Source organism: Micromonospora sp. NPDC048169 (genome assembly GCF_040652815.1).
Taxonomy (GTDB): domain Bacteria; phylum Actinomycetota; class Actinomycetes; order Mycobacteriales; family Micromonosporaceae; genus Micromonospora.
In genome coordinates this window covers 55,868-171,210 of sequence record NZ_JBEZMS010000005.1, presented here as the reverse complement: position 1 = coordinate 171,210, position 115,343 = coordinate 55,868, and the positions used below count along the sequence as shown (strand labels likewise).

The window sequence follows — 115,343 nt, the reverse complement described above, 5'->3', positions numbered from 1 at the left end:
CGAGCAGGCCGTCCAGGTTCGCCGGCACGGCCAGGCCGCGGGCGTCGAGCACGTCCTTGCGGGTGAACATTGCCCACGGGAACGGCCCGTCAGTTGGGTTGGGCACGGACATGATCCGCTCGTTCCACACCGCACGCCGCCAGGCCCCGGTGGGGAAGCTCGCCAGCATCGGGTACGCGCCGGCGGCGTCGCCCTTGAGGTGGTCGGTCAGGTCCTCGAAGAGCACCTTGATCGCCTCGGCGAAGCGCGGGATCTTCTCCACCTCCCACCCCGGTACGCACAGCAGGTCCGGGACGTCCCGCGCACCGAGCATGGCGTTGAGCTTGTCGGCGTACGTGTTGCCGTCCTGGATGGTGAAGTTGACGGGCGTGCCCAGCTCTGCGTTCACGGCCTGGAGGTAGGCGCTCTGCGCCACCCCGGGCGGTGCCGGGCCCCAGGCCGGGGTCATCGCGGTGACCTGCTTGCCGCTGGTGCCGGGCTTGTCGGTGATGGCGTCGACGAGCATCGTCGGGTAGCTGGTGTAGCCGTCGGGCACCGGGCGGGTGCCGACGATGTCGGGTTTGATGCCGCCGGGCAGGTCCTTGCGGGTGGGCAGCAGGCCGGAGACGGCGTCGAGGTTCTGGGCGGCGCCGGAGCCGGCCGGCTTCTCCGAGCAGCCGGCGAGCAGCGGGCCGGTGGCGGTGGCGGCCACGCCGAGGCCGACCAGGCCGAGGAAGCGGCGGCGGGAGGAGCCCGGGTCGGGGTGGTGCGCGGTCATCGGTCCCCCTTCGGGAAGGGAAGCGCAGCGGATTATTTCGTATGGATGGTCAACAAACTAATCACGACCGTGAGCTTGCACAAGGGCGGACCGGATCGACACGGCGGTCAGGCCGGGCAGCGGTCGGACAACGCGTACCGGGTGAGGACCACGTCGCCGATCTGGCGCACCTCGACCACCCGGGCCCGGCGCCCCGCGTGCCACGGGAAGCGGCCGTCCCCGACGAAGCGCGGCGCCCGCCTGTCCCCCACGAAGAACGGCGCCACCACCAGGTGCAACTCGTCGGCCAGGCCGGCGGTCAGGAACTGGCGGTGCACCATGCCGCCGCCCTCCACCATCAGGCGCGTCACCCCACGCCCGGCCAGGTCGGCCACCACCGCCTCCGGGGTGGCCGGATCCCCCGCGTCGACCACCGTCGACACGGCGCCCACCTGCTCGCGGGCCTTGTCCACCACGCCGCTCGGGCAGTAGACCAGCTTGAGCCCGTCACCGGTGGTGAAGAACCGGGCACCCGGATCGAGGTCACCGCTGCCGGTGACAGTCACCTTCACCGGCGACGGCGGCAACCCGCGCGCCACCCGCTCGGCCCGCCGTTGCTCGCTGCGCACCAGCAGGCGGGGGTCGTCGCGGCGCACGGTGGCCGCGCCCACCAGGATCGCGTCGCACCCGGCCCGGGTCGCGTCGACCCGGTCCAGGTCGTCGTCGTTCGACAGCAGCAGCCGCTCGGCGCTGGCGTCGTCGATGTAGCCGTCGATCGACATCGCGCAGCTGAGCAGCACGTACGGGCGGGTGGTCACGGCACGAACGGCAGGTCGAGGGCGTGGTCGGCGCGGGTCACCTTGGCCGCCAGATAGCCGGCGTTGGCCGGGGACAGGTGCACGCCGGTGGACACCCGGTCGGCCACCGTCACGCCGAGGCGTTCGAGCTGGGCCGCCTTGTCCGGGTTGTTGCTGAGCAGGGCCACCCGGTCCACGCCCAGCGCGGCGAGCATCTGCGCGGCCACCGTGTAGTCGCGCTCGTCCGCGCCGCGCCCGAGCGCGAGGTTCGCCTCGTACGTGTCGAGGCCGTCGTCCTGCAGGGCGTACGCGTCGAGCTTGGCGTACAGGCCGATGCCGCGCCCCTCCTGCCGCAGGTAGAGCAGGTAGCCACCGGCCTCGGCGATGCGCTGTACCGCCTCGCGCAACTGCGGCCCGCAGTCGCAGCGCTGACTGCCGAACACGTCCCCGGTGAGGCACTCGCTGTGCGGGCGGACCAGCGGCGGGTCGGCCTCGGTGTGCTCACCGAGCCCGAACGCCAGGTGCTCGCGTCCGTCGACGAGACCGTGGAAGGTGTGCACGCGGGCCGTCGTCACGTAGCCGTCGGGGAACCGGAGCGGAACCGTCACGCGGGTCCGGACCGTCGCGGTGGGCAGCGTTTCGTCCATGGTTCTCCTGTCGTCCGGTCGCCGGGCGGACCCGGCGACGCACACCTCGCTCCCCCACCGTAGGCGGGATCACCGACAGTTGCCGGGCTCGCGCCGGGGCATCCGCCGTGCCAGCAGCACCGCGGCGCCCGGCAGGCTGGCCACCAGGACCAGCGCGCCGTACACAGTGCCGGTCGCCACACCCTGCGCGGCGGTCAGCCCGGCCGAGGCGAACGCCCACGCGGCCACGCCCTCGCGCGGCCCGAAACCACCCACGTTCAGCGGCACCGCCATCGCCATCAGGGCCAGCAGCGTCAGCGGCAGCAGATGCGACAGCGGGGCGTCCGCGCCGGCCGTGCGGGCGGCCACCACGAACGTGGCCAGGTGACCGGCGAACACCACTGTCGAGGCGACCACCACACCGGCCCACGTCCGGCGGCCCAGCACCCCGGAGCGGACGTCGGCGACAGCGGTCCGGGCCGCCCGGGCGAGGCGGGACGCGCCGGAGCGGGGCACCGCGCGGGCGGCGAGCACCAGCGCCAGCGCGACCACGGCGAGCACGGCGGCCAGCGCGGGCAGGTACCGGCGTACCGGCGACGGGAACGCGGCGAGCAGCGCCACCGCGATCACCACCTGCACCACCTGCCCGGCGGTGCGCTCCCAGACCACCGCCCGCACGCCCCGGGCCACGTCCCCGGCGTCGCGGCCGTGCCGTACCGCCCGGTGCACGTCGCCGAGCACGCCACCGGGCAGCGTGGAGTTCAGGAAGACGGCCCGGTAGCAGTGCGCCACCGCCGCGCGCATCGGCAGCCGTACGCCCAGCCCGCCGGCGACCAGCGACCAGCGCCAGGCGCAGCAGACGGTGGTGATCACGCCGATGCCGAGCGCGGCGGCCAGCGCGGGCGCGTCGATCAGGCGCAGCCCGGCCAGGAACGGGCCGGTGCCCACCGACGCGACGAGCACGGCGAGCACGGCGAGCCCGAGCAGCGGACGTACCCAGGCTCCGTTCGGCCGGGACCGGCGCGGCCGGGCCGGTACGGATGCGACGGCCGGTACGGGCCCGGCGACGGCGACGTGTGACAAACGGTCCTCCCTTGTTCCCACCGGTTGTCACGTGCCGACGGCCGGTACGGTTCAGCCGGCGAGCAGGTCGGCGTGGTGCAGCACCACTCCGAGCCGTCCGGCGGCGGCCTCGGCGAGCCGCCACCTGTGATACGTCGCGGCGGGCCCGGACAGATGCGGTAGTTCCTCGACGGCCGCCTCGACCCAGCCGGTGAGCCACTCGGCGGCCAGTTCCGCCTGCTCCGGGCCGAGCCGCCACGGGGTCGGCCGCACGAGCGTGTCGACGCCGTGCCGGCGGAACGCGGCCACCGTGACGTCCACCGCGTCCGGGCCGAGCAGGACCCGGCCGTCGACGGTACGGCGCTGGTGGGCGTTGAACGCTGCGGTCAGCTCGGCGTCCAGCGGGTCCGGCGGGCTGAACTCGGCCCGGCCGGTCACGGTGAGCGCGAACAGCGTCGGGTGGCCGGCGCAGGCCGCCGCCATCCGTTCGACCTCCTCGGCGGTGAGCATGTCCAGCAGCGCGGACGCGGTGACCAGATGGGCGTCGGCGAGGTCGGCGGCGGTCAGCCGGGTGACATCGGAGTCGCGCGTGGTCACCGTGACCTCGGCGCCGTCGGCGGCGGTGAGCCGTCCGGCCCGGGCCAGCGCGAGCAGGTCCGCGTCGCGTTCGTGCAGTACCCAGTGTTGCGGGCCGGGTAGCCGGGGCGCGAGCCAGCGGGCCATCGAGCCGGTGCCGCTGCCCAGGTCGTGCACGACGAGCGGGCGGCCGGCGGGCAGCCGGTCGCGGACCGCGTCGGCCAGCTCGGCGCTGCGGGCCGCCGCGTCGGCGGGCTCACGCAGTCGCAGCCAGTCCGCGAAGCCGGGCGGGAGTGAGGTGGTCATGCCGCGGTCGCCTCCTTCAGTGCCGTCGCCAGCCGGTCCACGGTGACCGGCCAGCCGGTGAGGGTGTGCCGCCGCTGCCGGGCGGCGTGGCGCAGCCGGTCCCGCAGGCCGGCGTCGGTGAGCCAGCGCCGCAGCGCCGCGGCGGTCGCACCAGGATCGTCCGGCGGCACCAGCAGGCCGGGCCGGTCGCCGCCGGGGGCGTGCCCGAGCGTGTCCGGCAGGCCGCCGGTGTCGCTAACCAGCACCGGTACGCCACGGGCCAGCGCCTCGGTGACCACCATCCCGTACGTCTCCCGCCGGGAGGGCGCAACCAGCAGATCCGCGGCGGCGTACGTGGCGGCCAGGTCCGTGCCGGTGCGTGGTCCGGTCAGCCGGACCCGGCCGCCGAGACCTGTGGCGTCGAGGCGCCCGCGCAACCCGTCGGCGAACGCGCGGTCCCGGTCCAGCGGGCCCACCCAGTCGCAGGTCCAGTCCAGGTCCGACACCTCGGCGAGCGCGGCGGCCAGCACGTCGTGCCCCTTGACCCCGGTGACGGCGGCGACGCAGAGCAGCCGTCCCCCGCCGGGTGTGCCGGTGGCGACGGGCGCCGGGTCGACGCCGGGCGGCGCGACGGTCACCATCCGCGGTGGCAGCGCGTAGCGGTCGAGCAGGCGACGCCGCGTCCACTCGCTGGTGGCGACCACGGCGGTGGCCGCCGCCAGCGACCGCGCCTCCGTCTCGCCCTCGATCGGCAGGTGCACCAGGACGACCAGGCGCAGCCGCGCGGCGTGCGGGGCGAGCACATCCGGCACGGTCGAGGCGACCAGGCCGTCGAGCAGCACCGGCACGCCGTCGGACAGCCCGCCGAGCAGCCCGGCCAGGTCGGCGCGCTCCGCCGGCCCCGGGTGTGGCCAGCCGCCTGGCACCTGGTGCTCCCGTACCGTCCAGCCGCGGGCGGCCAGGCCCCGGCAGACCCGGCGGTCGTAGGCGTTGCCGCCACTGGGGTCCGCCGGGTCGTCGATGTCGCCCGGAAGCACCACGTGGACGACTGTCATCCGGTCAGAGCGACCGCTCGTAGCTCGCCCACGCGATGTGCGACTCGTGCAGCGTGACGGTGATCCCGGCCAGGCCCCGCGCGCCCTCCCCCAGCCGGCCGGCGTGCACCGCGTCGGCGAGCCGGTCGGCGATCGTCCGCGCGAGCACCTCGGTGGTGGTGTTCACCCCGGCGAAGGCCGGCTCGTCGTCGAGGTTGCGGTAGTTCAGCTCGGCGAGAACGGCCTTGAGCTGCTCGGTGGCCAGCCCGATGTCGACCACGATCCCGTCGTCGTCCACCTCGGCGCGGCGGAACGTGGCGTCGACGACGAACGTCGCCCCGTGCAGCCGCTGCGCCGGGCCGAAGACCTCGCCGCGGAAGCTGTGGGCGACCATCATGTGGTCCCGGACGGTCACGCTGAACACGATCACTCCTCGCCGTAGGTGATGAGATGACACAGCGCCGGCAGCTCGCCCGAGGCGAGCCGGTCCAGCACGTCGGGCAGGTCCTCGAAGCGCGACCGGCCGGTGAGCAGCGCGTCGAACGCCGGGTCGGCCAGCAGGTCCAGGGCGAGCGCGAGCCGGTCGGCGTAGCTGCGGTCGGCCCGCCGCGGCGACACGGTGCCGACCTGGCTGCTGCGGATGCCCAGCCGTCGGGAGTGGAACGCGCCGCCCAGCGCCAGCGTGACCGGCCGGTCGCCGTACCAGCTCAGCTCCAGCACGGTGCCCTCGGGACGCAGCAGCTCCAGGCCACGCTGCAGCCCGTCGGCGGTAGCGCTGGCGTGCACCACCAGGTCGCGCTCGCCGCTCGCGCCGGCGGGGGTGGCGAAGCCGGCGCCGAGCGCGGCGGCCACCCCGGCCCGGGCCGGGTCGGCGTCGACCAGTTCCACGCGTACGCCGGGGAAGCGGGCCAGCAGCGCGGTCACCGCGCAGCCGACCATGCCGCCGCCGATCACCGTGACCCGGTCGCCGACCAGCGGCGCGGCGTCCCAGAGCGCGTTGACAGCCGTCTCCACGGTGCCGGCCAGCACCGCGCGCCCGGCCGGCACGCCGTCCGGCACGACTGTGACCGCGTCGGCCGGGACCACGTACGCGCTCTGGTGCGGGTAGAGGCAGAAGACGGTACGGCCGAGCAGCCGCTCGTCGCCTGCCTCGACGGTGCCGACGCTGAGGTAGCCGTACTTGACCGGCGCGGGGAAGTCGCCCTCCTGGAACGGCGCGCGCATGGCGGCGTGCTGGTCGGCCGGGACGCGGCCGGTGAAGACAAGCGTCTCGGTGCCGCGGCTGACCCCGGAGAAGCGGGTACGGACCAGCACCTCGCCCGGGCCGGGCGGGGCGAGCCGGACCGGCCGGATCTCGCCCGCACCGGGTGCGCGGAGCCAGAACGCGTGGGCGTCGACAGTCACGAACTCTCCTCTTCCCCGCATTCCGACCGAGTTGTCGATCATAAACACGAAAGCGGGGCGTCAGCGGTTCGAACCGCCCGCCACCCGATGCTCAGGCCGCGCGCCGGCGCTGCTCCGGACGCCAGGTCTCGGGCTCGGCCCGGTCGTCGTGCCGGTCCCCGGCCAGCTCCATGGCCCGGTGGGCCGCGGTCAGCGCGTCACACGGCGCGGCCTGGCCGTCACACAGCAGGCTCTCGCACCGGCCGGACTCGTCGGGCCGGTGGGCGGCGGCAACGTCGTACGCGGCACGCCACAGCAACGGATCGGTCACGCCCCGTGGCAGAGCGGCGTCCTGACTGGACCTGTTGCGGATCGTGTCGGGCACCGTGTCCCCCTTTGCGTCGTCGCTACCGTCCCAGTGACCGGTTGAGCGCAGATCAAACCTCTCACCTGGGCACACGTCCTGACCAGCGGTGTTTGTCACGCCGGATAGGCGCGCGTCTCGGCTGCCTTCACCGCCGCCCAGACCGGCTGGCCGGGGATCAGTCCGAGATGGGCCGCGGCGGCGGGCGTGACGTCGGCGGCCGCCTCGACCGGCCCGGCGAGCTGCACGCGCAGGTTGTCACCGTGTCGTTGCACGCCGTTGACGGTGGCCGCCCAGACGTTGCGCGGGCTCCCCTCGGGCTTGGCGGGGTGCAGCGCCACCGCCGACGGCGGGTACGCCACGAACGCGTCACCGTGGACGGTGTCGGCGGTGGTGAGCGTCAGTTCACCGACCGTGACGGTGCGCCCGTGGGCGTGGCCGCGGTGCAGGTTGAGACCGACGAGCCGGGCCACGTAGTCGGTGCGTGGCCGGGCCGTCACGGTGGGGGCGTCGCCCTCCTGCACGACCCGCCCGTCCTCCACGATGACCAGTCGGTCGGCGAGCACCAGGGCGTCGAGGGGGTCGTGGGTGACCAGGAGCGTCGCGCCGGGGTGCGCGCCGAGGTGGCGCTGGAGTTCGGCGCGGGTGTCCAGCCGGGTCCGCGCGTCGAGCGCGGCCAGGGGCTCGTCGAGCAGCAGCAGGGCCGGGTCGACGGCGAGCGCGCGGGCCAGCGCGACCCGCTGGGCCTGCCCGCCGGAGAGCTGCCGGGGCCGGCGGCGGGCCTGGTCGCCGAGGCCGACCCGGTCCAGCCACCGCTGGGCCAGGGCGCGGGCGGCGCGCTTGTCGGCGCCCCGGCGGCGCGGCCCGAACGCCACGTTGTCCAGCGCGCTCAGGTGCGGGAACAGCAGGTAGTCCTGGAACACCACGCCGACCGGCCGCCGCTCCGGCGGCGTCCACACCCGGCGCCCGGGCCGGTCCAGGTCGGCGCCGTCGAGCGTGAGGTGCCCGGCGCTGAGCGGGTGCAGCCCGGCGAGCACCCGCAGCGCGGTGGTCTTGCCGGCGCCGTTGGGGCCGAGCAGCGCCACCACCTCACCGGCGGCGATGCGCAGCGGCACGTCGAGGGTGAAGCCGTCCCGCTCGGCGACCAGACGCGCGTCCAGCACACTCATGTCGTGCCGACCCATTTGTCGCGCAGCGCGGCGAGGATGACCACGGAGACGGTGAGCAGGATCAGGCTCAGCACGATCGCGGCCTGCAGGTCGGTCTCCAGCGCCAGGTAGACCGCCAGCGGCATGGTCTGGGTGCGGCCGGGGTAGTTGCCGGCGAACGTGATGGTGGCGCCGAACTCACCGAGCGCGCGCGCCCAGCAGAGCACCGCCCCGGCCACCACGCCCGGGGCGACGAGCGGCAGCGTGACCCGGGTGAAGGTGGTGAACCGCCCGGCGCCGAGCGTGGCGGCGGCCTCCTCGTACCGGGGGTCGGCGCCGCGCAGCGCCCCCTCGACGGCGATGACCAGGAACGGCATGGCCACGAACGCCTCGGCCAGCACCACCCCGGCGGTGGTGAACGGCAACGTCACCCCGAACGTCTCGTCCAGCCACGACCCGATCAGCCCGCGCCGGCCGAAAACCAGCAGCAGCGCCACGCCGCCGACCACCGGCGGCAGCACCAGCGGCACGGTGACCAGCGCCCGGACCAGCCGCCGGCCGGGGAACTCCACCCGCGCCAGGAGCCAGGCCAGGGGTACGCCGAGCGCCACGCAGAGCAGCGTGGCGACGGTTGCGGTCTCCAGCGACAGCCGCAGCGCGGTGAGCACACCCGGTTCGGTCAGCCGCTCGGGCAGCGTGGTCCAGGGTGCGCGGAGCAGCAGGCCGGCGAGCGGCAGGACGAGGAAGGCCAGTCCGAGCCCGGCGGGCACGAGCAGGGCCACCGGCACCCGCTGCCGGCGTACGGTGCGGCTCATGCGCCGGGCGGCGCCTGGAACCCGGCGGCGGTGAGCACGGCGAGCCCGGCGTCGGAGCGGACGAAGTCGACGAAGGCGCGGGCGCCGGCCGGGTTGCCGGCGGCGCGCAGCACCACGATCGGGTAGTCGTTCACCGCGCGCGCCGACTCGGGGAACTCGACGGCGTCGAGTCCGGGGGCGGAGCGGACGTCGGTGCGGTAGACCAGTGCCGCGTCGACCTCGCCGAGGCGCAGCTTGGCCAGCGCGCCCTTGACGTCCTGTTCGAGCGTGGCGGGGGTGAGCCGGACGCCGGCGGCGCCGAGCGCGGTGCGGGCGGCGGCGCCGCAGGGCACCTGCTCGGCGCAGAGCGCCACCTTGACGCCGGGGCGGGCCAGGTCGGCCAGGCCGCCGACCCGGGCCGGGTTGCCAGGGGGTACGGCGACGACGAGCTGGTTGCGGACCAGCACCGCCGGTTCGCCGGCCGCGTCACCGGCGTCGGTGACCGTCTTCATGGTGGCCGGGGACGCGGCGGCGAACACGTCGGCGGGTGCGCCCTGGGTGATCTGGGTGGCCAGCCCGGAGCTGCCGCCGAAGTTGAACCTGACGGTGCGGCCCGGGTGCGCTGCCTCGTACTCCTTGCCGAGCGTGGTGAACGACTCGGTGAGCGAGGCGGCGGCGAACACTGTCAGCGGTCCGGCGCCGTCGGGCCCGGCCGGTTCGTCGACGCCGCCGCAGGCGGTCAGGCCGAGCGCCGCCACCAGCGCGGCGGCGAGTGCGACGCGGATCCGCCGTACGGTCATGGGCTTGTCCTTCCCCTGGGGGTGACGGCGCGTTCGACCACGACGGTGGTCGACTTGATGACCGCGACGGCGACGGAGCCGACCTGGAGGTCGAGGTCGTCGACGGCCTCGCGGCTCATCAGCGACACCACCCGGAACGGGCCGGCCTGGATGTCCACCTGGGCCATCACGGTGTCCTTGACGACGGCGGTGACGATGCCGCGCAGCCGGTTGCGGGCCGAGGAGAGCTCGGGATGGCCGGGGGCGCGGACGAACGCCGCGACGTCCGCGCCGTCGAGCACCCGGTGGCCGTGCTCGTCGCGGGTGGCCGGCAGCTTGCCGGCGTCGATCCAGCGGCGGACCGTGTCCGCGCTGACCCCGAGCAGTTCGGCCGCCTCGCCGATGCGGAACACCGTCACGCGCCCCACCCTAGCGGCCCGCAGGTGCGAGCCGGAAGAGGCGTGGTGGCTCGCATCCGCGAGCTGCGGAGCGGCTCGGGGACCGGAACTGCGGCTCAGTCGGACGGCGTGATCCGGACCCGGCGCAGCAGTTGGGCGTTGAGCGCGACCACGATGGTGGAGGCGGACATCAGCACCGCGCCCAGCGCCGGGCTGAGCGCGATCCCCGCCCACGCGAGGACCCCGGCGGCGAGCGGGATCGCCACCACGTTGTAGCCGGCCGCCCAGGCCAGGTTCTGCCGCATCTTCCGGTACGAGGCGCGGGACAGCCGGATCACGCCGCCCACGCCGCGCGGGTCGGAGCCGGCCAGCACCACCCCGGCGGACTCGATCGCCACGTCGGTGCCCGCGCCGATGGCCAGCCCGACGTCGGCGCGAGCGAGCGCCGGCGCGTCGTTCACGCCGTCGCCGACCATCGCCACCGTCAGCCCGCGCTCGCGCAGTTCGGCCACCGCCTTGTCCTTGTCGGCGGGAAGCACCTCGGCGAAGACCTCGTCGACACCGGGCCGGAACCCGAGGTCGGCGGCGACCGCCTCGGCGACCGGGCGCGCGTCGCCGGTGATCATCACGATCTTGCGCACGCCGAGGTCGCGCAGCTCGGCCACGGCGGCCCGCGCCTCCGGGCGCACCTGGTCCTCCAGCCCGAACGCGGCGGTCACCTCGGGCGGGCCGCCCTCGGGCAGCCGGATCAGGTGCAGCACCGCGGCGCCCCGGCCCGACCACTCCCGCGCGGCCCGGGCCAGGTCGTCCGGCACCGGGGCGTCGAGCTCGCGCAGCAGCGCCGGCCCGCCGACCGCCCAGTCCACGCCGTCCACCGTGGCGCGCACGCCCCGGCCGGTCAGCGCCCGGAAGCCGCGCGCGGCGGGACGGGCGCCTCGGGCGTCGGCGGCGGCGACCAGCGCCCGGGCCAGCGGGTGCTCGCTGTCGGCCTCCACCGCGCCGGCCAGGCCCAGGGCGACGTTCTCGTCCAGCCCGCCGGTGGTGGCCACCCCGGTCACCGTGTGCCGGCCGGTGGTGAGCGTGCCGGTCTTGTCGAACAGGACCGTGTCGACGGTGCGCATCCGCTCCAGCGCGAGCCGGTCCTTGACCAGGATGCCGGCGCGGGCCGACAACGCTGTGGACAGCGCCACCACCAGCGGGATCGCCAGGCCGAGCGCGTGCGGGCAGGCGATCACCAGCACCGTCACGGTGCGTACCACCGCCTGGTCGGGGTCGCCGAGCAGCGCCCAGACCGCGAACGTGGCCAGGCCGGCGAACGCCGCCAGGTAGAACAGCAGCGCGGCGAACCGGTCGGCGAGCACCTGCGCGCGCCCGCCGGAGGCCTGCGCCTCGGCGACGAGCCGCCCGATGCCGGCCAGCGCGGTGTCCGCGCCTACTGCCTCGACGCGTACCCGGAGGGTGGAGTCGGTGGCGACGGTGCCGGCGACCACCCGGTCCCCGGCGGCGCGGGCGACCGGCCGCGACTCCCCGGTGATCATCGACTCGTCCAGTTCGGCGGCGCCCTCGACGATCCGCCCGTCGGCCGGCACCCGCCCGCCGGGGCGCACCAGCACCAGGTCTCCCACCCGCAGCTCGCCGACCGGCACCGGATGCGGCCGCCCGGCGTCGTCCAGGCGCTCGGCGTCGTCGGGCAGTAGCGCGGCGAGGGCACCGAGAGCGCCGCGCGCCTGCCCGACCGCCCGCATCTCCTGCCAGTGGCCGAGCAGCATGATCGTGACCAGCGCGGCCAGCTCCCACCAGAAGTCCAGGTCGAACAGGCCGAGGCTGGTGGCGGCCGAGGCGAGGTACGCGACGACGATCGCCATCGAGATCAGCAGCATCATGCCGGGGGCACGTTCGCGCAGCTCACGCAGCCCGCCGGTGAGGAACGGCCAGCCGCCGTAGGCGAACACCACGGTGCCGAGCACCGGGCCGACCCAGCGCACGCCGGGGAAGTCGAGTGAGTAGCCGAACCAGTCCATCACCATGTGGCTGGTGGCGACGATCGGCACGGTCAGCGCCAGGCTCAGCCAGAACCGGCGGCGGAACTGCGCCGGGTCGTGCCCGGCGTGCGCGCCGTGACCGCCGGCGTGGTCGCCGTGGTGGCCGGTGTCGTGACCGGGTCCGTGCTCCATCGGGCGTCACCTCCGCCGACCATCATACCCCCCGGGGGTAAGCGGCGGCGGCCGGTCAGCGCTGCGGGTGGGCGCCGACGCTCGGCCGGTCGGTGGGCGTCCGGCCCTGCCAGGGCCAGCGGCCGTCCAGCTCCACCTCCAGCGAGAAGCTGAGGAACGTGCGGACCAGCACGATCAGCGCCAGCACGCCGACGCTGGTGAACGTGGGCGACACCGCGACCGTACGGATGATGTCGCCGCCGACCAGGAACTCCAGGCCGAGCAGGATGGCCCGGCCGACGCCCTGCCGGTACGCCCGGTAGTGCGCCACCACCGCCCGGGTCCGGGCACAGCGCGCCGCGAACACCGCCGTGGCGACCGCGACGCCGACCGCGATGACGAGCACCCCGGCCAGGTCCAGCAGCGCCCCGACGTGCTGGACGATCTCCTTCGTCGGCACCCGGCACCCCCGCACCAGCCTGGCGTACGGCCGGTCGCGGGGGCGGCGTTTCCGCGCTCCCGGGCGACGGGAGCACTCAGTCCTGGGCCTGCCAGCGGTAGAAGACGGTGGCCACGGAGTCCTGCGGGCCCTGCCACTTCTCCGGCCGGTACGGCTCGATGTACGGGCCCAGGTCCTGCATCACCTTGCCGAAGGCGGGCTTGTCGCCGTGCTGGTCCCGGGTCGCCTCGGCCGCCGACGACTCCTGTTCGAGCAGGTGCACGTAGACGTCGTCGATCGAGTAGAGCCAGCGCCCGGTGACACCGAGGTCGGCCGGGAGCGACCCGGCGTCGGACTCGCCGAAGACCCGTGCCACGTCCGGTTCGGCGCCGGGCTTGATCCGCCCGACGATCACGGTGAGCGTGGTGTCGGCGGGCGGCTCCCCCTCGGGCGCCCAGTGGTAGAACTCCTTCGCGACCGAGTCCGACGGGTTCTTCCAGTAGCGCGGGTACGGGGTGACGTACGGGCCGATCTCCTCGGCGATCTTCTGAAAAGCGGGCAGGCCACGGGTCTGCCCGGAGATCCGCGGGTCCTGCTCCCGCTCGATCACGTGGAGGTAGAGGTCGTGGTGCGACAGCAGGTACCGGCCGATGACGCCCAGATCCTGCGGCCGGGTGGCCTGATCGTAGTGGCCGAACACGCCGCCGACGATCTGCTCGCTGCCGGGGACCATGTGACAGACGATCACGTTGCGGAAGACCATGACTGCTCCTTGAATGATTGCGACGGGGGCGGCGGCGCGAGACGGCGGCGCCGTCAGGCGGTGAAGGTGACGGGCAGTTCCAGCAGGCCGCGGAACGGCGAGGCGGCCGGGAGCCGGCGCACCTCGGCGAGCGGTACGCCGAGACGCAGTCCGGGCAGCCGCCGCAGCAGCGCCCCGAGCGCGAGTTCGGCCTCCATCCGGGCCAGCGAGACACCGAGGCAGTAGTGGACGCCGTGCCCGAACCCGAGGTGCGGGCCCCGGACCCGGCGCAGGTCCAGCCGGTCCGGGTCGGCGAAGTGCGCCGGGTCGTGGTTGGCCGCGTTTATCGCCACCCCGACGATCGCGCCGCGCGGGATGCGTACGCCCTGGTAGTCGACGTCCTCGGTGGCGATGCGCGGGCTGGCCACCGGCAGCGGCCCGTCGAAGCGCAGCAGTTCCTCGATCGCCGCGGGCAGCAGGCGCGGCGAGTCGCGCAGCAGTTCCATCTGCTCGGGGTGGGTGAGCAGCGCCAGCACGGCGTTGCCCAGGAAGTCGGCGGTGGTCTGGTGCCCGGCGAACAGCAGCAGGAACGTGGTGGTGACGAGTTCCGCCTCGGACAGCGTCCCGTCCTGGTCGACCGCCTTGATGAGCGCGGCGATGATGTCGTCGGCCGGGTCGTCGCGCTTGGCCCGGACCAGCCCGGCCAGGTAGTGGTGCAGCCGTAGCTGGGCCTCCTGCACCGCCGCGCGCTCCTGGGCCGGCGGCCGGCTGCTGGAGCCGGAGGTGCGGATGACCTGGGTCCAGTCGAGCACCCGGTCGTGGTCGGCCGGCGGCACCCCGAGCAGTTCGCAGATGACAGTCATCGGCAGCGGGATGGCGAACTCGTGCATCAGGTCCGCCTCACCGTGCGGCGCCATCTTGTCGATGAGCTGCTCGACGATCGACGCCACCCGGGGGCGCAGCGCCTCGATCCGCCGGGGCGCGAACGCCTGCGACACCACCCGGCGCAGCCGGGTGTGCTCGGGCGGGTCGGAGTTGAGCATGTTGCGGTTCAGGCCCTCGGAGGTCGGGCCGAAGATCTTCAGGTAGTGCTGCCCCGGGCCGTACAGGTCCTTGGACAGGCGCGGGTCGGTCAGCGCGGTGCGGGCGTCGTCGAAGCGGGTGATCAGCCAGGAGTCGAAGCGCGGCGAGCCGACCGGGCAGACCGGCCGGTCCGCGCGCAGCCGGGCCAGCGCGGGGTACGGGTCGGCCGCGAACGCGTCGGTGTACAGCTCGCCCGCCGGCACCACGTCGTCGGTCATCGCCTCTCCCCCATCTCGCCGGCCACGCTGTGCAGCACCTGGTAGGTGTGCCGGTCGGCGGACTCGCGCAACTCGCGGATGATGCTGAGCAGCCGGTCCCGGTGCGCGCTGCGGCCGAACGCGTCGAGCCGATCCCGGTCCGCCCAGTCGCTGATGATCAGATAGCTGCGCGGGTCGTCGGCGTCGCGGACCAGGTCCTGGTGCAGGCAGCCGTCGAGCGTGCGGATCTCTTCGGCGGCGGTGAGCCACTCGGCCTCGAAGCGCTCCTCGCAGCCCTCCCGGGTCCGCATCGACAGCACCGTCCGGACCCGGCTCACCTCGCGCTCCCGAACACCAGGTGCAGGTGCTTGCGCAGCGCGTCCGGGTCGACCGGGGCGCCCCGGAACCCGACGTGCCCGTCCGGGCGGATCAGGTACAGGCCGGTGCCGTCCAGCCCGTACGCGGCACGGAAGCGGCGCTCGGCGTCCCGCACCACGGGCGGGTCGAGCAGTCGCGGCTCGTCCGCCTCCGGGTCGAGCAGCAGGTACGCGTCGAGTTGCCCGCCGGCGAGCCGGCGCGCGTCGGCGCACAGGCCGGTGAACGCGGCCAGCTCCCCCGCGTCGGCCGTGCGGTCGGCGTAGAGCAGCAGCGTGTGGCCGGTGCCCCGGGTCAGGTCGCGCAGCCGCAGCGGGTGGCCCACCCCGCGCCGTCGCAGCCCGTCCACGTCGGGCGCGATGTCACCGGGCCGGGGCGCGTCGCCGAGCGCGGCCGGGTCGGCGACGGTCTCCCCGACCAGCGGGCTGCCGGTGTAGCTGAGCAGCATGGACATCTCCTGGAGGAACTGCCGTTCCAGGTCGGCGCGGTCCACCTCCTCGGTGCCGGCCATCCGTACCGCCCGGCCGACGATCTCCTCGCCCTCGGGGCGGCGCTCAGTCTCGTAGCTGTCCAGCAGGCCGGGCGCGGCGAGCCCGCGTACCGCCAGCGCCAGCTTCCAGGCCAGGTTCCAGGTGTCCTGGATGCCGGTGTTCATGCCCTGGCCACCGGCCGGCGGGTGCAGGTGGGCGGCGTCCCCGGCGACGAACACGCGGCCGTCGCGGTAGCGGTCGACGATGCCGTGGCTGATCCGGAACACCGACGACCAGCGCAGGTTGGTCGCCCGGGTGCCGGGCGGCGCGAGGCGGTCCAGCGCGGCCTGCACGTCGTCGATGGTCGGCTCGTCGAGTTCCTCGCTGAAGCCGGGCGGGGCGTCGCGCCCGCCGGTCTGGGCGAAGAACCGGGGCGGGGCCAGGGTGGCGATGCGGTAGCGGTGCTCGCCGCGCAGCGGCACGCAGACGAGCATCCCGTCCATCTGCCCGTCGGTCATGTGCAGGAACCGCAGCAGGTGCCCGTCCGGCATCTCCCAGTCCACGTCGACGTCCACCAGCATGAACAGTTGCGGGAACCGGCCCAGCCCGCCGGTGAAGGTGAGCCCGAGCCGTTCCCGTACCCGGCTGTGCGCGCCGTCGGCACCGACCAGGTACGCCGCGCGTACCGTCTCGGTGGCGCCGTCGGCGGTGCGGACGGTGGCGGTCACGCCGTCGGCGTCCTGGGTGAAGTCGATCAGTTCGGCGCCGCGCCGCGGACGGACGCCGAGCGTGGCCAGCCGGTCGGTGAGGATCCGCTCGGTCTCGTACTGCGGCAGGCCGAGGTGGGCGTACGGCAGGCCGGGCAGCTCCCAGCTCATCCGGTGGGTCTGCGTGCCGTTGACGAAGACCATGTTTCCGGTGAGCCAGATGCCGGCGTCCATCGCCTCCCGGACGACGCCCTGCTCCTCCCAGATCTCCATGGTGCGGCAGTGCACGCCGATCGCCTTGTCCGCGTGGCCGGGCGGGGTGAGCTGTTTGTCGATCACCAGGCAGTCGATGCCCCGCCGGGCCAGTTCGACGGCGGCGGTCAGCCCGGTGGGTCCCGCCCCGACGACGAGTACGTCTGTTGTCCTGTGCACGTCGGCCTCCCAGCCCGTGGTGGGGTGTCGGCGGCCGTCCGCGTCAGGCACGACGTGGAACAGCCGGCGCCGGATGTCGAGAAGGAACGGTGCGATCGGCCCGGCCTGCGCGGAGGCGTGGGCCGGGTCACCGATCCAGGCGAGGAACGGCGCGGCGCCGTCCCACTCGGCGAAGATGTGGTGGATGTCGGAGCCGGGCTCGCGCAGCAACTGCTCACGGCGGTAGCCGGGTATCGCGGCCATCCGCCGGACCACCTCGGGGTAGCCCTTGTGGAACTCGGCGAGCCGGCCGAGCGGCACGGTCAGTTCGACGTCCACGTAGACCGGGCCGTCGCCGTCCCCGGTCTCCCGCATCAGCGGATACCCGGGGTCGCCGTCCGGCTCGGTCAACGGCCGGAGCAGGCCGGCCAGGCGGGCGGCCACCGGCCCCCGCCGGTACGCGCGCAGCGCCACCTCGTCGGTCCACTCGGTGACGACGACGAAGCCGCGCGGGTCGAGGGCGTCGCGCAGCAGCTCGTGCCGCAGGTTGCCGGCCAGCGCGCCGAGCTGCCCGGCGACCGTCTCGAACGCCGGTCCGACCGCGGGCTCGCAGCCGGGGCGCGCGCGCAGCCGGAGCATCGTTCTGATCATGCAGCCCCCTCGGACGGTGCCGTCGTCGTGCCGCGACCCTGCCGCAGCGCGCGTCACCCGCTCGTCACCGTCGCCCCGCCCCGGGTCCGGTCCCGGTGACGCCGCCGGGACGGTCACGGCTTATTGCAAAAGTTTGGCAACAAGCCTCGACAGGGATCCCCTGCGGTAACTATCGTCAGCGGCATGACTCCTTACGATCTGGACGTACGCGCCTGGCAGGAGAGCTGGGACCGGCAGCAGGAGACGTTCATGCCGGACCGGGAGCACCGCTTCGACGCGATGCTCGACGCCGTCGAGGCGGTCGCCGGTGACCGGCCGCCCCGGGTGCTCGACCTGGCCGGCGGCACCGGGTCGATCAGCCTGCGGACGCTGGCCCGCCGGCCCGACGCCGAGGTGACGGTGCTCGACCTCGACCCGGTGCTGCTCACCCTCGCCGAAGCGGCGCTGGCCGGCCGGGCCACCGTGGTGACCGCCGACCTCAACCGGTCCGACTGGGCCGCCGCGCTGCCGCACCGGGACTACGACGCCGTGCTCACCGCCACCGCCCTGCACTGGCTCGACGGTCCGCGCCTGGCGGAGCTGTACCGCGAGATCCGCGACGTGCTGCGGCCCGGCGGCGTGTTCGTCAACGCCGACCACATGCCCGACGACACGATGCCGGCGCTCACCGCCCTTATCGGCGCTCGCGCGAAGGCACGACGAGACGCCCGGCACCGGGCCGGCGCTGCGCTGTCCTGGCCGGACTGGTGGGCGCAGGCGGCCGGCGACCCGCTGCTCGGGCCGCTGGTGGAGAAGCGGCGGCAGATCTACCCGACCGGGCACAGCCCGGAGTGGAGCCCGCCGGCGGCGTGGCACCTGGACGCGTTGCGCGCGGCCGGGTTCGCCGAGGCCGGCGTGCTCTGGCGCGGCGGCGCGGACGCGGCGGTGGCCGCGCTGCGCTGAGCCCGGCGGGTCGCGGGGCCCGGCCCGGCGCCACGCGGGTGCCCGACGGCGGCGTGCGGTCAGGCCAGCAGGCGGGCCAGCTCGGTACGGGAGCGCACGCCCAGCCGGTGGAAGACGTTGCGCAGGTGGTGGTCGACGGTCCGGGTGGACAGGCACATCCGGGTGGCGATCTCCCGGTTGGTCGCTCCTTCCGCGACCAGCCGGGCGATGTGCAGCTGCTGCCCGGTCAGCAACTGCTCCGGGCCGCGCCGGACCGGCCCGACCGACTCCCCCGCCGCGCGCAGTTCCTCGCCCGCCCGGTCGGCCCAGACGGTGGCGCCGAGCAGGGTGAACGCCTCCCGGGCCCGGTGCAGGTGCGCCCGGGCGTCCCGGGGGCGGCGCCGCCGGCGCAGCTCGCGGCCGAACAGCAGCTCGGTGCGGGCGCGCTCGAACGGGTCGGTGTCGGCCGGGTGCAGCCGCAACGCCGCGTGGAACTCCCGCTCGGCCTCCGGGCCGCCGCGCGGTGCGAGCAGCGCCCGGCAGCGCGCGGCCAGCGCCCGCCGCGACGGGCTCGCCGTACTGCTGGCCCAGTGGTCGAACACCGCCAGCGCGGCGGCCGGTCGCCCGCCGTCGTGCGCGGCGGCCTCCACCAGGTACGGCGTGGCCATCACCTGGACCAGCACCTGACCCCGGCCGGTGCCGGTGCGGGCCAGCGCGGACAGCCGGGCCGCCGCGTCGGCGTACCGGCCGTCGATCAGGTCCAGCACGCCGAGGGCCCACCTGGCGTACGCGTCCGGCCGGCTCCCCGGGGCGGCCCCGTCCCCGATCTCGGCGATCCGGGCCAGCGCGGCGTCCCGGTCGGCGCGTACCGCCGCCAGCACGGCGAGGATGCCGAGGTGCACCTGGGCACACACGTGCTGACCGGTGGCGCGGGCCGCGCGCACGCCCTCGCGGGCGGTCTGCGCCGCGGCCTCGTGCCGGCCCAGCCAGTACTCCGCGACCGCCCGCAGCTCCAGCGCCCGGGGCAGCAGGGACAGCTCGCCGCGCGAGCGGGCCAGCTCCACCGCGCGGCCGGCGAGCCGGTGCGCGGGCGCGTCCACCGCGACAAGCAGGGCCGCCGCGGCGGCGCAGACCAGCGCGCCGGGGGTGAGCGCGGGCCCGGTCAGCCGGCCGCCGAGGACGACCACGCGGCGCAGCGCCGGGCCGCCGCGCGCGTGGTCGCCGCGCAGCGTCGCCCCGACGCCTGAGGCGAACGTGGCCAGCAGGTCGAGGCCGGGCGGGTCGCCGGGCCGCCGCAGGGCCTCGGCCCGGCGGGCCACCTCGGCATACCGGTACTGGTCGCCGGTGACGCAGATGGCCTCGCCGGCCCGGACCAGCGCCAGCAGCGCTGCCCGCCGGTCGGCCGGCGCGACCGCGTCGGCGGCGGCCAGCAGCGTGGCGACCGCGGCGGCGGGCGCGTCGCAGCGCAGTTGCATGTCGCCGCGCACCAGGTCGGCCCGGCCGCCGGCCCCCGGCCCGGCGGTCAGGCCCCGCAGCAGTCCCCGGGCGTGGTCCGGGTCGCCCGCGGTCCAGGCGCAGCGCGCCGCCGCGATCGTCAGCTCGGCGGCGCGCCCGGGGTCGGGGTTCAGCTCGGCGGCGCGGCGCAGCACGATCGCGGCGGCGGCCCGGTCCGGTACCTCGTCGACAGCCGAGGCCAGCTCGGCGGCGAGCACGTCGGACGGGCAGTCGGCGGCGGTGGCGTGGCGCAGCGCCCGGCCCAGCGGGCCCTCGGCGAGCGTGCCGGCCAGCAGCAGCTGGGCCGCGCGCAGGTCGGCGAGCGGCGCCACGGCGGTGATCATCGTGCGGGCGAGCGGGTGCGGGAACGTGACCCCGCCGGGCCCGGTCCGCAGCAGGCCGGCGGCTTCGGCGGGGGCGAGCGCCTCGACGGTCAGGCCGGCCGCCCACGCGGCCCGGACCAGCGTGCCCGGGTCGTCGCCGGGGTCGAGCGCGGCCAGCAACACCATCCGCCGGGTCGGGACCGGCAGCCGGTCCAGACGGGCCCGGTACGAGGCGGCGAGCGCGCCGTCCACCGGCGGGGTGCCGGGCAGCGGCGCCTCGCCCCGCCACTGGGCCGGGGTGAGCGCGCCGGCCAGGTCGGCGAGCGCGGCCGGGCTGCCCCGGCTGAGCGCGGCCAGCGCGGCGGCCACCGGCGCGGGCGGGCGGTCCCGGAGCCCGGCGAGCATCGCCCGGCACTCGCCGGCGTCCAGCGGACGCAGCCGGTGGGCCGGTACGCCGTCGACGGTGGCCGGGGCGGTCGCGGTCAGCAGCAGCGCCACCGGCAGCCGGCGCAGCCGGCGAGCCACCACGGCGAGCGTCCAGGCGCTCTGCGGATCCCCGGTGTCGAGGTCGTCCACAGTGCACAGCAGCGGCCGGTCCGCTGCCACCGCGGCGAGCAGGGAACGCACCGCCGCGGCAAGGGCCAGTCGCTGCTCGGCCGGGCACCCGTCGCCGCCGAGCGCGCGGCGCAGCAGCCGGCGCTGCCGCGCCGGTAGGGCCGCGTCCGCGTCCAGCACCGGGTCGAGCAGGCGGTGCAGCCCGGCGTAGGGCAGTGTCGCCTCGTCGGCCAGGCCGGTGCCGGTGAGCACGGCGCGCTCCCCCGCCGACCTGCGGGCGTACGCCAGCAGGGAGCTGCGCCCGGAGCCGGGCGGCCCGTGGAACAGCAGCGCGCCGCCGTCGTCGCGGTCGAGGAGCCGGCGGATCGCGTCGCACTCGTCGTCCCGCCCCCACAAGGCTATATGCACTGTCGATGCAGAAACCATTCATGCAGTGTCACAGATGGGCAACCCGCCGGAAAAGAGGCGGACACGCTCCCGGGGTGGTCGCCGTGGCGACCACCCCGGGAGCGGACGGGCTCAGGCGCTGGGGCAGGTGTTGCGGTACTCCTCGATCGCCGACCCGCTCGGGCCGGGGCAGAGGAACTGCTCGTAGCGGGTGTCGTCGTCGACGAACCGCTTCAGCCAGGCCACCATCTGCTTCGCCGTCGGCGTGTTCACCGTCTGCGGGAAGAAGTGGCTCGCGCCGTCCAGCTCCAGGTACGCCTTCTCGGAGGAGGACGGGATGCTGTTGTAGAACGGGATCGAGTGGGTCGCCACCGGCGCCACACTGTCGGTCTCGCCGCCGATGATGAGCGTCGGCACCCGTACGTCGGACCAGGTCTTGTCCAGGTTCCACGGTGCGAGCGGGACGGCGGCCTGCAACGACGGCCGGGCCGCCGCGGCCTCCAGGCTGCCGCCGCCACCCATCGAGTGCCCGGCCACGGCGAGCCGGGAGGTGTCGATCCGGCCGCGCACCGAGCTGCGCTGGGTCAGGTAGTCCAGCGCGGCCAGGAGCTGGCGTCCCCGGCTGTCCGGCTGGTCCAGCCGGGTGATGGTCTCGATGCCGATCACCACGAAGCCGTGCGAGGCGATCCGTGGCCCGAGCCAGCTCAGGCTCGACCAGGAGGCGGTGTAGCCGGGCGAGATGGCGACCGCGCCGAAGGTGCCCTCGGCGGTGCTGGTCGGGTAGTAGATGACGCCGCCGCCGAAGCCGGTCACGCTCAGCGAGGAGACGTTTGTCGACGAGGTGGCGAACGGGCCGCGGCTGGCCTCCAGGATGGCGTTAGTGGGCGCCGGGCCGCGCTCGTAGGGGCTGGCGGCGCTCGCCGCGGCCGGCACGGCGAGGGCGCCGCCGGTGGCGAGCAGTGCCGCCACGGCGAGACGGGCGAGGGCACGGACGGGGGTACGGGAACGGATGGTGGTGGGCACGTCGGTCACTCCTTGCGCCGGAATTACATCGACATGCGTCAGCATCCGCGCCCTGTCGACCCGCGCGCATCGGCGAAATCACCGGTCCCCCGGCACCGGACGGTGACCCGGCCGTGACACGCACGGCGGACGACTGCCCGCTCCGGCTGTCACTCGGTGAACTCGCAGAAGGACAGCACCCTGTCGAACCGCCGGGCGGCGAGGTCCTCGTGGCGGATCAGGAACCGCGCGTTGACGTACTCCTCGTCCGGCACGCCGAACTGGGCCAGCGGCACCCATTCGCGCATCACCCGCTGCTGTTCCTCGTACCGGGCCACCATCCGCTCCGCGCGGGGCAGAGACCTCGCCTGCTGAACCCGCTCCGGGTCCATCATGATCGACTCGGGCGGGTCCTGCGCCGAGATGGTGTAGCCGCCGACGAAGACGTCCTCCGCCAGCCACCAGTTCCGCTCGGGCCAGAGCTGCTCGACCAGCGCTTTCATCTCCTTGCGGTGCGGCATGTCGCGCAGGAGCTGGATCTGGGTGTCACACAGCCACTCCTCCGAACGGTCGAGCCAGTCCGGCAGCTCCGCCTGGAGCCCCGCGTACATCTCGTGCTCGGGGGCGAGGAACGGTTCCATCTCGGTGTCGGCGGGCACGACGTACTCACCGTCCACCGTCTCGGCACCGGCCGGAACGTACACGACCCGCGCGAACTCCTGCTCGGGCTCGGTGCCGCAGGCGTCCAGTGCGCTCTCCTGGTCGAGGAAGAACAGCAGCGTGCCGTCGGCCGGCAGGGCGAGGTCGGGAACCCGGGGCAGCGCCGCGCAGTCGAGCCGGAGCAGGAACGGCAACGGGAAACCCTCCGAGCACGTGGGCCACGGCATGCCCACCGGCAGCCGCGGCCGCCCGCCCCGCCGCCCGACGTGCACACCCTCCTCGCGCTGGCAGGCGTGGATCTGGAACCGGATCAGCTCCGCGAAGCGGGCCACCTCGTCCTCGGGCACACCCCGCTCGATCGCCGCCCGCCGGAATTGATCTCTCTCGTTCATGATCGAGGAGAGTAGCCGCACCGTCCGACATGGAGTGTGCCCGGCGCGGGCGGAATCAGGGCCCGGCGCGCGGCCGCGCCGCAGGTGACCAGGTCACGTCGTAGCGCCGGCCGGCCACCGCCTCGGCGAACGCGGTCGCCGCCGCCGGCGAGCCGGCGATGCGCCAGTCCTTCTCCTTGTCCACCTCGAACCAGATCAGCCCGATCAGGTTCGGATAGCGGGGCAGGGCGCGGAACGTGTCCCGGATCCACCGGGCCTTGTGCCCGGCCGCGTCGGCGGCGCCGGTCTCGGTGACCACGAGCGGCTTGCCGGTGACCTTGCGGATCTCGGCGATCGTCGGGCCGAAGATCTGGTCGAACGACCAGTACGTCTTGGTGAACGCGCCGCTGCCGTAGTAGCCGGTGACACCGACCCAGTCGACGTACCCGTCGCCCGGGTAGAGGCCGGTGAGCCCCGCTGTGGTCTTGTCCCAGCGGGCGTTCGGGCTCCACACCCAGGTGACGTTCGTGGCGCCGGCCTCGGCGAAGACGTCGTGCACGTGCCGCCAGGCCCGGACGTAGTCGCCGGGGCGGTTGCCGTTGGCCCGCTCGCACCAGGGGTACCAGTCACCGTTCATCTCGTGCGCGAAGCGGATCGCCACCGGATAGCCCAGCGACCGGACGCCGTCGGCCCAGGAGCGCAGGTACGCGTCGAAGTCGCCGCGCGCGACGCGGGCCAGCCGGTAGTCCGGCTGGGTGGCGCGGAGCCGGTCGATCTGCCTGTCGGTCAGGGCGGTACGACGGGCCGCCCGGTCGACCGTGTGGTCCCACGGTTCCCAGCCGAGCATCGGCATCATGCCCCGCTCGGCGATCCGGTCGAACAGGCTGCGGTCGAACGCGGCCGACGCCCAGTCCGCGCCGAAGAGCATCACCTGCGGCGACCGCCCGGCCGCCTCGGCGAACCGGTCCACCGGCGCGAAGTCGTACGGTCCCTTGTCGGTCATCACCCCGAAGAACGCCTGCCCGGCCGGGGGGAACGGGCCGCCGCGCGGGCTCGGCACGACCGCCGCCGGCACATCGGTGCTGGCCTGCGGCGTCGCCGGGGCGGGCCGTCGCGCCGCGACGTCCGTGCCCGGGTCGCGCCAGGCGCCGGGCGCCACCACGAAGGCGTACGCGAGCAGCAGCAACCCGCCCAGCGCCAGGCCCACCCGGGGCAGCGTCGGCCTCAGCACGGCACACCACCCTCGGCCACGGTCCGGGGCACCACCTGGGGTTCCCGGGCCACGTCGGCGGCCCGGACCCGGCGGGCCCGCATACTCTCCGCCCAGGAGATCAGGGGTGGGGCGAGCCCGGTCAGCAGCGTCAGCGCCGGCCAGACCCGCAGCAGCGGGTAGTCGTGACCCAGCGCGAAGCTCGCCGCGAGCAGTCCGGCGGCGGCGAGCGCCCAGCACAGGTGCAGCCGGAACGTGCGCGCCGACTCCACTGTGCGCAGCGCGCCCTTGGCGGTGACCACGAAGCCGAGCTTGCGGCGCAGCAGGGCGCCCACCGCGGCGGCCACGTAGACCGGTCCAGCGAACAGTGCGAGCGCCATGCCGGCCATGCCCACCTCCTCCCGCTCGTGCGGGGCGATGTTGAAGCGGCGCAGCCACAGCCAGAGCAGGAACCAGGTGCCGATGGTGGAACCCCACAGCGTCGCCCAGACCTGCGGGTCGAGCCGGCCCGCGTCGACGCCGGTGAGCAGGTAGAGCGCGGTGGCGGCGTTGCCGAGCAGCAGGCTCACCGCCACGCTCGGGTAGTAGAACTGGAGCAGCCGGTACTGCCAGCGGCGGCGCGACGGCAGGTCGCGCGGCGTGCGCATCTCGCGCCGGAGCAGGATCTCGCAGATCCCGGCCGCCCAGCGCTTCTGCTGGTTGAAGTAGTCCGCCCAGGAGGTCGGTCCCTCGCCGAGCGCCACCACGTCCGGGGTGTAGACGCCCTTCCACCGGTTGCCGGTGGCCGGGTTGACGGCGGCGTGCACGCGGATGCTGGTGAGGTGGTCCTCGATGATCGAGTCCTGGTAGCCGCCGACGGTCCGCCAGGCCGCCGGGCGGTAGAGGTGCCCGGTGCCGGTCAGCAGCGGCGCGTCCAGGCCGTTGCCGCCCCGGGCGATCAGCCCGTTGTAGAGGTACTGCTGCACGGAGGCGCCGTGGGCGACGAAGTTCTGGTGCATGTTGCCGTACACCTGGGGGGTCACCACGAACGCGACGTCCGGGTCGCGGAAGTAGCCGAGCGTGCGTTCCAGGAAGTTCGGCAGTGGCACGTGGTCGGGGTCGACGTTCGCGACGACGTCGTAGCGGTGCTCGTGCTCGGCCCGCCAGGCGTTGTGGTTGCCGGACTTGGTCCGGGCCCGGAACTCGCCGCCGGGCCGGTTGTACTCGGGCCGGCCCTTGCGGGTGAAGTGGCGTACGCCCAGCCGCGCGGCCATCGCCCGGACCGCCGGGTCGTCGCCCTCGTCGAGGATCCACACGTCGACGTGCCCGCAGTAGACGATCTCCCGGAGCCGGCGCAGCGTCCGCTCGGCGACCTCGATCGGCTCCTTGCTCGGCACGATCGTGGTGAGCAGGGCGACCCGCAGGCCGACCGGCGGGTCGACCGGCACCGGGTCCCGGGCGTGGAAGGCGAACACCCAGACCACCACGTTCTGCGCGAGGCGGATCAGCTCGATGCCGACGACGACGCAGAACGCGAGCCGGGCGGCGGCCGTCTGCCAGCCGCCGAGCCCGACGACGCCCGGGCCGGGCACGTGCCGGGGCAGCAGCAGCCAACCGACGAAGATCAGGCCGGCGGCGCTGTTGACAAGCACCAGCACGGTCAGCACCAGCCGCGCGGCTACCGAGGCGGTGGGGCGGAACTCGACCGCCGCGTCGGGGCGGCGGGGCGGGCGCAGCGGCCCGGCGGTGGCGCCGCAGCGCGCGTACGCCACGCGAGCGTCGACGTTGCGCTGCCGGCGGTCCGGGTCGGCGGGCGCCCCGGGCAGGGCGGGCGCGGTCGGGCGGGCGCCCGGCGTCCCGGCCGTCGTGGCGCGGGACGGGCGTGTATCGGCGGCGACGGCCACGTTTCCCCCATGGTCTGCATCCGGCTCAGGAGCCGACCGAACGCTAACCCGACAATCAACCGCAAAAGAGGCGAATCAGGCAGACATCGCCCGTTCGTCGACAGTCACGACGGGAGCTGCGCCGCCACCGCGAGCAGCGCGACGAGCGCCGGCACGGCGAGGGTGCCGGCGGCCCGCGCCCGGGACAGGGCGACACCGGCGAGCACCGCCCAGGCCGGCACCGTGAACAGCAGGTTCACCGCCGACCAGACCGGCACGACCTGCGCCAGCGCCAGCAGGCCGAGCGCCGGCACCAGCGCCCAGGCGGTGCAGGCCGCCGCCGCGTACCGCAACGGCAGACTGAACAGGGCCAGCCCGGCCAGCACGCCACCGAGCGCGGCGACGCCGAACAGATCCCCGGGCGTGGCCGCCAGCACGGCGGCACCGGGTCGCACGCCGGACGCCAGGTGCCCGCCGGCGCGCAGGCCGACGGCGAGCAGCGCGGCGACCGGGAGCAGCCCGGCGGCCACGGCGGCCAGCCAGCGGACGGCGGCACGACGGCGGAACGCCAGCACCACCCAGCCGTGCCCGGCGAGCAGCAGCAGCGCCACCGGCTGGCACAGGCCCAGCAGCAGCACCGCGCCCGCGTAGGGCACCAGCCGCCGCGGGCGCGGCCGGTCGAGCGCGGGCAGCAGCAGCCAGGTGGCGAGCACGGCGGCGAGGACCGCCAGAGCGTACGGCTGCGCCTCCCGCGCGTACCGGATCGAGGTCGGCAGCACCGCGAAGAACACCCCGGCCGGCCGGCCGGCGGCGGGGGTGGCGATCCGGGCGGCGAGCGCGCCGACGAGCGCCGCGGCGCCGGCCATGGCCAGCAGCGACGGTACGCGCAGCGCGAGGTCCGCCACTCCGGCCAGCTCCGCCCAGCCGCGCATGAGCAGGTGGTACGGCGCGAGTGCGACATCGTCACCGGTCAGCGCGGCGCCGACGCCCGGCCGGGGCGACGTGACCGCGCTCCGGGTGACCAGTTCTCCGGCGCTCGGTCCCGACGCGGTGATCCGGACGGCGCCGAGCGCGCCCATCAGCGCCGCCGGCACCAGCCACGCCGCGATGCGCCACCACGCCTGCGCGGCGGTGGCGGACCGGGGGGTGGCCCGGCGCGGCCGGTCCTCGCCCCACGGGTCCTCGACCGGGGCGTCCCCGAGCCGGGGCAGGACCATGGTGTCCGCGTCCATCATCGTGACTCACGCATCCCTGTGGGTGCCGGCGACCGGGGCCCAGCCGGCCGGACGGCGGGACGCGGCCCGCGGATGGCGGGCGGCGCCGGACGTCCCGGCTCACGGGCTGGGTGACATCCTGGAGCCTACTGAGTCGAAAACGACATAACGCCAATATGAGCTGAAAGAGCCCACCGGCCGCCCCGTGGACGACCGGCGGGCCCGGCTCAGCGGAGAGCGGTGGTCGTCCAGCGGGGCGAGTCGGCGGTGATCGCGGCGGTCTCGCCGGTCAGCGTCGTCCGCGCCTGAGCGTCGCGCCTGGCGCTCGTGCCGACCCAGACGTCCACCTCCCCGGGCTCGACCACGCGGCTGAGCGCGCGGTCGGTGAGCGCCAGCCGCGTGGTGGGCACGGTCAGCTCGACGGTGACCGAGGCGCCCGGCTCCAGGCGCACCCGCCGGTAGCCGAGCAGCTGCGCCACCGGCCGGGTCACCGAGGCGACCAGGTCGCGGCCGTAGAGCTGCACCACGTCGTCACCGGCGACCGGGCCGGTGTTCGTCACGCGCACCGACACCCGCAGTTCCCCGTCGGTCGGCACCTCGGCCGGCACGGTCAGGTCGGCGTACGCGAACGTGGTGTAGGACAGCCCGTGGCCGAACGGCGCCACCGGCGTCGCCGGCAGGTTGGTGCCGTTCATGCCCTCCCCCAGCTCGGGGTGCAGGTACGAGTACGGCTGCGCGCCGGCCGAGCCGGGCAGGCTGACCGGCAGCCGGCCGGACGGGTTGACCCGCCCGGAGAGCACGCCCGCGATCGCGCCGGCGCCCTCCTCGCCGGGGAAGAACGTCTGCACCACCGCCGCGCACCGGGTCAGCGCCCAGCCCAGCGCGTACGGGCGGCCGGTGAGCAGCACCAGCACGACGGGCGTTCCGGTGTCCAGCACCGCCTCGACCAGCTGGCGCTGCACACCGGGCAGCTCCAGGTCGTCCCGGTCGCACCCCTCGCCCACGGTGCCCCGGCCGAAGAGGCTGGCGTGGTCGCCGACCACGAGGACCGCCACGTCGGCGGCGGACGCGGCGGCGACCGCCTCGTCGAACCCGGACCGGTCCGCCGAGTCCACCTCGCAGCCGGCCGCGAAGGTGACCCGGTCGGCGCCCAGCTCGGCGCGGACCGCCTCCAGCACGGTCGGCACCTCGAAGCCGGTCTCCACGCCCGGGTGGTGGGCCAGCACGTGGTTGAGGAACGAGTAGCAGCCGAACAACGCGCCCTGCCGGTCGGCGTTCGGGCCGACGACCGCCACCCGGCGGCCCGCCGGCAGCGGGAGCACCCCCTCGTTGGCGACCAGGACGACGGACTCCTCGGCGAGCCGACGCGCGATCGCCCGGTGCTCCGGCGAGTCGAGGTCGATCGCGCCCGGCGGCTCGTCGTCGAACGTCGCGTCGAGCAGCCCGAGTTCCTGCTTCTGCCGCAGCACGCGCAGCACCGCCCGGTCGACCAGCGCCTCGTCCAGCTTGCCGGCCCGCACCGTCTCGGTCAGGGTCAGGTAGGCGTCGCCGGTGGGCAGCTCGATGTCGACGCCCGCGCTCAGCGCCTGCACCGCGGCCTCGGCGTTGTCGGCCGCGACGTGGTGCAGCAGGTTGAGGAACGCGACGCCGTAGTAGTCGGCCACCACCGTCCCGTCGAAGCCCCACCGGTCCCGCAGCAGGTCGGTGAGCATCGTCGGATCGGCGGCGACCGGCACGCCGTCGACCTCCGCGTACGAGTGCATGACGCTGCGCGCGTCGCCGTCCCGGATCGCCATCTCGAACGGCGGCAGCAGCACGTCGGCGAGTTCCCGGGGGCCGGCGTGCACCGGGCCGAAGTTGCGCCCGGCCCGTGAGGCGGAGTAGCCGGCGAAGTGCTTCAGCGTGGCGAGCACGCCCTGCGACTGGAGTCCCCGCACGTACGAGGTGCCGATGGTGCCGACGAGGTAGGGGTCCTCGGCGATGCACTCGTCGACCCGGCCCCACCGCGGATCCCGGATCACGTCCAGCACCGGGGACAGGCCCTGGTGGATGCCGAGCGCGCGCATCGAGGCCCCGATCGCCGACGCCATCTCGGCGACCAGGTCCGGGTCGAACGCGGCACCCCAGGCCAGCGGCGTCGGGAAGGTGGCCGCCTTCCACGCCGACAGGCCGGTCAGGCACTCCTCGTGCACGATCGCCGGGATGCCCAGCCGGGTGCCGGTCACCAGGTCCCGCTGGAACTTCCACAGCCAGGCCGCGCGGGCCGCGGCGTCGACCGGGCGGGTGCCGTAGGGGCGGGTGAGGTGACCCAGCCCGTGCCGGGAGAAGTCGTCGAGCCGGCCGGTGTCGGCGAACTCGCCCTGCAGGGGCGCGACCGCCTCGCCGTCCTCCTTCTCCCAGAACCCGACGAGCTGCGCGATCTTCTCCTCGATCGTCATGCGAGCGAGCAGTTCCCGTACGCGCGTCTCGGCGTCGTGCCCGTCCGGCCGGTCGTGGTCCGGAACCGCCTGAGCCGGCGCCGGCCCGTCCACCACCGCATGGACCTCTGTCATGGTGTGCCTTTCCACTGGTTGTGCTGGTACCGCTGCCGCTCAGCCCTTGACCGCGCCCTGGAGGCCGCCCACGATCTGCTTCTCCGCGAGGGTGAAGAACAGCAGCGCCGGCAACATCGCCAGCGAGGTGAAGGCGAGGACGCCCGCGGTGTCGGTGGTGTACTGGCTGGAGAAGTTCTGCACCCCCAGCGGCAGGGTGTGCAGGTTGACGTCCCCGAGGACGAGCAGCGGCAGCAGGAACGCGTTCCAGCTCGCCACGAACGCGAGGATGCCGACGGTGACGACCGCGGGCCGCGACAGCGGCAGCACGATCCGCCAGAGGAAGCCGAGCCGGCCGGCGCCGTCGATGGCGGCCGCGTCCTCCAGCTCCCGCGGGATGGCCGACAGGAACGGCCGCAGGATGACGATCGTCAGCGGCAACGAGAAGGCCACCTGCGGAAGGATCACCGCGTAGTAGGAGTTGATCAGGTTGAGGTCGCGCAGCATGAGGTACAGCGGCAGGATCGCCGCGCCGGCCGGGAACAGCAGGCCGAGGGTGAAGAAGGTGTAGAGCCCTTCGCGGCCCCGGAACGTGTACCGGGCGAGTACGAACGCGGCGGCCATGCCGAGCACCACCACACCGAGCGTGGTGCCCAGCGCCACCACAGCGCTGTTGAACGCCTGCTTCCAGAAGCCGCTCTGCGTCAGCACCCGGTAGTAGTTGTCGAAGACCCACGGGTCCGGCAGGCCGGCCGGGTCGTTCACGATCTGCGGCGTGGTCCGGAAGCCGCCGACGATGACGTACACGACGGGTGCGATCGACACGGCCGCGACCGCGAGCGCCAGCGCGTACGTCAGCGGCGTGCTCCACTGCACCGGCCGGCGCCCGGCCGAGGGGGCGGGTACGGAGTTCACGGCCACTGTCACTTCCCCTTCCGGGTGATGGCGCCCTCGATGTCCCGGCGGAGCAGGAAACGCTGGAACAGCAGCGCCGCGACGAACGAGATGACGAACAGGATCACGGCGACCGCGTTGCCGTAGCCCCAGAGCCGGGCGAAGAAGCCGTTGTCCACCATGTACGTGGCCATGGTGGCCGAGGCGCCGAGGGAGCGCACCGCGGGCACTGAGGTCACCCAGATCATGTCGAAGACCTGCAACGAGCCGATCATCGACAGGAACATCCAGATCCGGATGGTGGGGCCGAGCAGCGGCAGCGTGACGTGCCGCTGGATCTGCCACCAGCTCGCGCCGTCGATCTCCGCCGCCTCGTTGAGTTCCTGCGGCACGTTCGACAGGCCGGCGAGCAGCAGGATGATGGCGAAGCCGACGTACTTCCAGGTGAGGACGAACAGCAGGGTCCAGATCACCACGTCCAGGTCGGCCAGCCACGCCTGCACCAGGCCGCCCATCCCGATCGACTGCAGCAGCGCGTCGAGCGTGCCGTTCTCGGTCAGGATCAGCTTCCACATGATGCCGACGGTGACCTCGGCCAGCACGTACGGCACGAACACCAGCAGGCGGAAGACCGAGCGCCCGCGGAAGCGGCGGTTGAGCAGCAGGGCGATGCCCAGCGCCACGGGCCCCTGGATGAGCAGCGACCCGAACACGATGATCGCGTTGTTGCGCAGCGCGTCGAGGAAGATCGGATCCTGGAAGGCGAGCGTGTAGTTGCGGAAGCCGACGTACTCGGTCGGCGGGCCGACCCCCCGCCAGCGGAACAGGCTGTAGTAGAACGCGAAGCCCATCGGCACCAGCACGAACATCACGTAGATGACGATCGCGGGTGTGGTCAGCCCGATGATCTCGTACCACTTGCGACGGGTCTCGGCGCGGCGGGAGGCGGCCCGTGCGCCGGGCCGGAGGCCCGCCGGCGGCGCTTGCGCGCCGACGGCGGGCGTACGGGTCTGCGATGCGGACGTCACTTGCTTGCGGCCGCCTTCATGGCCGAGACCACCTTCTCAGGTGTCCCGTTGCCGGCGAAGATCGCGACGACCGCGTCGTTCATCGCGGTGCCGACGGTGCTGCCGAACGCCGTGTCCAGCCAGAGCTGGACGTAGGTGGCGTCGGCGGTGGCCTGGAGGATCGACTTCAGCGCCGGATCGGTCACGCTGTCGGCGGCGCCCTTGACCACGGGCAGGGAGGTGCCGGTGGCGGCGTAGCCCTTCTGCACCTCGGGGCTGAGGATGTACTTGAGGAACTCGACGCACTCGGCCGGGGCGTTCTTGGAGCAGGCGAACCCGTCACCGCCGCCGAGTGCCGCCTTCGGGTCACCGGCGGAACCGGCGATCGCCGGCATCGGGAACCAGCCGAGGAACTTGCCCAGGGCCTCCTTGTCGGTGGCCACGGTGTCCAGCGTGCCGCGGTTCCAGTCACCCATCAGCTCCATCGCCGCCTTGCCGTTGGCGAGCAGGCCGTTGGCGCTGGTCGGGTCGTTCTGACCCGGCGTGGCGATGAAGTTGTTCTGGAACGGCTTGGTGTCGATGAAGGCCTTGAGGTCCTGGCCGGCCTTGACGAAGCACTGGTCGTCGAAGACGCGGTCCTTGGTGGCCTTCTTCAGCGTGTCGACCGAGCAGGCCCGCAGCGCGAAGTTGTACCACCAGTGCGCGGCCGGCCACTTGTCGCCCGCGCCGAGCGCGATCGGGATGACGTTGATGGCCTTGAGCTTGGTGACCGCGGTGTTCAGCTCGTCCATGCTGGTCGGCGGCGCCGTGATGCCCGCCCTCGCGAACATGTCCTTGTTGTACCAGATGCCCTCGACGCCCATCCGGTACGGCAGGCCGTACTGCTTGCCGTCCACCTGCCAGATCTGCGCGGCGTTGCCGATCTCGGCGACCTCGCTCTTCACCTGGTCGGTGATGTCCTTGAGGTAGTCGGCCTCGACCTGCTCGCGCATCTCGCCGCCGCCCCAGGCCTGGAAGATGTCCGGCGGGTCGTTGCTCAGCAGCGCGGCGGGGAGCCGGGTGCGCTGGAGCTGGTTCGTCTCGATCGCCTCGATCTCGATCTTGACGGTCGGGTGGGCCGCGGAGAAGTCCTTGGCGACCTTCTCCCAGTAGGTCTTGCCGGGGCCGTCCTGCGAGGCGTTGTGCCACCAGGTCAGTGTCACCGGGTTCTTGTACAGCTCGCTCTCGGCGGCCTTCTCGTCCTCGCCACCACCACTGCACGCGGAGGCCAGCAGAGCGCTTGTCACAAACAGTGCCAGGACGGCACCAGCACGGCGCTTCATCGCCATAGATGTCTCCTCGACCACTCAGTCGGGTTACCTGCCGGGGAGTTTTACAGGGCCGTAACGTGAAGTCAATCGGTATCGATAACGTTTTCGACATCGTCTTCGATAGACCGGGAAGGGCCCTCTATCATCGTCGGCGTGGTGTTCCAGGAGCGCGTCAAGATGTCGGACGTGGCACGTACGGCCGGTGTCTCGGTGGCAACCGTATCCAAGGTTGTCAATGGGCGGTACGGCGTCGCGCAGGCCACCGTCGAACGCGTCCAGCAGGTCATCCACGAGCTGGGGTACGAGGCCAGCCTGGGCGCGCAGAGCCTGCGCAGCCACCGCACGAACGTGCTGGGCATCCTGGTCGCCGAGTTCGAGCCGTTCTCCACCGAGCTGCTCAAGGGCGCGTCCCGGGAGGTCGCCGGCAGCGGGTACCAACTGCTCGCCTACTCCAGCGGGGACGGCGAGGGCGCGGCGATCGGATGGGAGCGGCGCTCGCTGGCCCGGCTCTCCGGCACGCTGATCGACGGCGCGGTGATCGTGACGCCGACGGTGGTCGAGACCAAGCACGGCTTCCACGTGGTGGCAGTCGACCCGCACACCGGCCCGTCCGGCCTGCCCACCGTCGACTCCGACAACTTCGCCGGCGCGATGCTGGCCACCGACTACCTGCTGTCTCTGGGGCACCGGCGGATCGCGCACATCAGCGGCCGGCCCGACCTGGAGTCGGCCCGGCTGCGGGAGGCCGGGTTCCGCAAGGCGATGACCGACGCGGGCGTGCCGGTCGACGAGCGGCTCGTGCGAGTGGGCGGGTTCCGCACCGAGACCGCCGCCAGCACCGCCGCCGAGCTGCTCGCCCTCCCCGACCGGCCGACCGCGATCTTCGCCGGCAACGACCTCTCGGCCATCTCCACACTGGACGTCGCCGGCGGCCTCGGCCTGCGCGTGCCGGACGACCTGTCGGTCATCGGCTTCGACAACATCCCGGAGTCGGCACTTGTCGACCCGCCCCTCACCACGATCCGGCAGCCGCTGCAACGCATGGGCGCCGAGTCGCTGCGCCTGCTGATCGACCTCATCGCCGGCGTCGAGCGGGACACCCACATCCAGCTCCCGACCGAGCTGGTCATCCGGGCCTCCTGCCGCCCGCTGCGCTGACCCGCCACCGCACCCTCCGCCTCACCCGCAGGGCCCAGGTGATTGACGGACGGCTATCGGCGTCCGTAATGTTTCGGGCTACTTCCGGAAGGAAGACCGGAAGTTTCGGAAGCCGCTTCGTCCACCCGGGCGCCCGCCGATCCGTTCCACGGCGCGGCGTCCCCGGCACCGTCACCGCCGGCCCCGGCCGCGCGCACCCTCCCGAGAGGAACGACATGAAGCTGAGACGCTGGCTCGCCGCCGGCACCGTCGCCGTCGCGACCGCCACCGCCCTCAACGTCGTACCCGCGACAGCCGGACGACCGTACGATCCGACCGCGCAGAGCCTGCGTGACCTGGCCAAGCGCCACGGCCTGTACGTGGGCACCGCAGTGGACATGGACACCCTCAACAACGCCGCCGAGCCGCGCTACCGCGAGCTGGCCGCGTCCGAGTTCTCCACAGTCACCGCCGAGAACGTGATGAAGTGGGAGAGCCTCGAACCCACCCGGGGCACCTACAACTGGGGTCCGGCCGACGAACTGGTCGAGTTCGCCCGCAAGAACAACCAGCGGGTCCGGGGCCACGTGCTGGTCTGGCACAACCAGTTGCCCGCGTGGCTGACCAGCGGCGTCGCGGACGGTTCGATCAGCAAGGCCGAGCTGCGCCAGATCCTGCGCGACCACATCACCGCCGTGGTCACCCACTTCAAGGGCAAGATCTGGCAGTGGGACGTGGTGAACGAGGCGGTCAGCGACCCCTGGGACACCCCGTCCACCCTGCACTACAAGGGGTTCTGGGCGCAGAACCTCGGCCCCGGCTACATCGCCGACGCGTTCCGCTGGGCCCGCGCCGCCGACCCGAAGGCGCTGCTGTTCTACAACGACTACAACATCGAGGCGTTCGGCTCCGGGAACCCGGCCGACGACAAGACGCAGTTCGTCTACGACATGGCCCGTGACCTGCGGGCCAAGGGCGTGCCGATCGACGGCGTGGGCGCACAGGGCCACCTGGGCACCCAGTACGGCAACTTCAGCACGCTCCAGGTGGCCGCGGCCCTGCGCAAGTTCGCCGGGCTCGGGCTGGCCACGGCCCTCACCGAGGTGGACGTGCGCAGCCAGATCACCGAGGGGGTGGAGGCGGGCGACTCCGCCGAGATCAATCCGAGGTTGCAGGCGTCGGCGGCGAACTTCAGCGTGCTGATGCAGGCATGCCTGGCCGAGCGGCACTGCCTGTCGTTCACCCTCTGGGGATTCACCGACAAGCACTCCTGGGTGCCCGGCGCGTTCTCCGACCCGCCGGAGGGCCTGGCCACCGTGTACGACGAGAACTACCAGCCGAAGCGCGCGTACCACGAACTGAAGGCCGACCTGATCTTCTCGGGTCCGCCCTACGTGCTGCCGCGCATCCCGCAGCACCCGCGCCGCTAGGCGACCGGCGCACCACGGCGGGGCCGGTCCGGTGACCGGTCCCGCCGCCGGTGTCCGGCCCGGTGCCCGCTCACGCCGCCCGGCGGCGGCCCAGTTCCGACTCCAGCCGCCCGATGAGCGTCTTGCGGGCCTTGCCGCCGCGTTCGCGGCGCAGCGCCGCACCGAGCTGCCGGGTGTCGAGGTCGCCCATGAGCTTGACCGCCTCGGTCACCGGCAACTCGGTGATCCGCTCGGCGGCGGTGGCGTCCCGGCGGGCCCGCTTCGCCGGGGCGGTGTTCGGCACGTACTGCCGGCCCGAGCGCGACGCGCGGCGCTTGCGGGTGTCGGTGGCCCGCCGGTCCGCCTCCGACAGCTCCTCCCACGCCTGTTTGGGCAGGTAACGGCGGGTCTCGCCACCGTTGCGGGCACGCGTGTCACCGCTGCGGGTCTGCCACTGCTCGCCGCCCCAGCGTCGCAGCGAGCGCTGCCGTGCGTCCTTCGGGCCCTCGAATCCCCCGCCCGCCTTCTTGTACTCGTTCGTCAGCAGCTGCGACTTGCGGGCCGACCACTGCCCCGGCCGGCCGCCCTTGTCGGAGGCGCGGATCTCGGCCTTGAGGCGTTCGCGCAGTTCCGGCTCGGTGTACTTCGCCATGACGCAGCGTTACCCGGACCGGCAGCGGCCATGCCGGTCAGCCGGACGCCGGCCGGTAGACCAGGTCCATCGTGTCGGTGCGGCCGGACCAGTCCAGCCGCAGCCGCCAGCATCCGGCGGCCGGCAGGTCGACGATGGACGGGCCGGGCCCGCCCTCCACCTCCCGGACGACAGGGGTGCCGGTACCGTCCCGCGTCGCGGTGATCACCAGGGGGGTGCGCGGCGCCGGTTCGGACCGGCCGGGCTCCGGGCGGGCCACCCAGAGGATCTTGTTGTTGGCGCCGTCGCCGCGCGCGTGCACCAGCGGGTACGCGAACAGGATCGCCACGATGCCGCCCCGGGCGCCGAAGACGTGCCGCACCCGGGTGTCGCCGGTGAACCCGGCGTCCGCCCAGTCCGGCAGCCGGCCGGTCTCCAGCCGCTCGGCGCAGGCCGCCGGCTCGGCTGGCTCGGTGGCGGCGGCTGACTCGGTGGCCGGGACCGGTGCCGGGCCGGCGCAACCGGCCAACAGCAGGACCGGCACCAGCAGGACTCTTCTCGGAACGGACATCAGGGCCTCCCCCGTCGACGACTCTCGTCCTCACGACACCGCCGGGCGCCCCGAGGTTCCCGCCGCGCTCACTCCAGGGAGGACGCGACGTCCAGCGCCTGCTCGCGGGTCAGGTCCCCCTCCAGCCGGTAGCTCACCCCGGCCCGCTCCCAGATCAGCGTGGCGGCGGCCGACCGCGCGGTGGCCACCCGTTCCGTCCCCGACCGGTCCACGTACGCCAGCGCGTGCGGGCCACCGACCCAGATCGCGAACTCGCCGCCGACCTGGGTGAGCGTCACGTCCGCCCCGAGGGAACGCTTGTGGAACACGATGTCGAGCGAACCGTCGAACGCGTCCAGGCGTACCGTGCCGCCCCGGTAGAGCAGGCTGACGACCCGGTGGGCGCCGGCGCCGTCCGGATCGGCCACCAGCACGCGTTCCGGTGCGCCGAGGCGGGCCGGAACCAGGATCGGGAACCGGACCTGCCGTTGTGCCTCGGCGAGGGCGACCTGGTGCTGCGCGGGCAGCGGCGAGGGCGTGCCCGTCGGCGGCGGCGCGGGGGCGGTGTCGATGACGACCCCGGAGAACCGCAGCAGCCCGGTCACCGCGTCGGCGAGCGCGGCCCGCCCCGGCGGCAGCGCCGCCACGAGCAGCACGGCGAGCGCGGCGGCCAGCGCGTACCGCCACCGGCGGCGGGGCGCGGGCGCGTCGAGCCGGGCGCGGACCCCGGCGGTGAGATCCGGCGTCCGGGCCGGCTCCAGCCATCCGGTCAGCTCCCGCAGCTCCCGTTCCAGGTCATCCACGGTGCGCCACCTCCCGGTCCAGCAGGGCCCGCAGCTTCGCCAGCGCCCGGTGGGTCCGGGACTTCGCGGTGCCCCGGGGCACCCCCAGCACTGTCGCTGTCTCCTCCTCGCCGAGGTCGAGCAGGTATCGACAGACGATCACCTCGCGGTCCCGGACGGGCAGCCGCCGCAGCGCCCCCACCAGCGCCGTCCGGCGCTCGGCTGCCAGCACGGCGTCGAGCCCGTCGGGCACGGTGGCGCCGGCCGCGACCGGATCCGCCGTCGCGCGCAGCGTCAGCCCGTCGCGGCGGATACGCGTCCGGTGCAGGTTCCGGCTCTCGTTGGCGACGATCGCGAGCAGCCAGGACCGGAACGACGCCTCGCCCCGGTAGCGGGACAGTTTCCGGTACGCCTTCACGAACGCCTCCTGGACCACGTCCTCGGCGTCCGGCCCGGCGCCGAGCAGCACCGCCGTCCGGTACGCGGACGCGGTGTGCCGGGCGACCAGGGCGTCGTACGCCTCCCGGTCGCCGGCGCGTACGCGGGTGACGAGCTCGTCGTCGTCCAGGGCAGCCTCCGCCGTCGGTCCGTATCCATGACACCGCCCGGGGCGGCCGGGTTCCATCAGGCGTTTGACCGGGTGCCGGGCCGGAAAGAGTGGCGGGATGAGCTGGGCGAGAAGAGCCGTACCCGCAGCCGTCGCCGCCGTCGCCGCGCTGGCGGCGCGGGACCTGCTGCAACGCGACCACGCGCTGCGCCGCAACTTCCCCGTGCTGGGCCGGGCCCGGTACCTGATCGAGTCGATCGGCCCGGAGCTGCGGCAGTACATCGTGGCCGGCAACGACGAGGAACGGCCGTTCACCCGCGACCAGCGGCGCTGGGTGTACGCCTCGGCCAAGCAGGAGAACAACTACTTCGGGTTCGGCACCGACAACGACATCGAGCACACCTCCGGCTATCCGATCATCAAGCACCGGACGTTCGGCCGGGCGGTCCCGCCGTCGACGCCGACCGCCGGGCACGACGTGACGCTGCCCTGCGCCAAGGTGCTCGGCGCGGCACGCGGCCGGGCGCGCGCGTTCCGGCCGGAGTCGGTGGTGAACATCTCCGGGATGAGCTTCGGTTCGCTGTCCGGCAACGCGGTGGAGGCGCTGAACCGGGGCGCCGCGCTGGCCGGCTGCCTGCACAACACCGGCGAGGGCGGGTTGTCGCCGTACCACCGCAACGGCGGTGAGCTGGTCTTCCAGCTCGGCACCGCGTACTTCGGCTGCCGCGACGAGCGGGGCCGGTTCAGCCTGGAACGGCTCAAGGACCTGGTGGCGTCGGCGCCGGTACGCGCGCTGGAGGTCAAGCTCAGCCAGGGTGCCAAGCCCAGCCTCGGCGGGCTGCTGCCGGCGGCGAAGGTGTCCGCCGAGATCGCCGCCACCCGGGGCGTCCCGGCCGGCCGGGACTGCGTCAGCCCGTCCCGGCACGCCGAGTTCTCCGACTGCGACAGCCTGCTGGACTGGGTGGAGCTGCTCGCCGCCGAGACCGGGCTGCCGGTCGGCATCAAGTCCGCCGTCGGTGACCTGGGGTTCTGGGAGGAGCTGACCACGCTGATGCGCGACACCGGGCGCGGCGTGGACTTCGTGACCGTCGACGGCGGCGAGGGCGGCACCGGCGCCGCGCCGCTGATCTTCAGCGACTCGGTCTCGCTGCCGTTCCAGCAGGGCTTCTCCCGGGTCTACCGGACGTTCGCCGAACGCGACCTGCACGAGAAGGTGGTGTTCGTCGGCGCGGGCAAGCTCGGTCTGCCGGACAACGCGGTGGTGGCGTTCGCGCTCGGCGCGGACATGGTCAACGTCGGGCGGGAGGCGATGCTGGCGATCGGCTGCATCCAGGCGCAGAAGTGCCACACCGACACCTGCCCGACCGGCGTCGCCACGCAGAACGCCTGGCTGGCCCGGGGTCTGGACCCGGCCCGCAAGGCGGTGCGGGCCGCGAACTACATTCGGACGCTGCGCCGCGACCTGGTGAAGGTGGCCGAGGCGTGCGGCGTCGAGCATCCCGGGCTGATCGGTACCGACTCGGTGGAGATCCTCGACGGCCGGACCTCGTCGATCCCGCTGGACCGGGCGTTCGGCTACCGGCCGGAGTGGGGGATGCCGTCGGCAGCCGACCGGGCGGAGATCGTCCGGCTGATGACGGCCGAGGCGCCGCAGGGCGGCAGCGCGCCGCCCTCCCCCACCGCCGTCGGCTGACGCCGGCCGCGGAAACCCGGTCGGCTGCCGCACCGCCGCGGCGTACAGTCCGCCGCATGGCTGTGGACACGAGGCCGGCGGTACGCGCCGGGCGCTTCCGGCTGCTCCCGCTGGGTGTGGTGTTCCTGACCGTCGGCCTCTCCACCGCGGTGGTGCTGCCGTTCCTGTCGCTGTTCCTCGACCGGGAGGTCCACGCCGGTCCGGTACGGGTGACAGTGTTCCTGGTCGTCGCGCCGCTGTCCGGGGTGGTGGCCTCCGCGCTGGTCGGCCGATTGTCGGACCGCCTGCCGATCCGGCGTGCGCTGCTCGTCGGCGCCGCGCTGGCCGGTGTGGTGGGCGCGGGCCTGACCGCGTACGTCCGCGACTACTGGATCCTGCTGGGGCTCACGGCCACCGCCACGGCGCTGGCGAACTCGCTGTTCCCGCAGTCGTTCGCGTACACCCGGGCACTGTTCGACAGGGACGATCCCGCGCGGGCCGCGTTCGGCGTCAGCCTCATGCGTACCGTGTTCTCGCTGGCCTGGGTGGCCGGGCCGGCGCTGGCCGCGGTGCTGCTCGACGTCGGCGGCTTCCGCCTGGTCTACGGCATGGCCGCCGCCATGTACGCGCTGGCCGCGCTGGTGGCCGCGTTCCGGCTGGAGGAGCTGCCGCTGCCGGCGCGGCCGGTCGCCGGCGATCCGGCCGGCGCGGCACCCGGCCCGCCCGGCCCCTCCCGCCTGCGGCTGGCGCTGACGGCGCTCGCGTTCGTCCTGCTCCAGTGCCCGCTGACGGTCGGCGTGCAGGCGATGCCGCTGTTCATCGACACCGAACTGAACGACGACCCCTCCCGCGCCGGGCTGGTGCTGGGCCTGTGCGCGGCGCTGGAGATCCCGCTGATCCTCGGGCTCGGCGCGCTGACCGCGCGGGTCCGGCTGCGGCTACTGGTCCTGGTCGGCGCCGCCTGCGGGGTCGCCTACTACGCGACCGCCGCGCTGGCGCCGAGCGTGCCGGTCCTGTTGTTCGCGCAGCCGGTGAACGCGCTGTTCATCGCCGCGGTGTCCGGCGTCGGCATCGCCTACGTGCAGGATCTGCTGCCGGGCGAGCCGGGCCGGGCCACCACGCTGTTCACAAACACGTTCCCGATCGGCGCGATGCTCGCCGGGCCGCTGCTCGGGCTCTCCGCGCAGGTCGGCTACCGGTGGGCGTACGCCCTCGCCACCGCCCTGTGCGCGGCCGGGCTGCTGGTGCTGCTGCTGACCCGGCCGCAGGCCCGAGCCGGACCGGTGCCCGTGGGCGGGTGACCCACGGGCACCGGGATCAGCTCGGGGCGGGCGGCCGGCCGGCGGTGGCCCCGATCAGGGACAGCTCCCGAACGAGGTCATCCATGCTCTGCCCGCTGCTCGCCCGCACCAGGCCGAGAGCCAGGTCGGCGAGCAGGTAGAACCCGAGGGTCCGGGCCTGCTCGCCGGGGAACGCGGCGAGCAGATCCTCGGCACCGGCGAGGTCACCCCGGTGCTTGGCCGCGATCACCCCGGCGGCGCGCTGCACCAGTTCCGCCGCCTCGGGGGTGAACCCGCTCACCGGATCAGATCTTCGGCGTCGCGGCGCGGGCGGCGTCGAAGCGTGCGATCACGTCCGACCAGTTCACCAGGTTCCACAGCCGGTCCACGTAGTCCGGACGCACGTTGCGGTACTGCAGGTAGTAGGCGTGCTCCCAGGCGTCGAAGACCAGCAGCGGCGTGGCGCCCTGGCCGACATTGCCGTGGTGGTCGTAGACCTGCTCGACGATCAGTCGCTGCCCCAGCGGCTCCCAGGCGAGCACGCCCCAGCCGGAGCCCTGCACGCTCTTCGTGGCCGCCGACAGCTGGCCGGCGAACGCGTCGAACGAGCCGAAGTGCTCGTCGATCGCCGCGGCCAGGTCGCCGTCCGGGCGGTCAGCGGCGGCGCACCAGCACCACGTGGTCGATCAGCTCGCCGGTCTGGCCGTCCGGGCCGGTGGCGGTACGGCGCGCCGCGCCCAGCCGCTCGACGTCCCAGCCGTCCGGGTCGAGGGCCACGGCGGCCAGGATCTCCTCCGGGTCGGCGAACCGGTGGTGGCCGGTGTCGGGCCCGGCCCACGGCGGCGGCGCGCCGTGCTCGACGACGAGCAGCCGGCCGCCGGGCGCGACCGCCTCGGCCGCCGGGGGCAGCACCTTCTCCCGGGGCAGGACCAGCGGCGACTGGAAGAACTGCGCGGACACCAGGTCGTACCGGCCGGGCAGGAAGCCCTGGGTGAGGTCGTGCCGCACGGTGGTGATCCGCTCCGCCACCCCGGCCCGCTCGGCCTCCACGGCGAGGCGCTCCAGCGCGACCGACGAGATGTCCACGGCGGTGACACGCCAGCCCCGCGACGCCAGCCACACCGCGTCGCCGCCCTCACCGCTGCCGAGGTCGAGCACGGTGCCCGGGGGCAGCGTGCCGGCCACCTCGGCCAGGACCGGGTTCACCCGGCCGCTCCAGATCCGGTCCTGCTGGCCGTACCGCTCGTCCCAGAACCGGGCCGCGTCGGTGTCCGCCGGGCGCTCGTGGTGGTGGTGCCCCGTCATGTCCGCCTCCTCGCCGCCGGGCGTCTCCCGGCCGGCCTCCGCGAATCGTGCGCCGCCGCCGGCCGGACAGCAAGCAACCTTGCCGTTCCGGCAAACGCGGACACCGGACGACCGGGGGGTGGCAGCCGGCCGGACGCCGCGCTACCGTCGGGAGCAGATACCCCCGGGGGTATAAGGTCCGGAAGGAGAACACCCATGCGCGAGGTCGACCTGACCACGTTCGCCACCGCCCACGCGGACGGGGCGACGGTCATCGACGTCCGGGAGACCACCGAATACCTCGGCGGTCACGTCCCCGGCGCCCGTTGTGTGCCGCTCGGTCACCTGGCCACCCAGATGTCGCAGGTGCCCCGCACCGGCAGCGTCTACGTGATCTGCGAGGCCGGCGGGCGCAGCCGGGTCGGCGCGGAGCTGCTCGAACGCGCCGGCGTCGCCGCCCTGTCGGTGAGCGGCGGCACCTCGGCCTGGGTGCGCTCGGGCCGCCCGGTGACAGCCGGCAGCCGGCCGTGACCAGCCGCCCGGAGACGGCGGCCGGTCCGCGTACCGGCTTCCTGCGCCGCCTGTTCGGCCCCCGCGTCGCCCGGGTCTCCCCGGCCGAGGCCGCGGCGCTGTCCGGCTCGGGCGCGCTGCTGCTCGACGTGCGCGAGCCCGCCGAGTGGCGGGCCGGGCACGCGCCGGGCGCCCGGCACATCCCGCTCGGGCAGCTCGCGGACCGGCTGTCCGAGGTGCCGGCGAACCGGCCCGTGGTGACCGTCTGCCGGTCCGGCGCGCGATCGCGGCGGGCGGCCAGGATGCTCGCCGCGGCGGGCCACGAGGTGCACGACCTGACCGGCGGCATGCGGGCGTGGGCGAGCGCCGGGCTGGCGGTACGAGCCAAGGGCGGCCGGCCGGGCCACGTGGCCTGAGCAGACGCCTCATCACCAGGAGAAGGAGCACGCCGATGTTGTTCACCCAGTACTACCTCGACTGCCTGTCCCAGGCCTCGTACCTGATCGCCGACGAGCGCACCGGCCGGGCCCTGCTCGTCGACCCGCGCCGGGACATCGACGAGTACCTCACCGACGCCCGGGCGCACGGCCTGACGATCGAGGGCGTCGTCAACACCCACTTCCACGCCGACTTCCTCGCCGGCCACCTCGAGGTGGCCGCCGCGACCGGGGCGTGGATCGGCTACGGGCACCGGGCCGAGACCGAGTACCCGAGCCGCAAGCTCACCGACGGCGAACGGATCAGCCTCGGCGACGTGACCCTGGAGATCATGGAGACCCCGGGTCACACGCCGGAGTCGATCAGCATCCTGGTCTACGAGCGCGCCGACGACCCGGCCCCGTACGGCGTGCTGACCGGCGACGCGCTGTTCATCGGCGACGTGGGCCGCCCGGACCTGCTCGCCTCGTTCGGCGTGACCGCCGAGGAACTCGGCCGGATGCTCTACGACAGCGTGCAGCGCAAGCTGATGGGCCTGCCCGACGAGGTGCGCGTCTTCCCCGCCCACGGCGCCGGCTCGGCCTGCGGCAAGAACCTGTCCACCGAACGGCAGTCCACCATCGGCGAGCAGCGCCGCACCAACTACGCCTGCGCGCCGATGAGCGAGGAGCGCTTCCTCGCCCTGGTCACCGGCGGGCAGCCGGCCGCGCCCGGCTACTTCGCCTTCGACGCGGTGCTCAACCGCAAGGCGCGTGAGCTGTTCGACCACGCCCGGCCGGCCCGCCCGCTCACCCCGGCCGAGTTCCTGGCCGCCCGGGCCGACGGCGCCGTCGTGGTCGACGCCCGTGACCCGCAGGAGTACGCGACCGGGCACCTGCGCGGCGCGCTCAACGTCCCGGCCGACGGCCGGTTCGCCGAGACCGCCGGCAGTGTCGTCGCACCCGACCGGCCGGTGCTCGTGGTGGCCCCGCAGGACCGGGAGGAGGAGATCGTCGTCCGCCTCGCCCGGATCGGCTTCGACCGGGTCATCGGCTACCTGCGCGAGCCCGAGAGCGCGTTCCTGGAGATGGTCACCGAGATGACCCGGGCCAGCCGGCTCACCGCCACCGAACTGCGCGCGGCCCTCGATCGTCCGGACGCCCCGGTGGTGCTGGACGTGCGCAACGCGGGTGAGCGGGAGCAGGGTGCCGTGGACGGCTCGCTGCACATCCCGCTGGCCGAGCTGACCCGCCGCCTCGACGAGGTGCCGGCCGGCCGGCCCGTCGTGGTGCACTGCGCCGGCGGGTACCGCTCGTCGGTCGCCGCCAGCCTGCTGCGCGACGCCGGTCACTCCGACGTGTCCGACCTGCTCGGCGGGTACGGCGCCTGGCAGGGACTGCACGCCGCCGCCTGACCCGGGCGGTCCGGGCCGGGCGCTCACACGCCCGGCCCGGACCGCCGGATAGTGCCACCAGGATTAGCACTCCCCGCGCATGGGCAGACATTTGTCATCAGGCACACGAACGAGGGAGCTGACGGCATGGCGAAGGGCGACATCGACACCTACCAGCAGGACGGGCAGTGGAAGAACCGCCCGGAGGGCAACGAGCGCGCGACCAGCCGCCACGACACCAAGGCGGAGGCCGAGGCGGCGGGCCGGGAGATGGCCGTCGAACGCGGCACCGAGCACGTGATCAAGAAGCAGGACGGCACGATCGGCGAGAAGAACACGTACCCCCGCGAGCGCGACCCCCGGGACATCCCGGGCTGAGCCGCCAACACCGCACGTCGCAAGACGGCGCCGGACCCGCTCGGGTCCGGCGCCGTTGTCGCATACCCGCCGGTAGTGAGCGCCTGGCTAAAAACTTTTGTTGGGTTCCCACAACGGCCCCCGCTCAGGCTTCGGCGGTTACGACATGGCGCGGCCCGCGCACAGGCGGAAGGGTGAGGCAAGCCGGGGGCACCGCCGCCGCCCGGCGCACCACCGTGGGTCTACCGAAGGGGACGGTCACGTGTTCAGCCGTGTCGCCATCGTCAACCGTGGTGAGGCCGCGATGCGGCTCATCCACGCGGTCCGGGAACTGGCCGCGGAGACCGGCAGCCGGATCGAGACCGTCGCGTTGTACACCGACGTCGACCGTACCGCCACCTTCGTCCGCGAGGCGGACATCGCCTACGACCTCGGCCCCGCGTCGGCCCGCCCGTACCTCGATCTGAAGGTCCTGGAGCGCGCGCTGGTCGACACCGGCGCGGACGCCGCGTGGGTGGGCTGGGGTTTCGTGGCCGAGGACCCGGCGTTCGCCGAGCTGTGCCAGAAGGTCGGCGTGACGTTCGTCGGGCCGAGCCCGGACGCCATGCGCAAGCTCGGCGACAAGATCGGCGCGAAGCTGATCGCCGAGGAGGTGGGCGTGCCGGTCGCGCCGTGGAGCCGCGGCGCGGTGGAGAGCCTGGAGGACGCGCTGCGCGCGGCGGCCTCGATCGGCTACCCGCTGATGCTCAAGGCGACGGCCGGTGGTGGCGGGCGCGGCATCCGGGTGATCCGCAGCGACGCCGAACTGGCCGACGCCTACGAGCGCACCAGCCAGGAGGCGGCGCGGGCGTTCGGCAGCGGCGTGGTGTTCCTGGAGCGCCTGGTCACCGGCGCCCGGCACGTCGAGGTCCAGGTGATCGCCGACGGCCAGGGCACCGCGTGGGCGCTCGGCGTACGGGACTGCTCGGTGCAGCGGCGCAACCAGAAGGTGATCGAGGAGTCGGCGTCGCCGGTGCTGAGCCCGGAGCAGACCGCGGAGCTGAAGGCGTCCGCGGAGCGGCTGGCGGTCGCCGTCGGGTATCGCGGCGCGGCCACTGTGGAGTTCCTCTACCACCCGGGCGACCGGCTGTTCGCGTTCCTGGAGGTGAACACGCGCCTTCAGGTCGAGCACCCGATCACCGAGTCGACCACCGGGTTCGACCTGGTCAAGGCGCAGTTGCACGTGGCCGGCGGCGGACGGCTCACCGGCGGGCCGCCGGCCGAGCGCGGGCACGCGATCGAGGCGCGGCTCAACGCCGAGGACCCGGACCGCGACTTCGCGCCCTCCCCCGGCCGGATCACCCGGCTGGACCTGCCCGCCGGCCCGGGCATCCGGGTCGACACCGGGGTCAGCGAGGGCGACACCATCCCGGCCGACTTCGACTCGATGATCGCGAAGATCATCGCGTACGGCCGGGACCGCGACGAGGCGCTGGGCCGCCTGCGCCGGGCCATGGCGAACACCACTGTGGTCATCGCCGGCGGCGCGACGAACAAGAGCTTCGTGCTCGACCTGCTCGACCAGCCCGAGGTGATCGACGCCAGCGCGGACACCGGCTGGATCGACCGGGTACGCGGCGAGGGCCGCCTGGTCGCGCACCGGCACTCCGCCGTCGCGCTGGCCGCCGCCGCGATCGAGGCGTACGAGGAGGACGAGACCGCCGAGCGGCAGCGGCTGCTGTCCACGGCGGCCGGTGGACGCCCCCAGGTGCAGCACCGCAGCGGCCGGCCGCTGGACCTGAAGCTGCGCGGCGTGACCTACCGGATGCGGGTGGCCCGGGTCGGCGCGCACCGGTTCCGGGTCGGCGTCGAGGTCGGCGGCGACGTCCGCACCGCCGACGTCGAGCTGGACCGCTTCGACCGGCACACCGGCCAGGTCGCCGTCAACGGCGCCCGGTTCCGCCTGCTCACCGACACCCACGGCCCGGTCCACCTGGTCGAGGTGGACGGCGTGACGCACCGGATCAGCCGCGACGAGGGCGGCGTGCTGCGCTCCCCCATGCCGGCGCTCGTGGTCGCCACCCCGCTCGCGGTCGGCGCGGAGGTCGAGGCCGGGGCGCCGGTGCTGGTGCTGGAGGCGATGAAGATGGAGACGGTGCTGCGGGCGCCGTTCCGGGCCCGCCTCAAGGAGTCCTCGGTGGCGGTGGGCACCCAGGTGGAGGCCGGTGCGCCACTGCTGCGCCTGGAGCCGGTCGCCGAGGAGGGCGCCGAGGCCGCCGCCGGCCCGGCCGGGCCGGCGGTGGAGCTGGACCTGCCGGTCGCGCCCGCGGACGTGCCGGCGCGGTCCCGGGCCGCACGCGGCCGGGAGGACCTGTGCGCGCTGATGCTCGGCTACGACGTGGACCCGCACGACGAGCGCCGGGTGCTCGACGACTACCTGGACGCGCGGCGCGCGGCCACCGAGGCCGGGCACCGGCCGCTGGCCGAGGAACTGGACCTGGTCAACGTCTTCGCCGATCTGGCCGAGCTGAGCCGCAACCGGCCCGGCGACGACGCGCCGGGCGGGCACGCGCCCAGCGCCCGCGAGTACTTCCACACCTACCTGCAGAGCCTCGACGTCGAGCGGGCCGGTTGCCCGGAACCGTTCCGGGCCCGCCTGGCCAAGGCGCTCGCCCACTACGGCGTCACCGAGCTGGACCGCTCCCCCGAGCTGGAGGCCGCGGTCTTCCGGATCTTCCTGGCGCAGCAGCGGGCCGCCGCCGACGCCACGGTGATCGCCGCGCTACTGCGCTCCTGGCTGCGCGAGCCGCCGCCGGACGAGGCGCTGCGCGAGCCGGCCGGCCTCACGCTGGAACGCCTCGTCGCGGCCACCCAGGTCCGCTTCCCGGTGGTCGCCGACCTGGCCCGGGGCGTGGTGTTCGCCTGGTTCGCCCAGCCGCTGCTGCGTCGCAACCGGGCCCGCGTCTACGCCCGGGTCCGCTCCCACCTGCGGCACCTCGACGCGCAGCCGGACGCGCCGGACCGCGCCGAGCGGATGGCCGAGATGGTGCGCAGCACCGAGCCGCTGGTCCGGCTGCTCGGCCAGCGTCTGGTCCGCAACGCCCCGGACAACGCGACAATGCTGGAGGTGCTGACCCGCCGTTACTACGGCAACAAGGCGCTCACCGAGGTCACTACGCGCACCGCCGAGGGCTGCACGTTCGTGGTGGCCGGGCGCACCGGGTCGAGCGTGGTCTCGGCCGCCGTACGCTTCGACGCGCTCGGCGACGCGCTGCGCGGCCTGGCCGAGGTGGCCCGGGAGTGCGAGGCGGTCGACGCGGACGTCTACCTGTCCTGGGAGAACCAGCCCGAGGACCTGGGCGCCACCGCCGCCGCGCTGCTGGAGGTGGTGAACGCGCACCCGCTGCCGCAGCAGGTGCGCCGGCTCACCACCACTGTGGCCGGTCGGGCCGGCGCGGTGATGCACCACCACGTCACGTTCCGTCCGGCCGAGGGCGGCGGGATGGCCGAGGAACGGCTGATCCGCGGCCTGCACCCGTACATCGCGCAGCGGATGCAGCTGGAGCGGCTGCGCGAGTTCGACCTGACCCGGCTGCCGTCGCTGGACGAGGAGGTCTACCTGTTCCAGGCGGTCGCCCGGCAGAACCCGGCCGACCAGCGGCTGGTGGCGTTCGCGCAGGTGCGTGACCTGACCGAGCTGCGGGAACAGGACGGCCGCCTGGTGGCGCTGCCGACCACCGAGGACGCGGTGGCGGCCTGCCTCGACTCGATCCGCCGGGCGCAGTCGCGGCGGCCGTCGAAGTCGCGGTTCCCGACCAACCGGATCGTCATCTACGTGTGGCCGCCCAGCGAGCTGACCCGCGAGGAGATGGAACTGATCGCCGGGCGGGTACGCCCGACCACCGTGGGCGCCGAACTGGAGGAGATCCTGTTCATCGCCCGGCAGCGCGACCGCCGTACCGGGGAGCTCACCAAGGTCGGCGTGCGGATCACCTTCGACGTGACCGGGCACGCGCGGCTGACCGTGGGCGAGCCGCCGGCCGAGCCGGTCGAGCCGCTGGACGAGTACCGGCTGAAGGTGCTGCGCGCGGCCGGGCGCAACACCGTCTACCCGTACGAGCTGACCGGCCTGCTGGGCGACTTCGTCGAGCACGACCTGGACGCGGAGAACGAACTGGTGCCGGTGGACCGGCCGAAGGGCCGCAACACCGCGGCGATCGTGGCCGGCGTGGTCACCACGCCCACGCCGCGGCATCCGCAGGGGGTGACCCGGGTGGTGCTGCTCGGCGACCCGACCAAGTCGCTCGGCGCGCTCTCCGAGCCGGAGTGCCGGCGGGTGATCGCCGCGCTGGACCTGGCGCAGCGGATGGGCGTGCCGCTGGAGTGGTACGCGCTGTCCGCCGGCGCCCGGATCTCGATGTCCTCCGGCACGGAGAACATGGACTGGGTGGCCGCGGCGCTCAAGCGCATCGTCGAGTTCACCCAGGACGGCGGTGAGATCAACATCGTGGTGGCGGGCATCAACGTCGGCGCCCAGCCGTACTGGAACGCCGAGGCGACGATGCTCATGCACACCAAGGGCGTGCTGGTCATGACGCCCGACTCGGCGATGGTGCTCACCGGCAAGCAGTCGCTCGACTTCTCCGGCGGTGTCTCCGCCGAGGACAACTTCGGCATCGGCGGCTACGACCGGGTGATGGGCCCGAACGGGCAGGCGCAGTACTGGGCGCCGGACCTGCCGGCCGCGCGGGACGTGCTGATGGCGCACTACGACCACACGTACGTCGCGCCGGGCGAGGCCGCACCGCGCCGGGCCGTCACCATGGACCCGGTGGACCGGGACATCTGCGGCTACCCGCACGCGGTGGCCGGCAGCGACTTCGCCACCGTCGGTGAGATCTTCTCCGCCACGGCGAACCCGGACCGCAAGAAGCCGTTCGACATCCGTACCGTGATGCGGGCCCTCGCCGACCAGGACCACCCGGTGCTGGAGCGGTGGGCCGGGATGGCCGACGCGGAGACCGCTGTGGTGCAGGACGTGCACCTCGGCGGCATCCCGGTGTGCCTGCTCGGCATCGAGTCCCGCTCGGTGCCCCGGCACGGCTTCCCGCCCACCGACGGCCCGGACACCTACACCGCGGGCACGCTGTTCCCGCGCTCGTCGAAGAAGGCCGCGCGGGCGATCAACGCGGCCAGCGGCAACCGGCCGCTGGTCGTGCTGGCCAACCTGTCCGGCTTCGACGGCTCGCCCGAGTCGATGCGCAAGCTGCAACTGGAGTACGGCGCGGAGATCGGCCGGGCGATCGTGAACTTCCGCGGCCCGATCGTGTTCTGCGTGATCTCGCGCTATCACGGCGGCGCGTTCGTGGTCTTCTCCAAGGCGCTCAACCCGGACATGACGGTGCTGGCGATCGAGGGGTCGTTCGCCTCCGTGCTGGGCGGCGCGCCGGCCGCCGCCGTGGTGTTCGCCGGCGAGGTCGCCGCCCGCACCGCTGCCGACGCGCGGGTACGCGACCTGGAGGCCCGGGTCGCCGCCGCGGCCGGCACCGAGAGAGCGACGCTCACGGCCGAGCTGGACGAGCTGCGCGCATCGGTGCGGGCGGAGAAGCTGGGCGAGGTGGCCGCCGAGTTCGACCGGGTGCACAGCATCCAGCGGGCCGTCGAGGTCGGGTCGGTCGACGCGGTGGTCCGCGCAGCCGAGCTGCGTCCCCGCGTCATCGAGGCGATCGAGGCACGGCTGAGCTGACCCCGTCGCACAGCGGGACGGCGGGCGGACCCATGGGGCCGCCCGCCGTTCCGCTTGAGGCGATGTGCGACAGGTCCGGCAATCCGGTAACGGGAACCGTGTTCGTCAGCTCGCCGCGCGGGTCAGGCGGCGCAGCGGTCGCAGGTGCCGAAGATCTCCAGGGTGTGCCCGACGTCGGTGAACCCGTGCCGCGCGGCGACCTGGTCGGCCCACCGCTCCACGGCCGGGCCGGCCACCTCCACGGCCCGGCCGCAGCGGCGGCAGACCAGATGGTGGTGATGGCGGCTCTGGCTGCACCGCCGGTAGAGATGCTCGCCGCCGGGCAGCCGGGCCGAGTCGATCTCGCCGTTGTCGACGAGCATCTGCAGCGTCCGGTAGACGGTGGTGAGGCCGACCTTCGCCTGCCGCTGGACGAGCATCTGGTGCAGTTGCTGCGCGCTGTGGAAGCCGTCCAACTCCCGCAGCAGCGCCAGCACCTCGGCACGCTGACGGGTGTTGCGGGTCGCCCCGGTCGTCGCCTGGGTCACCGTCGCCTCCCTCGTCCGGGCGCCCGCCCGGCACCCTCGGCCGGCCGCGGCCGCACCCGGCGCGCCACGTGACACCCGGAACCATTATGCCTTCCGGGCGCACCGCCGAACCCGGCTCGGCGGACGGCCCACCGGCCGGGTGTGACGTGCCCGACGGCCCCGGCCGGAACTTTCCGTGGCACCGCGCCGACAAACGGTACGAACACCGGATCTTCGAGGGGACGACGTCATGTCCAGCACCACCCGCCGCCGGTTCCTGCGCCCGGCGGCCCTGATCGGCGCCGCCGTGCTGGCCGCGTCGATCACCGCCTGCGGCTCCTCGGGCACCACGTCCGCCGCCTCACCGGCCACCTCGGCGCCGGCCCCGGCGTCGGCGAGCGCCGCGGCGGGTGTGCTCACCGTCCGCGACCCGTGGGTGAAGGCCGCCGACAAGGGCATGACCGCCGCGTTCGCCACGATCGTCAACGACGGCGACACCGACGTCACGATCACCGGGGTGAGCACCGACGTGTCCCGGGCCGAGATCCACGAGATGGCCATGACCGACGGGAAGATGGCGATGCGGCAGAAGCCGGGCGGCGTCGTGGTCGCCGCCCGCTCCCAGGTCGCCCTGGAACCCGGCGGCGACCACCTCATGCTGATGGACCTCACCCGGCCGGTGCGCGCCGGCGACCAGCTCGACGTCACGCTCACCTTCGCCGACGGCCGGACCCAGACGTTCACCGCCGTGGCGAAGCCGTTCACCGGCGCCCAGGAGAGCTACGCGCCCGGGCACGGCGCGAGCCCGGCGTCATGACCGGCACCGGCGCGCCCCCCCGCCGGGTGAGCCGGCGTGGCCTGCTCACCGGCGGCGCGGCGGCCGCCGGGGGCGCGCTGGCCGGCGCCGGCGCCCTCGCCGCCGTCCGTGCCCGCGCTCCCGGGGTACGCCCCGACGACGCCGTCCCGGTGGCCCGGGTGGGCGACGCGGTCGAGCCGTTCCACGGCGCCCGGCAGTCCGGGGTCACCACCGACGCGCAGGCGCACGCGGCGTTCGTCGCGTTCACGCTGCGGCCCGGCACCGACCGGGCGGCGCTCGGCCGGATGCTGCGGCTGCTCTCCGACGACGCCGCCCGGCTCACCCAGGGCCGCCCCGCGCTGGCCGACACCGAGCCGGAGCTGAGCGTGCTGCCGGCCCGGCTGACCGTCACGTTCGGCTTCGGCCCCGGGCTGTACGCCGCCGCCGGGCTCGACGACCGGCGGCCCGCCTCGGTGGCCGAGCTGCCCGCGTTCGGCATCGACCGGCTGCAACCCCGCTGGTCCGGCGGGGACCTGCTGCTGCAGATCTGCGCCGACGATCCGCTCACCGTCGCCCACGCGCAGCGGGTCCTGGTCAAGGACAGCCGGCCGTTCGCCGTCGTCCGCTGGGTGCAGCAGGGCTTCCGGCGGGCCGCCGGGGCCGAGCCGGGGCGTACCCAGCGCAACCTGTTCGGGCAGCTCGACGGCACCGCCAACCCGAAGCCCGGCACGCCCGCCGACACGGCGGTGTGGGTGACCGACGGGCCGGACTGGCTGCGGGACTCGACCACGCTGGTGGTGCGGCGGATCAGCATGAACCTGGAGACCTGGGACCTGCTGGGCCGCGCCGACCGGGAACTCGCCGTCGGACGGCGCCTCGACACCGGCGCGCCGCTGACCGGGCGGGCCGAACACGACGAGCCGGACTTCGCCGCGCTCGGCCCGGACGGGCTCACCGTGATCCCCGACTTCTCGCACCTGACCCGGGCCCGTGTCACCGACGACCGGCAGAAGATCCTGCGCCGGCCCTACAACTACGACGGCGTGCCGACCCCCGAGGGGAACGCTGACAGTGGGCTCGTCTTCGCCGCGTACCAGGCCGACATCGCCCGGCAGTTCCTGCCGATCCAGCGCCGCCTCGCCGAGCGTGACCTGCTCAACGAGTGGACCACCCCGATCGGCTCCGCCGTGTTCGCCGTACCGCCCGGCTGCCCCGAGGGCGGCTGGGTCGGCCGGCAGCTGCTCGGCTGACCACCACAGGAAGGCCCGTCATGCGTACCCGATCCGTCACCGCGCTGCTCGCCGCGACCCTCACCGCGCTGCTGCTGGTCCCGGCCACGCCCGCGGCGGCGCACAACTCGTTGCAGGAGGCTACCCCGGCGCGCGACGCCCGGCTCACCAGCGCGCCGACGCAGGTCACGCTGCGGTTCATGCAGCGGCTGAACCCGGCCTTCACCACCATCACCCTCAGCGACGCCGGCCGGCGCGCGGTGCCCACCGGCGCACCGGCGGTGGACGGCGTCACCGGCACGGTGACGATCGACGAGCCGCTGGTGAACGGCACCTACACCGTCGCCTACCGGGTGGTCTCCCGCGACGGCCACCCGGTCCAGGGCTCGTACCGCTTCACAGTGGCCGACCCGGCCGCGCCCGAGCCGTCGGCTCCCGCGTCAGCGGCGGCTTCCGCGTCGACCGGCGCGGACACCTCGGCCGGCGCGGGCGAGCCGGACGCCTCCGGTACGCGGTCCGGCGACGACGGCCCGCCGGTCGCGCTGCTGGCCGGCGGGGCGGTCGCCGGTCTGCTCGTGGTCACCGGGATCGTGCTGCTGGTCGTGCGCCGGGCGCGCGCTCGTCGCACGGACCACTGACGATCGGACCGTCGGGGGCCGGCCACGGAGGGGCAAGCCGCGGCTCAGCGGGCGGGCGGCGGGCCGACGCTGCGGCGCGGCACCAGCGTCGGGGCGATCGTCTGCCGCAGCGGCCCGGCGCTCTGCGACTCGATCTGGGCCAGGAGCAGGTCCAGGCTCGCCGCTGCCACCGCGTCGAAGTCCGGGCGTACCGTGGTCAGCGGCGGGATGAAGTACGCCGCCTCGGGCACGTCGTCGAACCCCACCACGCTGATGTCGTCGGGGACGCGGCGGCCGTGCTCGTGCAGCGCCCGCAGCACACCGAGCGCCAGGTGGTCGTTGGCGGTGAAGACGGCGGTGACCTCGGGCATCCGGGCCAGCATCTGCCCGCACCGGTAGCCAGCCGCCGCCGACCAGTCGGCATGGACCAGCGGCGGGATCTCGGCGCCGGCCTGCCGCAACGCCTCGCGCCAGCCCTCGATCCGGCCGGCGCTGTCGAACCAGTCCGACGGGCCGGACACGTGCCACACCGTGCGGTGCCCGGCGGCCAGCAGGTGCTCGGTGGCGGCCCGGGCACCGGCGACCTGGTCGACAGTCACCAGTGGGATCGGCCGTCGCGGGTCGCCGTCGACTGTCACCAGCGGCACGTCCTGGGGCAACCGTTCCAGCGCCTCACCGGCGGACTCGACCGGCGCGATCACCACGATGCCGGCGACCCTATGCGCCAGGTGCCGTTCCACTGCCGCCGAGATGGAGCGGTGGTCGAGGTCGCGGACGCTGCCGATGCTCACCGCGAAACCGGCCTCGGCGGCGGTTTGCTCCAACGCGGCGAGCAGCGACGCCGGACCGTAGAGCGTGGTGTTCTGCGCGACCACACCGATCACCTGGGACCGGCCGGTCACCAGCGCGCGGGCCGCGCGGTTGGGCCGGTAGCCGAGTTCGGTGATGGCGGCCTGCACCCGGAGCCGGGTCTGCTCACGCACGTTGGGATGCCCGTTGAGAACCCGGGAGACCGTCTGGTGCGAAACCCCGGCGAGGCGGGCCACGTCCGTCATCGCAGGACCGCGCACGGCCACCTCACTTTCGCCACTGCCCGCGGCCACACCCGGTCGATCTCGACCGGACCGGCCCGGGTGGCGACAGTCTACGCCAGCGGTCCCATCGGTATCGGCACCGTCGATCGACCGTTCCCAGCGTGGCGCGGTGCTATCGCGGAATCGATCGACGGCTCATTCCCTTCCGCTGCGCAGCGGCACGAACGGGCAGCTCGGAGGCGGTGCAATTGGGCCCGGGGTGCGGCTTTTCCGGCGATTGCCGCAGCCGCACCCCGGGCCTTGCAGTTGTGTCAACGCTCGTGAATGGTGACCGTTGTCACGGTGTTGTCAGCGAGAACTGCCGCACCGTCACCGCGCCGCCCAGCGATTGGGTGGCGTAGTTGAAGAAGCCGAACCGGTAGCCCATGAAGAACTGCCACGCGTTGTTGAGCGTCAGCGCGTTGCCGAGCGGTACGAAGTTCACCCCGTCGGTGCTGTAGGAGAACCGCGCCTGCCGGCCCGAACCCGGCCGGATGTCGGCGTTCGCCCGCAACCAGATCCGCCCCCCGGACACCGCCGCACTGGCGATCTCCGTACCGGTGCTCGTGGTGTTCCAGTTCGAGCCCATGGTCAGGCCGTTCGTCATCACCACCCGGGTCGCGCCGTTGTCCCGCCGTACGCCGATCCAGGCCGAGCTGTCCCGCAGCATCGCCAGGCCGGCCCGGTCACCGTCGCGCATGGTCGAGTAGTCCAGCTCGATCGTGCCGGTCGAGGTCGGACCCTGGATGCGGTGGGTGAGCGTGTTGCGGGCCCGGTACAGGTCGTTCGTGACGGTGGCGGTCTGCAGCCGCAGGCCGTTGTTCACCGACCACCTGCTGTTGTCCGGGTTGTGGTTCCACTCGTACTGCGGGCCGAGCGTGGTGCCGGAGAACGTGTCGGTGCCGGTGAGCGGCTTGACCGGACGGGTCGGCAGCGGGTTGGGGTAGCTCGCGCCCCAGGCCCCGTTGACGGTCTGCACCTGCGGCCAGCCGTCGGCGGTCCAGGTGATCGGCGCCAGCGTCGGCATCCGGCCACCGGGGTACGCGTCGGTGAACGCCATGTAGTACCAGGCGCCGGTCTGCGTCTGCACCAGGCCGCCCTGGTGCGGCACGCCACCGCCGGAGATCGGGCCGGGCAGGTTCAGCAGCACCTGCCGCTGCTCGTACGGGCCGAACGGGCCGTTCGTGGACTTCAGCACGTACTGGCCGTTGGCCGGCCGGGTCAGCCAGATGTAGTACGCGCCGTTGCGCTTGTAGAAGCGCGCGCCCTCCAGCGTGCCGATGCTCGACGGCGTCTGGTAGACCTGCTGGGCCCGGACCTGGCTGCGTCCGTCGGCGGAGAGCTGGGCCACGCTGATCGTGCCGTTGCCGTACGCGACGTACATGGTGTCGTTGTCGTCGATCAGCATGCCGGCGTCGTAGTAGCAGTTGGGAATGGTGGTCAGCCGGTTCCACGCGCCGTCCACGGCGGTGGCGGTGTAGATGTGGGTCTGCGCGAAGTCGATGCACCCGGCCCAGTAGAACGTGCGGTTGCTCGGCCGGTAGTTGAGCGTCGACGCCCAGATGCCGTCCACGTACGCCTGCTCGCTGCCGCTCAGGTCGTACTTGGTGCCGAACTCCAGCCGCGGCACCGAGTGCCCGGCGAACTCCCAGTTCACGAGGTCCCAGGAGCGCAGCACCGGCGCGCCCGGCGAGTAGTGCATGGTCGAGGCGGACATGTAGTAGACGTCGCCGACCCGGATGATGTCGACGTCGGCGAAGTCCTGCCAGACGGCCGGGTTGGTGAAGTTGCCGCCCGGGTTGCCCGGGTTGCCGGGGCTGTCGCCGACGCGGACGAGCTGCCACTGCTGGTTCGCGCCGTTCCAGTCGTCGTACTGCACGATGTTGCCGCCGTCGGCGGTGGAGGCGTTCTGCACCTCCATCACCTTGTTCGAGTTCCGGTTGATCAGCCGGACGTACCCGCTGTCGGAGTCGGCCAGCCGGAACTGCTGGTTGTTGCCGCCGTGGTCGGTCCACTGGACCACCGCGGCGCCGTTGGCGGTGGACGCGCCGCTCACGTCCAGCACCTTGCCGGAGTGCCGGGAGCGCAGCCGGTAGTAGCCACCGCCGGAGTCCACGAACTGCCACTGCTGCCAGGCGCCGTCGTTGCGCGTCCACTGGGTGATCCGCGCCCCGTCGTTCGTCGCCTGGTTGTACAGGTCCAGCGCCTTGCCGCTGTTGCGGTTCACCAGCACGTAGTACGCGCTGGTGTCCACTGTGGCCGCCGATACCGGCGCGGGCACGGCGCCCACCACCACACCCCCCACCAGCAGCGCCACCACCCCGGCCAGCAGCCGGGACAGGCGTCCACGTCCACGGGACAGTCGAGCCGTCACCACGATCCTCCTTCGTCGACCGGAGCCCGGGCACGGCGGCACGCGCCGACCACGGCAGCGTTATCGCTAACAGCGAAGCCCACCCAGGCGGAGTCGGATCCCTGGCAACTGCGGCGCAGATCGCGCCCGGAACGGCCCGCGAGCGGTGCCGGTGACCCTATCCATCGACTGTGAGCGATAACATGTCGTTCGTCAAGCCGTAACACGGGGCACCGCCGCGGGCCGGCACGGCCGGCCGGCGAGGGCTCAGAAGCCCCGGGCGAGGCGGTAGTACGCCTGATTCCAGCGCAGCTCGTCGGCGAAGCGGTGCGGGCGCGTCTCGGCGTCGATGACCACCAGCTCGGTCCGGGCCATGTTGGCCAGGTCGCGCAGTTCCTCCATGCCGACGGCCTGGGACAGCACCGTGTGGTGCGGGGCGCCGGCGGTGATCCACGCCTCCGCCGAGCCGGCCAGGTCGGGCTGCGGGCGCCAGACCGCGCGCGCCACCGGCAGCCGGCGCAGCGGCTGCGGCGGCGGCACCACGTCCACCGCGTTGGCGATCAGCCGGAACCGCTCCCCCATGTCCGCCATGCCCAGCACGACGGCCGGGCCGGACGCCGCGTCGAAGACCAGGCGTACCGGGTCCTCCCGCCCGCCGATGCTCAGCGGGTGCACCTCCGCGCTCGGCACGTCGGCGGCGATGCTCGGGCACACCTCCAGCATGTGCGCGCCGAGGATCAGCTCCTGGCCGAACGTCAGATCGTAGGTGTAGTCCTCCATGAACGACGTGCCGCCGGGCACGCCGACGGCCATCGCCTTGAGCGTGTGCACGAGCACGGAGGTCTTCCAGTCCCCCTCACCGCCGAAGCCGTAGCCGTCGGCCATCAGGCGCTGCACCGCGATCCCGGGGAGCTGGCGCAGCCCGCCGAGGTCCTCGAAGTTCGTGGTGAACGCCCGGAACCCGCCGGCCTCCAGGAACGCGCGCAGGCCCAGCTCCTGCCGCGCCGCGTACCGCAGCGAGTCGTGCCGGTCCCCGCCGGGCCGCAGCCCGGCGGCGACCCGGAAGGTGTCGTCGTACTCCTTGACCAGGTCGTCCACCTGCGCGTCCGCCACCTGGTCGACGGCCGCGACGAGGTCGTTCACGCCGTAGGTGTTCACCGAGACGCCGAAGCGCAGCTCCGCCTCGACCTTGTCCCCCTCGGTGACCGCGACGTCGCGCATGTTGTCGCCGAAGCGCGCCAGCCGCAGCGTCCGCACCGCCGACCAGCCGACGGCGGCCCGGGCCCAGGCCGCGACCCGGCCGACGACCCGGGGGTCGGTGACGTGGCCGGCGACGGTCTTGCGGGCCACCCCGAGCCGGGTCTGGACGAACCCGAACTCCCGGTCGCCGTGCGCGGCCTGGTTGAGGTTCATGAAGTCCATGTCGATCTCGTCCCACGGCAGCGCCACGTTCGCCTGCGTGTGCAGGTGCAGCAGCGGCGTCCGCAGCGCGTCCAGCCCGGAGATCCACATCTTGGCCGGGGAGAACGTGTGCATCCAGGCGATCACCCCGACCGCGCCCTGCACGGCGGCGTCCCGGCACACCGCCAGGATGTCCGCGCTGGAGGTGAGGACCGGCTTCCAGACCACGCGTACGGGAATGTCCGGCGACTCGTCCAGGCGCGCGGCGATCTGCCGGGACTGCTCGGCGACCTGCCGCAGGGTGTCCTCGCCGTAGAGGCCCTGGCTGCCGGTGAGGAACCAGACCTCGGGCTGGGGGTGAGTTGCCATGTTGTTGCCTTCCGCGCTAGGAACCGTCACTTGAACCGGATGCCGATGAGGCGCTGGAGGAGGATGAACGCGAAGAGCAGGCCGCCGATCACGATCTTGGTCCACCAGGAGTTGAGGCTGCCGTCGAACGTGATCAGGGTCTGGATCACGCCGAGCACCAGCACACCGAGCACGGTGCCGAAGACGTACCCGGAACCGCCGGTGAGCACGGTGCCGCCGATCACGACCGCGGCGATCACGTCCAGCTCCATCCCGACCGCGATCAGCGGCGCGCCGGAGAGCGTGTAGAACGACAGCAGGATGCCGCCGATGGCCGAGCAGAGCCCGCTGATCGTGTAGACGGCGATCCTGGTCCGCGCCACCGGCAGGCCCATCAGCAGCGCCGACTGCGCGTTGCCGCCGACCGCGTACACGTTGCGGCCGAACCGGGTGTACGCCAGCACGTACGCCGCGATCAGCACCACCGCGAACGCGATCAGCACGCTTATCGACACGAAGTTGCCGGCCGGATCACCGATGCGCTGCTGCGACATCGACGTCCAGAAGCCGTCGGTGATGGAGATGGAGGCGTCACTGATGAACGTGCACATGCCCCGGGCGAAGAACATCCCGGCGAGTGTCACGATGAACGGCTGGATCTCGAAGAAATGGATCGCGCAGCCCATCAGGAAACCGAGCGTCGGGCCGATCAGCAGCGCGATCACCAGCACCAGGACGGCGGGCAGGCCGTCGCGCAGCAGCGCGGCCGACACCATCGCGGTCATCGCGACCACCGAGCCGACGGACAGGTCGATGCCGCCGGTGAGGATCACGAACGTCATGCCGACCGCGACGACGAGCAGGAAGCCGTTGTCGATGAAGACGTTGAAGACGACCTGGACGTTGGAGAAGGCGCGGTACTGGGACACCCCGACGCCGTACATGACCAGCAGCAGCGCGAGCGTGGCCAGCACCGGGACGTGCCGCCGGGGCAGGCTGGGCCGCCAGGAGCGGCCGGAGGTCAACGACGTGCTGCTCATGCCGGCACCTGCTCCTTCTCCCGCTGCGGCGCCGCCGGGCCGGGTTCGGTGCCGCGCCTGCGACGGCGGAACCGGGCGCGGAACGCCGGGGCCTGCACGAGGCAGACGGCGATCACGACGACCGCCTTGAACAGCAGTGACGTCTGCGGCGAGATGTTCATCGCGTACACGGTGGTGGTGAGGGTCTGGATGATCAGCGCGCCGAGGACGGTGCCGCCGAGGGAGAACCGGCCGCCGGCCAGCGATGTGCCGCCGATGACGACGGCCAGGATCGCGTCGAGTTCGATCCACAAACCGGCGGCGTTGCCGTCGGCGCTGGAGACGTTGGCGGTGACCATGAAACCGGCGAGCGCGGCACAGGCGGCGCTGATCACGTAGACGAGGAAGATGATGCGGCGCGACCGGATGCCGGCGAGCCGGCTGGCCTCGGCGTTGCCGCCGACCGACTCGACGATCAGCCCGAGCGCGGTACGGCGGGTGAACGCGGCCACGAGCAGCGCGGCGGCGAGCGCGATCAGGATGGCCAGCGGCAGCGTCAGGAAGTGCCCGAGCCCGATCGCCCGGTACGGACCGGAGTTGATCGTGATGATCTGCCCCTCGGTGACGAGCTGGGCGATGCCCCGCCCGGCCACCATGAGGATCAGCGTGGCGATGATCGGCTGGATGCCGATGACCGCGACCAGCACGCCGTTCCACGCGCCGAGCACGAGCGCGGCGCCGAAGGCCAGCGCCAGCGCGGTGGCCACCGTGGCCGGGCTGCTCTGGTCGGCCGCCCCGCTGATGTGCAGGCAGGCGATGGCGCCGCTGATCGCGCAGAGCGAGCCGACCGACAGGTCGATGCCACCGGTGGCGATGACCAGCGTCATCCCGAGCGCGACCAGGATCAGCGGCGCGCTCAGCCGGAGGATGTCGATCGGTGTGCCGTACAGGTGGCCGTTCTTGACCTCGACGGCGAGGAAGCCGGGACGGTAGACGGTGTTCGCGGCGATCATGACCACGAGCACGAGCGCCGGCCAGAACAGGCGGTGGCCGGTCAGCGGGCGGAGGCGGTCGGCGACGGCGGTCATCGGGTCACCTCCTCCCGGGGCGTTCCACTGGCGATGGTGCGCATGACGCGGTCGGCGTCGAGCGTGTCGTCGTTGTCGAGCTGGGCGACCATCTCGCGGTCGCGCATGACCGCGACCCGGTGGCTCAGGCGCAGCACCTCCTCCAGCTCGGCGGAGATGAACAGCACCGCCATGCCGCCGTCGGAGAGCTGCACGACCAGCTTCTGGATCTCGGCCTTGGCGCCGACGTCGATACCGCGGGTCGGTTCGTCCAGGATGAGCAGGCGCGGTTCGGTGATCAGCCAGCGGGCCAGCAACACCTTCTGCTGGTTGCCACCGGAGAGGTTGCGCACCGGCACTTCCGGGTTGGCCGGACGGATGCTGAGCGCTTCCATGTACCTGCGGACCAGCTCGTCCTGCCTGCGGCGCGGGATCGGGCGCAGCCAGCCGCGCGCGGCCTGCATCGCCAGGATCATGTTCTCCCGGACCGACAGCTCCGGGACGATGCCCTCGGCCCGGCGGTTCTCGGAGCAGAACCCGACGCCGTGCTCGATGGCCTGGATCGGGTTGCGCACCGGCGCCCGGCCGCGGTCGAGCCGGACCTGGCCGTGGTCGGCCCGGTCCGCGCCGAAGATCAGCCGCGCCACCTCGGTCCGGCCGGAGCCGAGCAGGCCGGCCAGGCCGACCACCTCACCGGCGTGGATGCGCAGGCTGAACGGGGCGACCGCGCCGCGCCGGCCGACGCCGGCGGCGTCCACCAGCGGCGCCTTGCCGTCCGGTACGACAGTGGCGCGCTTCTGCTGCTCGTCCAGCCGCTCCAGCACGTCCAGCTCCTGCCCGATCATCTTCTCGACCAGGCTGAACTGCGGCAGCTCCTCGGTGCGGTACTCCCCCACGAGCTGGCCGTTGCGCAGCACCGTGATCCGGTCGGCGATGCCGTAGACCTGGTCGAGGAAGTGGGTGACGAACAGGATCGCGATCCCCTCGTCGCGCAGTTGGCGCATGATCCGGAACAGCTGCGCGACCTCGCCGGCGTCCAGGCTGGACGTCGGCTCGTCCAGGATCAGCACCCGCGCCCGCACGTCGATCGCCCGGGCGATGGCCACCATCTGCTGCACCGCGAGCGAGTACGTGCCGAGCGGCGCGGCGACGTCGAGGTCGAGGTCGAGCCGGACCAGCAGGTCGCGCGCCCGCCGGCGCATCTCGCCCCAGCGCACCGCGCCGAGCCGGCGCGGCTCGCGGCCGATGAAGACGTTCTCCGCCACCGACAGGTTGGTGCAGAGGTTGACCTCCTGGTAGACGGTGCTGACGCCGGCCGCGGCGGCCTGCATCGGCCCGCTGAACGAGACCTGCTCGCCGTCGAGGGTGATGACGCCCGCATCGGTCCCGTAGACGCCTGTCAGCACCTTGATCAGGGTGGACTTGCCGGCGCCGTTCTCACCCATCAGGGCGTGGACCTCGCCCGGGAACAGCCGGAAGTCGACGTCGTGCAGCGCGCGGACCCCGGGGAAGGTCTTGCTGATGCCGGTCATGGTCAGGACCGGACGGTTACCCGTCATCCCATCGGACCTCTTCTAGACGTGGTGGCACGGGGGCCGCCGTCTCGCGACGGCGACCCCCGGGGTGGGTCAGTACTTGCGGTTGGGCAGTGCCTCCTTGGCCTGCTCCTGGGTGAAGGTGGTCTCCTCGGTCTCGATCCGGGCGGGGACCTCCTCGCCGGCCTTGACCTTCTTGGCCAGGTCCATCAGCTGCGGGCCGAGCAGCGGGCTGCACTCGGCGATGAAGTTGAACTTGCCGTCCGCGAGGGCCTGCATGCCGTCCTTCACCGCGTCGACGGTGATGATGGTGATGTCCTTGCCGGGCGTCTTGCCCGCCGCGGTGATCGCCTCGAGCGCGCCCAGGCCCATGTCGTCGTTGTGCGCGAAGAGCACGTCGATCTTCGGGTTGGCCTTGAGGAACTGCTCCATCACCTGCTTGCCGCCGGCGCGGGTGAAGTCACCCGACTGCGAGGCGACGATCTTGAGGTTGGGGTTGGCGGCGATGGCCTCGGCGAAGCCCTTCTTCCGGTCGTTGGCCGGCGCCGAGCCGGTGGTGCCCTGCAGCTCCACGATGTTGACCGGGCCGGACGCCGCCTTCTTCTGCTCCACCAGCCACTCGCCGGCGAGGCGGCCCTCCTTGACGAAGTCCGAGCCGAGGAACGTCTTGTAGAGCGACTTGTCGGCCGAGTCGACCGCGCGGTCGGTCAGGATCACCGGGATCTTGGCGTCCTTGGCCTCCTTGAGCACGGTGTCCCAGCCGGACTCCACCACCGGCGAGAAGGCGATCACGTCGACCTTCTGCTGGATGAAGTTGCGGATCGCCTTGATCTGGTTCTCCTGCTTCTGCTGGGCGTCGTCGAACTTCAGCTCGATGCCCGCCTCGGCAGCCGCCTCCTTGATCGAGGTGGTGTTCGCGGTGCGCCAGCCACTCTCGGCGCCCACCTGGGAGAAGCCCAGGACGATCTTGTCGTTGCCGCTGCCGCTGCCGGAACCGTCGCCGGTGTCGCTGTTGCCGCACGCGGCCATGCTGGCGGCGAGCAGCACGCCGGCGAAGGCCGCGACGACCTTGCGTGCCGTGCTCCTGCTTCTCATCGATTCTCCTCCGGGGTTGGATGTTCCGGGCGCGCGACCGGCGGGGAGCCGGAGCGGCCCGGGTGTGGTGGTGGGGGGTGCGCGGCGCTCCCGGGGTTCAGTGCGCCGGCGGGCGTTGGCCGTACACGTTCTGGTAGCGGTCGTAGAGCGAGTCGATGTCGGCCGGCGCGATCGGCACCGGCTGCCCGAGCGCACGGGCCAGGTGGGCGGTTCTGGCGACGTCCTCGCACATCACGGCCGCCTTGACCGCCGCCCGTGCGTCGCGGCCGATGGTGAAGACGCCGTGGTTGCGCATGAGCACCGCGGGTGAGCGGTGCCCGGACAGCGTGCTGACGATGCCCTTGCCGATGTCGTCGCCGCCGATCAGCGCGAACGGTCCGATCGGGATCTCCCCGCCGAACTCGTCGGCCTGCGCGGTCAGCCAGCACGGGATCGCCTCGCCGCGGGCCGCCCAGGCGGTGGCGTACCCGCTGTGGGTGTGCACGACGCCGCCGACCTCGGGCATCGCGCGGTAGACGTAGGCGTGCGCGGCGGTGTCGCTGGACGGGGCGCCGTCGCCGTCGACCACAGTGCCGCCCAGGTCGCAGACCACCATGGCCTCGGCGGTCAGGTCGTCGTAGTCGACCCCGCTGGGCTTGATGACCATCAGGTCCTGACCGGGTACGCGGGCCGACACGTTGCCGGCGGTCCAGGCCACCAGGTCGTAGCGGGTCAGTTCGCGGTGCAGGCGGGCCACCGTCTCGCGCAGCGCGTCGACCTGGCTGTTCATCCGACCACCTCCAGGGTCGCGGGGGCGCGGTCCGCGGCGGCGTCGGCCGCCGCGTTGCGGATCGCCCGCAGGCGGAGCATCACGTCGTTCGCGCCGCGACCGAAGTGGTCGTGCAGCGCGCGGTACTCGGCGTACAGGGCGTCGTACGCCCGCACGTTCTCCGGTACGGGCCGGTAGACGGCCTCGTCGATGCGCCCCATCGCCGCGGACGCCTCGTGGATCGTCGGGTACGCCCCGGCGGCGACAGCCGCGTGGACGGCCGAGCCGAGCGCCGGGCCCTGGGCGGAGCCGATGATGCTCAGCGGCCGGTTCGTCACGTCGGCGTAGATCTGCATGAGCAGCCGGTTGGAGGTGAGCCCGCCGGCCACCACCAGGTCGTCGACCGGCACGCCGGCCTGCGCGAACGCCTCGACGATCATCCGGGTGCCGTACGCGGTGGCCTCCAGCAGCGCCCGGTAGACGTCCGGCGGCCGGGTGGCGAGCGTCAGCCCGACGACCATGCCGCTGAGGTCGTGGTTGACCAGCAGGGACCGGTTGCCGTTCCACCAGTCCAGCGCCACCAGGCCGTGCGCGCCGACCGGCTGGGCGGCGGCGGCCTCGGTGAGCCGCTCGTGCGAGTCGAACCCGGCCGGGGCGGCGTGGCGGACGAACCAGCCGAAGATGTCCCCCACGCCGCTCTGCCCGGCCTCGAAGCCCCAGGCGCCGGGGCTGATGCCGCCGTCGACCACGCCGCACATGCCCGGCACCTCGGCCGGGTGGGTGCCGTTGAGCACGTGACAGGTGGAGGTGCCCATGATGGCGACCAGCCGGCCCGGGCGCAGCGCCTGGGCGGCGGCGGCCGTGACGTGCGCGTCGACGTTGCCGACCGCTACCGCGATGCCCTCGGGCAGACCGGTCCAGGCGGCGGCGCGGGCGCCGAGCGTGCCGGCCCGCGCGCCCAGCGGCAGCAGCGGACCGTCCAGCTTGGCCACGAAGTCGGTGAAACCGGGATCGAGGGCGGCCAGGTAGTCCGGCGACGGGTACCGGCCGTCCTGCCGGATGCCCTTGTAGCCGGCGGTGCAGACGTTGCGCGTCTCGGCGTCGCAGAGCTGCCACACGATCCAGTCGGCGGCCTCGATGAAGCGCTCGGCCCGCCGGTAGACCTCCGGGTCCTCCTCCAGGATCTGCAGGCCCTTGGCGAACTGCCACTCCGCGGAGATCTTGCCGCCGTAGCGGCCGAGCCACGGCTCGCCGCGTTCGGCCGCCAGCGCGTTGATCCGGTCGGCGTGCGGCTGCGCGGCGTGGTGCTTCCAGAGCTTCACCCAGGCGTGCGGCCGTTCGCGCAGCTCCGGGAGCTCGCACAGCGGTGTGCCGTCGGCGAGCGTGGGAAGCACAGTGCAGGCGGTGAAGTCGGTGCCGATGCCCACCACCCGGGACGGGTCGACGCCGGCTTCGGCGAGCGCCGCCGGCACGGCGTTACGCAGCACCTCGCGGTAGTCGTCCGGGTCCTGCAGGGCCCAGTCCGGGGGCAGTGCCGGGCCGCCGTCGGGTAGCGCGGTCTCGATGACCCCGTGCCGGTACTCGTGCACCGCCGTGCCGAGTTCGGCGCCGTCACGGACGCGGACCACGAGCGCCCGCCCGGACAGCGTGCCGAAATCGACCCCGATCACGTACCGGTCGGACGCGTCCACTTCGCTCATTTGCACCTCCGCCGTGTCACGGGGATAGTGTTAGCGCTCACATATACATCCGTCAAGACACGTCCGGGCAACAGGTGCGTAACGAGGATCGGCTCTTCCGGACACGCCCCGACCGGCCCGGACGGACCGGCGCGGCCACCGCCCAGGGAGATCCACACGGGCGCGCCGCCGGCCCGGTCCCCAGCTCTGGAAAACAGCGATGTTAGCGACAACAATCGATGCCTTCGGAGATCGCCAAGCGGGCGCAGCCGGCACCATGGACCGGAGTGCCGGGGGGGATGCCGTTCGGGCCCTCACGGTGCCGCTCAGCGGCACTTTTCCCGGCCGCGCCACCCGCCTGAGCGGTGGTCGCCGCCGTCGCCGCGGGGGCCTCTGCTATTTACAGGTCTGGATGTCAGCGATAACATTCTCGCCATCCCAGCTTCGTGGCGCCGCCGTCCGGGAAACCCCGGCGCCGCAGCCGGGCGGCGACGTGGACGGCGACCCCGTCGACCGCCGGACCCACCACCCACGAGCGCCCGCCGGTGACCGGCCGGCCCCCTCTCGACTGCCGTGCCGCGTACGCCCGGTGCCCCACGGGCGACGTCGTGCGCTCGGCGGGCCGCTCCCAACCGGACGCCGGCACGGCCGGCGCCCGGCGACCGAGGAGGATCAGTGCGCAGATGGACCCGACGGACGCTCGCCGTCCTGGGCGTCGCGGCGGTGGCGCTCGCCGCCACAGTCACCGGCCAGGCGATGGCCCCGCGCCCCGCCCAGGCGCTGAACAACGGCGTCGCCCGTACCCCGCCGATGGGCTGGAACACCTGGAACACCTTCGGCTGCAACATCAACGAGACCCTCATCCGCCAGACCGCCGACGCGATCGTCAGCAACGGCCTGCGCGACCTCGGATACAAGTACGTCGTCGTGGACGACTGCTGGTTCGACCCGAACCGGGACGCGCAGGGCAACCTCCAGGCGCACCCGCAGCGGTTCCCCAGCGGGATGAAGTCGCTCGGTGACTACCTGCACGCCCGCGGCCTGCTGTTCGGCATCTACCAGGTGCCGCTGGACAAGACCTGCGCCCAGGTCGGCGGCGCGTTCCCCGGCGCCACCGGCAGCCTCAACCACGAGTACCAGGACGCCCGCCAGTTCGCCGCGTGGGGCGTGGACTACCTGAAGTACGACTGGTGCTCCTCCACCGGCACCATAAACGACCAGGTGGCGCGGTTCGGGATCATGCGCGACGCGCTGGCCGCCACCGGCCGGCCGATCGTCTACAGCATCAACCCCAACAGCTACCACGCCAAGACCGGGCCGCAGCGCAACTGGAGCGACGTGGCGAACCTGTGGCGGACCACCGAGGACATCACGAACGCGTGGAACACCGGCCAGACAAACGGCTACCCGATGGGCATCCAGAACATCGTCGACGTCACGGTGCCCCTGGCCGGGTACGCCGGCCCCGGCGGGTTCAACGACCCGGACATGCTCGAAGTCGGCCGGGGCGGGATGAACGACACCGAGATGCGCAGCCACTTCGCGCTCTGGTCGATCCTGGCCTCGCCGCTGATGATGGGCAACGACGTACGTTCGGCGAACGCGGCCACCCTCGCCATCCTGCGCAACGCGAACCTGGTCGCGATCAACCAGGACACGCTCGGCCGCCAGGCGGTCCAGGTCTCCTTCGACGGCACCCGCCGGGTGCTGGCCAAGCCGCTCGCAAACGGCGACGTCGCGGTGGCCCTGTTCAACCAGGGCGGCTCGACCACCACCGTCTCCACCACGGCGGCGGCGGTGGGCAAGAGCGGCAGCTCGTTCACGTTGCGCGACGCGTGGACCGACGCCACGTCCACCAGCACCGGGACGATCTCGGCGAGCGTGCCCGCGCACGGCACGGTGGTCTACCGGGTCAGCGGGGGCGGCACCACCACCCCGCCTCCGGTCCCGACCACGTTCCGGCTGCGCAGCGAGTCGTCCGGCCGGTGCCTCGACGTCGACAACGCCGGCACCGCCAACGGGACCGGAACGCTGATCTGGGACTGCCACACCAACGCCAACCAGCAGTTCACCGCCAACGGGCAGGCGTTGCAGGTGCTCGGCAAGTGCCTGGACGTGCCGACCAGCGCGACGGCCGGCACCCGGGTGCAGATCTGGGACTGCAACGGCGGCACCAACCAGCAGTGGACGTTCAACGGCAACGGCACGGTGAGCAACGTGCGCTTCCCGTCGCTGTGCCTGGACGTCGACAACGCGGGCACTGCGAACGGCACCCGGGTCATCCTCTGGACCTGCCACGGCAACACCAACCAACGGTGGAGCCGGGCGTGAGCGGCTACCGCCGGTGAACGGCGGCCGGCCGGACGAAGGGGCGAGCGTCCGGCCGGCCGTCACCGGGCGCCGGCGGCCCGGCGCTTGTTCCAGATGTCGAATGCCACCGCGACGAGCAGCACCAGGCCCTTCACCACCGACTGGACCGACTGGTCGATGCTCATGAGCTGCATCCCGTTGCTCATCACCGCCATGATCAGGCCACCCACCATGGCGCCGACCACGGTGCCGACGCCACCGGTGACCGCCGCGCCGCCGATGAACGCCGCGGCGATCGCGTCCAGCTCGAACATGTTCCCCGCCGCCGGCTGGGCCCCGTTGGAGCGGGACGAGTAGATCACGCCCGCCACCCCGGACAGGAAGCCCATGTTGACGAAGATCCAGAAGTTGACCCGCTTCACCCGTACGCCGGACAGCATCGCCGCCGGCAGGTTGCCGCCGATCGCGTACACCCGGCGGCCGAACACCGTCCGGCGGGTGAGCAGGCCGTAGACGAGCACGAGCACGGCGAGCACGATCAGCACGATCGGCAGGCCCCGGGCATGGGCGAGCTGCCAGGCGAACCACATGACCACGGCGCCGACCACCACGACCCGCAGGACGAACAGCGGGAACGACTCCACCGGCTGTTCGTGGCGCACCCGGGCGACCCGGGTGCGGAACACGCTCGCGGCGTACCCGACCACCGCGAACGCGCCGATGAACAGCGTGAACGCGTCGTAGCCCTGGCCGCCCAGCAGTCCGTTGAGGAACCCTGCGGCCACCCGCTGGTACTCCTCGGGGAACGGCGACAGCGAGATGTTGTCCAGCACGCGCAGCGTCAGGCCACGGAACAGGAGCATGCCGGCCAGGGTGACGATGAACGCCGGGATGCCGGCGTACGCGACCCAGAGGCCGTGCCACGCGCCGACCGCGACACCCACCGCGAGCGCGGCCAGGACGCCTACCCACCAGGGCAGGCCCTCGCGGATGACGAGCACCGCCGAGACCGCTCCGGTGAGCGCCACCACCGATCCCACCGACAGGTCGATGTGCCCGCCGATGATCACGATGACCATGCCGATCGCGAGCACCAGGATGTAGGAGTACTGCAGGACGATGTTCGTCAGGTTGCCGGGGCTCAGCGAGACGCCGTCGGTGAGGACCGCGAACAGCGCCACGATCACCACCAGGGCGATGTAGATGCCGCTCTGCCGCAGGTTGCCCAGGATCAGCGTGCGCGGGTCACTGGTGCCGGTGTGCAGGGTCGCCGCCGCGCCGGTGTCCGGGGTGGCGATCTTCGTGGCGGGGGGAGGCTTCGTGCTGGTCATCGGACGAGATCCCTGTCCTTGGTCATGAGTTCCATCAGGTTCTCCTGGGTGGCGTCGGCCACCGGCATCTCCCCGGTGATCCGTCCGGCCGCCAGGGTGTAGATGCGGTCGCACATGCCGAGCAGCTCGGGCAGTTCGGAGGAGATGAGCACGACGGCCTTGCCGTCGGCCACCAGCCGGTTGACGATCGTGTAGATCTCGAACTTGGCACCCACGTCGATGCCCCGGGTCGGCTCGTCGAGGATCAGCACGTCCGGGTCGGTGAACAGCCACTTCGCCAGCACGACCTTCTGCTGGTTGCCGCCGGAGAGCTTGCCCACCACCGACATCACCGTCGGCGCCTTGATGTTCATGTCGCGCCGCCCCCGCTCGGCGACCTGGATCTCCCGGTTGCCGTCGATCCAGCCACGGTGGGCCAGCTTGTCGAGCGCGGCGGCGGAGACGTTGCCCCGCACGTCGTCGATCAGGTTGAGGCCGTAGTGCTTGCGGTCCTCGGTGGCGTACGCGATGCCGTTGGCGATGGCCTCGGCCACCGTGCGCGCCCGCACCTCGCGGCCCTTGACGAACAGCTGGCCGCGGATGTCCCGGCCGTACGACCGGCCGAACACGCTCATCGCCAGCTCGGTGCGCCCGGCGCCCATCAGGCCGGCGATGCCGACCACCTCGCCGGCCCGCACGCGCAGCGAGGCCCGGTCGACGACCAGGCGGTCCTGGGTCGGGTGGCGCACCGACCAGTCCTCGATCCGCAGCACCTCCTCGCCGGGCGTCACGCTGCGGGTCGGGTAGAAGGCGGCCAGGTCGCGACCGACCATGCCGCGGATGATCCGGTCCTGGGTGACGGCGCCGTCGGACATGTCCAGCGTCTCGACGGTACGGCCGTCGCGGATCACAGTCGTCGAGTCGGCGACGGCGGTGATCTCGCCGAGCTTGTGCGAGATCATGATGCAGGTGATGCCCTGGTCGCGCAGCCGGCGCAGCAGGTCCAGCAGGTGCGCCGAGTCGACGTCGTTGAGCGCCGCGGTCGGCTCGTCGAGGATCAGCAGCCGGACCCGCTTGGACAGCGCCTTGGCGATCTCCACGAGTTGCTGCTTGCCGACACCGAGCTGGATGACCGGGGTGACCGGGTTCTCGTGCAGCCCGACCGACCGCAGCAACGCCGCGGCCTCCGCGTTCGTCCGGTGCCAGTCGATGAGCCCGCTGCGGCCGCGGCGCTCGTTGCCGAGGAAGATGTTCTCGGCGATCGACAGGTAGGGCACCAGCGCCAGTTCCTGGTGGATGATCACGATGCCGCGGGCCTCGCTGTCCTGGATCCCCCGGAACCCGACCGGCTCGCCGTCGAAGACGATCTGACCGTCGTAGCCGCCCGCCGGATGGACGCCGGACAGCACCTTCATCAGGGTGGACTTGCCGGCGCCGTTCTCACCGCAGATCGCGTGGATCTCGCCGCGCCGTACGGCGAGCGAGACGTCCTGGAGCGCGGTCACCCCGGGGAAGGTCTTCGTGATGCCACGCATCTCGAGGATGTGATCGCTCATGGGTATCCGTCCTGCTCGTGGTCGTGGTGTCCGGAGCGGGCGGGCCCGGGGCGCGGTGGCCGCCGGGCCCGTCGCCGCGGGTCAGCCGGCCCGGCCGGCGGCCACCTCCGCCTCGGTCAGGTAGCCCGAGTCGATGAGGACGGACTTGATGTCCTCCTTGTAGACGGTCTGCACCGGCAGCAGGAAGGCGGGCACGACCTTGACGCCGTTGTTGTACGCCTTGGTCTCGTTGGCCTTCGGCTCCTCCTTGCGCAGGAACGCCTCGGCGGCGATGACCGCCTGCTCGGCCAGCAGGCGGGTGTCCTTGAACACGGTGGAGCTCTGTACGCCGTCGTTGATGAGCTTGACCGAGGCGACCTCGGCGTCCTGGCCGGTCACCACCGGCATCTTCTTCGCGCCGCCGCGGTATCCGGCGTTCTGCAGCGCGGTGATGATGCCGCGGGACAGGCCGTCGAACGGCGACAGCACGCCGTCGACCTTGCTGCCGTCGTTGTAGCTGGAGGTGAGCAGGTCCTCCATCCGCTTCTGCGCGGTCTCCTGCTGCCAGCGCAGGATGGCGGCCTGTTCGATCTTGGTCTGCCCCGACTTGACCTTCAGCGTCCCGGCGTCGAAGTACGGCTTGAGCGTGTCCATCGCGCCGTTGAAGAAGAAGCCGGCGTTGTTGTCGTCGAGCGAGCCGGCGAACAGCTCCACGTTGAACGGGCCGGTCGCGGTGCCCTTGGCGCCGTCCTTGGTGAGCAGGCCGAGCCCGACCAGGAGCGCGTTGGCCTGCGCCACGCCGACCTTGTAGTTGTCGAAGCTGACGTAGAAGCTGACGTTGGGGCTGTTGCGGATGAGCCGGTCGTAGGAGATGACCGGGATCTTCGCCGCCGCGGCGGCCTGGAGCTGGCCGCTGAGGGCGGTGCCGTCGATCGGGGCGATGACCAGCACGTCCGCGCCCTTGGTGATCATCTGGTCGATCTGCTGCGACTGGGTGGGGATGTCGTCCCCGGCGTACTGGAGGTCGACCTTGTAGCCCTTCGCCTGCAGCTTCTCCTTCACCGAGTTGCCGTCGGCGATCCAGCGTTCCGAGGTCTGGGTCGGCATCGAGACGCCGATCGTCAGGTCGCCGGGCTTGGCCGAGCTGGTGTCTCCGCCGCCTCCCGCGCCCTCACCGCTGCAGGCGGTCAGGCTGATCACGAGCGCGGCACCGCTGAGTGCGGCCAGAAGTCGTCTGCGCACGAGCGTCCTCCCTGTCGTGGCGGTCCCTGTGACACAGGTAACCCTCACGGGGAGTGTTAACGCTCACAAGTTGCCCCGTCAACCAATCGCGCGAAATGCGCATGTCTCTTTCTCGTAACAGAGACGACGGTCCAGGTCGGACGGGACACGGGGTGGAGCACCGCGGGGGCGACGGCACGCCGCCCCCGCGGTGACCCGGTTCAGCTGGCGGAGCAGGTGGGCGTCATGCCCGATCCGCTGCCGTTGCCCTGGAAACCGAACTCGGTGCTCTGACCGGCGCCGAGCTGGCCGTTGTAGTCCACGTTCGTGAACCGCACCGTGCCGCTGTTCCCGCTGGCCGTCGCGCTCCAGGTGTTCGTGATGCTCGCGCCGCCCGGCAGCGTCATGCTGACCGTCCAGCCCCGGGTGCCCGACGAGCCCGCCGTCACCTTCACCGTCGCCACGAACCCGCCGGTCCACGAGTTCAGCGTCACCGACGCCGAACATCCGCCCTGACCCGGCGGCGGCGTGGTCGGGTTGTTCGGTGGCGGGGTGGTCGGGTTGTTCGGCGGCGGGGTGGTGGTCGGCGGCGGGTTGTTGGTGCCGGAGTTCAGCGCGTCGAGCACCGCGTTGTACGCCGCCTTCTTGTTGCCCCCGCAGTCGAACAGCAGCGCGTTGTCCGAGCCGCGCCACGAGTCGCAGTCGCGCACGCCCCACACGGTGATGCCGGCGCAGCGCGACACCGCCAGGCAGGCGCGGGTGACGGCGGCGTAGATGTTCGCCTGGTTACCGCCGGTCATCACGTCCAGCTCGGTGATCTGCACCTCGACGCCCAGGTCGGCGAAGCGCTGGAGGTTGGCTTGGTAGTCGCCGGGGATCGTGGTGCCCAGGTGCGACTGGAAGCCGACGCAGTCGATCGGCACGCCGCGCGACTTGAAGTCGCGGACCATGTTGTAGATGCCCGTCGACTTCGCGTTGATGCCGTCGGTGTTGTAGTCGTTGTAGCAGAGCTTCGCGCCCGGGTCGGCCGCGCGGGCCGCCCGGAACGCCGCCTCGATCCAGTCGTTGCCGGTGCGCTGGAGGTTCGAGTCACGGCGACCGCCGCTGCCGCCGTCGGCGAACGCCTCGTTCACCACGTCCCAGGCGTAGATCTGGCCCCGGAAGTGGGTCGCCACCTGGGTGACGTGGTTGATCGCCGCGTTGCGCAGCGCGGTGCCGGACAGGCCCTGCGCCCAGCTCGGCTGCTGCTGGTGCCAGAGCAGGGCGTGCCCGCGCACGCTCATCCCGTTGGCCCTGGCGTGGCTGACCAGCCGGTCACCGCCGGTGTAGGAGAACCGCCCCTGCTGGGGCTCGGTGGCGTCCCACTTCATCTCGTTCTCGGCCACCACGGAGTTGAACTCGCGGTTCAGCACGGTGGTGTACGTGTTGTCGGACAGCTTGCCGGTGGCGACCGCGGCACCGAAGTAGCGGCCCTTCTCGGCCGCCGCCGCGCGCAGCGTGGTGCCGGCGCTCGCGGACGGCGCCAGGGCCACCGCCATCCCGGCGGCGAGCGCGCCAGCCAGGATGCCGGTGGTCAGCAAGGCTCTCTTTCGTCTCATGCGGATTCCTCTTCCGGGGGTTACGCGATGGTGGTGGTGCGACGTCCCGACCCCGCGTCCGGTGGCGGTGTCGGGGTACGACCAGCGCGGCTCGCCCGGTGAGCCTTGCGGTGCTCATGCCCTGCCATCGACTGTGAGCGATAACATCTCCCGGCGTCAACCCCTGCCCTAGGGATAGACGTCCTCGTGCGCCTTGCGGTAGTCGGCGATCTCGTCCATCCGCCCGGCGGCCGCGTACCTCACCCAGGCCGGGTTGCCCAGCAGTGCGCGGCCGAGCGCGACCAGATCGAACTCCCCGTCCGCCAGCCGCGCGGCCAGCCCCGCCACCGACTCCGGTCCGGCCGGGCGCAGGAAGTCCCGCCGCAGCCCCACCGAGCCGACGGTGATCGCCGGCAGGCCGGTGAGGCGCTTGGCCCAGCCGGCCAGGTTCAGCGCCGAGCCGGCGAACGCCGGTTGCCAGAAGCGCCGTTGCGAGGCGTGCAGGACGTCCGCGCCGGCCTCGGCGAACGCGGTGAGGATCTGTGCCAGTTCGGCCGGGGTCTCGGCGATCCGCGCGTCGAACGCACGCTCCTTGAACTGGGAGAACCGCACGATCACCGGCCGGCCCCCCGGGACCCGCGCGCGTACCGCACGCACCACCGCCGCCGGGAACGCCGCCCGCCGGGCCGGTGAGCCACCGAACGCGTCGGTCCGGCGGTTCGTGTACGGCCAGAGGAACTCGTCCAGCAGGTAACCGTGCGCGGCGTGGATCTCGATCGCGTCGAACCCGGCCCGGACCGCCACCTCCGCCGCGTCCGCGTACGCCGCCAGCAGGGCGTCCGCGTCGGCGACGGTCATCGCGTGCGGCACCGGGCGGCCCGGCTCGCGTACTCCCGAGGGGGTCCAGGCCGGACGGCCGTCCACCGGTTCGCGGAGGCTGCCCAGATGCCACAGTTGCGCGGCGATCCGGCCGCCGGCGGCGTGCACCGCCTCGACCACGCCCCGCCAGCCGGCCTCGGCCGCGCCGGCGGTCATCCGGGGCACGGTGTCCTCGTGGCCGGCGCTGGGATGGTCGACGAGCACGCCCTCGGTGACGATCAGGCCGATGCCCGCCGCGGCTCGGCGCCCGTAGTAGTCGGCCATGTGCGCTGTCGGCACGCCACCCGGCGCGCGGTTACGGGTCATCGGCGCCATCACGAAGCGGGACGCCAACGGCAGTCCGGCGACGGTGACCGGCTCCAGCAGCGGCGCCAGCGGCGATGCGGTGTCCAGTGTCGCGTTCATGACCCGACGCTAGGAGTTGACACCGGTGTCAAGGGCAAGCGTTCAGGCGGCCGGTTCCCGGGTGTCCCCGGTCACCGTCATGTCGGCCACCACGTCGTCGAGCACCGCGACGGCGTGCGCGAGCCGCGCCATCTCCGCTGTCATCCGTGCCCGCTCCTCGCGCAGCCGGTCGGTGAGCCACGAGGTGCGGATCTCCGGATCGGTCACGCAGGGCAGCAGCTCGGCCATCCGGCGACTGCTGAGGCCGGCGTCGAACAGCCGCTGGATGAGCCGGACCCGCTCCACCGCCGGCTCGGCGAAGACCCGCTGCCCGCTCGGCGTCCGCAGGGCGGCGAGCAGGCCCTGCTGCTCGTAGTACCGGATGGACCGGGCGCTGACCCCGGTACGCGCCGACAGCTCCCCGATCCGCATCGCGCCTCCCCGCTCGCCGGACCTCCATCATCGAGCATGCCGCGCCGGTCAGGACAGCAGCTCGACGTAGCCGTCGGTGCCGTGCACGCGGATCCGCCCGCCGTCGGGGATCAGCCGGGTCGCGTCCGGCACCGCGACCACCGCGGGCAGGCCGTACTCGCGGGCGATCACCGCGCCGTGCGTCATCAGGCCGCCCACCTCCGTCACCAGGCCGGCGACGGCCACGAACAGCGGCGTCCAGCTCGGATCGGTGTACGCGGTGACGAGGATGTCGCCCGGCTCCAGGTCGGCACCGGCCAGGTCCGCCACGACCCGCGCCCGCCCCTCGACGACGCCGGCCGAGACCGCCAGCCCGGCCAGGGCGCCCGGCGGCACGTCGTCGCGCCGGTACGCGCCGTCGAGCGCCTCGCCCTCGGAGGTGAGCACCCGGGGCGGGGTGAGCGCCTGGTGCGCCCGGAACTCCTCCCGGCGCCGGCGGATCAGCCCGGCGTCCACCCGGCCGGTGGCCGCGACCGCGCGGAACTCGTCGAAGGTCAGGTAGAAGACGTCCTCGGGGTCGGCGAGCACGCCGGCTCGGGTCAGCCGGCCGGCCTCGGCCGTCAGCGCCTGCTTGTAGACGGCGTAGCGGCTCACGATGTCGTACTTCGGGTACTCGCGGTAGCCGGCGAACGTCCGTACCCGCTCGATCATGGCCTGTGCCTCGGCGGCCCTGCGGTCGCCGTCGGGCAGCGCGCGCAGGCGGTCGAGCACCTCCCGGGCCTTGGCCTCGGCCCGCTCCCGGCCGTGGGCGAAGCGGCGCGCGGCGGCGCCCGGGGCGAAGGTGCGGACGTTGTCCAGGATCAGCGGCACGAGCGTGGCGGGCCGCTCGCTCCACCGGGGCCGGCTGATGTCGATCTCCCCGACGCAGCGCATGCCGTACCGGTCGAGGTAGCCGGCGATGGCGTCGCGCGCCCGCGCGCCGCCCGGCAGCTTCGGCAGCTCGTCCAGGAAGTCGTCGCCTGCGGCGTCCCGCAGGAACGCCACCACCTCGGGGTACGCGCGGATCACGTCGGCCACGTCGAGCAGCGCCAGCCCCATCTCCGCGGTGACGTTGCCGGGTGCGGACAGCGTGAGCGTGTCGGTCGCGCCGCGCTCGCCGAGCCACTCCCCCAGCCTGTCGTCGAGCCACCAGGCGGCCTGCATTCCCGCCATGATCACCTGGCCGCTCAGCGGGTCGGTGAGCACCCGCTTGTGTTCGGCGAACGCGCCGGTCAGGAAGTCGAACAGCTCGGTTCCGGATCGGCCGCGGATGTCGCGGCGCAGGGCGGCGACGGACGCCCGGCTGCGCTCGACCAGCGTGGCGACGATCGCCGGGTCGGTGTCGATCGGGGGCGGCGGGCCGCCGGCCGGGCGGTCGGTCGGGGCCGGATCCGGCGCGGCCGGCAGGACGTCGCGGGCGAGGATCGTCTCCAGCGCGTCCCGGGTGAGCGGGTCGGCCCGGCCGATCATGTCCAGGAACGCGGCACGGCCTGCCCGGGTGGCCAGGTGCGGCGTGGCGTCGACGAACAGCCGGCCGCCCGCCTCGTGCATCGGCGCCATGGCGGTGAGCCGCCACATCGACAGGCCCAGCGGCGTCATCGCGTCGGTCATCATCTGCTGGTGGCCGACCGAGAGGTAGACGTGGAACCGCCCGTCAGCGGCGGCCGGCACCGGGTACAGCGTGGTGATCGGCCGGCTCTGGAGGATGTGGATGTCGTCCCCGGTCAGGGCCCACTCGATGTCCTGCGGGCAGCCGAAGCGCGCCTCGATCAGCCGGCCCAGCGCGGCCAGGCGTACCGCCTGGTCGTCGGTCAGCGCGGGCCGGGCCCGCCGCGCCGGATCGACCTCGGTCTCCCGGGTGCCGCCGCCGGGCGCCGCGTGCACCGCCCGGGACTTCGCGCCGATCGTCCTGGCCACCACCGCGCCGTCGCGCACCGTGAAGACGTCCGGGTTCACCAGGCCGGAGACCAGTGCCTCACCGAGACCGAAGCCGGCCTCCACCGAGACCACGGTCCGGTTTCCGGTGACCGGGTCGGCGGTGAACATGATCCCGGACGCGTCCGGAACGACCATCCGCTGCACCACCACCGCCATCTCCACGGCGCGGTCGTCGATGTCGTGCCGCCGCCGGTAGGTCACCGCCCGCTCGGTGAACAGCGAGGCCCAGCAGCGGCCGATGTGCCGCAGCACCTCGGCCGTGCCCACCACGTTCAGGTAGGTGTCCTGCTGGCCCGCGAACGAGGCGGCCGGCAGGTCCTCCGCCGTCGCGCTCGACCGCACGGCGTACGCGGCGTCCGCGCCGAGCCCGGCCAGCGCGGCGGTGACCGCCGCCGCGACCTCGCCGGGCAACGCGGTCCCCTCGACGACGCGGCGGACCTCGGCGGCGGCCGTCCGGATCGCCGCCGGGTCGTCCGCGTCCGCGCGGGCCAGCCGGTCCAGCGGGCCGGCGAGCGCCGGCGTCCGCGCCACGGCCAGCCGGAAGGCGCCGGTCGTGACGCAGAAACCACTGGGTACGCGGACCCCGTCGATCCGCGTCAACGCGCCCAGATGCGCGCCCTTGCCGCCGACCGCGGCGATGCGTGTCTCGTCCACCTCGCGCAGTTCCCACACGTACCGTCCGGCCATGCCGTGCCCCCGTTTCCGCAGCTCGATCCGCGTCGGGCGAGAATTCTGCGGCACCACCCGGGCCTTGCGGCAAGACCCGGGGTGCGATATATGTTGATAGTGGCGAGGAGATCTGTCTCCTTGCCATTCGTTTTGCGCTCCCCACGGACCCCCTGCCCTGACCCGCCGCCTGGTGAGTCAGATCTCCCCACCCCGGGTGGAGTGCCGAGGGCGCGACGGGGCAAGAATCGACCACGAGGCCGCGGGCACGCCGCGGACTGGACGAGCGGGACCGGACGGGGTGGGGGAGACTCGGGCGATGAGCGGCGCTGACACCGACCCGCGTACGCGTGCCGACGTCTTCGCCGTGGACGGTGAGATCGGGCCGGACCTGGCGCGGATCGACTGGTCGGCGCATCCCCTCGGGCCGCCGGACACCTGGCCGCAGAGCCTGCGGACCGCGGTGCGGATCCTGCTGTCCTCCCGGTTCCCGATGTGGATGGCCTGGGGGCCGCAGCTCAGCTTCTTCTGCAACGCCGCCTACCGGCGGGACACTCTGGGCCGCAAGTACCCGTGGGCGCTGGGGCTGCCGGCGAACGAGGTGTGGGCGGAGATCTGGGACGACATCGGCCCGCGCGTCGACACCGTGCTGCGCACCGGCGAGGCCACCTGGGACGAGGGCCTGCTGCTGTTCCTGGAGCGCGCCGGCTACCGGGAGGAGACGTACCACACGTTCTCCTACAGCCCGCTGCGGGACGACGACGGCGGCCTGGTCGGGATGCTCTGCGTGGTCAGCGAGGACACCGAGCGGGTCATCGGTGAGCGGCGGATGGCCACGCTGCGTGACCTCGGCTCGGACCCGAGCGTCATCCGCACCGAGCAGGAGACGCTGGCGTTCGTCAGCCGCCAGTTGGCCCGCAACCCGCAGGACCTGCCGTTCACGCTCACCTACCTGTACGACGACGACGGCGCCCGGCTGGTGGAGGCGACCGGGCTGACGCCGGGTCACCCGGCAGCGCCGGCCGTCCTGTCCCCCGGTGACCCGGCGGCGCCATGGCCGGCCGGCGCTCCGGCCGACGGCGAGTCGGTGCGGGTCGCGCTCGACGGCCCGGCCTTCACGGACCTTCCCGCGGGTGTCTGGGCCGCCGCGCCCACCGAGGCGCTCCTGGTCCCGCTACGGCAGCAGGGCGGGGCGCCGTACGGTTTCCTGGTCGCCGGGCTGAACCGCTACCGGGCGCTGGACGACGGATACCGCGGCTTCGTGGAGCTGACCGCCGGACACCTGGCCACCGGTATCGCCAGCGCGCGCAGCTACCAGGCGCAGCAGCGGCGGGCCGAGGAGCTCGCCGAGCTGGACCGCGCGAAGACCGCGTTCTTCTCCAACATCAGCCACGAGTTCCGCACCCCCCTCACATTGATCATGGGACCGCTGGACGAGCTGCGCGGCCGGTTGCCGGACGCCGACGAACAGGTCCGCGCCGAGCTGGACGTCATCCGCCGCAACGGGCTGCGTCTGGGCAAGCTGGTGAACAGCCTGCTCGACTTCTCCCGGATCGAGGCCGGGCGGATGCAGGCCCGCTACGAACCGGTGGACCTGGCCGCGGTGACCGCCGACCTGGCGAGCGTCTTCCGGTCGGCGATCGAACGGGGCGGTCTGTCCTTCGAGGTCGACTGCCCGCCGCTGCCCGAGCCGGTGCACCTGGACGTCGGCATGTGGGAGAAGGTGGTGCTCAACCTGCTCAGCAACGCGCTGAAGTTCACCTTCGACGGCGCCATCCGGGTGGAGCTGCGCGCCGAGGGCGACGCGGCAGTGCTGCGGATCTCCGACACCGGCATCGGCGTACCCGCCGACGAGATGCCGCGCCTGTTCGAGCGGTTCCACCGCATCGAGAACGCCCGTTCCCGCTCCGACGAGGGCAGCGGGATCGGCCTGGCCCTGGTCAAGGAACTGGTCACGCTGCACGGCGGCGACATCGACGCGCACAGCGCGGTGGGCAGCGGCACCACCTTCACGATCCGGCTGCCGTTCGGCGCCGCCCACCTGCCCGCCGACGCGCTCGCCCCGGCGGGCACCGGCCGGACGCCCGCGTCGGCCGAACCGTTCGTGCAGGAGGCACTGCGCTGGCTGCCCGCCGACCCGGGAGCCGCGCTCGGTGGCGACGATCCGGCCGGCGGGCCGGTCCAGCCGCTGCCCGGCGGGGCGCCGGCCCGCGTCCTGGTGGCCGACGACAACACCGACATGCGGGAGTACCTCACCCGGCTGCTGCGCTCGGCCGGGCACGAGGTGCAGGCCGTCGCCGACGGGCAGGCCGCGCTGGAGGCCGCCCGCGCGCACACCCCGGACCTGGTGGTCAGCGACGTGATGATGCCCCGGCTCGACGGCCTGCAACTGGTCGCCGCGCTGCGCGCCGACCAGCGTACGGCCGGCACCCCGGTGCTGCTGCTGTCCGCCCGCGCCGGTCAGGAGGCCTCGATCGAGGGGCTGGAGGCCGGCGCCGACGACTACCTGGTCAAGCCGTTCCCGGCCGCCGAGCTGCTGGCCCGTGTACGCGCCAACGTGGAGCTGGCCCGGCTGCGCAACCACCACGCCCGCTGGCGTACCGCGCTCGTCGACTCGTTACAGGAGGCGTTCTTCGTCTGCGACGAGGAGGGCGCGGTGATCGAGATCAACGCGGCGTTCACCGGCATCCTCGGCTACGACACCGACGGCCTGCCCTACCCGGCGGTGCACCCGTGGTGGCCGGACCGGGAGGCCGAGCCCGAGGCGCACCGCCAGGTGGCGGAGGCGTTCTCCACGCTCGTCGGGCAGACCCGTGGCACCTACACCGTGCCGGTCACCCATCGCGACGGGCACCGGATCTGGATCTCGGCCGCGTTCAACCAGGTCGACGACCCGGACGGCGGGCGCCGGATGATCGTCGGCACGTTCCGGGACGTCACCGCCGAGCACTACGCGGTGCAGCGGGAGACCGCCCTGGCCGGGCTGAGCATGCGGCTGTCGCAGGCCGAGGACCTCACCGACGCGCTGCACGGGGTGCTGGACGAGCTGCGCAAGCTGTGGCGGGCGGCGGGCGTGCTCACCGCCGTCTTCGGTGACCTGCCCGCCCCCGACGTGACCGCCACCGACCCGGCGGCACGGTGGGAGACGTTGCCGCACGAGCGCCGGCAGGCGTTGCTCGCGCTGCGGGACACGCCGCTGCTGACCCCGGTGGCGACACGTACGCACGGGGCCGGCATCGCCGTCGAACACCCGCACGGCACCATGGCGCTCTGGATCGACCTGGGCGAGAAGCGGCCCTTCACCGAGCAGGACCAGACCCTGCTGGCGCTGCTGGCCGGCCACATCGGCCAGGGACTGCACCGGGTGCACCAGATCGACCAGCAGCGGGAGACCGCGCTGGCCCTGCAGCGGGCGATCCTCGGCCCGGCGCAACTACCCGCCGGTTTCGCGGTGCGGTACTCCCCCGCCGCGATGCCGCTCAAGGTCGGCGGCGACTGGTACGACACAGTGGAACTCCCGGACGGGCGCATCGGCATCGTGGTCGGCGACTGCGTGGGACACGGCCTGCGGGCCGCGACGGTGATGGGGCAGTTGCGCAGCGCCTGCCGGGCGCTGCTGTTGCAGGACCCCAGCCCGGCCGGGACGCTCGTGGCCCTGGACCGGTTCGCCGCGCTGCTGCCGGGTGCGGCCTGCGCCACCGTCTTCTGCGGCGTCCTCGACCCGGCCACCGGCCTGCTGCGCTACTCCAGCGCCGGTCACCCGCCGGCCATCGTGGTCCGCGCCGACGGCACTCCCGAGCTCCTGCAGCACGGCCGGTCCCGGCCGCTGGCCGTACGCGCGGGCCAGGAACGGCCGGAGGCGGAGGCGACGGTGCCGCCGCGCGCCACCCTGATGCTCTACACCGACGGCCTGGTGGAGCGCCGCCGCCAGCCGATCACCACCGGCATCGCCCGCGCGACCGACGCGATCCAGCAGGGCCACCAGGCACCGGTCGAGACCCTGGCCACGGAGATCATGGACCGGCTCACCCCCGACGGCGGCTACCACGACGACGTGGCGCTGCTGCTCTACCGCCACCCCGGGCCGCTGGAACTCGAGTTCCCCGCCGAGTCGACGCGGCTGGCCGAGGTCCGCACCGCGCTGCGGGGCTGGCTGGACCGCTGCGGGCTCGCCCCGGCCCACGCCTACAACATCCTGGTGGCGGCCGGGGAGGCGTGCGCCAACGCGATCGAGCACGGGCACCGCGACGACCCGGGCGGCCGGATCCGGCTACGCGCCGCCGCCACCGCCGGCGGCCTGCGCCTGAGCGTCACCGACAGCGGGCACTGGCGGGACCGGGACCAGCCTCCCGACCCGCACCGCGGCCGGGGACTCGTGCTCATGCGCGCGCTGATGGACAGCATCAGCGTCACCCCCGGGGCCACCGGCACCACAGTCGACATGCAGGCGAGGATCACGCCATGAGCACGTCCCTGACTCTGACCACGAGCGACAGCCCCGACGGCGTACGCGTGCTGACCGCCGTCGGTGAGATCGACATGAGCAACGCGTCCACGTTCGCCGACGCGCTGGCCGAGGCCGTACGCCCCGACGGTGAACCCCTGGTGGTGGACCTCACCAAGGTGGAGTACCTGGACAGCGCCGGGCTGGCCGCGCTGTTCCCGCACGCCGACCGGATCGCGTTGATCGCCGGCCCGCTGCTGGAGCCGCTGCTGACCATCTCCGGGCTGGCCGACCTCACCACGGTCCGCGGCGCCTGACACCCGCACGGGCGTCAGGCGCCGCCCGCGAGGTCAGGCGCCGTGGCGCACGATCACCAGCGGCGAGTGGGCGTGGTGCAGCACCGCGTGGCTGACCGAGCCGAGAAGCAGCCCGCCCAGCGCGCCGCGGCCGTGCGCGCCGACCACGACCAGCTGGGCGTCCTTCGACTCCTCGACCAGCACCCGGGCCGGGGCGCCGGAGATCGACCGCTGCCGCACCGGCACGTCCGGGTAACGCTCGGCCCAGCCGGCGATCGACTCGGCGACGACGCGCCGGGACTCCTCGGCGAGCGCCTCCGGGTCGTACACCAGGGGGAGGATGTCGCCGGGGCCGATCGGAGTGGGGTACAGCCAGGCGTGCACCACGATCAGCGGCGCGCTCCGGCGGTCGGCCTCCTCGTACGCGAATCCGACCGCCGCCGTGGACAGCTCGGAGCCGTCCACACCGACCACGACCGGGCCGTCGGCGCGCGCCTCGCCGCGCGTCACCAGCACCGGGCAGTGCGCGCGGGCCGACACCTGGAGCGTGACCGAGCCGATCAGCAGACCGGCGAATCCGCCCAGGCCGCGGTGGCCGAGCACGACCAGCGCCGCGTCGCGGGACTCGGCGACCAGCACCGCCGCCGGAGCGCCGTCGACCACCACGCCGGTCACCGGTACGTCCGGCGCGACCTTGCGGGCCTCGGCGACCGCCTCGGCGGCGCAGCGCTCGGCCTGGTTGCGCAGGCCGGCGCCGGCCGGCGCACCCGGGGCCGGGGTGAGCGGCGCGCGGGTCAGCGGCCAGATGAACGCGTGGACCACCTGCAGCGGGCGGTTCCGGTCGGCGGCCTCACGGGCGGCCACCCGGACCGCGTCCAGCGAGGCGGCGGAGCCGTCCACACCCACCACGACGGGGGCCTGCGAGTGGAGCGTCATGTCGTCCTCCTTCACTCGTCCTCAGCCTGCCCGTCAGGCGGCCGGCCGGGCAGGGCCCGCGGTCCCGGCGTGGGGGTCGTTGGTCCCGCGAAAGCGGCGGGTCAGACGCAGCACCAGGCCGGGCAGCACACCGATCGCGGCGCAGGCGAGCAGGTCGAGCGCGCTCAGCGGGGACGTGCCGAGCAGCTCGCGCAGCGGCGGCAGCAGCACGCCCGCCACCTGGAGCACAGCGGAGATCGCGACGGCCACCGGCAGCGCGAGGTTGCGTTCGCGCGTGCCCGGGGTGCGGGTCGCGCGGACCGCCAGCGCGACGCCGAGCTGGGCCAGGCCGAGCACCACGAACACCACCGACTGCCACGGCCGGTCCGCCGCGGCGGCCCACACACCGGCGCCGAGCGTCGCCGCGGCGATCAGCGCGCCGGTGAGCAGCACGTCCCGGCCCAGGCCGCCGCCGAGGACCGACTCCTGCGGGGAGCGGGGTGGCCGGCGCAGCGTGCCCGGCTCGGCCGGTTCCGCGCCGAGCGCCACCCCGGGAACGCCGTGGGTGAGCAGGTTGATCCAGAGGATCTGCGCCGGCAGCAGCGGCACCGGCAGGCCGAACAGCGGACCGAGGAGCATCACCGCGATCTCGGCCACGCCACCGGCGAGCGCGTAGCGCAGGAACCGGCGGATGTTGTCGTAGATCCGGCGGCCCTCGCCGATGGCGGTCGCCACGGTGGTCAGGTCGTCGTCGACGAGCACCAGGTCGGATGCCTGCCGGGCCACCTCGGTGCCGCCGCCCATGGCCACTCCGATGTCGGCGCGGCGCAGCGCCGGGGCGTCGTTGACGCCGTCACCTGTCATCGCCACCACGTGGCCCTGGGTCTGGAGACCGGCGATGATGTCGAGCTTCTGCTCCGGCTGGGTCCGCGCGTACACCCGGGTCTCGGGGTGGGCGCGGCCCGGGTCGCCGTCGTCGCCGTTGGCGAGCGGGTCGCCGTCGCGCCAGAGCCCGAGCCGCCCGCCGATGGCGGCGGCGGTCGCCGGGTGGTCGCCGGTGATGAGGACCAGCCGGATGCCGGCCTCCTCGAAACCCGCGGCGATGCCGGGCGCCGCCGCGCGCAGCGGGTCGCCGACCGCGACCAGGCCCAGCGGGCGCAGGCCGGTCGGCCGGGCCGGGTCCGGCAGGGTGTCGGCCACCGCCGAGGCGACCGCGAGCACGCGCAGCCCTTCGGCGGCGAGCCGGTGCGCGGCGTCGGTCAGCTCGGCCAGTTCCCCGGCGTCGGCGTCCACCAGCGGCGCGGCCAGCAGGTTCTCCGGTGCGCCCTTGCAGACCATCAGGTAGCGCCCGTCGCTACGGCGGTGCACTGTGGTCATCCGGCGCAGGTCCTGGTCGAACGGGGCCTCCGCGACCCGGGGCCAGGCGTCGCGGGTGGTGTCCGGGTCCAGACCGCACCGGGCGCCGAACGTGACGAGCGCCGCCTCCAGCGGGTCACCGATGGCGGTCCACTCCGGCCGTTCGTCGGTGGGCGCGCTCACCGTGGCGTCGTTGCAGAGCAGCCCGGCGCGGGCGAGGGCGCGCAGCTCGTCGGGGGCACTCACCGGTTCGCCCCGGTGGTGCACCTCGCCGTCGGGCGCGTAGCCGGTGCCGGTGACGGCGTAGCGGTCGCGGCCGGGGACGACCGCGTACTGCACCGCCATCCGGCCTTCGGTGAGCGTGCCGGTCTTGTCGGAGGCGATCACCGTGACCGAGCCGAGGGTCTCCACCGCGTGCAGGCGGCGGGGGATGGCCCGGCTGCCGGCCATCCGGCGCGCGCCCAGGGCGAGCGCGAGCGTGACGACGGCGGGCAGCGATTCCGGTACGGCCGCCACCACGAGGCTGACCGCGGTGACCGCCATCTGCGTGACCGGCCGCCCGTCGAGCACGCCGATGGCGAAGACCAGCCCGGAGAGCAGCACGGCGGTCAGGCCGAGCACCCGGCCGAGCGAGGAGAGGCGTCGTTGCAGCGGGGTGGGCGCCGGCCGGGTCGCCGCGACCAGGGCGCTGATCCGGCCCAGTGCGCTCGCCGCGCCGGTACGTACCACGGTTCCGGTGGCACGGCCGGTGGTGACCACGGTGCCCGCGCTCGCCTCCTCCCCCGCGACCCGGGCCACCGGCACCGACTCGCCGGTCAGCGCCGACTCGTCCAGGCTGAGGCGTACCGCGTCGGTGAGGCCCAGGTCGGCGGGCACCACGTCGCCCGCCTCCAGCCGGACCAGGTCGCCGCGGACCAGGTCGGCGGCGGGCAGCACGAGGTCGCGGCCGTCGCGTACGACGCGCGCGGTCGGCGCGGCGAGCCGGTCCAGCGCCGCGACCGCCCGGTCGGCGCGTACCTCCTGCACCACGCCGATCGCCGTGTTGATCAGGACGACCAGGACGATCACCGCGGTGTCCGGGTAGTCGCGCAGCAGCGTGGTCACCACTGCGGCGGCCAGCAGGAGCGCCACCAGCGGGTCGGTGAGCTGGCGGAGGACCCGGCCGGCGAGGCCGCGCTTGCGCGGGGCGGCCACGGTGTTCGGCCCGTCGGCGCGCAGCCGGGCGGCCGCCTCGGCGGAGCCGAGCCCGGTCGCGGGGGCCGGAGAGATCTCGGTGGGCGTCGTCGCTGTAGCGGGCCCGCCGTTGATCACCACATCGTCCTCCATGTCGTCGCCGCCCGCGCCGGGCATTACCAGCATGCCGCGCGATTGTCCCCGGTTAGCAGGCCCGAGGGCCCGCCGGGCCCGGGACCAACGGCCCTGCGCGGTACGGGGCAGCGCGGCGCCCGGCTCGTCGGTAATGTCTGCGCGGTGAGCCGGACACTCAGCGCCACCGGGCCGAGACCTCACTCGGGTCACCGGTGGGTCCGCGGCGCGCTCGCGGTGCTTCTGCTCGCGTCGGTCGGCTGCGGGAAGGCGATCGGGGAGCAGAGCGGCGACACACTGGCGCGCGACGCCGCGGCGGTGGAGGCGAAGCAGCTCAACACGGAGTTGGGCCACCGTAACCGGGTGCGCGACGCGGGGTCGATCGCGGCGGCCGAGATCGTCCAGGAGACGGAGGACGCCACGTCGGGCGGCGGTGCGGCAGTCCGGCGGGAGGCGCTGGCCTGGTCCGGCCGCACCGCCGGGGACGAGCGGGCCACCGTCGACGTGCGGTTCGTGGTGACGGTGCCCGAGCAGCCGGCGGTGTCGATCGGCGGCGCGAGCAACACCGCCGGTGAGGCCGTCCGCTGCTACCGCTACGAGTTCCAGCTCTACCGCTACACGACGTACCACGAGATCGGCTGCCCGAGCGGCGCTGCTCCCCCGCCGCCCACTGCCGCGCCGGTGCCGCGCCTGCCCGAGGACGGGCGGAAGCGGCTGACAGCGGTGCTGCGCGACGCCACCCCCGCCACGCTCGCCGCAGCGGTGCGGGCGGCCTTCCCGCAGGAGTGGATCACGGTCGACACGACTGTGCACGAGGGCGCGCTCGTCGCCGCCGTCGGCGTACCGGCCGAACGGGACTGCCTGCTGCTCGTCCGCACGCCCGCCGGGAAGATCGACTCTCCCGGGTACGACCGGATCTGGCTGGAACCGGGCGAGACCGGCTGCAAGACGGGCCTGTACGTCTCACCGCCGCGCTGAGCACGTGCCGGTTTGCCGCGCGACGGCCGGGGCACCTGACGGGCATGACGGATCCGGAGCAGTCCCAGCGGCAGCAGGAGGGCGCGCTCGAGCGCGGGCAGGTGTTCCAGGACGCGGAGGGGCGGCGCACCCGGGATCCGGGCGCCGGGGCGGAGAACGCCGAGAGCGAGGCCGACCGCAACGCCGAGCACCTGGCACGCGGCGAGGTCGGCCCGGGCGTCCCGGAGGACTGACACCCCGACCCGGATGTCAATGTAGCGTTGACGGGTGCCCCTGGGGAGCCTGTCCGAGATGGCCGCGGCCCGGGTCGCGCTGGACGACCGCGAGCTGGACCTGATCGACCGGGCCCGCCACGACGGCGCCACCTGGGCCGAGATCGCGCAGGCGCTGGGCCTGGCCAGCCGGCAGGCCGCCGAGCAGCGCCGGCAACGCCTCGTGGCGGCCCGCCGTGCCCGGCTGAGCCGGCTCGACCCGGCCGGCTCCCCCGATCTGCCCGCGCTCCGGGCAGGCGTCACCGACCTGCACCGCTGGATCGACGCGGACCGTGCGTGGGACGGCCGCTTCCCCCGCGCGGCACTGACCCGCCGCACCTGCGCGCTCGCGCTCGACGCCGCCGCCGGGCCACTGCACACGCTGGCCGCACACCTCGCCGACGACCTGGCCGGCGCCGGGCAGCGGCTGCCCGGCCCGGCACGCGACGCGGCCCGGCGCATCACCACCGCACTGTCAACCTTTCGTTGACATGCGATCGACACATTGCCTCGTCATGGCTCAACTCGGAAGGATGTGAGTCCATCGGACTCAACCTTTCGGGGGATCCATGCGTCGCAACGCCGTCCTGTTCGTGGCCGTCTCACTGCTGTCCGGCCTCGGCGGCAGCGCCATGGCGCTGGTCTCCGGCATCTGGATCCTGGACCTCACCGGTTCCACCGGGCTCGCCGCCCTGGCCGGTCTCTGCGTCTACGCCCCGACACTGGCCGGACCGTGGCTCGGCGGCCTGCTCGACCGGGCGCCCCGGCGCCCCCTGGTGATCGGCGTCGACCTCGCGCTGGCCGCCGCGCTGCTGAGCCTGCTGGCGGTCCGCGGGCCCGGCCAGGCGTGGCTGATCTACGCCGTCTCGCTCGCCTACGGCGTCGGCTACGTGCTCGTCGACGCCGGCGAGACCGCGCTGCTGCCCGCCGCGCTCCCGCCGGCCCGGCTGGCCGACGTCAACGGCTGGCGGTCGAGCGCGCAGGAGGGCATGAAGCTGGTGGCGCCGCTGGCCGGGGCGGGTCTGTACGCGTGGCAGGGCGGGCACGTCGTCGCGGTGCTCGCCGCCGTCGTACCGGTGCTCGTGGCCGCCCTGTACGGCGCGTTACGCCTGACGCGGACGGCACCCGTTCCCCCGCCCGCGCGCCCGGTGGGAGTGCGGGACGGGCTCGCCGCGCTCCTGGCCCGGCGGGCGGTACGCGTGCCGGTGGCGCTCGCGGCGGTGTCCATCGCGATGTCCGGTTTCACCACCGCGGCGCTGTACGACGTGGTGGTGACGGACCTGGCGCTGCCGGCGACCTTTCTCGGCGCGCTGGCGAGCGCGCAGGGCGGGGGCTCGCTGCTCGCCGGGCTGGTCGTCGGCCGGCTCGTCCGCCGCCACGGCGAGATCACGGTCGGGGTCGCCGGCGCCGTCCTGTTCGCCGCCGGCTGCCTGGGACGCTGCCTGCCGTGGTGGCCGGGCACGCTCACCGCCTCGGTGGTGATCGGCGTCGGTCTGCCGTGGACGCTCGTCGCGGCGGTCACCGCCGTGCAGACGTACACGCCGCAGGCGATGCTCGGGCGGGTCGCCGCAAGCGCGAACACGGCGATGTTCGGCCCGATCACACTCGCCATCCCGCTCGGGTCGGCGGCGGTCGCCGTCGGCGGCCGGCCGCCACTGGTGCTCGCCGCAGTGGTGTGCCTGGCCGCGGCGCTGGTCGTTCGCGGCCGCCTGACCGCGCGGATGCGGCCCGTCCCCCAGGGGTGAGGGGACGGGCCGCACGATCGTCAGCGCCAGGTGTCGCTGACGGCCCGGGTGCCGCCGGCCGGCGTGGTGAGCGTCCGGTTCGCGCCGGACTCCCAGGTCACCGTGCCGTCCGGGTTCTTCTTGACGTACTTGTACTCGACCGCGGTGTTGGCGGGCAGGTCGACGGTGGCCCGCCACACGGGGTAGGCGGCCGACGAGAGCGCGACCGCGCTGGCCGGGTTCCAGCCGCCGAGCGCCGGGATGTTGCCGACCACGAACACGTTCTGCCCGTAGACGGTGGTCGCGGTGACGGCGAACGTGGTGGCGACAGCCGTGCTGACGGTGTCGCCGCGGAACGTCTCGCTCACCGCGGCCGTGCCGCCGGCCGGCGTGGTGAGCGTCCGGTTCGCGCCGGACTCCCAGGTGGCGGCACCGGAGGCGGTCAGCTTGACGAACTTGTACTCCAGCGCGGTGGACCGGGGCAGGTCGACGGTGGCGCGGTAGGTGCCGCCGCCCTGCGCGGTGAGCTTGACGCCGCGCGCGGGCGTCCACGAGCCCAGCTCGGGGATGCCGCCGACGACGTACACGTCCTGGCCGGCGGCCAGGTTCGCGGTGACGGTGAACGTGGTGGCGATCCGGTCACTCGGGCTGACCGTGGGGGACGCGGTCGGCGAGGCCGTCGGCGACGCGGTCGGAGAAGTGGTCGGGGAGGCCGTCGGGGACGGGTTCGCGCCCGGCCGGGCGTTCACGTGGATCGCGACCGCGTCGTTGGCCGGGATCGTCACCGTCGCCCGGCCGCCGGAGACGGTCACCGTGGAGCCGGTGCAGCCGCTGCCGGTGGCGACGCCGGAGATGACGTCGCAGTACCGGCCGTCGGCGAGCTCGGTGACGAAGGTGGCGGTGGTGGCGGAGCCGGAGTCGTTGATGCCGATCCACGCCCGGTCGCCCCGGTGGAAGCCGATCACGTTGCTGCTCACAGTGGTGAAGTCCGAGACGGTCTTCACCTGGCGGGCGGTGTTGGCCCAGCCCACCATGCCCTTGACGCCGGTGCTGCGGCTCAGGCAGGTCCAGGCGGTGCCGCAGACCGTGTCGGTGACCCGTCCGGTGCCGTCGTGCGGCGGGGACTGGTTGCGGTTGGACCAGGTGAAGCTGTCGTAGACCGACGGCTTGCCGTGCGGATAGGCAAGCGCGAAGTAGTTGGCCAGCACGTAGTCGGTGCCGTTCTTGTACGACAGCACCACGCCGTCGCGCTCCAGGTCATGGTTGGTGACCATGGCGAAGACGTTCGCGCCGGGCGCGTCGAGGTTCCAGCTCGGCACGTTCGCCAGCGCCGAGACGGAGCCCTGGAACGCCGAGCGGATGCCCTTGGCGTACGCGAAGTCGAGCACGTCGCCGTTGCCGATGTACGCGCGGGCCTGCAACGCCGGGTTGCTCGCCCCGTCGAAGATCTCCTGCGCGACGTACGGACGCCGGCCCTCGGCGGCCGTGTTGTTCAGCTTGCCGAGGATGGCCGCGAAGTCGTCCTTGCGGATGTGCTTGACCGCGTCGACCCGGAAGCCGTCGACGCCGAGCCCGATCAGGTCGTTGAGGTAGCCGGCGATCTTGTTGCGGACCGCTTCCTTCTCGGTGTACAGGTCGGACAGCGACAGCAACTCGCAGCTCGTGACCTGGGCCTCGTTGTTCCAGTCGCTGATCGCGCCGCCGGTCGGGCAGTTGTCACCGGGGCGGTGGAAGTCGCCGGCGCCGTACGGCACGGCCGGGTAGCTGTAGCCGGAGAACTCGGTGCCGGCGTAGCCGCGCGTACCGGCCGGGTTGTTGGTGCCGGCCATGTGGTTGACCACCGCGTCGACGTAGACGCGGACACCCGCGTTGTGGCACGCGGTGACCATGGCGGCGAACTGCTGGCGGTTGCCGAACCGGCTGTCCAGCTTGTACGACACCGGCTGGTACACCTCGTACCAGGGGTACGCGCCGTCGGCGCTGGCCGGCAGCTTCACCGACTCCTGCGGCGGCGCCACCTGCACCGCGCCGTAGCCGGCCGGTCCGAGGTGGTCGGTGCAGGCGGCGGCGACCGAGGTCCAGTTCCATTCCCAGAGGTTGGCGGTCACCTCGCTGTCGTTGAGGACGACGGCTGCGCGGGCGGGGGTCGGGGTGGTGGTGGCAGCGGCGACGGCGACAGTGCCGCCGGCCGCGACGAGCGCGGCGGCGAGCAGCAGGCGACCGGCGCGGCCACGGGGGTGTGGCCTGGCGGATGGCATGGTCGGGGGACCTCTTCCGTGGGGTCGAAAGGGTGAGCGGGGGGTGGGGCGGCCGTCCCGGGTAGCGAACACCATGCGCCATCCATGAAAGTCTTTGCAAGAGCTTGCGGCAAAGCTTTCGAAACCAGCAGGCAACACGAATGGGGCCGGATTTACGTTCACCAGCGGCGATCCACGCTGGACAGCGCGGCCGGACATCGGAGGAGCTTCCCGATGCGCGGGAGGGGTTGGCTCACTTCGCGGGACGACCGCAACTTCCGAACAGATTTTCCAGCGTTTGCGGGGCGCCCGACACCCCGCCGGACACGGACGAGCCCCGGCCCGTCGCGGCGCGACGGGCCGGGGCTCGCTCAGATGTGGCGGATCAGGCCAGGTCGAAGCGGTCCAGCTCCATGACCTTCGTCCAGGCGGCGACGAAGTCGCGGACGAACTTCTCCCGCGCGTCGTCGCTGGCGTAGACCTCGGCGAGCGCCCGCAGCTGCGAGTTGGAGCCGAAGATGAGGTCGACAGCGGTGGCGGTCCACTTCACCTGGTCGGTCGCCAGGTCCCGGATCTCGTACACGTGCTCCTCGGACTCCGCGGCCTTCCACCGGGTGCCCGGGGACAGCAGGTTGACGAAGAAGTCGTTCGTGAGCACTCCGGGCCGGTCGGTGAGCACGCCGTGCGCGGCGCCACCGACGTTGTTGCCGAGCGCGCGCAGGCCGCCGACCAGGACGGTCATCTCCGGCGCGGTCAGGTTCAGCATGTACGCGCGGTCGATGAGCAGCACCTCCGGCTGGGTCTTCTCGCCCGGCCGCAGGTAGTTGCGGAACCCGTCGGCGCGCGGCTCCATCACCCGGAACGACTCGACGTCGGTCTGCTCCTGCGTGGCGTCGGTGCGGCCCGGGTGGAACGGCACCGTCACCTCGACACCGGCGTCGCGCGCCGCCTGCTCGACAGCGGCCGAACCGGCCAGCACGATCAGGTCCGCGAGCGAGATCCGGGCGCCACCGGCGGCGTTGAACTCCTGCTGGATGCCCTCCAGGGTGGACAGCACGGTGGCGAGCTGCTCGGGCTGGTTGACCTCCCAGTTGCGCTGCGGCTCGAGCCGGATCCGCGCGCCGTTGGCGCCACCGCGCTTGTCGGTGGAGCGGTAGCTGGCGGCCGACGCCCAGGCGGTGGAGACCAGCTGGGCGGTGGTGAGGCCGGACTCCAGCACCTTTGCCTTGAGCGCGGCGACGTCGGCGTCGTTCACCAGCTCGTGCTCGACAGCCGGCACCGGGTCCTGCCAGAGCTGGGCCTCCGGCACCCACGGGCCGAGGAAACGGCTGACCGGGCCCATGTCACGGTGCAGCAGCTTGTACCAGGCCTTGGCGAACGCCAGCGCGAACTCGTCCGGGTTCTCCAGGAAGCGGCGGGAGATCTTCTCGTACGCCGGGTCGACGCGCAGCGACAGGTCAGTCGTCAGCATGGTCGGCTTGTGCTTCTTGGACGGGTCGTGGGCGTCCGGGATGATCGCCTCGGCGTCCTTGGCGACCCACTGCTTCGCGCCGCCGGGGCTGGTGGTCAGCTCCCACTCGTAGCCGAAGAGGATCTCGAAGAACCGGTTGCTCCACTCGGTCGGGCGGTCGGTCCAGGTCACCTCGAGACCGCTGGTGATCGTGTCGCCGCCCTTGCCCTCGCCGTACGTGCTCAGCCAGCCGAGGCCCTGGGCCTCCAGCGGCGCGGCCTCCGGCTCGGGGCCGACGTGCCGGTCGGCGGGGCCGGCGCCGTGGGTCTTGCCGAAGGTGTGGCCACCGGCGATCAGCGCGACGGTCTCCTCGTCGTTCATCGCCATCCGGCGGAACGTCTCGCGGATGAAGTGCGCCGCCGCCAGCGGGTCGGCGTTGCCGCGCGGGCCCTCGGGGTTGACGTAGATCAGACCCATCTCGGTCGCGCCGACGCCGGCCACCATCTCCTTCTCGGAGGAGTAGCGCTCGTCGCCCAGCCAGGCGTCCTCGGGGCCCCAGAAGATCTCCTCCGGCTCCCAGACGTCCTCACGGCCGAAGCCGAAGCCGAAGGTCTTGAAGCCCATCGCCTCTAGCGACACGTTGCCGGCGAGCACCAGCAGGTCGGCCCAGGAGATCTTCTGGCCGTACTTCTGCTTGACCGGCCAGAGCAGGCGGCGGGCCTTGTCCAGGTTGGCGTTGTCCGGCCAGCTGTTCAGCGGAGCGAACCGCTGCCCGCCGTCGCCGGCGCCACCGCGGCCGTCCTCGATCCGGTAGGTGCCGGCGGCGTGCCAGCTCATCCGGATCATCAGGCCGCCGTAGTGGCCGAAGTCGGCCGGCCACCAGTCCTGCGAGGTGGTGAGCACCTCGGTGATGTCCCGCTTGAGCGCCTCGACGTCGAGCTTGGCGAACTCCCTGGCGTAGCTGAACTCCGGCCCCAGCGGGTTGCCCTTGTCCGCGTGGGCGTGCAGCACCGACAGGTCGAGCTGGTTGGGCCACCAGTCGCGGTTGCTACGCGGACGACCGCCGGTCTTCGGGGTCGGCGAGTCGATCGCCGGGTTCTCGCTCTCGCTGCCGTGCGCGGTCACGGAGTCGTGCGCGACCGGGCAGCCGGCCGCCTCCTTGGCGTCCACGCCCTGCGGGCTGACGGGCCGGTTGTCCTGGGTGTCGCTCATCTGCTTCCTTCCGAACTGCGGATCACTGGGCGGTGCGGTCGGCCGCGCAGCCGGGGCAGGTGCCCCAGTAGACGACCTCCGCCTCGTCCACCACGAAGCCGTGGTCGTCGGAGGCGGTGAGACAGGGGGCGCGGCCGACGGCGCACTCGACGTCGGCGATGGCGCCGCAGGAACGGCACACGACGTGGTGGTGGTTGTCTCCCACCCGCGATTCGTAGCGCGCCGTGGCGCCGGCCGGCTGGATGCGCCGGATCAGCCCGGCATCGGTGAGTGCCCGCAGCACATCGTAAACCGCCTGGTGGGAGACGGTGGGCTGCTCGGCGCGGACCAGTGCGATCACGGTGTCGGTGTCGACGTGCGGGTGGTCACGCAGCGCGGCCAGCACCGCCAGGCGGGGCCGGGTCACCCGCAACGAGACCGCCCGGAGCTGCGTCTCGAAGTCGGCCGTCATACGACGACCTTAGTCCGGTCTTTTGGAATGAATCAAGTTTTTGCCGAGGTGTGTCGGCTGTCACATGACCGCGCTTCGGGCACGCGAAACGGGGGTGCCGCGCCAGGCGCGGCACCCCCTCCCCGGAAGAAGGTTCAGGCGGCGGAGCAGCTCGCCGTCGGCGTGTTGCTGTTGCCGTTCTTGTAGAGCGTGATGCCGAAGTTGTTGCCGTTGCCGTTCGGGCGCGCGGTGAGCGTGCCGCTGGTGCCGCTGACCGACGCGTTCCAGCTGTTCTGCAGGCTCTGGCCACCCTGGGTCTGGATGTTGACCACCCAGTTGCTGGTGCCGCTGACCGAGAAGGTCACGTTGAACCGGTCGCCCCACTCCTCGGCCCGGCTGACGCTGACCGTGCAGCCACCGTTGTTCGGCGGCGGGGTGGTCGGGTTGCCACCGCTGGTCCCGCCGATCGTGATGTTGGAGTTGCCGCTGCTCTGGTAGCCCTCGGTGGCCAGGATCTGGTAGTCGTGCGTACCGAGGTTCATGCCGTAGCGGGACCAGGCGTCGAAGTGGTTGCCGGCGGTGATGGTGCCGCCCACGCGCTTCGACTGCCGGACGCTCCAGTACTGGTAGAACGTCCGGGTGCCCTCGATCGACGGGGCGTTGACCCGCTGGGTCCGGTAGATGTCGTACGTGCCGCCGTCGGAGGACACCGAGCCCATGTAGCCGCTGCCCGGCGGGCGCCAGCTACCCCAGCTGTCGACGATGTAGTACTCGACCAGCGGGTTGCGCGTCCACCCGTAGAGCGTCAGGTACGCGTTGCCGGACGGGTTGAAGCTGCCGGAGTAGCTGACCGTGCGGCGCGAGCCCGGGTTCCAGCCCTTGCCGGCGACGAAGTTGTTGATATTGCTCCACTGGGTGCTGTACTGACCGCCGTTGCCCATGGTCATGGAGACGTTGCCACTGTCTTTCCAGAAGGAATAGAAGTAGCCGTTGTTGGTGCCTGTCGAGTTCGACGTGACGGTGGTGTCGGCGTAGGCCGGACCCGACGTGACCGCCGTCGCCCCGGCGGCGATCAGCGCCACGGCGCAGGCGCCGCCGAGGACCATCCTGAGGCGTCCGCGCCTGCGGATGCCCGTACGGACGGGGGCGTCTTTCATGGACGGGTTTCCTCCCTGTGACGGCTGGCGGGCGGCCAGCCGGGTGGCGCGAGCCGCGTGCGCTCGCCCGCCCGCGGACGGCGGGACCGGGGCGACAGCCGCGCCACGGCGGTGGTGGGACATCGACGTCAATCGAGATACGCCGATGGCCACAGTATTGGAGCCCTGGTTCATCCTGTCAACAAGTTCCGGAAATGTTGTGGTAACCGCAGCCCGGGCCCTGAACGGGCGTTACGGCAGCCGGAAAGGGCGTCCGATCAGCGCCTACGGAGGGGGCAGCGGGCCGCCAACCGGGGGCGAACCGGTGTCGGTTTCCGAAACTTTCGGATCCGTTCCGGATCACCGTCGCCGCACCCGGGCCGCCCCGTCGGAGTGTCCACATTGACGGCCCCGCCGGCCGGTCGGTTCAATGGCGGCCGGATCGGAGCCGGACCGATTCCGGCCGGGTGAACCGAGGACGTCGCACACCCGTCCGGCGTACGCCATCACCGGAAGGACCGCCTGTGACCCCCGATGCCCCCGGCCCGCGCTCCCGGCCGCGCCGGATCCCGCGCGGCGTCGTCGCCGCCGGAGCCGCCGGCCTGGCGGCGCTGAGCCTGGTGGTCGCCGCCCTCGGCTGGAACGTCGCCACCGCCCGCGACGACGCGCCGGCCGGCCGGACCGTCACCGCCGAGCAGCTCACCGCCATCCGGGCCGCGAGCCGGTCCTGCCCCGTGCTGACCCCGGCGCGGCTGGCCGGCCAGTTGATGGCCGAGTCGGGTCTGGACGGACGGGCCGAGCGGACCGCGTCCGGCGGGCGGGGCCTGGCCGGACTGGACGACGAGCGGTGGCGGGCCTGGGCACCGTGGCCGGACGCGCAGCGCACGGACGCCGGCGCCAACGTCCTCGCGCTGGCGCACCACATGTGCGACCTGACCGGGCAGCTGCGCGCGGCGGCCGTGCCCGGCGACCCGTGGCGGCTGTCGCTGGCCGCCTTCCACACCGGCTTCGACGAGGTCCGGTCCGCCGCCGGGGTGCCGGCGGCGGCGACCGGGTACGTCGACGAGGCGACCCGGTACGCCGCGCACTACGGCCGGCTGGCCGGCTTCACCGAGTCCGGTCCGGCGGGCGAGGGCGATCGGCGGCAGCCGAAGGCGGTCCCCGCCGCGTACGTCCGCCTGGTGGTGCGGGCCGGCTCGGTGTGCCCGCAGGTGCCGCCGGCCGCGGTCGCCGCCCAGCTGATGGCCTCCTCCGGCTTCGACCCGAACCTGCTCGGCGACGACGGCCGCAAGGGCATCGCCCAGTTCCGGCCCGACGTGTGGCGTGCCCACGGGCCGGCCGGCGCCTCGCCGTGGGATCCGCAGGCGGCCGTGCCGGCGGCCGGCGCCACGCTCTGCGCGCTGCGCCGGGAACTGGCCGCGCTCGACGGCGACCCGGACCTGCTGGCGCTGGCGGCGTACCGCAACGGGACCGACGCCGTGCGCCACACCGGTGGCGACTTCGACGCCGGCACGCAGGCGTTCCTGCGCACGGTCCGGGAGTTCACCGACTTCTACGCCCTCGACGGCCGGCTGCGCGGCACGACGCCGGGCTCCGCCACGCCCACTCCTGGCACGCGTACGCCGAAGCCGTCGTCGTCCCCGTCCACGCGCCCCTCCACGCCGTCACCGGCGGCGGGCCGTCCGGACGAGCCGGAGAAGCCGGCCGCACCGGCCCGCCCGGCCGGGGCGAAGCAACTCGTCGGCAAGGAGACCGGCCTGTGCGCCAGCGGCGGCAGCGGAGACGGCGTACGCGTCGTGCTGCGGCAGTGCCGGGAGGAGCGCCTGCAGTGGTGGACGTTCGCGTCCGACGGCAGCGTCCGGGTCGACGGCGGCCTCTGCCTGGACGTGGCCTGGGGCGAGAAGCGCGACGGCGTGCCGGTGCAGACCGCGTGGTGCAGCGGCAACCCGGCCCAGAAGTGGGAGTGGATCGAGAGTCAGGGGCGGCGTTCGCTGTTCAACCGGGCGACCGACCGCTGCCTGGACGTCGACGGGCACGCCGCGGGCGCCCCGCTGAACGCCTGGACCTGCGTGTTCAACGTGAAGCAGACCTGGTCGCTGCGCTAGCGGTGCGGCCGGGCCGCCAGCCGGACCGGATCAGGGGGTCGTGGCCAGGAAAACCCCGAACACCCCGCAGCAGACCAGGCCGACGACGGCCAGCGTGACCAGCAGGAAGCTGTAGTTGGACCACAGGCCGAACCGGGTGACGTCGGTGCCGTACCCGTCGTAGACCCGGTTGCGCCACCCGCCGAAGCGGAACGAGAGGTGGTGCGCCGCCCCCGGCTGGACCGCGAGCGCCGTGGTGATGAGCGGGACACCCATGAAGTCGGTGTACCGGACGTCGTGCGACCCGGCCGGGACCGCCACGTGCCACGTCCCCTCGCCGGGAATCGCGACCAGCTGCCGGTCGATCTTGAAGCGGCTGGTCACCGGCGCGGGGATCATGTACGGCCCGCGGTTCACCGAGACGACGAGCACGCCGCAGCCGGGCGGCGGGGCGATCGGGTGCGGGTAGGCGATCAGCGGGCTGACGCCGCCGGGCATCGGCGGGTACGGCTGCGAGGGGAGGTAGGACACGGCCAGATTCTGGCACGGCCCCGCCAACCGTCGATCTTCGCCTGACGGCCCGTGGCACCGGGCGCGCGGGCGCGGTGCCGGCGTGACGGGCGCGGTTACGCTGCCGTCCATGCGGGACGTCGTCCGGGTCTGGATCGTCGCCGTCGCGGTGCCGGCGGACGAGCTGGCCCGCTACCGGGCGGTGCTCGACGCGGACGAGCGGCGCCGGGCCGCGCGGCTGGACACCGAGGCGCTGCGGCACCGGTTCACCGTCGCGCACGGCGCGCTGCGTCTCCTGGCCGGGCGGGCCACCGGCGCGGCACCGGCGACGCTGGCCTGGCGGCCGGGCCGGTACGGCAAACCGGCGCTGACCGGGCCGTGGGACGGCCTGCACACGAGCCTGTCGTACTCCGGCGATCTCGTGGCGGTCGCGTTGAGCGAGGGCCGGCCGGTGGGGGTGGACATCCAGCACGTCGCGCCGGGCGGGGATCCGGTGTCCGCGTCCCTGCGTCTCTTCCATCCGCAGGAGGCACGGCACGTCGCCGCCGGGGCCGACCACGCCGACCGGGCGCTGCGGTTCACCCGGCTGTGGGCCCGCAAGGAGGCGGCCGTCAAGGCGGCCGGGGGCCGGCTGTGGCCCAATCTCGGCATGCCGGTGCACCGGGGCGACGTGGTCGAGTGCGTCGAGCCGGCCGGCCCGCACCGGCTCGCCGACCTGCCCGCGCCCGCCGGGGTCGCGGTGGCTGTGGCGCTGGCCGGCGACGGGCCGTACGCCGTCGAGCGCCACTGCGGCGCCGGCGGGTGACGGTCGCGGTCAGCCCGCGGTGGCGCCGCACCCGTCCTCGCCGACACCGGCGAGCATGTCGGTGGTGGTGTGCGCCCGGATGCCGGGCGGCACCGGGTCGGCGAACCGCGCGACGACCGCGCGGACGTGGGTCTCGGCGGGCTCGGCCAGGCCGTCGTAGACGGCCACGAACACGTCCCGGGCCGCCCGGCGCGGCCACCCGGCCGGGAGCAGTTCCAGCGGCAGCCGCGGGTCGAGGGTGGGAAACCGCCGGTACGTGTCCATCACCTCGGTCCGCGCCCGCACGGCGGTGGCGCCGTCGACTGTGGCCAGACGTGACACCAGCGGGCTCCACCGGCGCAGGAACGCCTCGTACCGTCCGCTTATCGCGTCGACGTCCCAGGCGTCGACTGGGGCACGCTGGCCGATCGTGTCCAGCGCGTCCTGCCGACCCCGGAACACGGTGACCGCGCCGAGGGCGAGCTGGGCGAGCCGGGCCCGCGCGGGCGCGGCGAGCTCGTACGGCGAGATCCACAGCCCGTCGTAGAGCGGCGCGAAACCGAGCCAGCGCAACTGGCCGCGCAGCGCCCGGCGCTGCGCGCCGTGGTCCTGCGGCAGCGAGAAGGCGACGATGGTCCAGCAGCCGTCCCACGCCTGCACGTCGGTCGTGGAGGCGATGATCCAGTTCCCGCCGGCGGACAGGTACTCGGCGGCGGAGCGGCTGAGCCGGTAGAAGCTGTTGCGGCCCTGCCGGCTGCCCTCCAGGACACCGCGGCGGGCCAGCCGGCTGATCGCGGTACGGGCGCCGGCGCTCGTCACGCCGGCCTCGCCGAGCAGGGCGACGATCGCCGCGGACGGCAGGGCGGCCCGGGTTCGCAGCGTGTAGTCGGCGAGCAGGGTCACCGCGACGCTCTGCGGCGACGTGCCCGCCTGCCGCCGGGGCAGCCGCGCCGCGGGCCCCTCGTCCGGGTAGATCTCCTCGATGTCGAACGGGTCTGCCACGCGCGCTCCGGGCTCGGCTCAGGGACGGTGCACCGACTGTAGACGAACGCCGCCGCAGCTCATCGGAGTGCATCGATTGACACTTCAGCGTCCGGCGGGAACACTATGTGCCACACGACGGAGCCGGGCCGGGCGAGACACGTCAGTGGGCGAGACGCGGCAACCGCGGCGGTCCGGGCCGCCGACGCGGCGCGTACCCGCCCGTCACCGCCCGCACAGGGCGATCGAAGGAGATTCCGTGAGAATCAGAGCCAAGATGGTGGTGGCCCTGGCCGCGTCGCTGGCGGCGGCCGGCCTGGTGCTCCCCACCGTCCAACCCGCGTACGCGGCGTCGCTGGCCGAGGTGACCAGCTTCGGCGACAACCCCGGCCGGATGCGCATGCACGTCTACGTGCCGGACAACCGCCCGACCCGGCCGGCCACAGTGGTGGCCATGCACGGCTGCGGCGGATCCGGCCCCGGCTTCTACTCCGGCAGCGAGTTCGCCGGCCTGGCCGACCGGTACGGGTTCATCGTCATCTACCCCAGCGCCACCCAGCAGGCCGGCTTCGGCAACTGCTTCGACACCTGGTCCGACGCGGCCAAGCGCCGCGGCGGCGGCAGCGACCCGGTGTCGATCATCTCGATGATCCGCTACGTCCAGCAGCAGTACGGCGCGGACCCGGACCGGGTCTACGCCACCGGAAGCTCGTCCGGCGGCATGATGACCAACCACATGCTGGCGCTCTACCCGGACGTCTTCAAGGCCGGCGCGGCGTTCATGGGCGTGCCGTTCAACTGCTTCGCCGGCGCCGCCGACTATCCCCCCGGCTCCAGCCAGTGCACCGGCGGGAACATGAACCGCACCCCGCAGCAGTGGGGTGACGCGGTCCGCCAGGCGTACCCCGGCTACACCGGGCCCCGTCCCCGGGTGCAGTTGTGGCACGGCACCAACGACACGCTGGTGCCGTACTCGCTGCTCCAGGAGACGATCGAGCAGTGGACGAACGTGTTCGGGCTCAGCCAGACGCCCACGTCCACCGACACACCGCAGTCCGGCTGGAACCGGCGCCGCTACGCGGACAGCACCGGCACGGTCCAGGTCGAGGCGTACAGCATCCAGGGCGCCGGGCACAGCCTGCCGTCCGCCGGCATGGCCGCTGCCGCCGTGGCGTTCTTCGGCCTGACCACCACGCCCGGCCCGACCACGCCGCCGCCCGGCCCCACCACGCCCCCGCCCGGACCGACCACTCCCCCGCCGGGCCCGACCACCCCGCCGCCGGGTCCGACCACGCCCCCGCCCGGCACCGGCGCCTGCTCGGTGAGCATCGAGCTGAACGCCTGGAACAACGGGCTGACCGAGAACATCACCATCACCAACACCGGCTCGACCACGGTGAACGGCTGGTCGCTGACGTTCACGCTGCCCGGCGGCCAGACCATCACCTCGGGCTGGAACGCGTCCTACTCCCCCTCCTCGGGTCAGGTGACCGCGCGCAACGTCGGGTACAACGCGGTCATCCCGGCTCGCGGCTCGACCAGCATCGGGTTCCAGGCCACGCACACCGGCAACACCGGCCGGCCCGGCTCGTTCAGCCTCAACGGCGCGCCCTGCACGCTCGCCTGACCGGCGCTCCACACTCCGGCGTTCTTCCCACGGCGCCGGGGACGGCCCCGCGACCCGAGAGGTCGCGGGGCCGTCATCTACTCGGCCGGTGGCGCCGGTTCCGGCTCCCCGCCGCGACTGATCCGCAGGGTCAACACGTCGGTGCGTACAGTGATGTGGCCGTGGAACAGCGGTGCGCCGCCCGTCCCGTAACCGACCTGGGTCGCGGTGACCAGCGGGTGTCCGATCGCCACGCCGAGCCGCTCGGTGGCCTCCTCGTCGGCGAGCACCGCGGAGAGTTCGATCTCCGCCCGCCGCACCGGCATGCCGGTCGCGCTGGCCAGAAACTCGAACAGGTCCAGGTCGATGCTGAGCAACCCGGACGGGTCGAGGTCGCGGCCGTCGAAGCGCAGCGGCAGGTGGTCACGGATCCAGGCCGCCGGTACCCCGTCCACGGCGAAGAGCCGGTCGACCCGCCACACCGGCGAGTCCGGTTCCAGCCCGAGCACGCGGGCGCAGTCGGTCGGGCACTTCGCCCGGCTGACCCCCGCGTCCTGAAGCGTCGGACGGTGGCCCGAGGCGGTGATCCGGTCCCGAAGCGCGGTGACGTCCCCGATGGACACCGGCACCCGTTCGGCGTCGTCGTGCACGAAGGTGCCGATCCCCCAGGTCCGGGTCACCACCCCCTCGGCGACGAGTTGCCCCAGCACCTCGCGTACGGTCGCGCGACTGACCTCCAGACGCTCGGCCAGGTCCCGCTCGTTGGGCAGCTTCTCCCCCGACCGGAACTCGCTGCCGATCAACTGCCGAAGCCGGCCGTGCGCTGCCTGTAGCGCGGTCTCCCGCCGAGCCATCCGCCCTCACCTCATCACTGCCCGCCGCCGCGTCGGCGTACGGAGTGTAGTTCGTCCGCGTGCGCTCAGCCGATCACCGGGGCGGCCTCACCAGACCTGCTCCAGCACCCGGATGGTGTTGCCGCCGATCACCTTGGCGATCTCGTCGTCGGAGTAGTCGTGCGCCACCAGCCAGCCCACGATGTTCCCGAACGCCTCACCCGGATTCTCCAGTCCGGACACGTACTCCACCCGGGGGTGCTGCGGACGGTTGCCGGCGTCGTGGGCGTAGTTGCCGGCGTAGGTGTCGTGCACGCCCACGTGGTCGCCGAACATGGTGTCCGGGCCGAACGTGACATGGTCGATGCCGACCAGGTCCACGCAGTAGGTGAAGTGGTCCATCACCGACTCGATCGAGTGGCGCTGGTGCGCCTCGGAGAGAGTGGTGTGCGGGGCGGCCTCGATGCCGATCACGCCACCCCGCTCGGCACAGGCCCGGATCACCTCGTCCGGCTTCATCCGCGAGGTGTTCCAGACCGAGCGGGCACCGGCGTGGGTGATGAACACCGGCACCCGGCTGGCCTCGATCACATCCAGGCAGGTCTGGTCGCCGGAGTGCGAGATGTCGATGGCGATGCCGAGCTTGTTCATCCGGTCCACCGCCCGCCGGCCGAAGTGCGTCAACCCACCGTCGTGCTTCTCCGACAGGCCCCCACCGAGCATGTTCGCCTGGCTGTACGCGATGCCGAGCTGGCGTACGCCGAAGCCGTAGAGGATGTCGATCCGGTCCAGCTCGTTCTCGATCGGGCTGCTGCACTCCAGGCCCGCGACCAGGGCCAGCCGGCCGTCCCGCTTCGCGGCGTGGATGTCGTCCAGGGACGTGGCCAGGAAGACGTGGTCCTGCTTGTAGAGGTCACTCATCCGCATCCCGAGGGCGTAGACGAGGTCGTTCCACTTCCAGCCGTTCTCGCTCGTCACACAGGAGGCGCCGGCCATGAAGTTGTCGAAGACGGCGGTCAGGCCGGAGCGCGCCAGCCCTTCGTATCCGGTGCGCTGGCGGGCCGTGCGGTTGTAGGCCCGCAGCTCACTGACGTCGGCCGGCAGGACAACCGGATGCTCGTGCAGCGAGATGGCGGCGTGCTCGGTGAGCAGCCGCGTCACCCGCGCCCGCTGGACGTCGGTCAGGCCGAGGTCGTGCTCCGGCACCCGGCCGATCTCCTCGGCCAACGTGAACACCCGGTAGTCCGAGTGCGGCTCCAGGTACGAGTACGACCTGTGGCCCTTGTACCGGGGTGCGGGTTCTTGCAGCAAGACGCTTCTCCTTTGGCGATCGCCGGCCGTCACGCGGCCAGCGGGAAGTGGCAGGCAACCGGATGCGGCCCGGCGGCCAGCGTCGGCTCGGTGCTGGCACAGGCGTCGGTCGCCTGCCAGCAGCGGGTCCGGAAACGGCAGCCGGAGGGCGGATCGACCGGGCTGGGCGGGTCGCCGGCCAGCAGGATGCGCTGCCGCTGCCGCCGGCCGGCCGGGTCCGGCACCGGCACGGCCGACAGCAGCGCCCGGGTGTACGGGTGCCGGGGCGACTCGTAGAGGCTGGTCTCCGGGCCGGTCTCCACGAGCTTGCCCAGGTACATCACGGCGACCCGGTCGGAGATGTGGCGCACCACGGACAGGTCGTGGGCGATGAAGACGTACGCGACGCCGAGTTCCTCCTGGAGCCGCTCCAGGAGGTTGACCACCTGCGCCTGGACCGACACGTCCAGTGCGGAGACGGGCTCGTCGCAGACGATCACGTCGGGGTTCAACGCGAGCGCCCGGGCGATGCCGATGCGCTGACGCTGCCCGCCGGAGAACTGGTGCGGGTAGCGGTCCAGGTGCAGGCCGGGGTCGAGACCGACCAGGTCGAGCAGCTCCTTGATCCGCTCGACCCGGCGCCGGCGGTCAAGCACGTCCGGATGGATCTCGAACGGCTGGAGCAGGATCTCCCGGATCGTGCGGCGGGGGTTCAACGAGGTGTACGGGTCTTGAAGCACGATCTGGATCCGCCGGCGCAGGGCCCGCAGCTCCCGTCCCCTGGCCTGGTGCACCACTGACGTGCCGAAGCGCACCGCGCCGGAGGTGGGCTGCTCCAGCCCGACGAGCATGCGGGCCAGCGTGCTCTTGCCGCAGCCGGACTCGCCCACCACGCCGAGCGTCTCGCCCCGGCGCAGGTCGAAGGAGACGCCGTCGACGGCTTTGACCACGCCGCCGGAGGCGAACGGGACCCGCCCTTTGAGCGGGAAGTGCTTGACCAGGTTCTCGACCCGCAGCACGACCTCATCGGCGGGTGGCATCGAGCACCTCCTCGTGGTGGTGACAGGCGCTGGCCCGGTCGGCCGGCAGCGCCCGCAGCGGCGGCAAGACGACCCGGCACTCGTCGGTGGCCCGGTGACAACGCAGGTGGAACGGGCAGCCGGCGGGGAGCCGAGCCGGGTTGGGCGGAGCTCCGGGAATCGCGTAGAGCTGCTCGTCGCGCCGGTCCACCCGGGGCATCGAGTTGAGCAGCCCTTCGGTGTAGGGGTGCGCCGGACCGGCGAAGATCTGCTCGACGGTGCCCCGTTCGACGATCCGGCCGGCGTACATCACCGCCACGTCGTCGGCGACCTCGGCGACCACCCCCAGATCGTGGGTGATCAGCAGCAGGCCCATTCCGCTGTCCCGCTGGATCTCCGCGAGCAACTCCATCACCTGGGCCTGCACCGTCACGTCCAGCGCGGTGGTGGGCTCGTCCGCGATCAGCAGGTCCGGTTCCAGGGCGATCGCCAACGCGATCATGATGCGCTGGCGCATGCCGCCGGAGAACTGGTGCGGGTAGTCCCGGATCCGGTCCTTGGCCGCCGGGATCCGCACCCGGTCGACCAGTTCGACGGCGCGGCGCCGGGCGTCGGCCCGGGACATGCCCCGCCGGACCCGCAGCACCTCCACGATCTGGTGTCCGACGGTGAAGACCGGGTTGAGCGCGGCCATCGCGTCCTGGAAGACCATCCCGATCTCTTCGCCACTGACCCGCTCCCGCTGCTTGCGTGGCAGGGTCAGCAGCTCCCGGCCCCGCAGCTGGACCGAGCCGGTGACCGTCGCCGGCGGCACGTCGAGGATGCCCGTCACCGCCTGCGCGGTGACGCTCTTGCCGGAGCCGGACTCACCGAGGATGGCAAGGGTCTGGCCCGACTCGACCCGCAGCGACACCCCGTTCACCGCGTTCACCGGGCCGGTCGGGCCCGGGAACGCGACCCGCAGGTCGGCGATCTCCAGCAGGCTCATCGGAGCACTCCGGCCCGGCTGAGGAAGTCCCGCACCACCTGCTGGAACCGCTCCGGCTCCTCCAGCTGCGGCGAGTGGCCGGAGGACTCGAATACCACCAGCTCGCCGTGGGGCACCAGGTCCGCGATGACCTGAGAGGCGGCCACCGGCGTACGCCAGTCGTGCCGGCCCACGGTCACCAGGGTCGGGCACGTGATCGACGGCAGCTTCGGCTTCAGGTCGTAGCGGGGCATGTTCTGCCCGAAGGCGGCGTTGTGGGTGCGGTAGTGGAACCGGGTGGCGGCCAAACGCGCCTCGTCCTTGGCCGGGTCGTGCCGGTGGTCGTAGAGCGGCAGGATCGCTCGCCAGTACTCGCGCAACTGCTCGTTGCTCTCGAACCGGCCGGTGCCGATCCGGTCGATGACCCACTCCGGGATCACCGAACGGTCCGTGTTGCGGGCCCGCTCCACCGCCAGGTGGTCGTGCGCGGTGTCCGCGGCGGTGTCGCGCAGCACCAGCGCGGAGACCCGGTCCGGGTGGGCGATGGCGTACTCCATGGCGATGAACCCGCCGTACGAGCCGCCGGCCATGACGATGGTCTCGTAGCCGAAGTGCGCGCGGATGGCGTCCACGTCGGCCACCCACTGCTCGTGGGTGAACGGTCCGTCGTCGCTGGACTCGCCGGAGCCGCGGGCGTCGAAGACGATGACCCGCATCCGGTCGGCGAACGGGCCGAACGACCGCTTCGGCTCCTGGCGGGAACCGAGGCCCGGGGCGCCGTGGTGCACGATCATGGCCGGGCCGTCGACCGGGCCGAACGCCTCGACGACCAGTTCCGCTCCGTTGATTCTCATCGGATCCCCTCGATGATGTTGGATGCAAGGTCACGCGGGTACCGGGTGAGCCGGCGCGGGCCGTCGTCCTGCACCAGGACCGTGTCGGAGATGCGGTAGCCGGCGTGGCCGGGCACGTAGACGCCGGGCTCGCTCGACAGCAGCATCCCGGGGGCGAGCACGGTGTGGTCCCCGTCCTCGACCCAGGGCGCCTCGTGGTTCTGCAGCCCGATGCCGTGGCCCTGCCGGTGCCGGATGTAGTCGCCCAAGCCCCGGTCCCGCAGGACGTCCAGGCAGATCCGGTTGACCTCGGCGCAGGTACGCCCGGCGATCATCGCCTGGGTGCCCACCTCCTGCGCCTCCCGGTCGGCCTCGTAGTAGCGCACCTGCTCGGCGGTGGGCTCGCCGATGACGAACGTCCGTTCGCTCTCCACGAACCGGCTGGCCACCGCCGCGCCGAGGGAGAGGATCAGGGTGTCACCCGGCTGGAGCCGCCGACGGGTCGGCAGGCCGTGCGGCAGGGCGGAGTTCGGGCCGGCGTAGACCAGCCCGCCGGCCAGCTTGGTGGTGTAGACGACGAGGTCGTAATCGGCGTACATCCGGTCGGTGCCGTAGCCGATCACGTGCCGGGCGATCTCGTCCTCGCGCGGCAGCGGCCCGCCGGCGGCGAGCGCCTCCTCGATCAGGGCCCGTCCGGCGGCCAGCATCTCGTCGCAGATCCGCGCGGCGGCCTCGTGGAACGGGATCTCCTCGGGGAACTTGCGCAGCCGCAGCGCGGCGACCGCGTCCGTGGTCTCCAGGGTGGCCCCGCCGATGGCCCGGGACAGCGCCCGGAACGTGCCGACCGAAAGGCCCGCGCCCACGCCGATGCGGCGGACCGGACCGCCCGGGCGGGGCAACGCCGAGGCGAGCGTCTCCTCGGCGGTGACCACGCCCGGGTACTCGAAGTAGGTGACGGTCGGGACCGTCACGCCCTGCTGGGCCGCGTACTCCTCGTCGAGGCGCGGGATCACCAGCAGCGGATCCCCCGCACGCGGCAGCCAGAGATACACCGGACGTTCGGTGGCGATGTAGAAGAAGCCGCTGAGGAAGGCGACCTCCGCCGGCGAGGTGGCCAGGAACCCGTCCAGACCACGTTGTTCGAGCGCCTCGGCTAGCCGGCTTCGGACACTGTGGTAGAAGCTCTCGGGCAGTCGCATGGTCAGCCTCCGTTGCGACGGGGGTCGCGAGTGTCGTTGAACCGGGTTCCGGCGAGGGTCGCCGCCAGCACCAGGAACAAGATCGCCAGGGACGGGAAGAGCGTCTGCCACCAGGCGATCGCGATCGTGCCGCTGCGCTGGGCGTTGAGCAGGATCCGTCCCCAGGACCAGGCGTCCGGGTCGCCGAGGCCGAGGAAGCTCAGGCCCGCCTCGGAGATCACCGCCCGGGAGGCGGTGAGCAGCACGCTGACCACCATCAGCGAGACGACGGCGGGCAGGATCTCCCGGGTGACGATCCGCCAGCCGGTGGCCCCGAGCACCCGGGCGCCGTCGATGTAGGGCATCGCGCTGATCACCAGGCCCTGCGACCGGATCAGCCGGGCGACCTCGGGCCAGGCGAAGAACCCGATGATCAGGGTCAGCGTCGTGACGCTCGGGCTCACCACCGCCGCCAGCATGATCATCAGCGGCAGGGTGGGCAGCGCCAGCATCACGTCGGTGATCACCGTGGCGACCGCGTCGAACGGCCGGAAGTACGCAGCGGCCAGCCCGATCGCGGTGCCCAGCACGATGGCGAGCAGCGACGCGGCCAGGCCGATCACCATGCTGGTCCGGGTGCCCCAGACCACCTGGGCGAAGATGTCCTGCCCGAGGTCGTCGGTGCCGAACCAGTGCGCCCCGGAGGGGGGTTGCAGCACGTCCGCGCCGGCGCCGGCGGGCTCGTCGGCGATCAGCGGCGCGAAGATCGCCAGCAACGCCATCACGAGCAGCACCAGCACGGACAGCGCCACGACGGGCTGACGCAGGTAGCCGGAGAGGAAGGACCGCTTGGGCGCGGCCGGGGCCGGCGGCAGCGCCTGCTCGGTCAGCACGGGAGCACTCACTGCACCCTCCCTTCGGTGGCGGCGGACGGATCCGGGCGACGTGCCGCGACGCTGCGCGCGTTCACAGCCGGATCCGGGGGTTGAGGACCGCGTAGAGCATGTCGGTCAGGGCGTTGGCGATCACCACGGTGACGGCGAGCATGATGAACGCCCCCTGGATCACCGGGTAGTCCTGCTGCCCGACCGCCTCGTAGATCAGCCGGCCGACCCCGGGGTAGGCGAAGACCGTCTCGGTCAGCACCGCGCCGCCGACCAGGGTGCCCAGTTGCAGGCCCATCAGGGTCAGTGCCGGCAGGATCGCGTTACGCAGGCCGTGCTTCCATACCCGGCGCCGGGCCGAGAGACCACGCGCCTGCGCCGCGCGGATGTAGTCCTCACCGAGAACCTCGATCATGTTGGTGCGAAGGGTGAGCGCGTACGGGCCGAGCTGCACCAGGACCAGGGAGAGCACCGGAAGCACCAGGTGGTGGGCCAGGCTCAGGTAGGCCGCCGCGCCCCGGGTGTCCGGGTCGATCGCCCCACCGATCGGGAACCAGCCGAGCTGGGCGCCGAAGAAGACCAGCAGCAGGATCGCGACGCTGGGCACGAACAGCGCGTTCGCGCTGATCCCGAAGCCCTGCAACGCGCGGTCGAGCCACTTGCCACGGTTGACCGCGGCGGCCACGCCGATCGGGATACCGACGGCGACGGTCAGGACGAACGCGCTGCCGGCCAGCAGCAACGTCCAGGGCAGCCGGTCGAGGATGATGTCGGTGACCGGCTGGATCTGACGGAACGAGATGCCCAGGTTGCCCTGGACCAGCTCGCGCAGGTACGACACGTACTGCTCCCACAGCGGACGGTCCAGGCCGTACGTCTTGAGCAGCGCCGCCTGCATCTCCGGTGTCATGTCGCCCTCGACCATGAGGGTCGTGGGGTCCCCCGGCAGGAGCCGGAGCAGAAAGAACGTCGAAGTGATCGCGATCCACACGGTCAGGACGGCCTTCAATGCCCGGCTGAGCACGAAACGCGCCACGGGGGACCCCTCCTCTCCCTCTAGGTTGGGTGGGTTACTTGACCGGAGTGACCTGGGCCAGCGAGTACGCGGTCACCATGCCGAGCAGGTCCGACGGCGACGGGACGAAGCCGGTGAACTTGCTGGCGTTGTAGGCGAACTGGAAGTTCTCCACGTACAGCGGGGTCAGGTACGCCTGCTCGTGCACGACCTTGTCAATGTTCTTGATCTTGGTCTTGAACGCCTCCGCGTCGGTGGTGCCGGCCGCGTCGTTGATCAGCGCGTCCATCTCCGCCGACTCGAGCAGGTTGTAGTTGATGCCACCCGGGTTGCTGGACAGATAGGTGCTGCGCAGCTGGTCCATCGGGTTGTCGAAGACGCCCCACTGCGAGGCGTCGATGTCGTACTCGCCGTTCTTGGTGCGGGTGAGGAAGGTGTTCCGCTCCACGCACTCGTTCTCCAGCTTCACGCCGGCCTTGGCCGCGCTCTCCCGGAACAGCTGCACGACCCGGGTGATGTTGGCGTTGGACTGGTCGCACGCCACGCCGAACTTCAGCTCGTCGAAGAAGCCGTCGTTGTTGGCGTCCTTGTAGCCGGCCGCGCTCAGCTTGGCCTTCGCGGCCTGGGGGTCGAACGGGTACGGCTGCAGCTCGGTGTTGTCGTACTCGGAGAAGATCGGCGAGATCGGGCCGGCCATCTGCTGGCCGTCGCCCTGCAGCACGGCCGAGATGATCGCCTTGGTGTCGATCGCCATCGACAGCGCCTGCCGGACGTCCTGGTCGGCGAGGTACTTGTTCTTCATGTTGTAGGTCAGGTGCGCGAAGCCGAGGGCGCCGACCTTCTTCAGCTTGATCTTGTCGTCGTTCTCGAAGGTCTTCGCCGCCGAGACCGGCACCGGGGTGCCCATCATGTCGATGTCACCGTTGCGCAGCGCCAGCATCATGGTGTTCACGTCCGGGTAGACCCGGTACTCGACCTGGCTCACCGCGGCCTTGCCACCCGGCGCGAGCGGGTAGTGCTCGTTGCGCTTCATGACGTAGCGCTGGCCCTTGGTGATGCTGTCCAGGACGAACGGCCCGGCGCCGACCCAGTTGGAGTCGTTGGCGAACTTGGACAGGTCACCGGCCGGCTCGAAGATGTGCTTCGGCACGACCGACATCCAGAAGCCGACGCCCTCGGCGAACGGCGCGTACGGCTGGGAGAGCTTGAACTTGACGGTGGTGGCGTCCGGCGCCTCGACCGACTCGACCCAGGTCAGCTTCGCCGCGACGTTGCCGAGCTTGTACTTCATGATCGACTCGGCGGAGAACTTCACGTCCTCGGCGACCACCGGCTTGCCGTCGGTCCACTTGAAGTCGTCGCGCAGCACGAAGACGGCGGTCTTGCCGTCGTCCTCGTAGCGGTACTCCTTGGCCAGCTCCGGCGACTTCTTCGCGTTCTCGTCGATCCGCAGCAGGTGCGGGTACATCGCGTTGAGGATCCACGAGTCCGTCTTGCTCAGCGACTGGAGCGGGTTGAAGTTGCTCACGTCGGTGGTGGTGCCGATCCGCAGCACCGAGTCCGACGACGAGCCGCTGGAGGAGGAGGACCCATCCTCGTTCAGACCGCAGCCGGAGACACCGAGCGTGGCCGCCACGCCGAGCGCGACAGCGAGCCGCCACCGGCCCTTGACTGTCTTGTTCACCAAACCTCCTGAAGAACCCGGATGATGTTGCCGCCGATGACCTTGGCGATCTCGTCGTCGGAGTAACCGTGCGTGACCAGCCACCCGACGATGTTGCTGAAGCACTCCGCCGGGTTCTCCATGCCACTCACGTACGGAACCCGTGGGTGGTCCACCACGCCGTGGGCCTTTCCGATCGCCAGGTGCTGGGTGAAGCTGTCGTGCAGTCCGACGTGGTCACCGAAGTTGGTGTCCGGGCCGAACGCCACGTGGTCGATGCCGACCAGCTCCACGCAGTAGGTGAAGTGGTCCATCACCGACTCGATCGAGTGGTGCGGGTGGTCGCCCGAGAGGGTGGTGTGCGGAGCGGCCTCGATGCCGATCACGCCACCCCGCTCGGCACAGGCCCGGATCACCTCGTCCGGCTTCATCCGGGGGGTGTTCCAGACCGAGCGGGCACCGGCGTGGGTGATGAACACCGGTACCCGGCTGGCCTCGATCACGTCCAGCGACGTCTGGTCGCCGGAGTGCGAGATGTCGATGGCGATGCCGAGCTTGTTCATCCGGTCGACCGCCCGCCGGCCGAAGTGCGTCAGCCCGCCGTCGCGGTCCTCGGAGAGGCCGGAACCGAGCATGTTCGCCTGGCTGTACGCGATGCCCATCTGGCGTACGCCGAAGCCGTAGAGGATGTCGATCCGGTCCAGCTCGTTCTCGATCATCGTGGCTGCTTCCAGGCCGGCCACCAGGGCGATCTGCCCGTTGCGCTTGGCCTCGAAGATCTGTTCGAGCGTGGTCGCCACCACCACGTGGTCCTGCTTGGCGACGTCGGCGAAGCGCAGGCCGATGTCGTAGATGACGTCGTCCCACTTCCAGGCGTGCTCACTGGTCACGCAGCCGGTGCCGTTCATGAAGTTGTCGAAGACCGCGGTCATGCCGGACCGGGCCAGGCCCTCGAACCCGAAGGCGTTGCGGCCGGTCCGGTTGTAGTCGCGCAACTGCGTGACGTCGGCCGGCAGGATCTTCGGGTGCTCGTGGAGCGAGATCGCCATGTGCTCACGCAGCAACCGGGAGACCCGGGCTCGCTGCTCGTCGCTCAGGCCGAGGTCGTGCTCCGGCACCCGGCCGATCTGCGGCGCGAGCTCGAAGACCTTGTAGTCCACATGCGGCACCAGGTAGTCGAAGGACCGGTATCCGGCGTAGCGGGGGGCGGGTTCCTGCACTGGTCTACTCACCTCGTCAGCTAGAGGCATGAGGATCGAGGTCTGACCTCATGCCTCGTGGAACGTACCGAGCGCGACCACGGCACAGGAATACTCCGTGACCTTTCCGTTACCTAAATCGGGGAACATTCCCGCAGGTCGGGACAGGTATGGGCGCGCAGGGCCGCACAACGGAGCCAGGCCGGACCGAACGCCCGAGGCCGTCGCGCCGAACGGGTGAGCGACCGCGATCCACCCCAACCACCACCCACAAGCCTCCGGGTGGTCAGACCACTGAGCAATGGGCGGCACCCAGATCCGCAGAGACCCGCAACCGAGGCGCGTACGCCCCGGACCGACAAAACGTTGAACCGATCGGTTCAGTGTCCTACGGTGAACCTCGTGGTTCAGCAAGAGACGCTCGACCGGGTGTTCGCCAGCCTGGCCGACCCGACCCGGCGCGACATCCTGATCCGGCTCGGCGCAGGCCCGGCCACCATCACCGAGCTCACCGAGCCCACCGGGATGACCCTCACCGGCATGCGCAAGCACGTCCGCGCGCTGGAGGACGCGGGCCTCGTGGTGACGCGCAAGGTCGGCCGGTCCCGGCAGTGCCGGCTCAGCGAGGCACCGCTGGACTCGGCGATGGCCTGGATCGCCTTCTACCGACGGCTCTGGGCCCGTCGCCTCGACGGCCTCGACGCCTACCTCACACTCACCACGGAGGACCGCGACCATGACGCTCCACATGCGCGTGACACGACACCTTCCGGGCACCCCTGACGAGGCGTTCGACGCCTACACCGACGCCGGCAAACAGAAGATCTGGTTCGGCATCCTCGACGAGGAGCCCGGCATCGTGGAGATCGACGTCGACCTGCGGGTCGGCGGGAGACAGACCGCGATCTGGGGCCCCTCCCCCGACATGCTGTTCCGCGAGACGCAGACGTTCCTGGAGATCGACCGCCCGCACCGGCTGGTCACCGAGTCGACGGGCACCGGCCCGGACGGCACGACCATGACCACGCGCATCGAGGTCACCTTCGAGGCGCGCGACGGCGGCACGCTGATGACTGTGGTGCAGAGCGGCTTCCCCACCCCGCAACTGCGCGACTTCTTCGTCGGCGAGGTCTGGACGGGGGCGTTCGCCCGCATCGAGGCGTACCTGACCCGAGAGCACGCAGAGGAGACCTCCCGTGGCTGACCTGCCCCGAACCGCCGTCGTCGCCCTCGCCACCGCCGTCGCGGTGGTCGTCAACCTGATCGTGTACGCGATCGGCCGGGCGGCCGGCGGCAGCTTCCTGTTCACCGCCGACGACCGGCGGGTCGAGGTCGACGCGGTGACCGTCGCGGACTTCAGCGCGCTGCCGCTGGCGCTCGGGCTCACCGCCGTCGCCGTACTGGCGTCCCGGTACGCCTGGGTGGTCCGGGCGGCGCTGATCGTCGGCCCGGCGCTCGCGGTGCTCACGATCGCCACCATGACGCTGCCCGCCGGCCTGGACGCCACCAGCACGATCACGCTGGCCGCGTGCCACCTCACGCTCGCGCCGATCATCGTGGTCGCGGTAAGCGCCCTCGGCCGGCGCGCGCGTCGCGCCACCGCGGGCCCGGTGGCCGCCTGACGCCGGCGCGGCAGGGCGCGCGTCGCCGGCCCGTCACGGAGTGTGGCCGGGTAGACAACCACCACCACCATCTTGCCGACACCGCGTTGTTAACATAGCGACATGGTGTCGACAAGTTTGAGAGGTGGCGGCTGATGTTCCTGGCCATTCGCGAGCTGGGGTTCGCACGGCTGCGATTCGCCCTGATGGGGGCCGTGATCGCGCTGATCTCGGTGCTGATGGTGATGTTGTCCGGCCTGTCCGTCGGGCTGGTCCGTGACGGCGTCTCCGGCCTGCAGAACCTGCCGGTCACCTCGTTCGCCTTCGCCCACGGCGTGCAGCACGACTCGGCCTTCTCGCGCAGCGTGGTGGACGCCTCGGCGGTGGACACCTGGCGCGACCAGCCCGGCGTGGCGGAGGCGACCCCGTTCGGCAACACGCTCATCAACGGGCGCACCGACGGGGGCACCGAGGTCGACCTGGCGCTGTTCGGCGTCGAGACCGACTCGTTCCTGTCGCCCGCCGTCAGCGAGGGCGACCGCCTCGGCCCGGCGGACGGGATCGTGGTGAGCCCCACCGCCATCGACGCGGGCCTGCGCGTGGGCGACACCGTGACGGTGGACCGGCTCGGCACGCGGCTGCGCGTGGTCGGCGTCACCGAACAGCAGGACACCTTCGGCCACGTCGACGTGGCGTACGTGCCGCTGGCCACCTGGCAGGCGGTCAAGTCCGGCACCCCGGCCGGCGCGCAGGTGCCGGCGCAGGCGGCCCAGGAGATCAC

98 protein-coding genes (2 of these 98 running past the window's edge) are annotated in these 115,343 nt (G+C 73.0%); 27 read left to right on the top strand and 71 right to left on the bottom strand.

Translation table 11 applies throughout. The features are described 5' to 3' along the window. The 19 genes from AB0D28_RS06980 to AB0D28_RS06890 form a co-directional block, all read right to left on the bottom strand. Positions 1-757, bottom strand: partial view of an extracellular solute-binding protein gene (locus tag AB0D28_RS06980; protein ID WP_357383083.1) — the beginning only. Its footprint begins 923 nt before the window's first position; the window shows 757 of its 1,680 coding nt (coding positions 1-757); its start codon is at positions 755-757; its stop codon lies off the left edge, out of view. 107 nt (positions 758-864) lie between these two features. Then, positions 865-1,554: a RibD family protein gene (locus tag AB0D28_RS06975; protein ID WP_357383081.1), complete on the bottom strand. Its 690-nt coding sequence runs from the start codon at positions 1,552-1,554 to the stop codon at positions 865-867. Continuing rightward, on the bottom strand, positions 1,551-2,180 hold the full coding sequence (ribA, locus tag AB0D28_RS06970; protein WP_357383079.1) for a GTP cyclohydrolase II: 630 nt from the start codon (positions 2,178-2,180) through the stop codon (positions 1,551-1,553). Before ribA ends, AB0D28_RS06975 begins: the two co-directional genes overlap by 4 nt. A gap of 69 nt (positions 2,181-2,249) precedes the next feature. Continuing rightward, positions 2,250-3,146 carry a lysylphosphatidylglycerol synthase transmembrane domain-containing protein gene (locus AB0D28_RS06965; protein ID WP_357383228.1) on the bottom strand — a complete coding sequence of 299 codons (897 nt, stop codon included), beginning with the start codon at positions 3,144-3,146 and terminating at the stop codon, positions 2,250-2,252. A 147-nt stretch (positions 3,147-3,293) separates the two neighbouring features. Continuing rightward, the gene (locus AB0D28_RS06960) at positions 3,294-4,103 is read right to left on the bottom strand and encodes a class I SAM-dependent methyltransferase (protein ID WP_357383077.1); all 810 of its coding nucleotides are present in this window, start codon (positions 4,101-4,103) and stop codon (positions 3,294-3,296) included. Then, the gene (locus AB0D28_RS06955) at positions 4,100-5,137 is read right to left on the bottom strand and encodes a glycosyltransferase family 4 protein (RefSeq protein WP_357383075.1); all 1,038 of its coding nucleotides are present in this window, start codon (positions 5,135-5,137) and stop codon (positions 4,100-4,102) included. Before AB0D28_RS06955 ends, AB0D28_RS06960 begins: the two co-directional genes overlap by 4 nt. 4 nt (positions 5,138-5,141) lie before the next feature. Next, positions 5,142-5,540, bottom strand: coding sequence for a 6-carboxytetrahydropterin synthase (locus AB0D28_RS06950; RefSeq protein WP_357383073.1), 399 nt, complete (start codon positions 5,538-5,540; stop codon positions 5,142-5,144). 2 nt (positions 5,541-5,542) lie between these two features. After that, on the bottom strand, positions 5,543-6,520 hold the full coding sequence (locus AB0D28_RS06945) for a zinc-binding alcohol dehydrogenase (RefSeq protein ID WP_357383071.1): 978 nt from the start codon (positions 6,518-6,520) through the stop codon (positions 5,543-5,545). 91 nt (positions 6,521-6,611) lie between these two features. Beyond that, the gene (locus AB0D28_RS06940) at positions 6,612-6,884 is read right to left on the bottom strand and encodes a hypothetical protein (RefSeq protein ID WP_357383069.1); all 273 of its coding nucleotides are present in this window, start codon (positions 6,882-6,884) and stop codon (positions 6,612-6,614) included. A 95-nt stretch (positions 6,885-6,979) separates the two neighbouring features. Then, positions 6,980-8,047 carry an ABC transporter ATP-binding protein gene (locus tag AB0D28_RS06935; protein WP_357383067.1) on the bottom strand — a complete coding sequence of 356 codons (1,068 nt, stop codon included), beginning with the start codon at positions 8,045-8,047 and terminating at the stop codon, positions 6,980-6,982. After that, entirely contained in the window at positions 8,029-8,826 is a 798-nt protein-coding gene (locus tag AB0D28_RS06930; protein WP_357383065.1) for an ABC transporter permease, read from the bottom strand. The genes AB0D28_RS06935 and AB0D28_RS06930 overlap by 19 nt, the downstream gene beginning before the upstream one ends. Continuing rightward, positions 8,823-9,605: a molybdate ABC transporter substrate-binding protein gene (modA, locus tag AB0D28_RS06925; protein WP_357383063.1), complete on the bottom strand. Its 783-nt coding sequence runs from the start codon at positions 9,603-9,605 to the stop codon at positions 8,823-8,825. Before modA ends, AB0D28_RS06930 begins: the two co-directional genes overlap by 4 nt. Further along, positions 9,602-10,003 carry a MerR family DNA-binding transcriptional regulator gene (locus tag AB0D28_RS06920; RefSeq protein ID WP_357383062.1) on the bottom strand — a complete coding sequence of 134 codons (402 nt, stop codon included), beginning with the start codon at positions 10,001-10,003 and terminating at the stop codon, positions 9,602-9,604. The genes modA and AB0D28_RS06920 overlap by 4 nt, the downstream gene beginning before the upstream one ends. 95 nt (positions 10,004-10,098) lie before the next feature. Continuing rightward, positions 10,099-12,156 carry a heavy metal translocating P-type ATPase gene (locus AB0D28_RS06915; RefSeq protein WP_357383060.1) on the bottom strand — a complete coding sequence of 686 codons (2,058 nt, stop codon included), beginning with the start codon at positions 12,154-12,156 and terminating at the stop codon, positions 10,099-10,101. Positions 12,157-12,211: 55 nt separating this feature from the next. Beyond that, entirely contained in the window at positions 12,212-12,595 is a 384-nt protein-coding gene (locus AB0D28_RS06910) for a DUF1622 domain-containing protein (RefSeq protein WP_357383058.1), read from the bottom strand. A 76-nt stretch (positions 12,596-12,671) separates the two neighbouring features. Beyond that, positions 12,672-13,337 (bottom strand): TcmI family type II polyketide cyclase, encoded by a 666-nt coding sequence (locus AB0D28_RS06905; RefSeq protein WP_262011860.1) that lies wholly within the window; start codon positions 13,335-13,337, stop codon positions 12,672-12,674. A 53-nt stretch (positions 13,338-13,390) separates the two neighbouring features. After that, positions 13,391-14,617, bottom strand: a complete 1,227-nt coding sequence (locus AB0D28_RS06900; RefSeq protein ID WP_357383056.1) for a cytochrome P450 — start codon at positions 14,615-14,617, stop codon at positions 13,391-13,393. After that, a complete protein-coding gene (locus AB0D28_RS06895; RefSeq protein WP_357383054.1) occupies positions 14,614-14,934 on the bottom strand; it encodes an antibiotic biosynthesis monooxygenase family protein in 321 nt (106 codons plus the stop codon). Before AB0D28_RS06895 ends, AB0D28_RS06900 begins: the two co-directional genes overlap by 4 nt. After that, a complete protein-coding gene (locus AB0D28_RS06890) occupies positions 14,931-17,210 on the bottom strand; it encodes an FAD-dependent oxidoreductase (RefSeq protein ID WP_357383052.1) in 2,280 nt (759 codons plus the stop codon). Before AB0D28_RS06890 ends, AB0D28_RS06895 begins: the two co-directional genes overlap by 4 nt. Positions 17,211-17,393: 183 nt before the next feature. Between AB0D28_RS06890 and AB0D28_RS06885 the strand changes: the two genes are divergently transcribed. Continuing rightward, a complete protein-coding gene (locus AB0D28_RS06885) occupies positions 17,394-18,152 on the top strand; it encodes a class I SAM-dependent methyltransferase (RefSeq protein ID WP_357383050.1) in 759 nt (252 codons plus the stop codon). Positions 18,153-18,211: 59 nt separating this feature from the next. Here AB0D28_RS06885 and AB0D28_RS06880 read toward each other — a convergent pair whose 3' ends face one another. From AB0D28_RS06880 to AB0D28_RS06835, 10 genes are all read right to left on the bottom strand, one after another. Further along, positions 18,212-20,929 carry a LuxR family transcriptional regulator gene (locus AB0D28_RS06880; protein WP_357383048.1) on the bottom strand — a complete coding sequence of 906 codons (2,718 nt, stop codon included), beginning with the start codon at positions 20,927-20,929 and terminating at the stop codon, positions 18,212-18,214. 93 nt (positions 20,930-21,022) lie between these two features. Continuing rightward, positions 21,023-21,913 carry an alpha/beta hydrolase gene (locus tag AB0D28_RS06875; protein WP_357383046.1) on the bottom strand — a complete coding sequence of 297 codons (891 nt, stop codon included), beginning with the start codon at positions 21,911-21,913 and terminating at the stop codon, positions 21,023-21,025. 149 nt (positions 21,914-22,062) lie between these two features. Then, entirely contained in the window at positions 22,063-22,944 is an 882-nt protein-coding gene (locus AB0D28_RS06870; protein ID WP_357383044.1) for a YwqG family protein, read from the bottom strand. Positions 22,945-22,999: 55 nt separating this feature from the next. Next, a complete protein-coding gene (locus AB0D28_RS06865; RefSeq protein ID WP_357383042.1) occupies positions 23,000-24,154 on the bottom strand; it encodes a glycosyl hydrolase in 1,155 nt (384 codons plus the stop codon). Further along, positions 24,148-26,016 carry a glycosyltransferase family 2 protein gene (locus AB0D28_RS06860; protein ID WP_357383040.1) on the bottom strand — a complete coding sequence of 623 codons (1,869 nt, stop codon included), beginning with the start codon at positions 26,014-26,016 and terminating at the stop codon, positions 24,148-24,150. Before AB0D28_RS06860 ends, AB0D28_RS06865 begins: the two co-directional genes overlap by 7 nt. A 104-nt stretch (positions 26,017-26,120) precedes the next feature. Next, positions 26,121-27,230 carry a glycosyltransferase family 39 protein gene (locus tag AB0D28_RS06855; RefSeq protein WP_357383038.1) on the bottom strand — a complete coding sequence of 370 codons (1,110 nt, stop codon included), beginning with the start codon at positions 27,228-27,230 and terminating at the stop codon, positions 26,121-26,123. Positions 27,231-27,436: 206 nt separating this feature from the next. After that, entirely contained in the window at positions 27,437-29,761 is a 2,325-nt protein-coding gene (locus AB0D28_RS06850) for a glycoside hydrolase family 3 N-terminal domain-containing protein (RefSeq protein WP_357383036.1), read from the bottom strand. A 39-nt stretch (positions 29,762-29,800) separates the two neighbouring features. Then, positions 29,801-30,667, bottom strand: coding sequence for a carbohydrate ABC transporter permease (locus AB0D28_RS06845; protein ID WP_357383034.1), 867 nt, complete (start codon positions 30,665-30,667; stop codon positions 29,801-29,803). Beyond that, entirely contained in the window at positions 30,664-31,662 is a 999-nt protein-coding gene (locus tag AB0D28_RS06840; RefSeq protein WP_357383032.1) for a sugar ABC transporter permease, read from the bottom strand. Before AB0D28_RS06840 ends, AB0D28_RS06845 begins: the two co-directional genes overlap by 4 nt. Beyond that, positions 31,659-32,969 carry an extracellular solute-binding protein gene (locus AB0D28_RS06835; protein WP_357383030.1) on the bottom strand — a complete coding sequence of 437 codons (1,311 nt, stop codon included), beginning with the start codon at positions 32,967-32,969 and terminating at the stop codon, positions 31,659-31,661. The genes AB0D28_RS06840 and AB0D28_RS06835 overlap by 4 nt, the downstream gene beginning before the upstream one ends. A gap of 135 nt (positions 32,970-33,104) precedes the next feature. Here AB0D28_RS06835 and AB0D28_RS06830 point away from each other — a divergent pair, with 135 nt between their 5' ends. Both AB0D28_RS06830 and AB0D28_RS06825 read left to right on the top strand, forming a co-directional pair. Continuing rightward, entirely contained in the window at positions 33,105-34,109 is a 1,005-nt protein-coding gene (locus AB0D28_RS06830) for a LacI family DNA-binding transcriptional regulator (RefSeq protein WP_357383028.1), read from the top strand. A 215-nt stretch (positions 34,110-34,324) separates the two neighbouring features. Continuing rightward, positions 34,325-35,518: an endo-1,4-beta-xylanase gene (locus AB0D28_RS06825; RefSeq protein ID WP_357383026.1), complete on the top strand. Its 1,194-nt coding sequence runs from the start codon at positions 34,325-34,327 to the stop codon at positions 35,516-35,518. A 70-nt stretch (positions 35,519-35,588) separates the two neighbouring features. On the opposite strand, the gene AB0D28_RS06820 is transcribed toward AB0D28_RS06825, so the two are convergent. From AB0D28_RS06820 to AB0D28_RS06805, 4 genes are all read right to left on the bottom strand, one after another. Beyond that, positions 35,589-36,149: a hypothetical protein gene (locus tag AB0D28_RS06820; RefSeq protein WP_357383024.1), complete on the bottom strand. Its 561-nt coding sequence runs from the start codon at positions 36,147-36,149 to the stop codon at positions 35,589-35,591. A 37-nt stretch (positions 36,150-36,186) separates the two neighbouring features. After that, positions 36,187-36,699 (bottom strand): hypothetical protein, encoded by a 513-nt coding sequence (locus AB0D28_RS06815; RefSeq protein WP_357383022.1) that lies wholly within the window; start codon positions 36,697-36,699, stop codon positions 36,187-36,189. Positions 36,700-36,767: 68 nt separating this feature from the next. Continuing rightward, positions 36,768-37,481: a hypothetical protein gene (locus tag AB0D28_RS06810; protein ID WP_357383020.1), complete on the bottom strand. Its 714-nt coding sequence runs from the start codon at positions 37,479-37,481 to the stop codon at positions 36,768-36,770. Then, positions 37,474-38,085 carry an RNA polymerase sigma factor gene (locus AB0D28_RS06805; protein WP_357383018.1) on the bottom strand — a complete coding sequence of 204 codons (612 nt, stop codon included), beginning with the start codon at positions 38,083-38,085 and terminating at the stop codon, positions 37,474-37,476. The genes AB0D28_RS06810 and AB0D28_RS06805 overlap by 8 nt, the downstream gene beginning before the upstream one ends. Before the next feature lie 40 nt (positions 38,086-38,125). Between AB0D28_RS06805 and AB0D28_RS06800 the strand changes: the two genes are divergently transcribed. Both AB0D28_RS06800 and AB0D28_RS06795 read left to right on the top strand, forming a co-directional pair. Continuing rightward, positions 38,126-39,700 carry an FMN-binding glutamate synthase family protein gene (locus AB0D28_RS06800; RefSeq protein ID WP_357383016.1) on the top strand — a complete coding sequence of 525 codons (1,575 nt, stop codon included), beginning with the start codon at positions 38,126-38,128 and terminating at the stop codon, positions 39,698-39,700. A gap of 56 nt (positions 39,701-39,756) precedes the next feature. Further along, entirely contained in the window at positions 39,757-40,980 is a 1,224-nt protein-coding gene (locus AB0D28_RS06795) for an MFS transporter (protein ID WP_357383014.1), read from the top strand. 16 nt (positions 40,981-40,996) lie between these two features. Here the strand turns inward: AB0D28_RS06795 and AB0D28_RS06790 are convergent, their stop codons facing one another. Genes AB0D28_RS06790 through AB0D28_RS06780 form a run of 3 tightly spaced genes read right to left on the bottom strand, consistent with a single transcriptional unit; the run spans position 40,997 to position 42,264 of the window. Beyond that, positions 40,997-41,260, bottom strand: coding sequence for a superoxide dismutase (locus tag AB0D28_RS06790; protein ID WP_357383012.1), 264 nt, complete (start codon positions 41,258-41,260; stop codon positions 40,997-40,999). Positions 41,261-41,264: 4 nt separating this feature from the next. Further along, complete coding sequence (locus AB0D28_RS06785; protein WP_357383226.1) at positions 41,265-41,597, bottom strand: Fe-Mn family superoxide dismutase; 333 nt, start codon at positions 41,595-41,597, stop codon at positions 41,265-41,267. A 16-nt stretch (positions 41,598-41,613) separates the two neighbouring features. After that, positions 41,614-42,264, bottom strand: coding sequence for a methyltransferase domain-containing protein (locus tag AB0D28_RS06780; RefSeq protein WP_357383010.1), 651 nt, complete (start codon positions 42,262-42,264; stop codon positions 41,614-41,616). A gap of 195 nt (positions 42,265-42,459) precedes the next feature. Between AB0D28_RS06780 and AB0D28_RS06775 the strand changes: the two genes are divergently transcribed. From AB0D28_RS06775 to AB0D28_RS06755, 5 genes are all read left to right on the top strand, one after another. Continuing rightward, positions 42,460-42,774 (top strand): rhodanese-like domain-containing protein, encoded by a 315-nt coding sequence (locus tag AB0D28_RS06775; protein ID WP_357383008.1) that lies wholly within the window; start codon positions 42,460-42,462, stop codon positions 42,772-42,774. 50 nt (positions 42,775-42,824) lie between these two features. Beyond that, positions 42,825-43,169, top strand: a complete 345-nt coding sequence (locus tag AB0D28_RS06770) for a rhodanese-like domain-containing protein (protein WP_357383224.1) — start codon at positions 42,825-42,827, stop codon at positions 43,167-43,169. Between the two features lie 35 nt (positions 43,170-43,204). Next, positions 43,205-44,584: a rhodanese-like domain-containing protein gene (locus AB0D28_RS06765; protein ID WP_357383006.1), complete on the top strand. Its 1,380-nt coding sequence runs from the start codon at positions 43,205-43,207 to the stop codon at positions 44,582-44,584. 126 nt (positions 44,585-44,710) lie between these two features. Next, positions 44,711-44,941 (top strand): DUF2188 domain-containing protein, encoded by a 231-nt coding sequence (locus tag AB0D28_RS06760; protein WP_357383004.1) that lies wholly within the window; start codon positions 44,711-44,713, stop codon positions 44,939-44,941. Positions 44,942-45,182: 241 nt separating this feature from the next. Next, on the top strand, positions 45,183-50,645 hold the full coding sequence (locus tag AB0D28_RS06755) for a carboxyl transferase domain-containing protein (protein WP_357383002.1): 5,463 nt from the start codon (positions 45,183-45,185) through the stop codon (positions 50,643-50,645). Positions 50,646-50,767: 122 nt separating this feature from the next. On the opposite strand, the gene AB0D28_RS06750 is transcribed toward AB0D28_RS06755, so the two are convergent. Continuing rightward, complete coding sequence (locus AB0D28_RS06750; RefSeq protein WP_354864003.1) at positions 50,768-51,172, bottom strand: transcriptional repressor; 405 nt, start codon at positions 51,170-51,172, stop codon at positions 50,768-50,770. Between the two features lie 229 nt (positions 51,173-51,401). On the opposite strand from AB0D28_RS06750, the gene AB0D28_RS06745 reads away from it, so the two are divergent. Genes AB0D28_RS06745 through AB0D28_RS06735 form a run of 3 tightly spaced genes read left to right on the top strand, consistent with a single transcriptional unit; the run spans position 51,402 to position 53,814 of the window. Then, positions 51,402-51,968, top strand: coding sequence for a copper chaperone PCu(A)C (locus AB0D28_RS06745; RefSeq protein WP_357383000.1), 567 nt, complete (start codon positions 51,402-51,404; stop codon positions 51,966-51,968). Further along, complete coding sequence (locus AB0D28_RS06740; protein ID WP_357382998.1) at positions 51,965-53,197, top strand: Dyp-type peroxidase; 1,233 nt, start codon at positions 51,965-51,967, stop codon at positions 53,195-53,197. The genes AB0D28_RS06745 and AB0D28_RS06740 overlap by 4 nt, the downstream gene beginning before the upstream one ends. Positions 53,198-53,217: 20 nt before the next feature. Then, a complete protein-coding gene (locus tag AB0D28_RS06735) occupies positions 53,218-53,814 on the top strand; it encodes a copper resistance protein CopC (RefSeq protein WP_357382996.1) in 597 nt (198 codons plus the stop codon). A gap of 44 nt (positions 53,815-53,858) precedes the next feature. On the opposite strand, the gene AB0D28_RS06730 is transcribed toward AB0D28_RS06735, so the two are convergent. The 9 genes from AB0D28_RS06730 to araB form a co-directional block, all read right to left on the bottom strand. Beyond that, positions 53,859-54,848, bottom strand: coding sequence for a LacI family DNA-binding transcriptional regulator (locus AB0D28_RS06730; protein WP_357382994.1), 990 nt, complete (start codon positions 54,846-54,848; stop codon positions 53,859-53,861). A 316-nt stretch (positions 54,849-55,164) separates the two neighbouring features. Beyond that, positions 55,165-57,240, bottom strand: a complete 2,076-nt coding sequence (locus AB0D28_RS06725; RefSeq protein ID WP_357382992.1) for an RICIN domain-containing protein — start codon at positions 57,238-57,240, stop codon at positions 55,165-55,167. Between the two features lie 246 nt (positions 57,241-57,486). Further along, positions 57,487-58,989 carry an L-arabinose isomerase gene (araA, locus tag AB0D28_RS06720; protein WP_357382990.1) on the bottom strand — a complete coding sequence of 501 codons (1,503 nt, stop codon included), beginning with the start codon at positions 58,987-58,989 and terminating at the stop codon, positions 57,487-57,489. Positions 58,990-59,015: 26 nt separating this feature from the next. Beyond that, a complete protein-coding gene (yjfF, locus tag AB0D28_RS06715; protein ID WP_357382988.1) occupies positions 59,016-60,008 on the bottom strand; it encodes a galactofuranose ABC transporter, permease protein YjfF in 993 nt (330 codons plus the stop codon). Next, the gene (locus AB0D28_RS06710) at positions 60,005-61,075 is read right to left on the bottom strand and encodes an ABC transporter permease (protein ID WP_357382986.1); all 1,071 of its coding nucleotides are present in this window, start codon (positions 61,073-61,075) and stop codon (positions 60,005-60,007) included. The genes yjfF and AB0D28_RS06710 overlap by 4 nt, the downstream gene beginning before the upstream one ends. Continuing rightward, a complete protein-coding gene (locus tag AB0D28_RS06705) occupies positions 61,072-62,613 on the bottom strand; it encodes a sugar ABC transporter ATP-binding protein (RefSeq protein ID WP_357382984.1) in 1,542 nt (513 codons plus the stop codon). The genes AB0D28_RS06710 and AB0D28_RS06705 overlap by 4 nt, the downstream gene beginning before the upstream one ends. A 69-nt stretch (positions 62,614-62,682) precedes the next feature. Then, positions 62,683-63,684 carry an ABC transporter substrate-binding protein gene (locus AB0D28_RS06700; protein ID WP_357382982.1) on the bottom strand — a complete coding sequence of 334 codons (1,002 nt, stop codon included), beginning with the start codon at positions 63,682-63,684 and terminating at the stop codon, positions 62,683-62,685. A 97-nt stretch (positions 63,685-63,781) separates the two neighbouring features. Beyond that, the gene (locus AB0D28_RS06695; protein ID WP_357382980.1) at positions 63,782-64,453 is read right to left on the bottom strand and encodes an L-ribulose-5-phosphate 4-epimerase; all 672 of its coding nucleotides are present in this window, start codon (positions 64,451-64,453) and stop codon (positions 63,782-63,784) included. Continuing rightward, positions 64,450-66,132, bottom strand: coding sequence for a ribulokinase (araB, locus tag AB0D28_RS06690; RefSeq protein ID WP_357382978.1), 1,683 nt, complete (start codon positions 66,130-66,132; stop codon positions 64,450-64,452). The genes AB0D28_RS06695 and araB overlap by 4 nt, the downstream gene beginning before the upstream one ends. Positions 66,133-66,786: 654 nt before the next feature. On the opposite strand from araB, the gene AB0D28_RS06685 reads away from it, so the two are divergent. Continuing rightward, positions 66,787-68,442 carry a ricin-type beta-trefoil lectin domain protein gene (locus tag AB0D28_RS06685; protein ID WP_357382976.1) on the top strand — a complete coding sequence of 552 codons (1,656 nt, stop codon included), beginning with the start codon at positions 66,787-66,789 and terminating at the stop codon, positions 68,440-68,442. Positions 68,443-68,501: 59 nt separating this feature from the next. On the opposite strand, the gene mmsB is transcribed toward AB0D28_RS06685, so the two are convergent. The 7 genes from mmsB to rph form a co-directional block, all read right to left on the bottom strand. Next, entirely contained in the window at positions 68,502-69,752 is a 1,251-nt protein-coding gene (gene mmsB / locus AB0D28_RS06680) for a multiple monosaccharide ABC transporter permease (protein WP_357382974.1), read from the bottom strand. Further along, entirely contained in the window at positions 69,749-71,287 is a 1,539-nt protein-coding gene (mmsA, locus tag AB0D28_RS06675) for a multiple monosaccharide ABC transporter ATP-binding protein (RefSeq protein ID WP_357382972.1), read from the bottom strand. The genes mmsB and mmsA overlap by 4 nt, the downstream gene beginning before the upstream one ends. 81 nt (positions 71,288-71,368) lie before the next feature. Next, a complete protein-coding gene (gene chvE, locus AB0D28_RS06670; protein ID WP_357382970.1) occupies positions 71,369-72,508 on the bottom strand; it encodes a multiple monosaccharide ABC transporter substrate-binding protein in 1,140 nt (379 codons plus the stop codon). 200 nt (positions 72,509-72,708) lie between these two features. Then, on the bottom strand, positions 72,709-74,085 hold the full coding sequence (locus AB0D28_RS06665; RefSeq protein ID WP_357382968.1) for an endo-1,4-beta-xylanase: 1,377 nt from the start codon (positions 74,083-74,085) through the stop codon (positions 72,709-72,711). Between the two features lie 168 nt (positions 74,086-74,253). Continuing rightward, complete coding sequence (locus AB0D28_RS06660) at positions 74,254-75,348, bottom strand: 12-oxophytodienoate reductase (RefSeq protein WP_357382966.1); 1,095 nt, start codon at positions 75,346-75,348, stop codon at positions 74,254-74,256. A 42-nt stretch (positions 75,349-75,390) separates the two neighbouring features. Continuing rightward, on the bottom strand, positions 75,391-75,759 hold the full coding sequence (locus tag AB0D28_RS06655; protein WP_357382964.1) for a MerR family transcriptional regulator: 369 nt from the start codon (positions 75,757-75,759) through the stop codon (positions 75,391-75,393). A 48-nt stretch (positions 75,760-75,807) separates the two neighbouring features. After that, positions 75,808-78,402 (bottom strand): rifamycin-inactivating phosphotransferase, encoded by a 2,595-nt coding sequence (rph, locus tag AB0D28_RS06650; RefSeq protein ID WP_357382962.1) that lies wholly within the window; start codon positions 78,400-78,402, stop codon positions 75,808-75,810. A 298-nt stretch (positions 78,403-78,700) separates the two neighbouring features. Between rph and AB0D28_RS06645 the strand changes: the two genes are divergently transcribed. Then, positions 78,701-82,846, top strand: coding sequence for a SpoIIE family protein phosphatase (locus AB0D28_RS06645; RefSeq protein WP_357382960.1), 4,146 nt, complete (start codon positions 78,701-78,703; stop codon positions 82,844-82,846). Continuing rightward, the gene (locus tag AB0D28_RS06640) at positions 82,843-83,142 is read left to right on the top strand and encodes an STAS domain-containing protein (protein ID WP_357382958.1); all 300 of its coding nucleotides are present in this window, start codon (positions 82,843-82,845) and stop codon (positions 83,140-83,142) included. Before AB0D28_RS06645 ends, AB0D28_RS06640 begins: the two co-directional genes overlap by 4 nt. 33 nt (positions 83,143-83,175) lie before the next feature. Here AB0D28_RS06640 and AB0D28_RS06635 read toward each other — a convergent pair whose 3' ends face one another. Then, positions 83,176-84,057 carry a universal stress protein gene (locus AB0D28_RS06635; RefSeq protein ID WP_357382956.1) on the bottom strand — a complete coding sequence of 294 codons (882 nt, stop codon included), beginning with the start codon at positions 84,055-84,057 and terminating at the stop codon, positions 83,176-83,178. Between the two features lie 33 nt (positions 84,058-84,090). Next, complete coding sequence (locus AB0D28_RS06630) at positions 84,091-86,751, bottom strand: cation-transporting P-type ATPase (RefSeq protein ID WP_357382954.1); 2,661 nt, start codon at positions 86,749-86,751, stop codon at positions 84,091-84,093. Between the two features lie 111 nt (positions 86,752-86,862). Here AB0D28_RS06630 and AB0D28_RS06625 point away from each other — a divergent pair, with 111 nt between their 5' ends. From AB0D28_RS06625 to AB0D28_RS06610, 4 genes are all read left to right on the top strand, one after another. Continuing rightward, positions 86,863-87,675: a hypothetical protein gene (locus AB0D28_RS06625; RefSeq protein WP_357382952.1), complete on the top strand. Its 813-nt coding sequence runs from the start codon at positions 86,863-86,865 to the stop codon at positions 87,673-87,675. A gap of 44 nt (positions 87,676-87,719) precedes the next feature. Beyond that, positions 87,720-87,908, top strand: coding sequence for a ribonuclease (locus AB0D28_RS06620; protein WP_357382950.1), 189 nt, complete (start codon positions 87,720-87,722; stop codon positions 87,906-87,908). A gap of 58 nt (positions 87,909-87,966) precedes the next feature. Further along, complete coding sequence (locus tag AB0D28_RS06615) at positions 87,967-88,416, top strand: hypothetical protein (RefSeq protein WP_357383222.1); 450 nt, start codon at positions 87,967-87,969, stop codon at positions 88,414-88,416. A 79-nt stretch (positions 88,417-88,495) separates the two neighbouring features. Beyond that, positions 88,496-89,671 carry an MFS transporter gene (locus AB0D28_RS06610; RefSeq protein ID WP_357382948.1) on the top strand — a complete coding sequence of 392 codons (1,176 nt, stop codon included), beginning with the start codon at positions 88,496-88,498 and terminating at the stop codon, positions 89,669-89,671. Positions 89,672-89,691: 20 nt separating this feature from the next. Here the strand turns inward: AB0D28_RS06610 and AB0D28_RS06605 are convergent, their stop codons facing one another. From AB0D28_RS06605 to AB0D28_RS06590, 4 genes are all read right to left on the bottom strand, one after another. After that, the gene (locus AB0D28_RS06605) at positions 89,692-91,908 is read right to left on the bottom strand and encodes a carbohydrate-binding module family 20 domain-containing protein (RefSeq protein ID WP_357382946.1); all 2,217 of its coding nucleotides are present in this window, start codon (positions 91,906-91,908) and stop codon (positions 89,692-89,694) included. Between the two features lie 364 nt (positions 91,909-92,272). Next, the gene (gene katG, locus AB0D28_RS06600) at positions 92,273-94,549 is read right to left on the bottom strand and encodes a catalase/peroxidase HPI (RefSeq protein WP_357382944.1); all 2,277 of its coding nucleotides are present in this window, start codon (positions 94,547-94,549) and stop codon (positions 92,273-92,275) included. Positions 94,550-94,571: 22 nt separating this feature from the next. Then, on the bottom strand, positions 94,572-95,000 hold the full coding sequence (locus tag AB0D28_RS06595) for a Fur family transcriptional regulator (RefSeq protein ID WP_302907400.1): 429 nt from the start codon (positions 94,998-95,000) through the stop codon (positions 94,572-94,574). Positions 95,001-95,134: 134 nt separating this feature from the next. Then, positions 95,135-96,136 (bottom strand): glycoside hydrolase family 11 protein, encoded by a 1,002-nt coding sequence (locus AB0D28_RS06590; protein WP_357382941.1) that lies wholly within the window; start codon positions 96,134-96,136, stop codon positions 95,135-95,137. 503 nt (positions 96,137-96,639) lie between these two features. Between AB0D28_RS06590 and AB0D28_RS06585 the strand changes: the two genes are divergently transcribed. Continuing rightward, positions 96,640-98,220 (top strand): ricin-type beta-trefoil lectin domain protein, encoded by a 1,581-nt coding sequence (locus tag AB0D28_RS06585; RefSeq protein WP_357382939.1) that lies wholly within the window; start codon positions 96,640-96,642, stop codon positions 98,218-98,220. 30 nt (positions 98,221-98,250) lie between these two features. On the opposite strand, the gene AB0D28_RS06580 is transcribed toward AB0D28_RS06585, so the two are convergent. Further along, a complete protein-coding gene (locus AB0D28_RS06580; protein WP_357382937.1) occupies positions 98,251-98,730 on the bottom strand; it encodes a hypothetical protein in 480 nt (159 codons plus the stop codon). A gap of 109 nt (positions 98,731-98,839) precedes the next feature. On the opposite strand from AB0D28_RS06580, the gene AB0D28_RS06575 reads away from it, so the two are divergent. Beyond that, the gene (locus tag AB0D28_RS06575) at positions 98,840-99,514 is read left to right on the top strand and encodes a 4'-phosphopantetheinyl transferase superfamily protein (RefSeq protein ID WP_357382935.1); all 675 of its coding nucleotides are present in this window, start codon (positions 98,840-98,842) and stop codon (positions 99,512-99,514) included. A gap of 9 nt (positions 99,515-99,523) precedes the next feature. Here AB0D28_RS06575 and AB0D28_RS06570 read toward each other — a convergent pair whose 3' ends face one another. Continuing rightward, positions 99,524-100,495 carry a PaaX family transcriptional regulator C-terminal domain-containing protein gene (locus AB0D28_RS06570; RefSeq protein ID WP_357382933.1) on the bottom strand — a complete coding sequence of 324 codons (972 nt, stop codon included), beginning with the start codon at positions 100,493-100,495 and terminating at the stop codon, positions 99,524-99,526. A gap of 238 nt (positions 100,496-100,733) precedes the next feature. Between AB0D28_RS06570 and AB0D28_RS06565 the strand changes: the two genes are divergently transcribed. Beyond that, positions 100,734-102,101: a PHB depolymerase family esterase gene (locus AB0D28_RS06565; RefSeq protein ID WP_357382931.1), complete on the top strand. Its 1,368-nt coding sequence runs from the start codon at positions 100,734-100,736 to the stop codon at positions 102,099-102,101. A gap of 77 nt (positions 102,102-102,178) precedes the next feature. On the opposite strand, the gene AB0D28_RS06560 is transcribed toward AB0D28_RS06565, so the two are convergent. From AB0D28_RS06560 to AB0D28_RS06515, 10 genes are all read right to left on the bottom strand, one after another. Further along, positions 102,179-102,934 carry a GntR family transcriptional regulator gene (locus tag AB0D28_RS06560; protein ID WP_357382929.1) on the bottom strand — a complete coding sequence of 252 codons (756 nt, stop codon included), beginning with the start codon at positions 102,932-102,934 and terminating at the stop codon, positions 102,179-102,181. 87 nt (positions 102,935-103,021) lie between these two features. Beyond that, the gene (locus tag AB0D28_RS06555; protein ID WP_357382927.1) at positions 103,022-104,224 is read right to left on the bottom strand and encodes a membrane dipeptidase; all 1,203 of its coding nucleotides are present in this window, start codon (positions 104,222-104,224) and stop codon (positions 103,022-103,024) included. A gap of 29 nt (positions 104,225-104,253) precedes the next feature. Continuing rightward, positions 104,254-105,243 carry a dipeptide ABC transporter ATP-binding protein gene (locus tag AB0D28_RS06550; protein WP_357382925.1) on the bottom strand — a complete coding sequence of 330 codons (990 nt, stop codon included), beginning with the start codon at positions 105,241-105,243 and terminating at the stop codon, positions 104,254-104,256. Next, the gene (locus AB0D28_RS06545) at positions 105,227-106,210 is read right to left on the bottom strand and encodes an ABC transporter ATP-binding protein (protein ID WP_357382923.1); all 984 of its coding nucleotides are present in this window, start codon (positions 106,208-106,210) and stop codon (positions 105,227-105,229) included. The genes AB0D28_RS06550 and AB0D28_RS06545 overlap by 17 nt, the downstream gene beginning before the upstream one ends. Beyond that, on the bottom strand, positions 106,207-107,043 hold the full coding sequence (locus AB0D28_RS06540) for an alpha/beta hydrolase (protein WP_357382921.1): 837 nt from the start codon (positions 107,041-107,043) through the stop codon (positions 106,207-106,209). The genes AB0D28_RS06545 and AB0D28_RS06540 overlap by 4 nt, the downstream gene beginning before the upstream one ends. Continuing rightward, positions 107,040-108,221, bottom strand: a complete 1,182-nt coding sequence (locus AB0D28_RS06535) for a Xaa-Pro peptidase family protein (RefSeq protein ID WP_357382919.1) — start codon at positions 108,219-108,221, stop codon at positions 107,040-107,042. The genes AB0D28_RS06540 and AB0D28_RS06535 overlap by 4 nt, the downstream gene beginning before the upstream one ends. A 2-nt stretch (positions 108,222-108,223) precedes the next feature. Continuing rightward, positions 108,224-109,105 carry an ABC transporter permease gene (locus tag AB0D28_RS06530; RefSeq protein ID WP_262011951.1) on the bottom strand — a complete coding sequence of 294 codons (882 nt, stop codon included), beginning with the start codon at positions 109,103-109,105 and terminating at the stop codon, positions 108,224-108,226. 61 nt (positions 109,106-109,166) lie between these two features. Beyond that, positions 109,167-110,120 (bottom strand): ABC transporter permease, encoded by a 954-nt coding sequence (locus AB0D28_RS06525; protein WP_043323238.1) that lies wholly within the window; start codon positions 110,118-110,120, stop codon positions 109,167-109,169. A gap of 34 nt (positions 110,121-110,154) precedes the next feature. Then, positions 110,155-111,783, bottom strand: coding sequence for an ABC transporter substrate-binding protein (locus AB0D28_RS06520; RefSeq protein ID WP_357382916.1), 1,629 nt, complete (start codon positions 111,781-111,783; stop codon positions 110,155-110,157). Next, on the bottom strand, positions 111,780-112,982 hold the full coding sequence (locus tag AB0D28_RS06515) for a membrane dipeptidase (protein WP_357382914.1): 1,203 nt from the start codon (positions 112,980-112,982) through the stop codon (positions 111,780-111,782). Before AB0D28_RS06515 ends, AB0D28_RS06520 begins: the two co-directional genes overlap by 4 nt. A gap of 381 nt (positions 112,983-113,363) precedes the next feature. Between AB0D28_RS06515 and AB0D28_RS06510 the strand changes: the two genes are divergently transcribed. The 4 genes from AB0D28_RS06510 to AB0D28_RS06495 form a co-directional block, all read left to right on the top strand. Continuing rightward, positions 113,364-113,744, top strand: coding sequence for a metalloregulator ArsR/SmtB family transcription factor (locus tag AB0D28_RS06510; RefSeq protein ID WP_357382912.1), 381 nt, complete (start codon positions 113,364-113,366; stop codon positions 113,742-113,744). Next, positions 113,698-114,165 carry an SRPBCC domain-containing protein gene (locus AB0D28_RS06505; protein ID WP_357382910.1) on the top strand — a complete coding sequence of 156 codons (468 nt, stop codon included), beginning with the start codon at positions 113,698-113,700 and terminating at the stop codon, positions 114,163-114,165. The genes AB0D28_RS06510 and AB0D28_RS06505 overlap by 47 nt, the downstream gene beginning before the upstream one ends. Then, a complete protein-coding gene (locus AB0D28_RS06500; RefSeq protein ID WP_357382908.1) occupies positions 114,158-114,583 on the top strand; it encodes a DUF6069 family protein in 426 nt (141 codons plus the stop codon). The genes AB0D28_RS06505 and AB0D28_RS06500 overlap by 8 nt, the downstream gene beginning before the upstream one ends. Before the next feature lie 134 nt (positions 114,584-114,717). After that, positions 114,718-115,343: the 5' portion of an ABC transporter permease gene (locus AB0D28_RS06495; RefSeq protein ID WP_357382906.1), read on the top strand. It continues 505 nt past the right edge of the window; only the first 626 of its 1,131 coding nucleotides appear in the window; its start codon is at positions 114,718-114,720; the stop codon falls past the right edge of the window.

Bases quoted from the DNA above. Each gene is read 5' to 3' on its own strand.
- ribA (WP_357383079.1), bottom strand. From the start codon at position 2,180: ATGGACGAAACGCTGCCCACCGCGACGGTCCGGACCCGCGTGACGGTT.
- AB0D28_RS06960 (WP_357383077.1), bottom strand. From the start codon at position 4,103: ATGACCACCTCACTCCCGCCCGGCTTCGCGGACTGGCTGCGACTGCGT.
- AB0D28_RS06955 (WP_357383075.1), bottom strand. From the start codon at position 5,137: ATGACAGTCGTCCACGTGGTGCTTCCGGGCGACATCGACGACCCGGCG.
- AB0D28_RS06935 (WP_357383067.1), bottom strand. From the start codon at position 8,047: ATGGGTCGGCACGACATGAGTGTGCTGGACGCGCGTCTGGTCGCCGAG.
- AB0D28_RS06930 (WP_357383065.1), bottom strand. From the start codon at position 8,826: ATGAGCCGCACCGTACGCCGGCAGCGGGTGCCGGTGGCCCTGCTCGTG.
- modA (WP_357383063.1), bottom strand. From the start codon at position 9,605: ATGACCGTACGGCGGATCCGCGTCGCACTCGCCGCCGCGCTGGTGGCG.
- AB0D28_RS06915 (WP_357383060.1), bottom strand. From the start codon at position 12,156: ATGGAGCACGGACCCGGTCACGACACCGGCCACCACGGCGACCACGCC.
- AB0D28_RS06905 (WP_262011860.1), bottom strand. From the start codon at position 13,337: ATGGTCTTCCGCAACGTGATCGTCTGTCACATGGTCCCCGGCAGCGAG.
- AB0D28_RS06900 (WP_357383056.1), bottom strand. From the start codon at position 14,617: ATGACCGACGACGTGGTGCCGGCGGGCGAGCTGTACACCGACGCGTTC.
- AB0D28_RS06890 (WP_357383052.1), bottom strand. From the start codon at position 17,210: ATGATCAGAACGATGCTCCGGCTGCGCGCGCGCCCCGGCTGCGAGCCC.
- AB0D28_RS06885 (WP_357383050.1), top strand. From the start codon at position 17,394: ATGACTCCTTACGATCTGGACGTACGCGCCTGGCAGGAGAGCTGGGAC.
- AB0D28_RS06880 (WP_357383048.1), bottom strand. From the start codon at position 20,929: ATGGTTTCTGCATCGACAGTGCATATAGCCTTGTGGGGGCGGGACGAC.
- AB0D28_RS06870 (WP_357383044.1), bottom strand. From the start codon at position 22,944: ATGAACGAGAGAGATCAATTCCGGCGGGCGGCGATCGAGCGGGGTGTG.
- AB0D28_RS06855 (WP_357383038.1), bottom strand. From the start codon at position 27,230: ATGATGGACGCGGACACCATGGTCCTGCCCCGGCTCGGGGACGCCCCG.
- AB0D28_RS06850 (WP_357383036.1), bottom strand. From the start codon at position 29,761: ATGACAGAGGTCCATGCGGTGGTGGACGGGCCGGCGCCGGCTCAGGCG.
- AB0D28_RS06835 (WP_357383030.1), bottom strand. From the start codon at position 32,969: ATGGCGATGAAGCGCCGTGCTGGTGCCGTCCTGGCACTGTTTGTGACA.
- AB0D28_RS06825 (WP_357383026.1), top strand. From the start codon at position 34,325: ATGAAGCTGAGACGCTGGCTCGCCGCCGGCACCGTCGCCGTCGCGACC.
- AB0D28_RS06820 (WP_357383024.1), bottom strand. From the start codon at position 36,149: ATGGCGAAGTACACCGAGCCGGAACTGCGCGAACGCCTCAAGGCCGAG.
- AB0D28_RS06815 (WP_357383022.1), bottom strand. From the start codon at position 36,699: ATGTCCGTTCCGAGAAGAGTCCTGCTGGTGCCGGTCCTGCTGTTGGCC.
- AB0D28_RS06805 (WP_357383018.1), bottom strand. From the start codon at position 38,085: ATGGAACCCGGCCGCCCCGGGCGGTGTCATGGATACGGACCGACGGCG.
- AB0D28_RS06800 (WP_357383016.1), top strand. From the start codon at position 38,126: ATGAGCTGGGCGAGAAGAGCCGTACCCGCAGCCGTCGCCGCCGTCGCC.
- AB0D28_RS06795 (WP_357383014.1), top strand. From the start codon at position 39,757: ATGGCTGTGGACACGAGGCCGGCGGTACGCGCCGGGCGCTTCCGGCTG.
- AB0D28_RS06780 (WP_357383010.1), bottom strand. From the start codon at position 42,264: ATGACGGGGCACCACCACCACGAGCGCCCGGCGGACACCGACGCGGCC.
- AB0D28_RS06775 (WP_357383008.1), top strand. From the start codon at position 42,460: ATGCGCGAGGTCGACCTGACCACGTTCGCCACCGCCCACGCGGACGGG.
- AB0D28_RS06765 (WP_357383006.1), top strand. From the start codon at position 43,205: ATGTTGTTCACCCAGTACTACCTCGACTGCCTGTCCCAGGCCTCGTAC.
- AB0D28_RS06760 (WP_357383004.1), top strand. From the start codon at position 44,711: ATGGCGAAGGGCGACATCGACACCTACCAGCAGGACGGGCAGTGGAAG.
- AB0D28_RS06745 (WP_357383000.1), top strand. From the start codon at position 51,402: ATGTCCAGCACCACCCGCCGCCGGTTCCTGCGCCCGGCGGCCCTGATC.
- AB0D28_RS06740 (WP_357382998.1), top strand. From the start codon at position 51,965: ATGACCGGCACCGGCGCGCCCCCCCGCCGGGTGAGCCGGCGTGGCCTG.
- AB0D28_RS06735 (WP_357382996.1), top strand. From the start codon at position 53,218: ATGCGTACCCGATCCGTCACCGCGCTGCTCGCCGCGACCCTCACCGCG.
- AB0D28_RS06730 (WP_357382994.1), bottom strand. From the start codon at position 54,848: ATGACGGACGTGGCCCGCCTCGCCGGGGTTTCGCACCAGACGGTCTCC.
- araA (WP_357382990.1), bottom strand. From the start codon at position 58,989: ATGGCAACTCACCCCCAGCCCGAGGTCTGGTTCCTCACCGGCAGCCAG.
- yjfF (WP_357382988.1), bottom strand. From the start codon at position 60,008: ATGAGCAGCACGTCGTTGACCTCCGGCCGCTCCTGGCGGCCCAGCCTG.
- AB0D28_RS06710 (WP_357382986.1), bottom strand. From the start codon at position 61,075: ATGACCGCCGTCGCCGACCGCCTCCGCCCGCTGACCGGCCACCGCCTG.
- AB0D28_RS06705 (WP_357382984.1), bottom strand. From the start codon at position 62,613: ATGACGGGTAACCGTCCGGTCCTGACCATGACCGGCATCAGCAAGACC.
- AB0D28_RS06700 (WP_357382982.1), bottom strand. From the start codon at position 63,684: ATGAGAAGCAGGAGCACGGCACGCAAGGTCGTCGCGGCCTTCGCCGGC.
- AB0D28_RS06695 (WP_357382980.1), bottom strand. From the start codon at position 64,453: ATGAACAGCCAGGTCGACGCGCTGCGCGAGACGGTGGCCCGCCTGCAC.
- araB (WP_357382978.1), bottom strand. From the start codon at position 66,132: ATGAGCGAAGTGGACGCGTCCGACCGGTACGTGATCGGGGTCGATTTC.
- mmsB (WP_357382974.1), bottom strand. From the start codon at position 69,752: ATGACCAGCACGAAGCCTCCCCCCGCCACGAAGATCGCCACCCCGGAC.
- mmsA (WP_357382972.1), bottom strand. From the start codon at position 71,287: ATGAGCGATCACATCCTCGAGATGCGTGGCATCACGAAGACCTTCCCC.
- AB0D28_RS06665 (WP_357382968.1), bottom strand. From the start codon at position 74,085: ATGAGACGAAAGAGAGCCTTGCTGACCACCGGCATCCTGGCTGGCGCG.
- AB0D28_RS06660 (WP_357382966.1), bottom strand. From the start codon at position 75,348: ATGAACGCGACACTGGACACCGCATCGCCGCTGGCGCCGCTGCTGGAG.
- AB0D28_RS06655 (WP_357382964.1), bottom strand. From the start codon at position 75,759: ATGCGGATCGGGGAGCTGTCGGCGCGTACCGGGGTCAGCGCCCGGTCC.
- rph (WP_357382962.1), bottom strand. From the start codon at position 78,402: ATGGCCGGACGGTACGTGTGGGAACTGCGCGAGGTGGACGAGACACGC.
- AB0D28_RS06645 (WP_357382960.1), top strand. From the start codon at position 78,701: ATGAGCGGCGCTGACACCGACCCGCGTACGCGTGCCGACGTCTTCGCC.
- AB0D28_RS06640 (WP_357382958.1), top strand. From the start codon at position 82,843: ATGAGCACGTCCCTGACTCTGACCACGAGCGACAGCCCCGACGGCGTA.
- AB0D28_RS06635 (WP_357382956.1), bottom strand. From the start codon at position 84,057: ATGACGCTCCACTCGCAGGCCCCCGTCGTGGTGGGTGTGGACGGCTCC.
- AB0D28_RS06630 (WP_357382954.1), bottom strand. From the start codon at position 86,751: ATGCTGGTAATGCCCGGCGCGGGCGGCGACGACATGGAGGACGATGTG.
- AB0D28_RS06620 (WP_357382950.1), top strand. From the start codon at position 87,720: ATGACGGATCCGGAGCAGTCCCAGCGGCAGCAGGAGGGCGCGCTCGAG.
- AB0D28_RS06615 (WP_357383222.1), top strand. From the start codon at position 87,967: ATGGCCGCGGCCCGGGTCGCGCTGGACGACCGCGAGCTGGACCTGATC.
- AB0D28_RS06610 (WP_357382948.1), top strand. From the start codon at position 88,496: ATGCGTCGCAACGCCGTCCTGTTCGTGGCCGTCTCACTGCTGTCCGGC.
- AB0D28_RS06605 (WP_357382946.1), bottom strand. From the start codon at position 91,908: ATGCCATCCGCCAGGCCACACCCCCGTGGCCGCGCCGGTCGCCTGCTG.
- katG (WP_357382944.1), bottom strand. From the start codon at position 94,549: ATGAGCGACACCCAGGACAACCGGCCCGTCAGCCCGCAGGGCGTGGAC.
- AB0D28_RS06595 (WP_302907400.1), bottom strand. From the start codon at position 95,000: ATGACGGCCGACTTCGAGACGCAGCTCCGGGCGGTCTCGTTGCGGGTG.
- AB0D28_RS06590 (WP_357382941.1), bottom strand. From the start codon at position 96,136: ATGAAAGACGCCCCCGTCCGTACGGGCATCCGCAGGCGCGGACGCCTC.
- AB0D28_RS06575 (WP_357382935.1), top strand. From the start codon at position 98,840: ATGCGGGACGTCGTCCGGGTCTGGATCGTCGCCGTCGCGGTGCCGGCG.
- AB0D28_RS06560 (WP_357382929.1), bottom strand. From the start codon at position 102,934: ATGGCTCGGCGGGAGACCGCGCTACAGGCAGCGCACGGCCGGCTTCGG.
- AB0D28_RS06550 (WP_357382925.1), bottom strand. From the start codon at position 105,243: ATGCCACCCGCCGATGAGGTCGTGCTGCGGGTCGAGAACCTGGTCAAG.
- AB0D28_RS06545 (WP_357382923.1), bottom strand. From the start codon at position 106,210: ATGAGCCTGCTGGAGATCGCCGACCTGCGGGTCGCGTTCCCGGGCCCG.
- AB0D28_RS06540 (WP_357382921.1), bottom strand. From the start codon at position 107,043: ATGAGAATCAACGGAGCGGAACTGGTCGTCGAGGCGTTCGGCCCGGTC.
- AB0D28_RS06535 (WP_357382919.1), bottom strand. From the start codon at position 108,221: ATGCGACTGCCCGAGAGCTTCTACCACAGTGTCCGAAGCCGGCTAGCC.
- AB0D28_RS06505 (WP_357382910.1), top strand. From the start codon at position 113,698: ATGACGCTCCACATGCGCGTGACACGACACCTTCCGGGCACCCCTGAC.